This window comes from Streptomyces sp. NPDC048111, from assembly GCF_043202815.1.
Classification (GTDB): Bacteria; Actinomycetota; Actinomycetes; order Streptomycetales; family Streptomycetaceae; genus Streptomyces.
The window spans coordinates 166,722-280,757 of record NZ_JBIDBD010000007.1; the positions used below are offsets into that span (position 1 = coordinate 166,722).

The following is a 114,036-nucleotide window of genomic DNA, read 5'->3' on the forward strand; positions in this document are numbered from 1 at the left end:
CGGCGCGACGCCCTCGACCTCACTGACCGCGTCGCGGACCAGCGAAGCCACGGTGGACCGGTCGACGGTGACGCTCCGGTGTGCCGCCGGGGCGGTGACGCCGAGGCGTCCGCGACGTCCGGGAGTGAGGGCCAAGGTCAGCATCCACAGTCCGGCGGCGGCCGTGGCGATCGCGGCACCCGTGACGGCGGGGGCGCCCGGCCGGTGGCCGGCCAGCCATGCGACGGTGTTCATCCGCCAGGCACCCGCCGGCGTGCCGAGTGCGTGAACGCGGATCATGTCGGCGGTCGTTGCCGCGCACGCGGAGCCGAACAGCAGGAGCAGAACGGCCAGGGGGAAGCGACGTGGCGACCAGCAGCGGCGCGCGGTGCGCGCCGGAGGGCCGCCCGTCGGCAACCCTGCGGTGGAGGGCTCGGGTGGGACAGCGGTGCCCCGGGCCGTGAGCCGGGTGACGGTCAGGCGGGGCCGGGAAATCTCCAGCCCCGTCAACCGGCGCGTGCGCGCCGTGACGTGCTCCTGCACATGGCGTACGCCCTCCTCCAGCGGGGCGGGATAGGGCAGGGCCAGCCGCAACGAGACCTCGGCCCAACGGCCGTGCACGGTCGCCGATCCACTGGGCCGGGCCGCCCTGCCGGCTGCGAGCGCCTCCAGGGCGGCCTGCTCGGCGATCTTGCGAACGACCTTGTCCGCGACGACGGTGCAACCCCGGCCGGCCCCCTCTGTCATTGCCCGCTCCCGTGGAACAGCTCCCGCAGATCCTGTGACCGCCCTCCGCCGTCGAGCCAGGCCCCGGCGGCGTATCCGATCGCGCCGAGGGCTGCGACCAGCAGGAACGCGCCGAACCCCCCGAAGTACCCGGCGAATGCCACGGCGATCCCCGCGACCATTCCGATGACAGCCCGACTCATCTCTCCTCCTCCGTTCCACCACCGGCTGCCGCCGGCACCGGCCCACCTCGTCGACACCCCACACGACTACGCGACGCGCGACTCCGTACCGGCCGCCTGGTCGTCGTCCTCCGGGAGGTGGACATCGTTGATGGTGATGTTGACCTCCACCACCTCAAGTCCGGTGATGCGCTCGACGGCGGCGATGACGTTCTCCCGTACGTCACCCGCCACCTCGGTGATGGACACGCCGTATTCGACGACCAACTCCAGGTCGATGGCGGTCTGGCGCTCGCCCACCTCCACCTTCACGCCACGGCCGACGTTGGGCCGGCCACCGGGCACCCGGTCGCGTACGGCGCCGATGGTGCGCGAGAGGCCGCCGCCCATGTCATGGATTCCCGGGATCTCGCGCGCCGCCACACCGGCCACCTTGACGACGACCACATCCGCGATGGACGTCTTTCCGTGCGTCGTGGTGGCCTCGTCGGTGCCGGCGCCCTCCTTGCCGAGGGGCGCCTCCCTCGTGGCCCCCTTCGCGGCCGGGATGCCGGCGACACTCTGCGTGGCGTGCGTGGTCTGCGTCGTCATGACAACGTCCCTTCAGTGTGCGCCGGTTTCCCGGCGCTGCCGGTTGCTGATACCTGTTCGACACCGCCCGTCGGCGGTTGTGACGCATCGCTCCGGGAATGCTGAGCCGACCGCCCGCCGCCGTCACAAACACGTCCGTGGCGGGTCCAACGAGTAGGACCACGGAGAGGAGCGCCTTGTGGCGGGGGAGTACGCACGAGCCAGACCACCCGGGCCGCAGGCCGAGGCCGACGACGATCTGCTGACCATCCGGGCCGCCGAGGGTGACGAGGACGCCTTCGCCACCCTGGTGCGTCTGCACGCCCCCGCGCTGGTCCGGCTGGCCACGCGGCTGCTGGGCGAACAGAACGAGGCGGAGGACGCCGTCCAGGAGGCGTTCATCAACGCCTGGCGCCGGCTTCCCGAATTCCGCGGCCAGTCGACCTTCGGCACCTGGCTCTACCGCATCGTCACCAACCGCTGCCTCAACGTCCTGCGATCCCGCAGACCCCAGGCCCCCCTGGAGGCCGCGGCCGAGGTGGCCGCCCCCGAACACACGGTGGCCCCCGAACGATTCGCCATGGGGCGCGCCGCAGTCCACGACGTGCAGGAGGCGCTCGCCGACCTGTCGGCCGAACAGCGCACCTGCTGGGTGCTGAGAGAATTGGACGGCCAGTCGTACGAATTCATCGCGCACACGGTCGGCATCAGCCAGCAAGCCGTCCGCGCCCGGGTTTTTCGCGCCCGACGCCAACTGACCAACCAACTGGGGGCCTGGCGATGACCAACCGCCCGAATCCGCCCGCCGCTCCGCCGCCCGACGCCGACGACGAGCAGCTTCCCTGCGGTCGCCTGCTCTCGCAGGTATGGGGCAACTGGGAGGACGGCATCCGTGACGAACACGAGCAGTGCTGCGTCCACTGCCAGGAGGCGGTACGCGATCTGGAAGAACTGGGAAGCGCTGTCCGTGAACTGCGGGAGAACGTGGACGACAGCACGGCGGACTTCGACGCCGCCGCGCTCACCCGGCGCGTCATGGACGTGGTCCGCCTCGAACTGCGCCCCGGCCGCCCCCTTCCGCTCGGCCACCCGGACGAGGACTTGTGGATCACGGAATCGGTTGCCGCACGCACCCTGCGTGCCGCGGCGGAAAAGGTGTCCGGTGTGCGGGCGGGTTCCTGCACCATCACTCCCGAACAAGGCCCGGCTGCCGGGCAGGTGACGGTCCGCATCGCCATTCGGGCGCCCCTCACCACCCCTGACCTCACCGACCTGGCCGCGCGGGTCCGCCGTCAGGTCGAACTGGCCGCCGACGACCGGCTCGGGCTCACCATCAGGGCCATCGACGTCCTGGTCAGCGATCTCGCCGAGGCGCCGTCAACCACCGAGGAGGGCCCGGAACGATGAACCAGCACCACGCTCTCGCAGCTGCCCTGGCCAAGACCGTCCAGGACGTGCCAGGTGTCGCACTGCTGCGCCCCAGTACGGCGCAGCGACTGAAGACGGCCCTGTCGTCGCCGCTCCACGCTGCGGCCCCCGTCGCCGGCCTGAAGATCAGCGGGCGCGGCGAGGGGGAACCGCTGCGGATCGACGTGCAGATCGTCACGGATGCCCGGGCGCGCGCCCTCGACATCGCCCGGGCGGCCCGCACGGCCATCGACGCCCATCTGGCCGGCGGGGCGCCCGGCCGGGCAGCGCACGTCACGGTCACGGTGACGGGCATCGTCTGAACGCGGCACGCGACCGGGCGTCCGGCGCCCTCGCGCCGACCGGTAGGACCGCTCGGCGATCTGCCGTGGCGGTCCCCGGATCAGCGCCGGACAGGTCGCCTGTTAGGTCAGATCAGCGGAACCGTGAGCCACAGGTACAGGAAGGCCGTCCAGGCCCCGGCCGCGGTGGCGCACCACCGAAGCCGTCGGACCCGGGCAGGTGCCACCGGGGCGCGGTGGTGCGCCCCGACCGGCGCGTTCGGCTCAACAGGGACGATGGGTGACGGGCGGCACACGGACGAAGGTCCGCGGAAGTGCTGAGCGGCGGCCGTCGCGGGCTCGGTGCGGCCGCGCGGGCCGGTGGGGCGGGACGGGGAGGGGGCCTCCAGGGTCAGCCCGGCCAGGAAGCGGGCGTACTGTTCACGTCGCCGACCGCGCGGCTCGGCTCGTCCCGCCTCCCAGGACCGCACCGTCGAGGGCGTCACACCGAACGCGCTCGCCACCTGACTTGTGGTCAGGCCCCAGGTGAGCCGCAGACCTTGACGGGTTTCGGGCCCCGGCAGCGGGATGTCGGACGAGGGGTAGCGGGATCGCTTCGTGCGCGATGAAGAATGCGTCATGACCGTACGACAATCGCTCTGCTCTTCTGTTTCGCACTCCGTCGCGACGCCACTCCGATGGACGCGGCGACGCGACGGTGCCCAGAGGAAACGGCGCCATCGTCCCGCAGCTGACAGGAGTGCTGCCGGCCGCGAAGGCGACGTGTGTCACCGCGCTTCGGCGTCCGTGCAGGAGGTGATGTCCCGGCGAGGGAGGCTGCCGGTGGTCAGGAAGGTGACCGTGGCCCGGTCGGCGCAGGCGGAGCCGGCGTTGTAGACGTAGTGGCCGCCGTTGTCGACGCCGACGAAGGCGAAACCGGTGCCGAGGGCCTTGTGCATCCCGAGGCCGCCTGCCCAGGGAGTGGCATTGTCCCTGCGGTTCTGCAGGATCAGCGTGTTGCGGGGGCCGGTGGTCATGGCCACGGGCTTCTCGGCAGGCTTCTCCCAGAAGGCGCAGGCCCAGATGTTGGCGGGCATGCCCGCGGTCAGTGGCCACTTCTTGCGGTCGGCGGCAGTGCGCTCGGCGTATCCGTCGACATCCTGGGGCCACCGGGCGTCACCGCACGTGAGGGCCATGAACATGGTGGCCTGATTGTCGGCGGGGACGCCCTCGGGAGCGGGCTGCTCGGACAGCACCTGCTGGAGGACCGCCGCGTCCGCCTCCGAGGGCCTGCCGGCGGCGAGGTCGGCCGCAGCCCGCCAGAACTGGGCCGCCACCGGGAGCGTCTCGTTGTGCAGGAGGAGCGCGTAGGTGACATTGCGCAGCAGCGCCCCGTCCAGAGGCACCCCTGCGCCCGGGATCGTGGCGGGCGTGCGGTCGAGCCGGTCGGCCAGGGCGAGGTAGGTCTCGGAGACCTCTTCGGGGGTCGCTCCCAGCTTGAGGGTGCCGTGCTGCGCCGCGGCGGCGCGGGCGGCGTCGGGGAAGCGTTCGGCCATGCCCTGTCCCCAACCCTCTGCGACCTCGCGGGCCCAGACCTTCGTGGGGTCGACGTTGCCCTCCAGGATCATCCGGTCGGTGTGGTCCTGGAAGAGCGAGCGGTAGACGGCGCCGAGGTAAGTGCCGTAGGACTGACCCCAGTACGAGACCTTCTTCTCGCCGAGGGCCTCGCGGATGCGGTCCATGTCGCGGGCGGTATTGGCGGTCGTGAAGTGGCGGAGTTTCTTGCCGAGCGTGGCGGTGCACTTCTGGGCGTAGGCCTTCGCCAGGGCGATGTTCTTGCCTATGGAGCCGTCGGCGGCCGGATAGGGGAAGATCGCCGCGACCGACGAAGTGGGCAGCCCGCAGCTCTGCGGAGCACTGTGGTCGACACCGCGCGGATCGAAACCGACGAGGTCATAGCGGTCGCGCACCGATGCGGGCAGCGTCGGCGCCATCGTCTCCGGCATCGACAGTCCGCCCAGCGCCGGGCCACCGGGGTTCAGCAGCAGGACACCGTGCCGCTGCGCCCGGCCGGTGGCGGGAAGCCTGGAGACGGCCACCTTGATCTGCGCACCGTGCGGCTGCTGGTAGTCCAGCGGCACCTCCAGCGTTCCGCACCGCAGGTCCGGGTTGCGGGTCTGCCCGCTTGCCGGAGCGGGGCAGGCGCCCCAAACGATCCCTCGGTTCCCGCCCTCGTTCGGGGCGGCCGCCTCGCTCGTTCCGCCTGCCTCACGCCCCGAGGCGGGGGACGAAGATCTGGCCGGCGCCGGATCGCCACCCTCGCAGCCGGTGAGCGCATGGCCGGCCAGCACCGTGACGGCAAGCGTGGCGGCGAGCCGGCGGCCTGCCGCCCGGGCGTGGCCGCGGGGGCGGTGAGCGGTGGAACGGGGGGAGCTGTGCATGACTCTGTCCTTCGCTGCTCGTCCTGCCGACGCGGACGAGTCAACAAGAACGCCTGGTCGCGCGCGTCCCCCTGCAGGGGGCATCGCAGATAGCTCGCTCGGGGGGCAAGCTGTGCTTCTGCTGCCCCGGGCACGCTGATTTTGGCGGCCCCGGCCCGTTCCGGGTGCTCGCCTTGCAGGGCGTCGATGAGCCGGCCGTGGACGTCGGCGCCGGGAACGGCCGCGCACCTTCGACGAGTCGGGTTGTACGAGCGAGCCGTGAACAGTGCCTTCTGGAAGCGGAGTTGGCGTGTGCGGACAGGAGATGCGAGCGCCTTCGGTGCCCCGCGGGTGCCGAAGTGTCTAGAACGGTCCGTCTTGGCCCCGCCCGGACAGCTTCCTCTGGCCCCGGCGGAGGAACGGTTTGAAGTGGCCTCACCTGGCTGCCCCGGCGCCGAACGTCAACGATCCGGTTCAACGTGGGGTTGACGCGCCTCATGGAGGGTTCGCGACTGGCATGGCCTCTCGCCGGAGGTGAATGGGAAGTACAGGAGAGCCGCCCCTCAGCGTCGTCGGCATCGAGAGGCCCCACGACAATGAGCTGCGCTCGGCGCCAAGACCAGCCTTCGCTACACAACCGCCGTTGCCGCTCAGCGGCCGCACACGATTTACGCACCTGCTGAACGGGTCGCCCCTGCCGCACGACTCGACGGACCGCCACGGCATCATGGCCGCGCGGCAAATTCGAGCAAGGGGAAGCACATGACGGAATTCATCGTTCACGACGATCCTGCCGGACGTGCTCAGAGCAACTGCATTGCCCGCGTCGACCTCGCCCCTTATGGGCTGGACGGGCAGATGGAGCAGCTCTGGCTCAAGCCCTTCAACGACGGCACGTTCTCCGTCGCCTGCATCCCCTTTCGCGTCTATGGACTGGCCCTGGGCGACCGCGTGCTCCTCTCGGAGGATGATGAGGTCAGCGAGGTGGTGGGGCTGTCCTGGCACCGCGTCCTGCGCATGCTCATGCCCACCCCGGACCCGACACGACTGATAGAGGCAACCGCTCGCATCAAGCACGAAATCGACGCCGTCGGCCTGCTGAGCGAGTGGAGTGGGGACCGTCACGTCGCGATCGACGTGCCTCCTCAGGCAACCCCTTCGCAGCTGTTCGACGTCATGGAGCGCGAGGTCGACGAGGCCGGCGCGTTCTGGGAGTGGGCTGACGCCATGCCCTTCTCCGCCCCACGCTGATCAGATCACCGCATGGCAACCGACTGCAGTTCTATGAACTGGGCTCTTTTACACCACGAAACGGCCCTCGCATCCCTCAGTTCACGGCCCGGTGGCTTCGGATTTCCTGAACTCACGGAGGTCGGGCATAGACGCTTTCTGCTGCTGGCCCGGCATCAAGGCCGCCTAGTCGAGCACGAGGGCGGACGCTTCCGCCGCTCGCACCTGGAGCCGGTTCCCGAGGTCGACATCCTGGCGGACCCCCGCGGATTCAGTGGATGGGCGACACCAGTCCGGTGCGGTGGGCGAGGACGACGGCCTGGACGCGGTCACGGAGGTCGAGCTTGGTCAGGATGCGCGAGACATAGGTCTTCACCGTCTCGGGTGCGATGAACAGTGCTTCGGCGATCTCGGTGTTCGACAGGCCTTCGGCCAGTTGGCACAGGACGTCCAACTCGCGCGGTGTCAGGGCTTGGCGGACAGCTTCCCGCTCCGGTCGCTGGGTGCCGGCGGGGTGCAGGTGCTGGGCGTAGTGGCCGATGAGATGACGGGTCACCGCGGGGGCGAGCAGGGCTTCGCCACGGGCGACCGTGCGGATGCCATTGATCATTTCGACAGGGGGCGCGTCCTTGAGGAGGAAGCCGCTGGCACCCGCGCGCAGCGCGTCGTACACGTAGGAGTCGACGTTGAAGGTGGTGACGACCAGTATCTTCGGCGGGTTCGTGGTGTCGGGGCCGGCGAGTTGGCGGGTTGCCTGGATGCCGTCGAGCAGGGGCATCCTGATGTCCATCACGACCACGTCGGGGGTCAGACGACGGGCGGCCTGGACGGCCTCGTGACCGTTCTCGGCCTCGCCGACGACCTCCAGGTCGGGTTGTGCGGAGAAGATGGTGGCGTAGCCGGTGCGGACGAGTGCCTGGTCGTCGCAGACGAGGACACGGATGGGGGCAGGCGTATCGTGCACGGACTACTCCTGGGTGGGCATGGACGGGATGACGGCGCGGACTTCGAACCCGCCGTCGAGCCGCGGCCCCGCGTGTAGGTGACCATCGACCAGCTGTACGCGTGCGTGCAGTCCGGCCAGTCCGCGACCGCCCGCAAGTCCCGCTTCGGCAACCGGTGCGGGAGGAACGGCGGCGGAGGGCGGGCAGGGCTCGGTCGTGATCACCTCGACTTCGAGGTGCTTGTCGCCGAGCGTGACCGTGACGGATGTCGGTGAGCCGGGTGCGTGCTTGAGCGCGTTGGTCAGGGCTTCCTGGACGATCCGGTAGGCGGTCAGCTCCACGTCCACCGGCTGGTCGTGGTCATGGGGCGCGCCCTGCTGGAGGAACGCAACGGGCTGCCCGGATCTTCTGGCCTGTTCGACCAGGTCCTGGATGCGGCCCAGGGCCGGTGCCCGCTGGGCTTGTTCGGGGTGGCCGGTTGCGCCGTCTCCGGTGGCCTCCAGAACGCCGAGGAGGTGGCGCAGCTCTGTCAGGGCCTGGCGGCCGGTCGCGCTGACGGCGGTGAGTCCTTCCGCGGCCTTGCCGGGGGCGGAGGCGAGGACGCATTGTGCGGCGTCGGCCTGGATGACCATGGCGGTGACGTGGTGGGTGACCACGTCATGGAGTTCGCGGGCGATCCGAGCCCGTTCGGCCGCGGTGGCCAGCTCGCTCGCCAGGCGCCGGCGTCGGACTTCTTGGGTGCGTCGTGCGCGCATCATGCTCCCCACGATCCAGAAGGCGGCCAGGAACAGGTAGAAGGCGACGTAGTCCGCGACGAGCTGCGGTGAACCGAGGCCTTCGAGGCCGATGGCCAGAGCGGCGTACCCCGCAGTCAGCACCCCGGCCAGGAGCGGGCGGCGACGGGCCTGATGAGCGCCGGCCGAGAAGAGCGCCAGATACAGCCCAAGGCTCGCGAACGTCGTCGCGAATCCCAACGCCTGGTGCGCGGCGAACGCGCACGCGACGAGGATCAGACAGAGGGCGGGGTTACGGCGTCGAAGGGTCAGCGGAAGCGTCTGGGCCAGGACGAGACCGGTCCCCAGAATGCCTACGGGACGCTGCGGGAGATCCCCTATCTGCGCTCCGACGGTGGACAGGGTCGGTACGAGGAGGGTCACCAGGCTGTATGCGAGGGCCAGGACGCCGTCTTTGCGGAGGACGCCCTGCCGCTGCCAGAGGCTGCTCGATGTCTCGAAGAGGGCAGTCCCCCTCACTGTTTGACGAAACGTCACCGCCACCCCCTCCAGTCACCGGCCGCGGGCGCCGGACCTGTGGGACAGGAGTCTCCCACTGCGGTCGGCGAGAGAGAGAAGGCGGGCGGCGATCAGCACACCGACCACGACGGTCAGCAGCGCGGACTCCAGGCCGAAGTCACCGCCCGTCAGCCAGGTCCCGCCCTGCGCGGCAGTGGTGAACAGGCCGTCGGAGGGGTGTCCGGACACCGGGATGCCGAGGAGCTGCACGGTCAGGTTCCAGGCGAAGTGCAGGCCCACGACGAACCAGATGCTGCGTCGCCACAGGAACGCGGCGCCCAGCATGGCCCCCGCTTCCAGGGCGATGGCCAGAGAACTCCACGCCGTGGCGTTGGGGGCGCCGAGGTGGGCGAGGCCGAAGAACAGGCCCGTGATCACGATGGCGGCCCTGCTGCCACACAACTCCTCCAGTGCTTGCAGCGCCAGCCCGCGGAACATGAGCTCCTCGGTCATCGCGGCGGCGGCCTGCACCACGGCCGCACGGAACAGAACGCCGACGAAGCCGTGGCCGGCCCAGGAGAAGGTGTACCCCCCGAACACGGTGATCAGCAGGGTGGAGACGAGGACGAAGCCCAGGCCGAGCGCGCTGCCGAGCAGCAGGTCGCGGCCGGCCCCGCGCCGGGCGATCTCCGGTGCGGGGCGGTGTGCGAGGCGGCGCATGATCAGCCAGTACACGCCAAGAGCCGCGACCGCCCCCAGCAGCGGCAGAGGACCGGGAGCCTCGGCGGTGAGCCCCGAGACCAGCCCGACGCCGACCAGCCCGGTCAGCATCCAGCCGAGCGGCGCGCGCAGCATCCGCCGCACGCGGCCGCCGCCGTCTCGGCCGGGGCTGCCGTCCGTGCGGTGCTGAGCGGTGACCGGCTCTTCCATCGTGGGGCCCTCTCGTCATGGGCCGCATCGGAGGCGGCCCTGTCCCCACGCTAGGAGCCGGGTGCCGGCCGGGGGTCCCCCGGACCGGGACGACGCAAGTGGCTCTCGCGGGGGATGCGCCGCACCATCAACGGTGCCCGTGCCACCTCCCGCGGCTCTCGGCCCGCAGCCCGGGCCATGAGGTTGCACGCCCAAGGCGCGGCAACCACCGCCGGCCCGCCCCGCGTTCCCCATCGACCGGCCACCCTGCCGGCGCTGCCGACCGCTGGTCGCAATGGCGGTCCCGGTTGACCTCATGGCCTGTGCCGAGCGTCGGCGCGCCCAACCAGCCCGCGCCGCAGGCGAGTTCGAGCACGGCGCGTGGAATCTGGACCACGTCACCGCCTGACCAGCACGCGCCATCATCCGCAGGCCGGTCGCATGCGCCTGCCCCGTCGTCCGCCCTGGGCCGAACAGGTCAAAGAGGATCGTTTCTGTTCGGTTCGGGGGCTATCGCATGCGACCGGCCGGGAACGGGTTGCCGTGTTTCGCCCCCCCCTCTCACCTGAACGGGAACTCCACCATGCGTCTCCGCCATGCTGCCGTCGCCCTCACCGGCGCCCTGTCCCTGATCCTGAGCGTTCCCATGTCGGCCTCCGCGGCTGACGGAGAGTTCACCTACTCGTATGTCGGCAAGGACGGCAAGACGCACACCGCCGCCAAGGTCGACCCGGCCGGCCGCGAGTGCTACACGCTGGCGGAGGTCGCGGATCCGGCGGCGAGCGCCCCGGCGTTCTCACCCCGCAACCGCACGACCGCCTCGGCCACGGTGTTCGCCGAGCCGGACTGCGAGGGTGACGTCTACTTCACGCTCAAGCCGCTCACCGGCTCTGGCACCGAGAAGCTGAAGTTCCGCTCGGTCGTCTTCAGCGACTGATGAGGACGGGAGCGGCACGGGCGCGCCCTGCGCACGTGCCGCTCCTGATTCAGGCGCCGGAGACCGCTCGGGCCGCCCTCCGACTTGACATCGTTTGCATAATGCAAAATAGCGCGAGTGAGGGGAAGCTGCACATGAGTGGCATACGCAAGGGTCGTCCCGAGGCGGCGGTGGCGGGCCAGGATCCGGGCGCCAGATGGCGTCTGGGGCTGCGCGAGGCGCAATGGGGTCTTGCGGTGCTCGCACTGGTGATCGGTGCGGGCGCGGGGCTCGGGTCGATCGCCTTCCGATGGTTGATCAAGGTCTTCACGGGGCTGTTCACGGGGCATGTCGACTACGCGGGTGCCGGGCACGCGGCGAACCCGCACGTCGCCTGGCTCGGCCCGTACTTCGTGCTTCTGGCGCCGGTGCTCGGTGGCCTGTTGTACGGGCCGCTGGTGGACCGGTTCGCCAAGGAGGCGCGCGGGCACGGGGTGCCCGAGGTGATGCTGGCGGTCGCCCAGCGGGGCGGGCGCATCAACCCGAACGTATCGGTGGTCAAGGCCCTCGCCTCGGCGCTGACGATCGGCTCGGGCGGCTCGGTGGGCCGCGAGGGTCCGATCGTCCAGATCGGCTCGGCCCTCGGCTCGACGCTGGGCCGGATCGTCAAGGTCACCGAAGGCCGGATGAAGCTGCTCGTGGCGTGCGGCGCGGCGGGCGGTATCGCAGCGACCTTCAACGCGCCGCTGGCCGGTGTCTTCTTCGCGATGGAACTGATCCTGCGCGACTTCGCGATCGAAGCATTCGGCGCGGTCGTCCTGTCCAGCGTCGCGGCCAGCGTGATCGGCCGGGCCGCCTTCGGCGACGTAGCCTTTCTGAACCTGCCCGCCTTCCACGTCGAACACGTCGCGCAGTACGGCCTGTTCGCGCTGCTCGGCATCGCCGCCGGAGGCGTGGGTATCAGCTTCACTCGCATCCTGTACTGGATCGAGGACGCCTGCGACTGGGCCTGGCGCGGCCCCGAATGGCTGCGCCCCGCCGTCGGCGGCCTGCTTCTCGGCGTCCTGCTCCTGCTGCTGCCGCAGATGTACGGGGTGGGCTACCCGGTCCTGGAGAACGCGGCAGAGGGCAAGTACGCCGCGGCCTTCCTGCTCCTGCTGCTCGCGGGCAAGATCCTGGCGACCAGCCTCACCATCGGCATCGGCGGCTCGGGCGGCGTCTTCGCCCCGAGTCTGTTCATGGGCGCGATGCTCGGCGCGGCCTACGGCCTGGGCATGCAGAGCCTGTTGCCGGGGACGGCGGGCGCGGTCGGTGCCTACGCGCTGGTGGGCATGGGGGCTGTCTTCGCCGGCGCCTCGCGTGCCCCGATCACGGCGGTGGTCATCCTGTTCGAGCTGACCGGCGAGTACTCGATCATCCTGCCGCTCATGCTCGCCATCGTCACGGCGACGCTGACCAGCAGGCTGCTTTCCCGCGACACCATTTACACCCTCAAGCTGCGTCGGCGCGGCATCGATCTGGAAGGTCCGGCTGCGGGCGCCGTGCTCGGCACTCAGCAGGTCGGTGAGGTGATGGAGCAGGCACCGCCGGCGATTCCCGTCGACGCGGAACTGCTGTCCGTGGCAACGGATTTGTCCCTGTCGGCCCATGGCGTGCTGCCGGTGGCCGACAAGAACGGATCCTATGTGGGCATGATCACCGCCAGGGCGGTGGCCGAGGCCCTTGCCGACGAGCCCGGCTCCAGTGGCTCCGGCGCCCTTGCGGGCGACCTGGTGGAGCAGCCCGTCTCCCTGACCCCCGTAGAGCCGCTGGCCGTGGCTCTGCATGCCCTGATCGCCCACTCCGGCACCGGGCTGCCCGTCCTTGATCCCGAGGGGACCAGCCTGGTGGGCTGGCTCACCCACCAGAGCGCCTTGCGCGCTCTGCATTCTGTGCGGGGTACGGCGGCCCTGAAGCCCGCGACAGCCTAGAGGAGCGCCGGGCTGTGCCGGGAGGGCTCGGCGCGGTGGCGGGCGTTTCCCGCCGGGGTCGGCCGAGGCGTTGCGCAGGCCGGTCCGCCCGCTGCGCGGGACAACGCCCGTGGACGGCCGGGGTGCCTGAGGATTCAGCGGGGCCGGGACTCCTCCAGGCGCACGAACGGGATCCGCTCTCCGATCGCCCGATAGCCCGCCGCGCTGCCGTCCGCCGGGAAGCCCAGGTACGAGCAGAGGGCCTTCGCGGCGCGGGGGTGCCGGGGCGCGTACTCGGCCATGATCCGCCCTCCTTCCCCCGGTGTGGGGAAGCGGGCGGTGACGGCCCGGAAGCGGCGCCCGGTCTGGATCGTGGCCTGGGGGGTCTCGCGCAAGTTCCGGTACCACTGGGCCTGCGGGCCGAAGCCCGAGGCGATGGTCCAGGTCTGCTGTTCCGGATCGTGGGCGACCACTTCGAGCACCACCTTCCGGGCTTGGCCGGAGACGCGCCCGGTGTGGACGAGCAGCAGCATCCGCTTGCCGAACAGGGGGCCGAGCCCCATGCGGAACAGATGGATGGGCAGTCGGGCCAGTGTCCTGCGCCAGCCGGTGGGAGGCGCGGGCCGATGGGTCGCAGGTGATGCAGAGGTCATGGACTGAGCCTCTCTGTACGTTCTGGAAACCGAACGGACGGCGTCGATCGGATAACTGTGGGCGGCCGGAATGCCGCTCCGGAAGAACCTTTGCATAGTCTAAAGGTTGAGAGGGAGGGCGGCCATGGGGCGACGAGCGGTGTCTGCCGGCTACGAAAACGGGTCGGCCGAGGACCGAGAGAAGCAGCGTGCGGCCACGCGGGCGGGGCGGCGGGAGGCCGTCGCCCTGGCGGCGATGCCGTGGGCGGTGATGGCCCTGGTCGCAGTGGTGGACGCGGCGACAGGACCGGACATCGGCCTGCTGCCCCTGGTCTCGCTCGGGCCGGCCTTCGCGGGTCTGGCCGGCGGCTGGCGCAGAACGGCCCTGATCGGAACCGTTGCCCTGGTGCTGGGTTGCGCGCTCGGCATGTACGACGGCCTTTTCGCCGAACGGCGCGGCTATGCCGCCCTGGGCGCGGTGGCCGGCGTAACGGCGGCCGGCGTCGTGGCGGCAGTGACGCGCCGGCGCCGGGAGGCGGAGCTGGCCGGCGTCCGCTCGATCGCCGAGGCCGCCCAGCGGGTCCTGCTGCGTCCGGTGCCGCGCAGCGCGGGCCCGTTGCGGATCGCTGTCTCCTACACCTCGGCCGTCGCGGAGGCTCGCATCGGCGGCGACCTGTACGAAGTGGCCGCCGTCGGGGACAAGGTGCGGGTCATCGTCGGAGACGTACAGGGCAAGGGCCTCGAAGCGGTCGAGACCGCGGCCGTCGTGCTCGGCGCGTTCCGCGAGGCGGCGCACGACGAACCCGACCTCGTGGCGGTCGGCGCGCGGATCGAGCGAACCTGCGAACGGGCCCTGCAGGACGAGAAGTTCGTCACGGCCCTCCTCGCCGAGATCGACTCCACGGGCACGGTCACCTTCGTGAACTACGGGCACCCGCCCCCGCTCCTGCTGTCCGCCGACGGCACCGTCTCGTTCCCCGAGCCGAGGAGCTACGCCCTGCCCCTGGGGCTGACCGCGCACGCCGCAACCGGCCCGCAGCCGTTCCGGGTCCCGTTCGCGGCGGGGGACCAGATGCTGCTGTACACCGACGGGGTCACGGAGGCTCGCGACGAGACCGGTGCCTTCTACCCCCTCGGCGGGCGCACGCACCACCTCAAGGACCCCGATCCCGAAGCGGCGTTGGAAAAACTCCGCGAGAACCTGGTGCTGCACACTCAGGGGCCGCTCCACGACGATGCCGCCATGCTCCTGCTCCGCCACCGCGAACAGAGGGCCGGATGAGGGCGGGGCGGGCGCGGCACGGTAAAAAGAGGTATGGCCGACCGAGCGCAGCCCGCAGCGGGCACGGAGCACGTCACCGCGGGCAATGACGATGTCGACGCGGTGACCCGCGCGGTGCTGACCGCCTCCCGTGTTCTGGTGGGGGTGTCCGCCCGCTCACTGGCGGCGGTCGAGGACCGGGTGACGCTCCCTCAGTTCCGGCTCCTGGTCGTCCTTGCGACCCGGGGTACGGCCAAGCTCGTCGTGCTGGCGGACCATCTCGGAGTGAAGCCGTCCACCGCGATGCGGATGATCGACCGCATGATCGCCGCCGGTCTGGCCGACCGCCGGATCAACCCCGACAACCGTCGTGAGACCCTGCTGGGCCTGACCGACGACGGCCGCCGTCTGGTCAACGACGTCACCGCGCGCCGGCGCGAAGCCATCGCCGACATCGTCTCCCGGGTCGCCCCCGGCCAGCGCGCCGCCCTGGTCGAGGCTCTCACCGCGTTCAGTGAGGCAGGCGGCGAGCCGGCCGTCTCGGACGAGGCGGACGCCCTCTACCCGCTGGGTTGGTCCGACAACCCGCCAAGGGGCACCGCCTGAATGCCCCGTTCCACTGCGCGTCGCCATCGCTTCCCCCGTGGGGCCACCGCCGCAGCGCCTGTGCCCAGCTGAAACTCCGGGCTGCCGTGGTGAAGGCGGTGCTGTCGCCTTCCTCCGCGGGCGAAGGCGCGGGCGAGGGTGCGGACCGGCGCGGGCAGCCTCACATGACGTGGATCCAGACGGCCTCCGACGGGGTGCCGCGCCGGTCGGTGGCGAACAGCATGTGCCAGCCCGCGGGAACCAGGGACGGGTCGTTCGGGACGGTGACCGTGATGCCGCCGGGAGCCTGCTTCAGGCCCAGGGCGACGGAGCGCTGGTCGAAGTCCGTGACGTGGGTGGCGGATCCGGGATGGATCAGTCGCGCGGTCGTGATGCGGGCGGCATCCGCGGTGCGGATGGTGATGCTCTGCCCGCGTCGCACGCTCGCGGGGGCGTCCCCGAGCCGGGGCCGGTTGTCGCGGTAGAGGTAGGGCGGGGAGTAGACCTCCACGCGCTGTTCGAAGGTGCCCGGCTTGGTGTTGTCCGCGTCGCCGAAGAGGGGGTCCGAGCCGAAGACGGCGACCCGGCCGTCCGGCAGCAGCAGGGCCTCGGTGTGATAGTTGCGTCCGACGGCGGGATCGGCGGCGGCACGGAAGGCGTTGGTCTTGGGATCGTAGAACTGGGCCGCCAGGATGTCGCTCTCGCCGCGGCCCCGGTAGTCGCCGGAGCCACCGGTCGTGAAGACGGTGTCGTCCGGCATCAGCACGGTGTTGAGGTAGCGGGTCCGGTGCGGCAGGTCGGGGCCGGGACCGAACACGGGATGCGGCGCCTTGAGGTCGATGACGGCGGTGCGGGCGGTGGCCTTCTCCGATTCGCCCACGCCGCCCCCGCCGAAGACCATCACCTTCTGGTCCTGCGCGGGTGGCAGCAGCACCGACCCCGACGTCTCCAGCGTGTCGGAGTCCTTGAGCCCGGACGTGGTGCGGAAGGTGTTGGCGGCCAGGTCCCAGATGCCGGGTGCGCGCCCTTGGTCGGCCGGACCGTACCCGGAGTTCGACCCCGAGTAGAAGACCTTCCCGCCGGTGGTCAGGAACAGCGAGGGGTAGGTGGGGAAGTAGCGGGTGGGTGCCTTGCTCCAGGTGCGGGTGGCGGGATCGTAGATCTCGTTCTTCCCGGGCACGACTTGGCCGACATCGTCGAGACCCGAGGTGGCCAGGACCTTGCCGTCGGCGAGGGTGAGCAGGGTCGGGTACCAGCGGGCCTCGCTCATGGAGCCGACCTTGGTGTACTTCTCGGTCGCGGGATCGAACTCGTAGGCGTCCCTGATCCCCTGGAAGTCCTTCTTGTCGAGGCCCAGCTTGTTCGCGATGCCGTAGAAGTTGTCGTCGTCCTCGCCGCGCAGCCCCTGGATCTCGTACTGCTCGGTGGTGTTGGTGACGCCGCCCGCGCCTTCCTCGTCCGCCTCCACGTAGACCCGGGCTTCGTTGGCGGTGACCGTCGCCCTTCCGGTCACCGGGCTGATGGCCTTGTGCGCGGGCGGCACGTGGACGGGGAACTGGGAGCGGTAGGTCTTCCCCGACGCGGACAGGAAGACGGTGCCCTTGGGGAAGGTGCGGTCCTGGTCGGGGTCCTCGTTCTTGACGAGCATGGCTCCGCCGGCGCGTTTCACGTCGCCGCCGAGCGTCTCGTACCGTGCCGTGCCGCCGGCGATGAGTACCTTGCCGTCCGGAAGCTGGGTGTGTCCGGCGCAGAACATGTCCTTCGGGGTGTCGATCTTCCTGAAGGTGTTCTTCGCCGGGTCCCACAGAGTGCTCTTGAAGGTGCCGCCCTCGAACTGCTTGACGCTGTTCCCGGAGCCGGCGATCAGCAGCACCTTGCCGGTCCGCAGCAGCACGGCATGGATCGAGTTCAACTGGTACCGGGCCGGCATGGCCATCAGGTCCCAGTGTCCGCGCTCGGCCTTGTAGTCGTCCGTGTCGATCTCGTAGGCGTGGTACTTCTCCTGGGCGAAGCCGAGCACGGCCGGCGCGTTCGCGGCGGCCAGGACCAGTACCGCCCCCACACTCAGCCAGGTCTTGTGGGACGACGGACGGGATGTACGGGCGGGCATGGGGGCCTCCGGGGCGAAGGGGCTCGGCAGGTCTCGACAGCTATCGCAGGAGGGGGCGGGGCCGGGGGAGACACGCTCGTTTGCATAGTGCAAAATAACCCGTAGGGGGCACTCTCCGCCCGGGTGCCACCGTCGTACGGCAGGAACAGGGGGTTCACTCACGATGAACGACGGCCGGGGCCGACCCTGGACCTTCCTCACCCACCACGCCCGCGTACTGATGATCCTCGCTCGTGCTCCCGGCATCCGGATCCGTGACGTCGCCGCCACGTGCGGGATCACCGAACGCACGGCGCAGCGCATCCTGACCGACCTCGAAGCCGCCGGCCACGTGTGCCGGGAGCGGGTCGGCCGGACCAACCGGTACACCGTCGACCCGGACGGGTCATTGCGGCACCCGGCGGAGGCGGGCCTGTCCGTCGGGATGCTGCTGGCGCTGACCCCGCGGCGGGAGCACATCGGCGGCGAGGTTCCCCCGTCCCCCTGAAACCGCTCTCAGCGACGGTCGGCCGAGCCTTTCATCATGGCCAGCATGTCCTTGCCTCCGGTACGCAGGAACCGCAGGACCAGGACGGCGCCGAGCAGCAGGAACACGATGTTCAGCCAGGTCGTGTAGTTCCAGCTGACACCGCCCTGCGGAAGTGCCGCGGCGCCACTGTCGGGAACGAGGCCGAGACCGCTGAAGACGAACTCGACCACGTACCCGGCCAGGACCATGGCCGCGTAGAACGTGCCCAGGAGGAAGAGGGCCGTCCGGGCACCGTAGTACTTCCGGTAGATGTTCAGGATCGGCAGGATCAGCAGGTCGGCGAAGAGGAACGCCACGACCCCTCCGAAGCTGATGCCGCCCTTCCACAGCACGACGGCCAGCGGCACGTTGCCGATCGAGCACTCGAACGAGACGATCGCCACCAGCGGCCCGATCAACGGACCCCATACCTTGGCCGCGAGGGGGTGGCCGTCGAAGAAGAAGGTGCGCCAGAAGGAATCGGGAACCCAGGCGGCGACGGCGCCCGCGACGAGCAGACCTACGACGAGGTCACGCAGGATCGCCGCCCACTCCATGACGAAGATGTGGGCGACCGAAGTGAAGCCCTCGCGTGAGCACAGCCGTTGCACGAAGGAGCCCTCGCGCTGGACCGACATGTCCATCGCGGCGTGCCCTTCCATGGCTCCCGACACCCCCCGCTCGGCCTGCTCCCGCGCAGCGCGCACCAGCCCGTCGCGCAGCAGAAGCCGGAACATGACGGCCAGGGCGACGATCATCACCACGCCGCCCGCGAACTCGGCGGCCGTGAACTGCCAGCCCATCAGCAGGGCCAGGATGACGCCGAGTTCCACGACCAGATTCGTGGAAGCGATCTGGAAGGCCATCGCCGCGGTGAGGTTCGCCCCTTTGCGGAAGAGGGAGCGGGCGAGTGCCACCGCGGCGTAGGAGCAGGACGAGGAGGCGATGCCGAGACCGGTCGCGGTGGCCAGCGTACGGGGGCGGTCGTCACCCAGCAGGGAGACGACGGTGGACTTCCGGACCACCGCCTGCACCAGGGCGGACAGGGCGAAGCCCAGGATCAGAGCCCAGGCGATCTCCCAGGCCATCGAGCCGGTGATCGCCAGGGCGTGCCGAACTGCGTGCATGGACGTCCTCCTGTCCGGGGGTACCCGGTGCAGCACCCGGGACCGGGTACGGCTCATGGGTACCGCGATCCTCAGGAGGTACGCGCCCCGACCCGCTGCGCACGCGGAGAACCCCCAGAGCGGCGAACTGCGCACCCGCGCCATGGCCGCAGCCCCACTCACGACGCGGGTGCGGTCCAGGGGGAACTGTTGCGCAATGACTCGTTGACGGACGGATGCCGCTCCGGCAGAACATTGCGTCAGCGACTGACTGGCGTGATGCCGCCGCCCCCATCCAGGGGCCATGTGGGCTCCGACTACTGCACCGGACCAGGGCAGACCGCCCTGTCCGGCGCCCGTCGTCGGCCTGGTCGGCCGCGCAGCCCAGCCTTCGGCCTGTCGCCGCAGGCGCCGCCGTTCTCGCACCCGGGGTCGGCGTCGACGAGCTGCGCCGAGCGCCGGCCGGCGAAGCGGCGCTGAGCGAAGACACGATGGGACCTCCCGGCGCGCGTCTCCGGGGCCGACCGGGCCGTCACGGGTAGGGCCCACTCGGCCCTGATCCGGACCCCGTCGGCACTGGGTGCCGGATGATGCTCGGCTCGATCATGGAATCCGGACGTCCCTCGGCGAGCCGCATGCGAAGGGGCACCGGTCGCCCGCGAGCCGTTGCCCGCAGGCACGGGGACCTCGATGTGACGCATCGAAGACATGGGAAACGGAAAGAGACCATGACTTCGAAGCGGGTACTGGTCGCCTACGGCACCAGGCACGGAGCCACCGCGGGCATCGCCAAGCAGATCGGCATGACTCTGCGCGAGGACGGCCTCGACGCCGTCGTGCTGCCGGCCGACGACGTGGACGACGTTCGGGGCTATGACGCCGTCGTGTTGGGCGGGGCCCTGTACGCCGGACGCTGGAGCCGAAAGGCCAAGCGCTGCGCCGAACGCAACGTCGACTACTTGAAGCACCGTCCCGTCTGGTTGTTCAGCAGCGGGCCGCTGGACCGCTCCGCCGAGGAGCACGACATTCCGCCGGTGCGGGCGGTCGCTCATCAGATGGAGCGCCTGGGCGCACGCCAGCACGCCACGTTCGGCGGCAGCATCACGGAATACACACCAGGCCTTGTCGCCAAAGCGCTGGCCCGTCAGGGCAAGGGAGGCGACTTCCGCAATCCCGAGCGGATCCGAGCCTGGGCCCATCACATCAGCGCCGAGCTCGCGGACTCGGACTGAGGCACACCAGACCGCGAACGACTACCGCACCGCGAACGGCACCCCAGGTGAATCTTCGCGATCAGAGCACCAACAGGGGTGAGCGGGCGAGGGCTGGGCGTGGCGGGCCCCTCAGGACGGAGGCCGCCCCGGCCTGCTCGGGCGTGACGACCAGGAGGCAGACCCGTGCGGCGCGAGGACGCCACGCCCCGGCTCACGGTGTGGCGGTCGCGGCACAGCGCTCGGCCGCCGCAGCGTGACCGGCCGTGACCGCCGGAGAAGCCCACCAGACCGCCTGGGGGACCTGGCCCGGGGGGCTTTCACTTCCCACCGTGGCCAGTGGCCGGCGCGGACGTGCCGGTCGGACGGCGGCGAGCATCGCGTCGCACGGGCCGACGACGTGCTGCTCCTCAGGGGAGAGGGCTCCGGGAGCGCGCCCATGGTGGCGGAAGGAGAGTCGCCTCATCCGAGAGGACTCCTGCTCGGGGAGCGGTAGTGGCGGCGGTGTTCACGAACTGGTCGTGGGCGTTCTTCGCGGCTTCGCGGGCTGCGTTCAGGTCTTCGGCGGTGGTCGGAGGCGGCGCAGGCAAGCGCGGTGAGGGTCTCCAGACGGTCGCGGCGCATTGGTTCTCCGTGGTTGGCGCGCACTTGCCGTTCGGCGGCACGCTCCTGAAGTCGGCCGGAGACGACGCTTGCACCGAGCGGAGTGGCGACGATGGCGAGAGCCACGGTGATCAGGGGTGCGGAACACCCCGATCCTCTCGGGTTTGCTGACGGACAGTGGGAACAGGGGGCATGCCTGGCCGGCAAGGTTGGGCGCGGCGCTTCGATGCCGCGATGCCGCGACGCGTGGAGTGTTCCGTAAGAACGTCCCAGCACCGCGGATTCGGGCGTCGTGGCGGCCTGGTGCGGGGGTCAGCGGGGGGCCGGGCTGGGGCGGCCTTGTGGCTGTCGCAGTGCGCTTTCTGCGCTGGTTCCGGCAAGGACGCGCAGGCCGTGCGGCTCGCCGACCGGGGCTACCAGGCGCGATCCGGCTGTTCTGCGACCACGTGACCTCGCCGCACTGGCAGTGGCCGGCAGGACGAGGTGGCTCGCCAGAGCCACGGCATCCACCTCATGCTCCACCCTCAGTTCGCCGTCCGCCGTGACGTACTCGGCGGGATAGCTCCCACGGCGTGATCAGCGTGATTCGCGGGAGGTGGGTACCGAAGCCGCCTATTCACCGGACACACCCGCCCCGACGCTGCCGTCTACCACCCACCGCCAAGTGACCACCGTGGTAGGCCAGTGCCGAATGGGCTGCCTCCAGCGCTACTACCTGCACACCCTCAGGGCTTCATGGCGCCGTCAGTGACGCTGGGAGCGTCGTCGCATTGCCCGCTCTGCATGCGTGCTGCCTCGCTGCGTGCGCGCCCCTGCCCCTGTCAGCTTGGGGACGCTGCCACCCGTCAACTGGCACGTCAGACGCGGCTATACCGCACGGACCCGAAAGTGCCAAGAGTCCAACCCGTCAGGTCTGTGTCCAGAGCGTCAAAGTTTCCTCCCCTGTTTTGTACACAAGCGCCCCGAGCGGTCAGGAATCGAAGCGCGATAGGTTCGTACCCGAGACCACCGCGATCTGACCTGCGGGCCGGCCTCAACTCGGTTGGAGCGATGCCGAGTTGACCGATATCGACGCGGCCCGTCGCCCCGGCGGCACAGCAACGCTGTGTCCTTTCTTCCGCTGACGTCACGCAATGGCACGCGACAGGAGCCGGAGTACATGCGACCCGCACAGGGCGATGCCCCCAGGGAGGACGACAAGATGAGCCGCAGAACAGAACCCGTCACGCCGGTTCCGGCACTCGAACTCCGTTGTGGGGGACTCCACGTGACCATTCAGCGCGTACCGGCGTGGCTGATCACACTCATAACCACTGCCATCGGTACAGGGGCGGCCTGGTGGGCTCATCAGTGAAGAGCGTGCGCGCCACATCGCACCCCTTCCGCACCCGAACCGGGTCTGGCCGGGCCGATACGGTCTTGAGTTGACGGCGCGGACGGCAGAGCGGTTGAACGTTCCCGTCCGTAGCCGTCTCGCAGGACTCCCCTCGCCGTTGCTCGGGCGTATCCCGCAAGGTGGGCCGGGCGCGCGCCTACCAGCATCTCGCTGGTCTTCGGGAGTTTGGTTGAGGTGGGCGGTCGGGCAGCCGGCACGGACCCGGTGTCCGGATGGATCTCCTCATAAACGGCGGGACAGCGGCCGCCCGGGTGCGTCGGACCACAGTGCCCGTCCACTCGCAGCGGCCGCCTGCCCGCTTGAAGGGGATCCGCGCGCGGATCTTGATCCAGGGCTGTCGCGTCGTCGTCGGCCACGGTCAGCCGGCCGTCCGGACCGGCGCCTGGTGCGCGTCGTCGTACGCCGCCAGGGCCGCTTGGGCACCATGTCCGCGTCGGCGGCCTGGTCGTTATTGGCGCGCAACCACGTCCTGATGGCGGTGAGTTCCTCTCGGCCAGGCCGCGCAGGACATCGCGGCGGCGCCCGCGTCCGCGTGCCACTGGGCGTAGGACCGGCGGAGCGCGTAGGGGCAAATCGGTGGGCGGTTGAAGGAGGCAGCGGCGATTCGTCGGGTCCAGGGGCATTCGTGCTGCGACGGGGGGGGTGTCGACCCACTGCCGCAGGGTGTGGGGGAAGTTGCTGGTGCTGGCCGAGCACCTCCGCACGCGTGGGATCCGCGCTATGAGAAGACCGCGACCCTTACCTGGCCGGACTCCACATCGCGGGCGTCTTCCTCTGGTCTGCGCGGTGATCCAAACGAGAGGGCCTAGTCGTGAGCGATGACGGCCACGGGCGCGTGGGCGTGGTGGATGACGGCGTGGGCGACGGGGCCGATGTGCGCCCCGACGGGCGATCGGCGGATACGGCGGCCGACGACGAGGAGTTCCGCATCCGACGCCTCCGCCAGGAGCTGCCACGCCGCATGACCTGCGTGCACGTGCTCCGTGACGCTGACCGTGGGGTACTTCGCCCGCCAGGAACGAAGCATGTCGTCGAGCCGGGACTTCGCGCTGAGGTCGAGCTGCGCGCGCACCCGGGGGTCGTAGGCCGCCCCGTACCCCGCCACCGCCGGCGGCGTCCAGCCATGGACCGCGTGAAGGGTGCAGCTCCTGCGAGATGCTTCTTCGAACGAGAAGGCCAAGAGTGCGTCGCACGGCCGACCGGTATCCAGCCCCACCACCAACCGCCGGTCGCTGCGGTGTTGGCCTGCCGGGGTCTCGGTGGCCTCGCCGGCCCGCACCAGTACGACGGGCCGCTCGGTCGTATGGATGAGTGACATCGTCACGGACCCGAGGACGAACCCGGTGAGCCTGCCCAAGCCGCGGGACCCGAGGACAAGCATGGCTGCGCTCTGCGCGCTCGCGGCCAGGGAGGCCGCCGGCCGCCCGTCGATCGACCGGATGCTGACGGTCAGCGTGGGATCGCTCCTGTGCATCTCGTCCGCCGCGTCACGCAGCAGGGCGTCCGCCCACTTTCGGCGTATCTCGGCGGTGATGGGAATGCCGAGGGGTGTCGCCCACTCCTCGGCATGGACGAGGTGCAACGGCACGCCCCGTAGGCGTGCTTCCCTTGCCCCCCAGTGGCTCGCGGCAACGCTCTCCCGGCTTCCGTCGAGCCCCACGACGATGTGGCCGTTCACGGCGCCTCCTCTCGGTCGAACCGTGGGACCCGGTGCTCGCAGGTCCCTGTGCCCCGAACTCGCAGGGGAGCCGTCTGCCGAGCCGACTGACGCCGGCCCCCTGCCTCGCGGGTCCACCTCGTCATTCCGCCGCGGTGTCGTCGATCGCGTAGTCGAGGCGATCGACCACGTCGATCACGCCGTCGACAGTTCGGCACAGCCGCTCGATCACCGGGACAAGGCTCTTGAACCGCACTGTTCCGTGCAGTTCGACCCGGCCGTCGATGACGGTCACGGTGACCGCGTCGGGGCTCTGGTGCAGGGTGCGGTCAAGGTCGTCACCCGTGATCTCGTGGAGGATTTCGTCGTCTCCCCGCAGGAAGACACCCAGGAGATCCCTGCGGCTGACGATTCCGACGAGCACCTCCGCATCGTCGACGACCAGAAGGCGCTTCACTCCTTGGGCCTCCATGAGCCTGGCCGCCTCGGCCACGGTCCAGTCGGGCCTCGCACACACGGGCGGGGCCGACATGAGCTCGTCCGCCCGCACGGCCTGTGCCTTCTCCTGCTCCCAGGCCTCCTGCTCGGACAGGGACCTGAAGTATCCGCCCTGGTCAGCGGATTTCGGCAGAAGGTCCCTCTCCGATATGACGCCGAGGGGGCGTCCTTCGCCGTCGACGACCGGTACCGCCGACACCTGGCGTTCGGTCAGGATCCGGACGATGTCCTTGAACGTCGCTCCCGGGGGGACGGTGACGACGTCCCGGGTCATCAGCTCGCGCAGTTCACGATGTCTCATGGGCTCCTCCTTGCTCGGGGCCGCCGGCGACGGCCGTGTCGCTCACGCCGGAGCAAGTGCCGACGGCAGCCAGGGCACCCCCGCCGCTGCGGGGGCCGCGACGCCATGTCGTCGTTCATGCTCAGGGGGGGGGGACGTCACCGACAAGGCGTACGGCCCTGACCTCCCCGCCCCCGGACTCGACGTGTGCGCATCCTCGCGCCCGGTTCATCCGGACCACCGGGCCCGGCCGAGGGGCGGCCCGGGTGCGGGGCATGGGCAGGGGCCAGGTCGTCGAGGGCGTACTCGAGGGACTGGTCCACACTCACGACACCGTCCACGGCCTGGCACAGGCGCTCGACGACCGGGATGGCGGAGCGCGCCTCGACCTGGCCGGTCAAGGAGACGACGCCCTCGCGCACGGTCACCCGCACCCCTCCCGGGGTCATCCGCAGGGTACGTCCGAGGACGTCCGTGACGATTTCGTCGCGGATGGCGTCGTCGCGACGGAGCATGGGGCGCAGCAGGTCGCAGCGGCTGACGATGCCGACGAGCGTGTTGGTGTCGTCGACCACGGGGAGGCGCTTGACGCCCCGCTCGTGCAGAAAGCGGGCCGTCTCCACGATGCCCCATTGACGCCGGGCCGTGAGAATGGGGGCCGACATGAGATCGCCGGCCGTCCGGGACTCCGTCGAATGAGGGGGCGCGACCGCTCCCCCTCGCATGAGATCCCTTCCCTCGGCGTCCGGCAGAGCGGCTTCCCGGCGCAGGAGGTCGGCCTCGGAGACGATGCCGACGGGGTGATTCTGCGTGTCCACCACGGGCAGCGCCGAGACTCCGCCGCGATCGAGACTATGGGCGACCGCTTTGAGTGAGGTGTCGGGACCGACCGTGATCACATCTCGGGTCATGACGTCGGCAATGGTGCGATGCGACATGGCGTGAACTCCCTTACAGCGGCGCACTCAGGCATGAGCGATGACGGCCGCGGGCGCGGCCCCGTGATGCAGGGGGCCGGGGTGCCGTCCGGTCCTGTGCCGAAGCCCGCAAGCCTTCCCGGGCCGCGCGAGCCCGGGACGAACGGTGCAGCGTGCAGCTTCGGCGACCGAGGCGACGGCCGGCCCGGCGGACGGCGACCGGGTGAAGAGCCGGTCAACGCATGCGCCGGCCTCGACAGTGCCTGCCGCGAAGACGCCTTCCTGACACCTTGGTGCGCGGCCACTGAACTGGCGCCAGAACCGTTGATGCCGACGGCCACACGACGAGTCATGGAGAGTCCTCCTGCACCTGTGAGTCGGCCTGCTCTCAGCGTGGTGCACGGCGGCAGGAGGGGGGAGGGGCCAACGGGCCCCCGCTGGGGCCGACCAGCCCTCCCGCATGCCTGCCCGGTGCAGAGCGGACGGCCACAGGCGTGCTGAGTGAACGACTTCGAGGCTCACTGAAGGTGAGGACGTCGTCCGGACCCCCGCCGGATCATCGCCCCGCCCACCAGGAGAAATGCGCGAGCCCATCCCTGGAGAGCGGCGTGACCTCACCGCACCGGGCCGAACGCGGTCAAGCCCGACCTCGCATGGGCATGCCGCCGGCGGGGTGCCCAGGCCCCACACCGGCCCCACCGGCCGGTCGCCTGCGGTCGTAACTCCCCTCGTCACTGCTGACGTTCAACAACCGACCCGCCTCTGGTGGAAACCGCATGGACCGGTGACACGGCACGGACGACGAGCCGTCAGGCGCTGCGCATCCACGACTGCGGCCTGAGCAACAGCGAGTACGGCTAGGGCCGTTCGTCCCTGAAGCGGGCCCGGGTGGCGGCTTTCGGGGAGGCTCGCCCCAGGAGAAGCTCTACCCGTAAGTTCCGTACCTGACCGGCCCATCGCTCTCGCGCTCTCCCGCGGAGGGGCGGTGCCCGCCCTCGGGTACGGGAGGGGGGCTCAGCGGAGACGCAAGCAATCGCTGAGGGTCGCCGGCGCAGAGGGGAGACGCCGGCGGCCAGGAAGCCCTGCGGCATCCGACGACCCGCGCCCGCCGCAGGGCTTTTCCTCTGACCGGCCCACGAATGCAGCCACCCCCGGACTCCGTACGCTGCTTGGGCCCGCGGCGGGTCCGTCGGGGCGGGTCTGGCGGCGCGGCTCGGTGAGCGGAACAGCACGTGCCGTTGCGAGGCCTCGCCGGCGCCCGTCTCGGGAGTCGGAGTGGAGCCGCTCTCCAGTGGCGTGGCCGTCAGCTCCTATCGGCCCGTGAGGGCATCGAGGGCCGCGTCCAGACGCTGCGTGGCTTCGGCAGCGACGGCCTCCAGCGCGGGGAGACCGGTGAGGGTGACCATGGTGGAGGGGTCGAGGGCCTGGACGAGGGTGCTGTTGCCGTCGCGGCGCACGACGACGTTGCACGGCAGCAGGAGGCCGATGCTGCGGTCGGCTTCCAGTGCCTGGTGGGCGAGGGGCGGATTGCAGGCGCCCAGGATGAGGTAGTCCTCCATCTCGTGGCCGAGTTTGGCTTTGAGGGTGGCGGTGACGTCGATCTCGGTGAGGATGCCGAAGCCTTGGTCGGCGAGGGCCGCGCGGACGGCCGTGACGGTGTCGTCGAAGTTGCTGTCGAGGCGGACGGTGCGGTCGTAGGACATGGATGCGTCTCCGTCTGTGCGTGACCCTGCTGCGTTCCTGGATACCTCGGAGGCCCCGCATCGGGGTGGAGGCCCCGCCGTCGGCGGAGCGCCCGGGTGGCCTCCTCACCGTCCAGAATACCCCTGGGGGTATCACTGCTACAGTGGATCGCAGATACCCCCCGGGGTAATGGACGCGAGAAAGGAGGCCTCCGTGTTCTTCGTGGACATCCTGGAGACCGAGGGTCTGGGAAACCGCAGCTACCTGGCCGGTGGTCGGGAGGCGGCCGTGCTGATAGACCCGCCGCGGGACGTGGAGCGGGTGGTTGCGGCAGCGGCCGGACGGGGCGTGCGGATCGCGTACGTCGCCGAGACGCACGTGCACAACGACTACGTGAGCGGCGGCCTGGAGCTGGCCCGGCTGACCGGGGCGACGTACCTGGTGCCGGCCGCGGCCCGGGTCTCCTTCGACCATACCCCGGTCACCGACGGCGACACGCTGCCCGTCGAGGACGGTCTGACCCTGCGGGCGCTGGCCACTCCCGGCCACACCCCGCATCACACCTCCTACGTCCTGCGGGAGGACGGGCGGGAGGTGGCCGCGTTCACGGGCGGTTCCCTGCTGATCGGCAGTGTGGGACGACCCGACCTGGTCGAGCCCCGCCTCACGGAGGAGCTGGCCCGCGCGCAGTACGCCTCCGCACACCGGCTGGCCGCCGAACTCGACGATGCGGTGCAGCTCCTGCCCACGCACGGGTTCGGCAGTTTCTGCTCCTCGTCGCAGGCGGAAGGCACCTCCAGCACCATCGGCCGGGAACGCCGGACCAACCCCGCGCTGACGAAGGACGTGGACACCTTCATCGCGGACACGCTCGCCGGGCTGGAGGACGTGCCCGCCTACTACGTGCACATGGGTCCCCTCAACTCCGCGGGCCCCGCGCCGGTCGACCTGACCCCGCCGAGGACGGCGGGGGGCAGGGAGATCGCCGAGCGGCTGACCGCCGGAGAATGGGTGGTGGACCTGCGCAGCCGGACCGCGTTCTCCGCGGGACACGTGGCCGGAACGGTCAACTTCGAAGCCGACAGCAAGCTCGCCACCTACCTGGCCTGGCTGATCCCGTGGGGCAAGCCCGTCACGCTGCTCGCCGAAAGCCCGGCCCAACTCGCCCACGCACAGCGGGAGTTGGTGCGGGTCGGTATCGACCGCCCTGCGGCGGCGGCCACCGGAGACCCCGCCGACTGGCTGAGCGAGGGAGGGGCGCTGCGGCCCTTCCCCCGCGCGGACTTTGCCGCTCTGCGTACGGCCCGCGAAGCCGGAGAGGACCCGGTGGTTCTGGACGTGCGCCGCCGCTCCGAGCGCGCCGGCGGATACATACGGGATTCCCTCCACATCCCCGTCCACGAGGTCCGGGACCGGGCCGGCGAGATACCGGCCGGAACGGTGTGGGTGCACTGCGCCGGCGGGATGCGTGCCGCCATCGCCGCGTCCCTGCTGGACGCCGCCGGCCGTGACGTCGTCGCCGTCGACGACTCCTTCGACGCCGCCCTCGACGCCGCCCTCGACGCCGGACTGCCCCTGACCACGGACCTACGTCGCTGAACCACCGCCGACCATCACGTTCCCCGATCGGAGACATACCCGATGTTCCTCTTCCGCCGCGGTACCGCACGCGTCACCCCCGCCCAGGCACGGCAACGCATCACCGATGGTGATGCCGTACTCCTCGACGTGCGGGAGCAGGTCGAGTGGAGGGCCGGGCACGCCCCCGGCGCTGTGCACGTCCCGCTCTCCCGACTGGTCGCCGGTACGGCCCTGCCGGCCGCGGCCGAGGGACGGCCGCTGGTCGTGATCTGTCGTTCCGGGCACCGTTCCCAGCAGGCCGCGAAGCTGCTGACCGAACGCGGCCTCGACGCCGCCGACGTCAAGGGCGGCATGAACGCCTGGGCGTCAGCCGGACTGCCGGTGGTCGACGACCGCGGAAGCCGTGGCCGGATAGCGTGAGTGTCCTCGTTCTCGCTCTCGTCGCCGGAGCCGTCATCGGCCTGGCGCTCGGCGCTCTCGGTGGTGGCGGCAGCGTACTGGCCGTGCCCGCCCTGATCTATCTCCTCGGCTTCACCCCGGCGGCCGCCACCACCGCCTCGCTGATCATTGTCACCGCGACTTCCGCCACGGCCCTCTCCTCGCACGCGAGGTCCGGCAACGTCCGCTGGAAGACCGGGGCGCTGTTCGCGGCCGCCGGGACCTTGCCCGCCGTCGCAGCGGGCACCCTCGCGGCACACGTGCCCGAAGCGGTGCTGACGGCGGCGTTCGCCGCGATAGCGGTCCTCGCCGCGCTGGCCATGCTCAGGTCGCCCGCCACCGATGAGGAACTGCGGCCACCCAGACCCGCGCGGGCAGCCGGGGCGGGCGCCGGACTCGGCGCCGTCACGGGACTCCTCGGGGTGGGCGGCGGATTCCTCGCCGTCCCCGCCCTCGTCTCCGTACTCGGCCTGCGCATGCGGGCCGCGGTCGGCACCAGTCTGCTGGTCATCACCATCAACTCCCTGGCTGCCCTTGTCGCCCGCGCCGGCAGCAGCACGCCCCTGGACTGGGCGGTCATCGCCCCCTTCACCGGTGCCGCGATCCTCGGCGCCTGGGACGGCAAGCGCCTCGCCAGCAAAGTCTCCGGCCCCACCCTCCAGCGCGTCTTTGCGGCCGTGCTGCTGGCGGCGGCCGGTCTCATGCTCACCGACGCCCTCACCTGACCGACCCGACCTGCGAGAACTGTTGCCGCCATGTCCCACCGATGCCCCCGGGCGTCAACCGGATCCGGCCGGGCACATCCCCACCACAACCCCGGAGCACCGCATCATGTCCAGCCCCCACACCCTCGGCGCCGGCCAGGCCCGCGCCCGTCTGCACGAATTGATCGTCCTGGACGTCCGCACCCCCGGCGAATACGCCACGGGCCACCTCCCCGGCGCCCTCAACGTCCCCCTGGACCACCTGAAGCAGGCTCTCCCCAGCATCCGCCACGCGGCCGAGCGCGGCGACATCCTCGTGGTCTGCGCCTCCGGGGCCCGCTCCGAGAACGCCTGCAAGTCCCTGGCCGCGCAGGGCGTCGCGACCGCCACCCTCGCCGGCGGCACCGGAGCGTGGGCCGCCGACGGCCACCCCCTGCACCACCCCGACCACACCCGAAGCACCGCGTGGAGCATGGAACGACAGGTCCGCCTCACGGCCGGCGCCGTCGTCCTCGCCGGTCTCGTGCTCGGCCGTCTGCGGGCCGCCTTCCGTCTCGTCTCCGCGGGTGTCGCGGGCGGACTGATCTTCTCCGCCCTCACCAATACCTGCGGCATGGCCGCCGTCCTGGCCAAACTCCCGCACAACCGCCCTCACCAGGGCGACCTCGACGCCACCCTCACCGCCCTCCGCGACCGCTGACCCTCGGCGCCCGGATACCCCCTGGGGTACCATGGGGTGAGAGCACACAAAGCCGGGAGGCACCTGTGAAGGTCGACGACGACGCAGTCAACGCAGTCCTCAACCGTCTGCGCCGCGCTCAGGGGCAGCTGTCCGGCGTCATCGCCATGATCGAAGCCGGCCGCGACTGCAAGGACGTCGTCACCCAACTCGCCGCCGTCTCCAAGGCCCTCGACCGGGCAGGCTTCAAGATCGTAGCCAGCGGCATGCGCCAGTGCATGAGCCAAGCCGATGAGAACCAGGCGCCCATGACGGAAGAGGAACTCGAAAAACTCTTCCTCGCCCTCGCCTGACCGCCCCCGGTCGGCTCCATCGGGCGCCCGGCCGGGGCCAGCCGCTGCGCAAGCCGGGCCGGATCCGCCGGACAGGACCATGGTGATGTGCGTGGCGCCCACGGTCTTCGGACACAGGGGGCCCTGCATGCCGCCTCGACCGGTGAAGCCGCGCGGTCGCGGCGCTAGAGCGTCGCCGTCCACTCCGTCACCGTCACGACATCGCCCCGCTTCGCGAGGAGGTCCTTCGTCAGGACGTCGTGAAGCGCCGGGCTCGGGTCGGCACACGCGTCCGAGAGCGTCGTGATCCGGTAGTCCAGGTCGAATGCCTGGAGCGCGGTGGAGAGCACGATGCCGCCGGGCGCGATGCCCGCGAGGGCGAGGTGGCCGACGTCCTGGGCCCGCAGTATCTGGTCGAGGTTGGTGCCCGCGAAGGCGCTGACGCGGTTCTTGTACAGGACGACTTCATCGGGCGCGGGGGCCACGTCCGGGTGAATCTCGGCGTCCGGGTCGCCCGGTACGAAGCGGTCGTGCGGCAGGGCGCCGAACACCGCGTTGTTCGGGTGTGCGTCGACGTGCCCGGCGCGCAGGCGCAGCGCGACGTGGAGGACGAGTACTCCCTTCTCCCGGGCGGCCTTCAGGGCGGCGGCGGCCCGGGCGAGGGGGGCGGGGTCCACGCGGCTGGCGTGGGCGTTCTGGAAGTCCATGAGGAGCAGGGCGGTGCGGGACATGAGGGGCCTTTCACTTGCGGGAAACCGGGGTGCGAGGGGAATCAGGCCGACGTGCCGATCCGCCCGAGGGAGCGGTCGAAGAGGGTCATGACGAGGAAGAGCACGCCGGCGCCGAGCATGATCCACGACAGTTCGTGCATGCCTCCCGTGTCGGCGCGCTCCCCGAAAGAGGCGGCGCTCGCGGACGAGGCGACCATCGACCCGATGTAGGCGAAGGTGCGCAGGAGCCCGGCGGAGGACGCGGTGCGCTCCGGATCGGCCTGGAAGTAGACGGAGTTCTGGAGGGCGAGGTTGTTGAGACCCTGCGGGACACCGAACACCAGGGCCACGAGGAGCAGGCTCCACAGCGGGCTGGTGCCGGAGAGCGTGAGCAGGATCAGGCACGCGGCGATCTGCCCGAGCGCGCCGACGAGGAGTTTGCTCCGTACGCCGGTGCGGCGCCCGGACCAGATCGAGACGCCGATGGCGAGCAGGAACATGGGGATCTGCACGAGCCCGGCGTGGAACGGCGAGAGCCCGTACCCCTCCTCGGTCCACTGACTGAAGCCGTAGAGGAAGGAGTACGCGACGACGTACGCGACGAGGGCGCGTCCGTATGTCGCGAGCAGCGGCGTGTTGCCGCCGAGCACGCGGAGGTCGATGAACGGCGTGGCCGCGCGCGACTCCCGCAGCGCGAAGGCACTTCCGGCGAGGAGCGTGATGACGAGCAGGTACCAGTCCCGCGGGTGCAGGTTCATGAGGAACAGCAGCAGCGAGGTGAGGGTGACCGCGAAGAGCGCCATGCCGGGCAGATCGAGCTGGGCGGCGACCCGGCCGCGCTGCGGACTCTGGCCCGTACCGGCCGACTTGGGCAGTCGCCACCAGCCGAGCAGCACCGCCGCGACGGCGAGCGGGATGTTCAGTGCGAACGTCGCGCGCCAGCCGCCGACCGCGATGAGGAGGCCGCCGAGGAGCGGGCCGATGACGGCGATGGTCTGGTTCGCGACGGCGAGCGCGGTGAGTACGCCGCCGGGGCTGTCGCGCCCGGTCCGTTCCGCCTCGCTCCGCACGAGCGCCATCGCGGCGGGATAGCCGCCGCACGTGCCGAAACCGAGGAGGACGCGGGCCGCGACGAGGACGCCGAGGTTGGGCGCCAGGGAACCGAGCACGCCCGCGAGGCCGACGATACCCGTGCTGATGAGGAAGAGCCTGCGTGGCCCGAAGAGGTCGATGAGCCGTCCGACGACGGGCTGCCCGAGCGAGGTTGCGAGGTAGAGCGCCGAGACGAGCCACGCGGTCTTCGACGGGGGCGCGCCGAGCGCGTCACCGATGGGGATGAGCGCGACCGAGATGATCGTCGAGTTGATCGGGTTGAGGACCGAGCCGAGCATCATCGGCGGCAGCAACCGCCGGTTGAAACGGGGCTGTTGGGCCGGGGGGCCCTTGTCGCTCGTCCCGGCCCCGGTGGCCGGCTCAGTCATACGTCAATCGCTCCAGTACGGACATGGCGGCGATGACCGCCCGGAGTTCCTCCTCCGTGCACTCCTGCTGGAGCCGCGTCGCGAGCCATTCGGCACGGGCCTGGCGGCCCTCGTGGACACGGCGACGGCCCTCGGGGGTGAGGGTGATCAGCAGCCGGCGGCCGTCCTCGGGGTCCGGGGTGCGGAGGATGAGGCCGCGCGCGGCGAGCGCGGTGACGGTCGCGGTCATCGACTGGTGCCGGACGCCCTCGGCGGCGGCGAGCACGCTGGTCGTGACCCCGGCCGCCGTCGCGGGCGTCTCGGTCTCGCGGGCGAGGCGGGCGAGCGCGGTGGACTGCCCGAGGGTGAGGTCCTCGGCCTCGGAGGCACCGAGGATGCGGCGGCGCAGGCGGCTGATGACGGCCCTGACCTCGCGGGACGCCTGGACGGCGGTGGGTGAGGGGCGGGGCGGGGAGCCGGGGGTGCCGCTCGCGACGGGATCGGTGGGCATACCACCTACCGTAACTCGCACAGGGTGAGCTGTACAGTCTTGCCTGTATATAAACGGGATGCTCGTGCCGACGTGCTGTTCGCGCTGCGGGCGCGCTGCTGTGCGCCGGCGGGCAGGCGCGAGATCGTGAGGCAGTCGGCCCGGTGTCTTCGGCGAGACGATCGCGGAAGGCGGTGAAGCACGCCGGGGTGGAACCCGAAGCCGTCCGGGCTCACGCCCCTCGCAGGGGAGTCGAGCCGAGATCAGGGCGGCGGGGCAATCCCAGCGCAAGACCCAAGCTGGCCCCTTCGGACTGACGAAGGAAGCGGGTGTGGCATGCAGACGCTGGGGGAGGGGGATGTCGCCGAGGCACTGCGCGACAGCGGTAGCGAGGTGATCCGTCTGTACGACGCGGCCTGTGCCGAGCGCATGGCGCCGTTGTTGATAGGTCTGCGGGCGGGGGTGTCCGGGTGGGAGGCCGACCCGGACTTCTGCGTCCGGTCTGTACGCGGCCTCTGGCATACCGGCCGTCCGCTGGCCGTCGCGGCTGAGCGCGCTGGAGCGGTTCCCCGAACGTCAACCGCGCATACGCGCCGTCCGCCCGCTCCACTTCGTACGGCCCGGCCGGCAGCAGTGTCTGCTGGGCAGCGGCCCCCGCCTCAGGTACCGATGGTGGCCAGGCCCGCGATGCCGGCTGCGTACATGAGCAGGACGGCGAGGCTGTCGATCCCCATGCGCAGGAATTGTCGTTGGGGCCTGAAGACGAGTCCGGCCACGTAGACGCTGGTGAGGACGGCCCCGAGGGCGGTGAGGTAGATGTCGGTGTGGTGTGCGGCGGGCAGGACCGGGTGCCCGGAGATCACGGTGGCCAGCAGGAACAGCACCGGCAGGAAGGCGTTGCCGCCGAAGATGTCGCTGATGGCGAGTTGGTAGTCGCCGAGCTTGGTCGAGGTGATGCCCGTACTGACCTCGGGCAGGGAGGTGGCCGCGGCCAGCACGGTGGCTCCGAACAGGACGCCGGAAAGGCCCTGCCGTGCGAAGAACTCTTCTCCGCTGCGTTCGATCAGCACACCGGCCACCAGCGTCGCCGCTGCCGCGGCGGCGAAGACGAGGGCAGCACGGCCGGTGCTCACGCCCTTGTCGGTGGCCGACTTCTCCTTCTTCCCCTTGGAGTGCCCGCGCGGCTCCGGCTGCGCGCCCGGGGCGTCGCCGCCCGCGTGCCACGGCAGTCCCCTGCCCGCCCGGTTCGCCAGGAGCAGTCCGCCGATCCAGAGGGCCGCGATGGCCATGGACGCGGGATCCAGTCGGGCGAAGGACAGGTCACCGGGCAGCTGAGTGCCCATCACGACCACGGCCAGCACGACGATCACCAGCACGCCTTCGAGGACGAGGACCAGGCTCGCGGCCAGCCGCGTCAGCGGTGCGCGCGGCCGTACGCCGGCGGCGTCCAGGACCACGAGCACCACGGTCTGCAGGGCGATGCCGCCGAGGATGTTGCCCACGGCGACATCGAGTTGCCCGCTCATCGCCGCGCTCGCGGTGATCGCGATCTCCGGAAGGTTCGTCGCGATCGCCAGCAGGACCAATCCGCCCAGCGCGCTGCCCAGGTGCAGCCGTTCGGACAGGACGTCCGTGGTGTCCGACAGTTTGATGCCCGCGTACCAGATCACTGCCGCGCTGAGAAGGAACAGCACCAGCAACACCGGCGAACTCAGAGATCCCATACCGCGCCCCGTACCCGCCGTCGGCCGCTCCACCGCACTGTTCGTCAGTCGCAGGCGCAGCCGGTGCATTTGGCACACCCAGCCCCCGGCTCCGTCGGACCTGCCGGGGGCCGCTCAGGTGTGGTCTTGGGGCTGGGCCTGCTTGGGCGTGGTGAGTGCGCCGTGCAGGAAGAGGTCCACCAGTTCTTCGGTGGTGAGTGGGTCCGGGGCGCCGGGGCGGCCTGCGGACATGACCATGAGCTGGAAGGCGTCGGCGAGGCGTTCCGGCGCCAGCCTTAGGGCGTCCCGGTCGGGGTCGAAGAGGGCGGCCAGGGCCGCGCGCGGCGCGGCCAGGCCCGCCTCGCGGTCCGGGGAGCGGCCGTCCTTGCCGGATGGGGGCGGGGTGGTGCGTTCCGGCCGCGCGGTCGCAGCGAGGGCTCCGACGACGGTGCCCAGGCGTGTCATGTAGCCGTGCATCACCTCGGCCGCCTCGGTGAGCCGTGCCGTCAGTGGCTGGTCCAGCGAGATCGATTCCAGGTGGGCGACGGTGTCGTCGGGGCGTACCGCCTCGGCCATGCAGGCCGCGAGCAGGGCGTCCTTGTCGGCGAAGGCCCTGAAGATCGTGCCTTCTCCGATGCCGGCCGCGCGGGCGATTTTCGCGGTGGACACAGAGGAGCCGTACTCGACGACGAGGGGAAGGGCCGCAGCGACGATCATCGCGCGGCGCTGGTCGGGTTCCATCGGTGCCGCACGGCGCCGGGAGGGAGTTGCAGAGGTCTCTGTCATGCCTCCAACTGTACGGAGTGAGTACTCACTCCGTCAACGGCAATGACGCAGCGATCAGTCGTCTCCACGACCGCCGGTCCCAGGCCGCGCAGCGGGTAGTGGACGCGCGCAGGGACTCGGTGGTGCGCGCCAGTGTGGTCGGACGCCCGGCGCGCCCTACGACCGGCGCCGGACGCAACCTCGACGGCACGCTCCGCCGCGGGTACGGCGCCGCCGGCGAGATCGGAGCCCTCAAGGCAGTGCGCCGGCTCAGCGCCCCCGGGCACCTGGCCGCCCGCCCCGGCGTCCCCGCCCGAAGTCGACCGGCGCATGCTCACCGACGGCCTCGCCGCACCCGCAGCGCCGCGCCGCTGACGAACTGGTGGTGGCAGCACGGCCGTCGTCGCGGGTGGAGTGCCGTACTCCGTCGGCCTTGCCCAACGGGTCCGGACGAAAGGACATGGTGTTCTCCGAGTGACCGATGTTCATTAGGCGACGGTCACCGACGCGTAGGCAGTGGCGTTACGACAAGAGTCGGTCCATGAGCATGTTCATGGGCCGTCTGGAGATCGTGTTGTGGGTGGGGGAGGCTGACGGCGGGTGGTCGGGCAGGGCGGTGTGGGTGGTGGTGGTTGATGGGGAGGCCTATGTGCGGGCGGCGTTCGGGCAGCGCAGTGCCTGGTACCGGAGGGTGTCGGAGGGCGCGGGGACGGAGGTGGAGGTGGCGGAGGTCCGGTGGTCGGTCGCGCTCCGGCCGGTGGAGGACTCCGAGCTGGTCCAGCGTGTTTCGGGTGCCTACCGAGCCAAGTACGGGTTGAGCTGGCCGGGCCCTGTGGAGGCGATGAACGGACCCGAGGCCGCGGCCACCACGATGCGGTTAACGGATCTCGGACAGGCCGCGCAGTTGTCGGCGTGAGGTGAGTCCGAGTTTGCGGAAGATGTTGCGCAGGTGCGCGTCGACGGTTCGTGGGCTCAGGAACAGTTTCGCCGCCACCTCTTTGGAGGTGGCGCCGTCGGCGACCAGGCGTGCGATGTGCACTTCCTGCATCGTCAACTGATCCGACGCCTGTGCGGTGCGGCTGCGGGCCTGCTCGCCCGTGGCGCGCAGCTCGCCGGCGGCGCGCTCGGTGAAGGCTTCCATGCCGAGGTTCGACAGCGATGCGTGCGCCTGGCGTAGCGCGGTTCGTGCGTCGCGTCGCCGGCCCTGTCGGCGCAGCCACTCGCCGTACAGCAGGTGGGCGCGGGCTCGGTAGACGATCAGGGCGCTGTCGTCGAGCAGGGTGATCGCTTCCTGGTAGTCGGATTCGTCATCGGTCAGCAGGGCGCGGGTATATGCGGCGACGCCGAGGCCCCAGGGGTGCAGGCCGGCCTGGGCGCGTTCCTCAAGCGATGCGAGGGCTGTGGCGGCGACCTCGGTTTCGCCGCATCGCACGGCGGCTTCGACCAGTTCGGGCAGGGCCAGGCCTGCCGTGGTGATGGCGCCGTCTCCGACTGCCCGTTGTGCTGCTTCGAGTGCGGCGGGGTAGTCGGCGAGGCCGTTGTTGAGTACGGCCGTCGCCCACTGCGCACTGAGGCTCATCCGCTGGTCCACCGATGAGAACAGTTCGGCGGCTTCCTGGCGTCGCCCGCGCAGCGCGGCCAGGTGCAGGCGGGGGTAGACCAGCGGTGCCGCGCCGGTGGCGTCGGCGATGGCCTCCTCCTCGGAAATCAGCTCCATCGCGGTACCGAAGTCGCCTCTGTGCGCGGCGACTGTGGCCCGCATGGCCAGTCCGATGGGCAGCGCGTGGAAGGAGCCGAACTGGCGGCCGGCTTCGACGGCGCGGGCGGCGATGCCGTACATGGCATCGAAGTTCCACAGCTCCGCGGCCAGCATGAAGCCGAGCGACGGCCGCTTGCCCCACACGTGGTTGTCGGCGTCACCGACGACCGGTCTGAGAATCCCTCCAGCCACCTCGTGACCGTCGCTGACCAGGCTGATGAGGCCGGCGAGCACGACCGCCGCGGCGGATTCCGGTTCAGCGAGTGGCGGGGTTGTGGCGACGGCTTCCACCACCTGGTCGAGTCCGCCGAGCAGGAGGCCCATCTCGGCGGCGTCGAGGTAGCACTCCCGCGACCAGGACGGGTCGGTGTCGGCCAGCCGGGCGGCAGCGCGCAGGAGATACGCCGTTGGTCCCTCGTCTCCGCGGCGGCGGACGAAGGACAGCCTGCCGCGCAGCAGGTCCCCTCTGGCGGCCTTGTCCGGGTCGTCGGTGACGACGGTGGTGAGGAGTTCGGCCGCGGTGTCGAAGTCACCCACCGAGAGCTTGGCCTCGACTGCTGCGAACACCCGCTCGGTGCGCTGGGCCGGGCTGACCGTGAGCGCTGCCGCGCGTTCGAGGAAGGCGGCTGCCGCGGCGATACCGCCGCGTTCGCGGGCGCGGTTGGCGGATGCTTCCAGTTCAGCGGCGATCTGTTCGTCCGGGCCGACGCTGGCCTGGGCGCGGTGCCAGGCCCGCCGGTCGGGGTCGGTGACCGGGTCGGTCGCGGCGGCCAGTGCCTCGTGCGCCTTGCGCCGTTTCTCCTGCGGCGCCGCCCGGTAGGCGGCGGAACGGGCGAGGGGATGGCTGAAGCGGATCCGGGTCCCGAACTCGACCAGCGCCGCGGCCTGCGCAGCGGCGTCCTCGTCGATGCCCAGGACTTCGGCCGCCCGCCACAGCAGGGCCGGGTCGCCGATCGGGTCGGCGGCGGCGAGCGTCACCAGCAGCCGGGCCGTCGGTGACAGAAGTTCCAGCCGGGACCGGAAGCTCTGCTCGATCACGCCGGACACCGAGTCGGGCTGGGCGAAGCCACCGGCCATGCCGGCGAGTCCAGCGGTCCTGGGCAGCTCCACCAGTGCGAGCGGATTGCCGCGCGCCTCGGCCAGGATCCGGTCACGCACCCGCACGTCCAACGGGGCGCGGACCGCAGCCGTCAGCAGGGCGCGGGCCTCTGCTTCCCCCAGGCCCTCAAGCAAATGGCCGGGCAGTCGGTCCAGTTCGGGCAGGCGACTCGGCTCGCGCACCGCGAAGACGAGAGCGATCGATTCGGCCGAAACCCGTCGGGCCAGAAAGGCCAGCGCCTTCGCCGACGCCTGGTCCAGCCAGTGCGCGTCATCAACGATGCACAACAGCGGGCGCTTTCGCACGGTCTCCGCCAAGAGGCCCAGCGCGGCTACACCGACCATGAACGGATCGGGTGTGCCCGTGTCGAGGGCGAAGGCGATGTCCAGCGCCTTGCGGTGCGGCGCGGGCAGGGCGTCCAACTGCCGCATGACAGGGGAGAGTAACTGGTGCAGCGCGGCGAACGGCAGCTCCGTCTCGAACTCCGCGCCCGACGCCCGTATGACCAGAAACCCGCTGGCGGTCTCTTCCAAGTGGTGCAGCAGCGCTGTCTTGCCGATACCCGGTTCCCCCCGCAGGACCAGGGCCCCACCCCTGCCCTCCCGCGCCGACGCGAGCAGGGCGTCGAGCCGACGTACGTCGGCCTGCCGACCCACCAGTGCACCCATGTATGCCGTGACCATGCCGAGAATCTAGGTGATCGTCACCTCCGGGGGAATGGGAGGCAGATGAGCCTGCACGGGTTCCCGCAGGCAGGTGTCTAGGTGATAACTACCGACGCGATCGGTGTTCCGTCCCTGCGAGGGTCTGATCATGACTCTGGACAAGCCGTACATCAGCGATCACTACACCCCCGTGGTCGACGAGATCACCTGCCATGAACTGACGGTGCGCGGCACCCTGCCGCCCGAGCTGGACGGCCGCTACTTCCGCAACGGTCACAACCCCAAGCCGGGCATCACTCCCACTCACTGGTTCAAGGGCAGCGGAATGATCCACGGGATCCGCCTCCAGGACGGCCGGGCCGAGTGGTACCGCAACCGCTGGGTGAAGACCCCGGCCCTGGACGGCGTGCCGTTCACCGGGACCGAGCTGGACGTCAGCGTCGCCGCCACCAACATCATCTTCCACGGGGGCCGCTACCTGGCCCTGCAGGAGGCCAACCTGCCCTGGGAGGTCAGCGCCGACCTCGACACGATCGGCGCCTATGACTTCGGCGGCAGGCTCACCACCGCGATGACAGCCCACCCCAAGGAGGACCCGGCTACCAGCGAGCTCCACTTCTTCGGCTACGGCCCCTTCCCGCCGTACCTGACCTACTACGTGGCCGACGCCTCCGGGGCCATCGTCAGGTCGCAGGTCGTCGAGGGCGCCGGCCCGTCGCTGATGCACGACTTCGCCCTCACCCGCGAGCACGTCGTGTTCATCGACTCGCCGGTGGTCTTCGACCATGCCGAGCAGTCCGGGATCCCCTACCGCTGGCACGACGACATCCCGCTGCGCATGGGCGTGTTGCCGCGCGCCGGGGGTCCGGCCGTGTGGTGCGAAGTGCCCGAGCAGGCCGTGCTGCTGCACGTCGCCAACGCCTACACCGACGTACGCGGCCGGATCGTCCTCGACGCCCCACGCTTCGACCGTTCCGCCTGGGAGAGCTCCTGGAAGTGGTGGGTCGGCGCGCCGGGCTACGGCACCACGCCGAACGTCGGGTCGACGTTCCACCGGTGGGTCATCGACCCGGCCACGGGCAAGGTCACCACCGAGTCCCTCGACGACCTCGTCACGGAGTTCCCGGCGATCAACGACGCCTACACCGGTTCCGACTACCGCTACACGTATGCGATTGCCTTCCCCGGCGCGGGAGTGGAGGGGTACCACACCGCCAAGTTCGACGCCCGCACCGGCCAGCAGCGGCTGTTCTCGCACGGCGAGGGCCGGATGCCCGGCGAGGCTGTCTTCGCACCCGCCGAAGGGTCGAGGTCCGAGGACGACGGCTACCTCCTCACCATCGTCAGCGACCTCAAGAACGACGCCTCGGAACTCCTCGTCCTGGACGCCGGCGACCTGAGCACCGTCGCCGCCGTCGACCTGCCGCGCAGGGTCCCCGCCGGCATCCACGGCCACTGGATACCCGACACCGAACAGCCTGCCTGACCGTTCCGTCGGACCCTCCCCTCTGCCCCGAGCCACCTCGGGCCGCCGTTGCCCGCCCTCCGCGGCAGCCCGGGCCACACACCCCCTGGAAACCATGAACCCCCGACCCTTCCGGGGCAGTCGACCTGCCCACGGCGATGCCGTCCGTCCTGGTGCCGTGCTGGCCGCGCTGGCCGCGAGCCAGTTCGCCGTCATGCTGGCCACGTCGATCGTCAACGTGGCGCTCCCTCAGATCCGTACCGCGACGGGGCTGTCCGACACCGGGATCACGTGGGTGGTCAACGCGTACGGCCTGGCTTTCGGGGCGCTGCTGCTGGCTGGGGGCAGGGTCGCCGACCTCTTCGGCAGGCGCCGGGTATTGATCGCCGGCCTGGGGCTGTTCGCGGCGGCGTCGCTGACGGCGGGAATGGCTGCCTCCTCGGCCGTGCTGATCGGCGCCCGCGCTGCTCAGGGCGCCGGCGCGGCTGCCATCGCCCCGGCAGCGCTCGCACTTGCGATGGAGCAGTTCCCTTCCGGCGCCAGACGTGGCAAAGCGCTCGGCGTGTGGGGGGCGGTCTCCGGAGCGGGCGGAGCAGGCGGCGTCCTGCTGGGCGGAGTGCTGACCCAAGTGTGGGGCTGGCCCTGGATCTTCCACGCCGTCGCGTTCGGATCAGCACTGGTCCTTGCCGCCGTAGCGGCGCTCGTTCCGTCACAGGACGGACGCCGGGCCGGACGGTTCGACCTGCTGGGCACCGCCACCATCACCCTGGCCCTGACGAGTCTGGTCTGGGCCCTGACCACGGCGCGCAGCGCGCACTGGACCGACACATGGGTGCTCACCGCCCTCGGTGCCGCCGGGATCCTTCTGGCAGCTTTCGTCGCGATCGAGTTGCGCCGCACCGAGGCCCTGATACCGGCAAGGCTGTTCACCACCGGCCGGGTTGCCGTAGGCAATCTGCTGATGGCGCTGCTGGGGTCGGTGTGGATTGCCCTGTTCTTCTTCCTGCCGCTCTACCAGCAGCAAGTGCTCGGATCGAGTCCCCTGGCAACCGGTGCGGGGCAACTTCCCCTCGCTGCCGCGAACATGCTCGGCTCCACTCTCGCCCCGCGCCTGTCCCGGCGTGTGGGCGCCACCGCGAGCCTGACCGCGGCCCTGCTCACCGAGGCCGCCGGACTGCTGTGGCTGTCCCGGATCGACGCCGACGGCAGCTACCTCGTGGACATCCTCGGCCCGAGCATCCTGGTGGGCCTCGGCCTGGGCGTCGCCTTCGTCCAGCTCACCGCATTGGCCGTCGAAGGCGTTGCGCCCCAGGACGCGGGCCTGGCCGGGGGGTTGGTGAACACCACCCGCCAGGTCGGCGGCGCCATCGGACTTGCCGCCCTCGCGACCCTGGCCGGCTCCGTCACCGCACACGCCACAGCCCATGAACCGCACGTCGAGGCGCTCACCGCCGGTTACCGAGCCGCGTTCACCGTCTCCGCCGGAGTACTGGCCACAACCGCCCTTCTCGCTCTTCTCCTCGCGCGCCGCACGCTCTCACGCACCACCATCGACACGCCCCGGCCCCCTGCTGCCCGCACGGCCCTCAGCGATGCCCAGACGCAGGGCTGAACAGCCGTCGGATCCGCCAACCCCCGTAGCACCACCGAACCACCAGCAAAGGAAAGCGACATGAGGAAGACTCTGAAGTACACCGCCTGGACTTCGGCCGTAACGGCCCTGCTGGCGACCACCGCCAGCACGGCACTCGCCCAGTCGGAACAGGGCACTTCCCGGACCTCCGCGCGCGGCATGGCCTGGCATGCCTGCGCGGACGCCGACTTCATGAACATGCAGTGCGGGACGATGAAGGTGCCGGTCGACTGGTCCCGCCCCGACGCCGACAGCCCCGCTCTCGCGATGGCCCGCAGACCCGCCGACGATGAAGCCCACCGCCACCAGCTGCCTGGGCTGGCCCGTCCCGGCACAGCCCGTCAAGGCCGGCGCCCCCGTCCAAGGCGCGCCGCCCGCGCTGATCACCCAGTCCACCCACCAGGCCCTCGCCCCGCACTCCGCCGCTTCGGCGATGGCCTCCCAGCTCCCCGGCAGCGTCGTCCTCAGCCGGGAAGGCGACGACTACAGCATGTTCCTGATCTCCCCGTGCGTCCGGGACGCGACCAACCGCTACCTGACCACCCGCACGCTGCCCGCACCCGGCACCACCTGCACTGACTGAATCCCGTACTCCGCCACTGCCCGGCAGGGCGAGGAGGGGGTCCTGCGGCCTTGAAAGCCCCGACCCTTTCGGGACCTTCGGGGAACCGCTGGGGCCAACTGGCCCTGATGGAGCGGAGGTTCGGGCATGGGAAGCTCGGCCGGAGCTCAACCGGCATTGCTGTGCACCGTCAGTCCATTGACGTGGTCAAGCGGTGGCGTCGACTCCGTGGGTCGGTGCCGGCTCTGCGGTGGAGGGGATCGGTGCGGGTATGCCCGAGCCGACACATCGTCGTTGACAGGGTTTTTTGAACGAGGGGGTAGATGCGGTGCATGTTTCGAGCCTGAATGGCGCGCCAAGTCGAACGATTTCGCGGTTAGTTGTGCTGGCCCTGGCGATGGTCGTGGTGATGGCAGTGAGCCTGCTGCACGCCACCGGGGCGAAAGCGGCCCTGCGCACGTTCAACAGCATCGGTGTCACTGCGAACGGCCAGGGCTATGCGCCGATCGGTACCGACGGCGCCGTGTACGCCTACGGATCGACCGCGTACCACGGCAATCCGACAGGCTTCACCGGCGGAATCGTGGGCATCGCGGTCACTGCCGACGGCCAGGGGTACGTCGCGATCTCGTCGGCCGGCCAGGTGTACGCATACGGCACCGTCACCTATCGGGGAAATCCCACCGGATTCAGCGGCTCCATCGTGGGCATCGCGGTGACGGGCGACGGCCAGGGCTACATGGCCATGTCGTCCTACGGCCAGACCTACGCGTACGGAACCGTGGTCTCCCGCGGGAACCCCAGCGGATTCGACTACCCCATGACCGGTATCTCGGTGACCGCCGACGGTCAGGGCTACGCAGCGGTGTCCCACACCGGCCAGGTCTACGCGTACGGCACCGTGGCCTACCGCGGAAACCCGAGCGGCTTCACCGGCGGCATCGCGTCGATCTCCACCACCGCGAACGGTCAGGGTTACATCGCGGTCTCCACCGTCGGACAGACCTACTCCTACGGCACCGTGGTCTCCCGGGGAAATCCGACCGGGTTCGCCGGCAGCATCGTGGCGGTGTCCACCACCGCCGACGGTCAGGGGTACGCCGTACTGTCCTCGACCGGGCAGGTCTACGCCTACGGGACGGTCGCCTACTGGGGTAACGGGGACCCGGGCAGCAACGACGGCAACGCCCTCCGGAACGCAGTCACCACCTTGGCCACCAACGAGAAGAACAACCCCGGCCACAACGTCGAGCAGGGCAACATGTCCAGCTCGGACGACTGCAACTTCTATTCGACGTCCCTCCGGGCAGGCATCGCGGGCAGGTGCTCCAACGGATGGCTCTCCGAGGACTGGTGCGCCGATTTCGCGCGATGGGTGTGGCAACAGTCCGGCGCCAACGTCTCGGGCCTGGGGGGCGGGGCGATCACGTTCAAGAACCGTACGGGCAGCAACTGGCACAACGACCTCAACAACGTCCAGGTCGGCGACGTGATCGGGTGGCGCTTCGGCACGGCGGCAACGAACGACGACCACGTCAGCATCGTCGTCGCTGTCACCAGCACTGCCTTGACCATGATCGAGGGCAACGTTGGCGGCTACCCCTCGCACGTTCAGCAGAACACCTATGCCAGGACTGTCAACAACAGCAGCGGCATCAGCGGGTACGCCACCCTTTCGCTGTAGACGCCGCGGTCTGCAACGGCCGGCACGTGCCGTGATGCGAGGCAGCGTGCGACCCGGGCCCCTGCCCATTCCTTGACGGGGCATGGGCCCGGCGCCGGGGCGGCAGGCCACGTTGGGCGACGTGCAGGCGGCGGTCCCCAAGCCAGAGGCGACTGCACGGGTTGCGAGCGCGGTACGTAGGACGGCCGAGGCCCTTCGAACCAGGAGGGCCAGGCCTCTTCTTTCAGATGATCCTGTCGTTTGCTGATGTGCGCCGGCTGCTGACGTGCAGTGGACGTGGACTGGCCTGGCAAGCGGACCGGACGCCGAGGCAAGGTAGGTGATGGCGGGACTACAGGCGGCCGCGCTGCACCCAAGTCCGTCGCGGGGGACCCGGTCCGGTGAAGTCGTGATAATCGCTGGATGCGACCTCGGTCCGACCTCTACCTTCGCACGATGAGCCACTATGCGATGTCAGCCGAGGATGCACTCGCGCTTCTGGAACGGCTCCACGCCCATGGCGTAGATGCGTGTGTGGGTGGTGGATGGAGCGTGGATGCACTGCTCGGGAAGCAGACAAGACCGCATTCCGACCTCGATCTATGGGTGCCCGCCGCACATCTTGACCCCCTGTTCGTTGCGTTCGGGGAGGCCGGCGTCGACCGAATCTTCCCGTGGCCTGGTGACAGGCCGTGGAACTTCGTCCTGCACGACGGCGTACAGCTGCGGGTCGACCTGCACCTCTACGAGTCGCTTGCGGATGGATCGCTGCACTACGGATCTGTGGTGGACGGCGATGCCTTTCCGGCCGCAGCACTCGCCGGACACGGTTTCATCGCCGGGACCGCGGTGCGTTGCGAGTCGGCCGAGTGGGCGGTGCGCTGCCACACCGGCTACCCGGCTCGTGATGTCGATCGCCACGATGTCCCCTTGCTGTGCCGGAAGTTCGGGATCCCGGTGCCTGAGGGTTTCGAGCCCTGCGTCCCCTACTGATCTTTTCGTAAGTTCGGTGGGTGTGGTGGATGGATGGTGAGTCCTGTGTGGGTGAGGAATGACCAGGGGAGTTGTGGGTTGGTGTTGATGCGGTGGATGCCTTGTTCGGTGGCGTCGGCGACATCGGCGAGGTGGTCGCCGGCGAGGTTGGCGAGTTCACGCTTCTTGAGCGAGGACCACAGCAGTTCCACTGGGTTCAGCTCGGGTGCGTAGGCGGGTAATCGCTCGAGTGTGAGCCATTCCTGCTCGGCCACCCATGCCCGCATCGCCCGGCTCCAGTGGGCCGACAGGCCGTCCCAGAAGCCCAGGGCCCCGGCCATCGACGCCCGCTTCCAGTTCAGGCGGTGCCGAAGGAGCGGGGTCCGTCCGCGGGGCGCGCAGGTGCGGCGGACCTGAGGCAGGAGGGAGACGCCTGGTTCGGATGGAGAGGCTGCGTCCCGGTCACCGTGGTGGGCGGCGCGGCCGGCGGGGGAGAGGTCGCTGCCGGCACGGGGTCCAACCCGCGTGGCCCCGTCGGCGACCTCGGCCGCGCCGGTCCGGATGGTGCAGCGACTCACGCCGCACGCGGCGTGCACCAGCCGCCATCCGCAGCGGAAAGGGCAAGGGCAAGGGCAAGGAGCTTACCTACTCCTTGCCACTCTCAACCTATAGCGCACAGGGGGCCTTGCGGCAAGACCCGGGTTGTGGCACAGAATCGTCGGCCGGGGCCAGAACGCGGGGGTACCCGGGATTCGCGAAGTACGCGTGCGCCTTTCCGGTTGCGGCTTCTGCGGAACGTGAAATCGACGTTCCGACTCGCCATGTGGTCGCGAGCACGCGGCGCGGGCGTCGGGGCGTGCGCGCCGCCGAACTGCGCAGAGCAGCTGGCCGAAAGACAGTCTTGTCGAATGGGGGTTCATGATTGATGTGATCGTTGCCGGCGCCGGACCGACCGGTTTGATGCTGGCCGGCGAGTTGCGGCTGCACGGCGTGCACGTGCTTGTGCTGGAGAGGGACGCGGAGCCGACCAGGGTCGTCCGCTCGCTCGGCCTGCACGCGCGCAGTGTCGAGGTGATGGACCAGCGCGGTCTGCTGGAGCGGTTCCTCGCGCTCGGCAAGCAACGCCCGGCCGGTGGTTTCTTCGCCGGCATGAACAAGCCGGCGCCGAAGCGGCTGGACACCGCGCATCCGTACACCCTCGGCATTCCGCAGACCACCACCGATCGCCTGCTTGCCGAGCACGCCATCGAACTCGGCGCCGAGATCCGGCGCGGCTGCGAACTGGTGGGGCTGAGCCAGGACGAACACGGGGTCACCGCCGAACTCGCCGACGGCACGCGGCTGCGCTCGCGCTACCTCGTCGGCTGTGACGGAGGCCGCAGCACCGTGCGCAAACTGCTCGGTGTCGGCTTCCCCGGCGAGCCCTCCAGGGTCGAGACGCTGCTGGGCGAGGTGGAGGTGACCGCGTCGCCGGACACGCTGAACGCCGTGATGGCCGAAGTGCGCAAGACCCACAAGCGGTTCGGTGCCATGCCCCTCGGGGACGGGGTGTACCGCGTGATCGCGCCGGCTGAAGGAGTGGCCGAGAACAGCACGGTCCCGCCGACCCTGGACGAGCTGAGGCGGCAGGTACGGAAGCTCGCCGGCACCGACTTCGGTGTGCACTCACCGCGCTGGCTCTCCCGCTTCGGCGACGCGACCCGGCTGGCCGAGCACTACCGGACCGGGCGGGTGCTGCTGGCCGGCGACGCGGCTCACATTCACCCGCCGACCGGCGGGCAGGGGCTCAACCTGGGTATCCAGGACGCGTTCAACCTCGGCTGGAAGGTGGCCGCCGAAGTCAACGGCTGGGCACCTGAGGGGCTGCTGGACACCTACCACACCGAACGGCACCCGGTGGCTGCCGATGTGCTGGACAACACCCGCGCGCAGATGGAGTTGATGTCCATCGACCCGGGCCCCCAGGCAGTGCGCCGACTGCTGTCGAAACTGATGGACTTCGAGGAGGTGAACCGGTACCTGATGGAGACGATCGCTGCGATCGGAGTCCGCTACGACTTCGGCGAGGGGCATGAACTGCTCGGCCGACGGCTACGGGACGTGCGGTTGAGGCGGGGTCGCCTCTACGAGCTGATGCACGCCGGCCGGGGGCTGTTGCTCGACCAGACCGGGCACCTCTCGGTGGCAGGCTGGGCAGATCGGGTCGACCACGTCGCCGACATCAGCGAGGAACTCGACGCGCCGGCGGTGCTGCTGCGGCCGGACGGCCACGTGGCGTGGGTCGGTGACGATCAGCAGGATCTGCTCCACCGGCTCCACCAGTGGTTCGGTGCTGCGGTCAGGTGAGCGCGCAACTCGGGGTACGAAAGCCCGCCGGGCCCGCCAGATCGGAGCTGCGCTGCGGTCAGCGGAGCGCAGCAACTTGGCGCACGGAAGCCCACCGGGCTGCCCGGGCGGAGCGGGTACGCAAAGCTGTCACGCGATGCCTGGATCTATCGGCGCGGGCCCTGGACATAGCACGGGAGGACGACGCCCAGGGCACCCTGCACGTGACCAGCCACGCCAGCTGCGCACCGCTGGCCGTCCCTTTCGTCAGCTGCATGCTGCAGCCGCTCAGATACGCCGTCGTGGTCGATGACCAGCACAGTCAGGACGCGCTCCAGCGGGTGGCCTCCGGTGCCGCCAGGCCGACGAGCTGTTCCACGTCCTCCGGCTCGGAGCCGTAATGACCCCGGCTCGGGCTGTGTGCACAGGACGACCTCGGTGTGGCCCCAGTACCCAGCGCGTGCCAGGCCCGGCGTGCCACGTTCGCTCGTGTCTCACACGCCGTGGTCTCACACGCAGCGCAGTGACACCACGTCGTACCCGACGGCCGAGGCGGCGGCCCGCCCCCGGCAGGTCAGTTGGCGGGGTGGTGACCGGTGGGCGCGGACCTCCACCACGAAGGCCGACAGGCCGGGGAGGCGGGCGGTGACGTGCACCCGCCAGCGGTCGTCCTCGCGGACCGTTTCCGCGATCGCGTAGGCGTACCGGCCCGCCGGACCGGCGTGGCGGAGCACTGCCGACAGGGCGGCCTGCTGCGCCGGCACCAGGTCGGTGAAGCCGCGCAGGTGGTCCGCCCGGATGCGGTCGGCGAGGTGGTCCTCGATCGCCGCCACCGCCGAGTGGGCGTCGAGGTTGCCGTAGTAGACGCCGTCCGGTGCGACGACCACGTTGGCGGCGAACCGGTCACCCCCCACGTGCGTGCACTCCCACACCAGAGCCGGCCACCGCTCGCTCAACGCCTGACCGACCGGACGGCCGCGTACCGCGCAACAGGTGTCGTGCACACCGTGGGCGCACACCAACAGGACCGGCGGACAGTCGTGTTCGCCGGGTTCCTCCAGGGCTGCCACGATCTCCGCCAAGTCCCGTTCGCTCCGCCAGACGCCCCAGGTCTGTCGGTGGGCACCGTCCCGCTCCTGATGGAGCACCGCCCAGCGGGGCGGGGTGTCGGGCCGGTCGCGGCCGTGGCGCCGGATCAGCAGAATGCGGGCGCGCCGTGCCCGGGCGGCTTCGTACACCTGCGTCTTGACCTCGGGGACGAGGGCAAGCCCGTCGAAACCGTTGGTCGGCCAGCCGGAGCGGTACTCGATGAGGATCCAGGTCGAACCGTACGGTGCGGTGCCGGCGAGTGGGTCACCCCGCAACCTGGCGGCCTCGGCGCAGAAGAAGCGGGTCGGCTCGGTCATCCGGCCCGCCCGCTCATCCGGCCCCCTCCGGCGCGCGATCGCTCGCGACCGGCCGATTCACCGCGCGCGGGCCCATGACGCCGCCGGGCACGACGGGGTGCCTCACGATGCGGCGGGCAGCAGTACCCCCGCGCGCAACAGTCGGTCCACGAGGGTGAGGCCGAGTTCCCCGGCCCGGTGGACCCGTCCGTCGAGCAGCGTCTGCGCCGCCCGCCGATCCGATTCCGACAGGTCGAGCCAACCGACCCGGGTGTACAGCCGACCCCCCTCCCATCGCGGATCCAGTGCCTCGCGCAGTCGTACGGGCGTCTCGTCGGCGAGGCCCTCCACGGCCGCGAGCTGCGCCAGCGGTCCCAGCGGTGCGGGGCGCGCCTGCGAGCGGCGGGCGCGGTGGAACCGGGGCGTGGGATCGGCCTCGGCGAGGGCGTCGAGGAGCCGTCGCCGTACGAGGTCGAGCTCGTCGCCCTGACCGTCCGTGCCGAGCGGAAGCGAGCCGCGCATGTCGGGGTCGTCGCGCAGCAGGGCGAGGGCGGAGTGGACGAGGTGTTCGGCCAGCGCGTGCCGGGTCCAGGTGTGCACGCCGAGCGTCAGGTGGATCGACACCGCGCCCCGCGCCCGTGCGGCGTGCAGCCAGCCGCGCGGCAGGTAGAGCACGTCGCCCGGCTCGAGCACGGTGTCCAGGTACGCGTCCTTCCGGGCCGCTTCGGCGACGGCGGCCCTGTGGTCGGTCCAGGGCTGGTCGCGCAGCGGGTCAGGGTGCACCGGTTCGTGAATGATCCAGCGTTTGGTGCCTGCCACCTGAAGGACGAAGACGTCGTGCACGTCGTAGTGGTCGTCGAAGCCCCGGCTCTGCGGCGGAGTCACGTAAGCGTTGGCCTGTACCGGGTGCCCCAATTCCGTGCCGAGGCGCGACACCAGCTCCGCGACCGGCTCCCAGGTGCGCTGCAACGCTTGCAGCACAAGGGAGTTGCCGTCGGCGAAGCTCCGCCACAGCGCGGTGTCGTCGACCTGGTCCGCGATGGACGCGCCGACGCCGGCGGGCGCGGTGAAGGCCGAGTCGGGGAGAGTCGCGCCCTCCTTGGCGACCCGCAGGAACGGAGTGCGCAGACCACGCCGGGAGACGAGTTCGTCCACGGCGGAGGCGGAGAAGAGATCGTCGAAGTCGTCGACCGCTCGGCTGAGCAGGGGTACCCGTCCCCACACGTCGCGGGCGAACTCCTCGCGGCCGATCCCGATGAGACGGGACGCAAGGACACCGCCGGCCGAGTCGGCGGCGGCGTCCTCGCAGGTCGTGGAGAGGGTGCTCAATCGCGACCGTCGCTCTCGTCTGCGCCGCCGTCCGCGCCGCCGTCGTGGACGCCGGGTGTGCCGGCTGCGCCGCCGTCGGCCGGGCCTTCAGCGCCGCCGTCCGCACCGCCGTCGTGGACGCCCGGTGTGCCAGCTGCGCCGCCGTCGGCCGGACCTTCTGCGCCGCCGTCCGCACCGCCGTCGTGGACGCCGGGTGTGCCGGCCGCGCCGCCGTCGGCCGGACCTTCTGCGCCGCCGTCCGCACCGCCGTCGTGGACGCCGGGCGTGCCGGCCGCGCCGCCGTCCGCCGGGCCCTCTGCGCCGCCGTCCGCACCGCCGTCGTGGACGCCCGGTGTGCCGGCCGCGCCGCCGTCCGCCGGACCTTCCTGCTGGTTCGGGTCCTGCTCGGGATGCGTCATGGTGCGTTCCTCCTGGCGATCGAACGACTCGGGGGCTCGGAAACTCCCCAGTACCCCCTTCAACCTCACCCAACCAGTCGCGCCCGGCAACTGGAGGGCGACGGCGTGGCGACCCCCACGCTCCGTGCCGGCCCGGGCCCTGCCGCAGTCTGGTATCAGCCTGTCGAAAGGTCTGTGCGACGTGAGGGAACGGGTCAGATCAACACTCGCTGCCGAGGGCTGCCGAGCCCGGCCGTCGTCTCCCCAGCGTTCTCGCGTCGTACGGACGCAATCCGCGTCGGCTGGGGTGAGGGTGGGGGCAGGACGTTGCGCCAGAGGCGGTCGACCTGGATGGCGGCAGGCTTGAGCCGACTGGTGCGCAGGTCGACCCCACGCCCCCGGACACCGTCGCGGGCGGCACGCCAGTACGCGGCGCGCAGCAACTCCTGCGCGGGGCGAGCAGTGGGCCGACCCTCCTGCACAGCGCTCAGGGCGGCGATGGCCAGGCCTTTGACGGAGGCAGCGAGGACCAGGGTGTCGGTGGAGGTGGGAGCAGCGTCGGCGACGCGGATCGCCAGGGTGGGGACGTGGTAGGAGGGGCGGATGTCCAATAGAGGCCCCCGCGGTCCAGCAGCGTCTCGCTCGTGACGAGGTCGTCGACCAGGCTCTCGAAGTAGGCCGCGGACTCGAATTGGGGCAGGGGCCCGGCTGCTGGCCAGCGGCCCCAGGTGAGGGCGCGCCAGTTGTCGTAGCCGGTGTCGTGGGCGTTCCAGTAGGGGGAGTTCCCACTCATGGCGATGAGGGGCGGCAGCCAGCGTCGCAGGTGGTTGCCGACCCGGAGGGCGGTGGTCAGATCGGACATGCCTACGTGGACGTGGCAGGCGCAGACGGTTTGTTCGTGGTCCAGGGCGCCTACGGCGGCCAGGCTTTCGGCGTAGCGGACGCCGGCGGTCAGCGGCGGGGGAGTGTGCTGGCCCAGGACGGGTGTGCCGCTGGAGATGATGCGCTTCGTGGCGACCAGACTGTCATTTATCGTGACCAGGTGTGCTGGGTGCGGGGATGTGGTCGGGCAGCGCGGGCTCGTCCGCAAGGCCGGCGGCCGCCTAGGGCTGGTGCGGTCAGGAATGGTCCCTGGGCTTCGACGAGCCCGGCACCGGCCGCCTACCGCTTCCAGGCCCCGCGCAGCGAGTTCGACGAGTCACCCCTGCCGCAAATTGAGCGGCAGGGTGCCGACGTCGACGTACGGGACGATGTCCGCGAGGCGTCCGGCCGCGTTCGGGGCGCCGCGACATGAGCGCGAGCGCGGGTCTATGCGATGTCCGCCACGACAATCATGGGTGTCTCGGTGTCGGCCTCAGCCAACAGGGTGCCGCCCGATGCCCAGATGGAGGACCGCCCGCACCCGGTCCAAGGGCCCGCCGGCCCTACGTGGTTGGCCAGGACGACGTGCATGTTCGTGTTCTTGGCGATGCCCGGATACACCGTCGCGAGTTCCTCGGCTCCGCCTGCCGTGCCATACAGCGAACTGGCCAGGTGCACCTGGCACCCGTCAGCGGCACCGCGGGACGTCAGGTCGTCGAAGTGGTTGTCGTAACACGTGGCCAGCGCGAAGCGCACCCCCGCGAACTCGAATCGCCCGTCGCATTGCCCTGGGGTGAAGACCTCCTGCTCGTGCTCGAACATGTGCTGTTTCCGGTAGGTGGTGAGCAGTTCGCCGTCCGGCCCGAAGACCATCGTCTCGATGGCAGGCAGATGTCCTGCGGTGGCTGCCGCACAGTTGATGACGGTGGCGATCCCGCTCTGCCGGATCGCGTCCAGGCGCGGGTCGTCCGTCTTCATCCACAGACCGGGGTCGGCACGTACCGTCTCCAGCTCGTAGCCGGTCAAGGACAGCTCGGGGAAGACCACCAGCTCGGCACCTCCTGATCGAGCGTGCCTGGCCAGGACGGCCATCTCGTGGACGTTGGCGGACACATCAGCCGGAACACAGGTGAACTGACCTGCTGCGATCTTCATGAAGAGTCATCCTGCCACCCAGGCCCTCCCGGCTCGTGGCGGGTGTTCCGTGACGATCGACGCCATACACGTACTCTCACCTCGCTGACGCAGACTTGAAGACGCCCGGTCACCGCACCGGACGGTCCGATCGGGCTGGACGGTGTCGTACGGGCGCCGGAACGGGAGGTTCCGAACGGCGTCCAGAGAGACATCCGCAGGCTGACGAGCGGCCACGAGCCCCTTCTCGTCTTGCTTCTGGTCGCCCTCGGCGCCGTCCTGTTCGGCTTCCACAGCTGGCACGGTCGCCGTACCACCGCACCGTGATGTACCGCTGATGTGCGGGTGCGGGCAGCGCTGCGCATCACGCCACCCGCCGACCCCGCCCGTTCCACTCGCACCCCATCCGGACACCGAGACGGCCTGTAGATGGCGCGGCCGGCAGGTGGGGTCCATCAGAGTGCAGGGGAGTGCCAAAGCCCTCCCACCGACGGGAGTTGAACGACGAATTCAGTCGTCGGCGTGGTGAGTGACGCCCATGAGGGCTTCGATGGCGTCGACGGCGCTGCCGTCGTTGTCGCTTCCGGCGGTGCCGCGGCCGGTCTGCACGTTGCCGGTGCGGTCGATCTCCAGAATGGAGTCGGCATGGGAGTTGTCGAGGACGGTGACCAGGCTGCTGTTCCCCCCACCAGTGCCGGGGTCGCTGCCGGCTGCCGCCGTGGCTGTCGTCACACCCAGCAGCGCCGTTGCGAAGGCAGCTGTCGCACTCAGCCTCACTGCCTTGTTCACGCGCTCACCCCGGCCTGTTCGGGCCGCCGGTGTGCCATGTTGCGCTCCAGCAGGCTGGTCGAGGCCTGCACCCCGATGCCGCGTGACGCGTCCACCAGGGGCAGTCGGCCGTTGGCCCGCCGGAGTTCGGCGAGCGTGTTGTCCATCGCTTCGTGCGCGGCGAACAGGCAGGGGGTGCTGTAGATGGCGACGTCCACGCCCAGTTCGGACAGCTCGTCCAGGGACAGCCGCGGGGACTTGCCGCCCGCGATCTGGTTGAACAGCAGGGGCTTGTCGCCCACCACCTCGCGCACTCGGCGGATCCAGTCCACGCTGCGGATTCCGTCGACCAGGATCACGTCCGCGTCGGTGGCGGCCAGGGCCTCGGCCCGGTGCAGGATGTCGACCTCGTCGGTCGCGTCGGTCCGGGCCACCACGACCAAGTCCCGCCGGGTGGCGAGTACTTGCTCCAGTTTGGCCAGGTACTCGTCCAGCGGGAGCACCTGCTTGCCGTCGGCGTGCCCGCACCGGCGGGGCCGCTTCTGATCCTCCAGGATCACCCCGGAGGCGCCGATCCGCTCCAACTGTTCCACCACGTGGCAGGCGACCTCCGCATCGACGTAGCCGTCGTCGATGTCCACCAGCAGGTGCTGGGCGGGGAAGGCGCCCCGCAGCCGCTGGACGAATGCCACCATGTCCGGCCACGCGATGAAGCCGATGTCCGGCAGCCCGTAGTAGGACGCGGCGAACCCGAATCCGGAGACGAACATCCCGTCGTAGTGGTCGGCCGCGATCGAGGCGGAGTACATGTCGTAGACACCGATGAGCGGGGTGGTCCCGGGCCCGGCGATCTGCTCGCGCAGCTTCTTTCCGTGGGTCAAGGCGTGACTCCTCGCATGTGAAGGGGGGTGAGGCGCGCCGCCGACAGGCGCCGCGCCGGTCGGGTTCGGCAGGCGCGGCACATCGAGCAGTCGGTTTGCAGGAACCGCGACACGCCCTCTTTGCCAAGACAAGAGAATCTACGAGATCAACGAAAACCTCATCATCACGAACTCTTTACTCACTCGGATGGCGTAACGTCTTCACCGCTGAAACGTTACTGAGCCGCTCCCGCCAACCTTCCCCCCCACGGGCGGGCATTGGGCGCCATCCATCGCGTCCATCTCGCGGGCACGGTCGACAGCCCCGGCCGCGCCAACCAGATACCCGAGGCCTCTGGGGAAGCCGGGACACCCGGCGCTGGTCCACCAGCTGTTTCCCCGTGATGGCCAGTGGGCTCGTCAGCGTCTGTACGCGGCACCAACGGTCGTCGCCGTGTACAGAACCGCCCCCGGACCCGGACGCGCGACCGGAGGTTGGACGCTGGGATGTAGTGGGGCGACCATGTGTCCCACGCGGTCGACGGCCGTCTGACGCGCGCTCATTTCCGGATCGGTCGCCAAGTCGCCGGCTAGCTGTGCCCGTTGGGGAACAACAATATGGAGTCAACGTGGTGCAGCGCGTCGCAGAACCCCTGGATCAGCTCGGCACCATCGGTCAAACGACATGCCCAGCGCGGAAGTTGCTGCCACTGAGCTACGTGGGGAAGGTCCGAGCGCATCCGGGAGCGGGAGGTCGCCCGTACTCCACGCGCCGGTCTGTGTCGCGCCGCTGTCGGGCGCCCCGAAGGAAGCCGGATCGGGGGTTCGGTGTATCGCCGGCGCTGCGAGGAACCGTCGCCGTGGGCCGGTGGATCGTTGCCATACGGTTGGCATGGGAAGGGGGCGGGGTGCCCCGCGGTCGAGGAGCGGCGCCATGCCGGACTCCGTGAGGACCTCCTCAACAAATCTGGTGCCCAAGGAATCTGGTCTGGGCACGGAGTGCTGGTCCGATCGCGCGACGCGATCAACTCGGTCGGCGTCCGCCCGACCAAGGCCGGCAAGAACCTGCACAACGGCGCGCGGGCCGACGGCGCAATCGCTCGCGACGCCGGCGCTTTTGGAGGTAGCGCCGCAGGAATTCCTGTTGGCAACGCGGTGAATCCCTACGGGGGTGCCGACATCGAGCCGCTGGTGGGGGTCATTCAGCCATGTGGGGCTCCGTCGCGCGGGGGAGGGGGTTGGCCCGCAGGGATGATCCCGGGTTGTGGCTGCCTCGCAAGGATGAAGCCATGAAACTGAGGATCCTTCACATGCCCCCGCCCGCCGGGGACACTGAACGGCCTGTCCCGCGGTGGGCCATGCGGCTGGCCTACACGCTGCCGCTGCTCCTGCTGCCGTCGTGCCTGTGGCGGTTGCCCTTCGCCCTGCACTTTGCGATGGGGCAGGTTCACGACGGCGGCATGCCGTCGTATGGGGTGAGTATCCCGTACGTCCTCGCGCTCAGCGTGTTGTCCGAGACGATCGCCGTCTTGACCATCGGGCTGGTACGGGGTTGGGGAGAGGTGGCACCCGCGTGGATCCCGATCATCGGCGGCAGATGTATCCGGCCGTTGGCGGCTGTGATCCCCGCCCTCCTGGGAGGCCTGGTTCTCGCCTTCCTGTTCACCGGCGTCCCGATCGGCGATGGTCGCGAGCTCACCCTGTACGGCATTGTCGACACCGTCGGATACACCAGCGAAGCCTGGCACGCGCTGGCGACGGTGTGCCTGACTCCCGTCGGAGCGTGGGGACCCATCACGATCGCCCTCGCGGTCGCCTACTACCGCCGCCGAACCGCGCCATCGACGGAAGGGAGACCCTGACACCGGCGCTGGGTCTGGAAGTGAGAAACCTGACCCGGTCTCCGTGCAATGGCGGACCATGCCGCGCGAGGGCGAGACGGCGCTCACGGCGCAGTCGCTCCGGGGTGCATCCTCTTCGTCATCACCCAGTCGCGCGACTGATGCGTGAAAGCGTTCCACTTCGAACAGGTCTGGCCCCCGGCGGCGTTGGGGTCCGTGCTTGTGCCATGTTGCCCAGTACCACCTGGTCCAGTACCACCTGGTGACGACCGTGATGCCGGCGTCGGCCCGGGGCGTGCTGCCGCTGCCGAAGTCCTGGGCCGGGTCCTGCGGCCCGCCCCGGCCGTGTCGGCAGGTCGCGTTGCCCGGGGGACCGCAGGGTGCCTTCCACGGCACGTGCTCCTTACGGATCGCCGCGCGGTCCGCCGAGATACGGCGACGGAACGACCTGCGCCGAGGCACTGGCAACCGACGAGGTCCATAGACGCGGCCTGAACTCTGATGTGACCGGCCCCGGTTGAGTCTCCCGCAGGGGGAGACACCAGGCTGGGGGCATGGACAGCGATACGCAATATTCCATCGGGGAGTTGTCCCGCCATACCGGAGTGCCGGTCAAGACGATTCGGTTCTACTCCGACCGGGGCATCGTCCCGCCGACCGACCGGAGTCCGGCGGGCTACCGTCTCTACGATTCCGACGCCCTTGCCCGCCTTGAGCTGGTCCGCACTCTGCGCGAACTGGGACTCGACCTGGCGACGGTGCGCAGGGTTCTGGATCGGGAAGCCTCCCTTCCGGAGGTCATGCAGGCGCACGCCGACGCTTTGGACGTGCAGATCAACACCTTGCGCCTGCGCAGCGCACTTCTTCGAGTGGTTGCCGGACGCAGCCGCCCTACATCTCGGGAGATGGACCTCGTGCACCGACTTGCCACGCTTTCCCACGCCGAACGCCACCGGCTCGTGGCCGACTTCATCAAGGAAGCCTTCACGGGCTCTCGCACCAACGCCGAGTTCGTAGGCCTGTTGCAGTCCGTTCTGCCCGAACTGCCCGACAACCCCACGTCCGAGCAGGTGGATGCGTGGGTGGAACTCGTCGGACTCTGCCAGCGTGCGGACTTCCGTGGTGCGCTCCGGCGGACGGCTCAGAACCAGGCGGAAGAGCTCTCCCGGAGGGACGGTCTCGCGCTGCAAGAGTCCCTCCACCTGACTATGCGGGAACGGATCGACGAGGCCGTTTCGAACGAACTGCTAGAGGCCGCGGACGCGTCGTCGGCCGACCTGCCGGCCGCTCTCTACGCCCGGGCGTTCGAGGACGCCGCCGAGGGAGACGTACGCCGTTGGCTCCTCGCCCGCCTGCGGGCGAGCGGCGATCCGCTCGTGGAGCGCTATTGGCAGCTTCTGGCGACGGTCAACGGATGGCCGCCGTCATCCGCGCTCGCACCGGTCCACTCCTGGTTCACGGGGGCGGCGGCGTGAGGAAGCGTGACCTCGCCTTCGGGCTGTACGCCGATGCCCCGGCCGGCCGGAAGGTCTGAAAGGCTGACAGAGCGCTGCCACGCGCGTGAATCGAGCACGTCCTCGGGCACGTCACGCGCGTGAACACCCCCGTGCCCCCTACTCCTTCACCTCATGAACTCTCCCCGCCGCCCTCGGCACGCCCGCCTGCTGGCCGGCTGCGTCGCGGCTCTCGCCATGCTGCCGCTGTCCTCGCCCTCCAGCGTTTCCGCCGCACCCTCCACGCCTGCCAACGCCTCCCTGGCCAGGGAGGGCAAGGAGGTGCTGCGTGAGGACACCTTCCCGCTGCGGGCCGCGGCGTTCGCCGACCTGTGTGACCGCGCACCGTTCGGGGCACCGAGCGAGCACACCTTCGTCTTCTTCGACGACACCCGGATCACCGCGGTCGAGGACGGCGCGGAGGAGAAGGAAGGCACCCTCACCTGGAGCGGCCACGTCAAGGGCCGTCCCGACACCAGCGTCATCGCGTCCGTACGTGGAGTGTGTGGCACCGACCGGCAGGACGACGAGTCCGACACCGCCGTCGAAGTGGTGGCCGACCTCGGCACCCGCGTGTACCGCCTGGAGACGCTTGCCGGGCACGGCTCCCTCCTGCAAGCGACCGAGGAGGACCCGAGCCGTCGCCCGCAGCCGAGCCCCGACGACGACTTGGGCGCGGCCGACCGATCCGCGTCCGTGTCCGCCCCGCACGCGAGGCTGCGCGACCGGTCCCGCGCCAGGACGGGCGACCCGGTGGTCATCGACGTCATCGCGGGCTACACGCGCAGGGCCGTGGCCCAGGCGGGCGGCGAACAGCAGGTCATCAACACGATCGACTGGGCCGAGCGGAAGATGAACGAGGCCTTCGCCGACAGCGGCATCCCCGCCAGTATCGACGTCATCGGCACGTACGACACCGGCTACCAGGGGGACAACACCTCCGCCGCACTCCTCGGCAAGCTGAACAACCCCGACGACCCTCAACTCGGAGCAACCGCGGCCGCGTTGCGCCAACGGTACGGCGCGGACCTGGTCACGGTCGTCAACAGCATCGACCCCGGCCAGTCCTCGGGCCAGGGGGACCTCCCCACGCAGGGCGACTTCAACGCCCGGCACGCCTTCTCCGTCGTCGACTTCAGGTCACTCACCGGCTGGTACAACCTCGGTCACGAGATCGGCCACAACCTCGGCATGTTCCACGACCGGGACACCCTGGACTCCCAGGTTCCCGGCGACGTCTGGCGGAACCTCCTGAACACGCGCTCAGGGACCGGATGGATCAGCCCGCGCGGCACCCTCCACACCTTGATGGCCTACGCGACCTCGTGCCCCACCCGCTGCGTCACGGTCAACCAGTACTCCAACACCGAGAACAGCGTCGACGGCCAGCCCCTCGGCGACCGGAACAACGACAACGCCGCCCTCGCCCGCCTCTCGACCCCCGTCGTGGCCGGCTACCGCACGCTGACCTTCGCACGGACCCGCTACGCCCTCGCCCTGTCCGCCACCGACGGCGGCACCGTGCGGCCCGGCGTCTACGGCCCCTACAAGCCCGGCACCGTGGTCGGCGTCACCGCCCGTCCGCAGCCCGGACACCGCCTCGCCGGCTGGATCTACGACGGGGTCCAGTACGCCCCCCAGGCCCAGGTCAACTTCACCATGGACCGCGCCCACACCCTGCGCGCCGTCTTCGCGCCCGCCTGACCGGCGCGCCGGGCGGCCCGCGGGTGACCTCGACTCAATCGCCCTGCTGAACCCGTCGTTCGGCAACCCCTGCGTCAACCAGTAGCCGCGCGACGCTCTCCCGCCGTGACCGGCCGTCCGTCCCGTCGGCCCCCTCCCGCCGGGCCGGAACGGTCACGGATTCACAGCATGCGCCAAGACCCCGCGTGGACCGCCCCCTCACCCCTTCCGCTAGTGTTTCCCCCTCATGACCTGGGGGTTTCCTGTGCGTACGGCGACGATCGCCATCAAAGTGGTGTTGGTGTGTGCGGCGGTGGGGGCCGCCTTGACCGGGTGTGGGGACAGCCCCACCGCCCCTGCGGACCGACCCGCCAAGCAGCTGCTCGACGACGCCAACGAGGCGATGGGGGCGCTCGGTTCGGTGACCATCGACAGCACCGAGGTCTCCGCCTCCGGGTCGAACTCGTCCCACAGCACGACCGACCGCAAGAGCAGGTGTGCCAACAAGACCACCCACGCGCACGGCGGCGGCACCCTGGAGCAGATCCGCATCGACGAGACGGACTACGTCCGTCCGGACGCCGCCTACCTCAGGAAGGCCGGCTTCGACGCAAGGGAGGCCCAGAACCGTTGGATCAAGACTCCGGCGAGCAAGGCCCAGCCGGGTGACAGACTCGCCTCGTGCCCCTACGAGTTCCGGTCGTTCGGCGTGGCCACCAAGGGAAACCGGGTCACCGTCGGCGGCCGCGAGGCGATCGAGGTGGTCGTGCACGACGAGTCGGACCGCAACGGCAGATTCACCTTCTCCATCGCCGTCGAGGGCAAGCCCTACATCCTCAAGGTCTTCTACGAAGGCACCGACCGCGAGACCACCACGTCTTTCGGCGCCTTCGACGAGCCCCTGGCCATCCGGCCGCCCGCGCCGGCCGACGTCGTGGACGGGGCAACCCTCCTGCACTGAGCGGGTGTCCCGCAGAGCTGGGTGACAACGAAGACTCAAGGACCGGCCGCTCGACGTGGGCGTCACTGGCGACGGCATCCAGCAGGGGGTGCGAGCGCCCGGGCCGGGCGTCGCGAAGGAACCGGAAACCGGCCGGACGCGTTCGTCCCGAAGACCGTCCGTGCATCGCGAAGCGCCCCGCGCGGCAAGTGCCGCCGGGGCGCCCCAGGGCTCAACGAGCCGTCCAGCCAGGCCCGTTGACGCACTGGCGAAGTGCCGAACGTCGCGCGTCCCGAGTCAGGTGTGGGCGTGCCCCGCCGTGGCGGTCCTGCGAGAGGCTGCGTGATGGGCGACCTGCATACCGTCGCGGGCCTGGAGGCGTTGCAGCCACAGGGACGCCACGCCGAGCAGGCCGGTGAAGATGACCATGAGCAGTACGCAAGCCCACATCTGCCGACTGCCTGGGGACTGCCAGGCCGTCCAGGCGGTCGACACGCCCCACAGGGTGAAACCCGAGGCGTAGAAGGCTCGGACCCGGCGCAGTTGCCGTACGGCCCGAAGGGACATGACGCGTTCGGACTTGGTTGCCATGCCGGCCCGTGTACCCCGGCGGCCCCCGTTCAACATGCGCGAGCACGCCTGATATGCGCGGCTACGCAGGTGACTCCTGCGACCCGTGCCGCTCCCCGCTCCCGTCCACGACGCGCCGTGCCACCGCGCCTTGGTCCTCGGTCAGCCCGTCGTCGTCGGCGGGCACACCCAGCGCGGCGCCGCAGTGCTTGCACAGCCGGCCGTCCTCGGCGGGAGTGCCGCACGCCTTGCAGAAGCGGTTGCCGGTGTCGTTCGTCGTCTCCTGCGCCATGGGGCCGCACCTTCCGTTCGGTGGAGTGAAACTGCCTTCAGGCGCCGAGTACCCCGGGGCGGCGATGATGATCGCAGGGATGCCTACGGGCGAGGCTCGCGGCGAGCAGCAGGGTCCAGGCGGCGAGGAGGAGTTCCTGGAGGCGCTCGGCGAGGCCCACCCAGGGATTGATGTGCCACCCCATGAAGCTGAACGTGGCGATCATTAGCCATACGTTGACGGCCCACTGAGCGAGCAGAATGCGATGTCCGTGACGGGCGAGGGCGGGCCACAGACCGTAGCGGCGGGCGGCGACGGTCAGGGCGGTCATGGCGGCCAGGGCGGCCGCGGTGGCCACCGCGCTGGTGGTGGCATGCACGCTGTGGGCCACGGGGGCGAGGCCGGCCGCGTCACGGTCGTAACAGGCACGGTCGGCCACCAGACGACAGCTCAACGGGAAACGCGAGTCCATCACCGTCGCCGCCCCGAAGACACCGAAGGCCCACCATCCGGCGCTCACCCACGGACGCCGGGCCGGGGAACCGGGCAGTGGGAGCGCCGTGGCTGCGATCGCGCAGATGCCGGCAAGCAGGTCGGTCGTGCGATAGAGGGCACCGTGCGGCATGTCGAGGGCGGCGAGTCCGCTGACGTACGTGTGCAGCGGGTCGGGCCCGGCCATCAGCAGGAATTCGGTGAGCCACGCCGAGTACAGCAACACACTGGCTGCGAGCAGGACACTGACCGCGTCCGAGCCGCGGAAGAAGCGGAGCATACGCCTCACTCTGGTACGGGACCCGGCCCCACGGGGCGGGGCTCGCCGAAACAGGCCGCGGCAAGCGCCCGGAGCAGTGTCGCCGTGCGCAGGGCCGGGCGCCGCTGCCGGCGGCCGTAGGCAGTCTCTGGTGACCCGGTGCCTCTGGTGACCCGATGCCTCGGGAGGAACGGTGCCTTCGGAGGTCCGGATGGCGGATACGGGCTCCGATCGGCCCAGACCCTGGCACAGTGGTGCCGTCACAGGAGCAGGAGTGCTGCTCGGGCCAGGGGGAGTGGACGTCCATGAGTGTCGAGTTCTTCATCACCGCCTTCATCATCGTGGTCTCGCCCGGAACCGGCGCGGTGTACACCGTCGGTACCGGACTGACCCGCGGGTTCCGCATGTCGGTGGTGGCGGCCTTCGGCTGCACCCTCGGCATCGTCCCGCACCTCGCCGCGGCGATCGCTGGACTGGCGGCGATCCTGCACACCAGCGCGCTGGCCTTCGAGAGCTTCAAGTGGGCGGGCGTGGGCTACCTGCTCTTCCTCGCCTGGCAGACCCTGCGCGAGAAGGGGGCCATGAAGATCGAGACCGAGGGGACGAGCCAGGCGCGCGACAGGTCGGCCGCGGAGGTCACGTGGACCGCCGTCCTCATCAACTTCCTCAACCCGAAGCTGTCCATGTTCTTCCTGGCGTTCCTGCCCCAGTTCGTCCCGGCGGGCACTCCCCACACGCTGCCGCGGATGCTTGAGCTGTCGGCCATCTTCATGATCATGACCTTTGTCGTCTTCGTGATCTACGGCGCCTTCGCCGCCGCCGTCCGCGACCACATCATTTCCCGTCCGAAGGTTCTGGCCTGGATGCGTCGGACCTTCGCCGCGGCCTTCGTCGGCCTCGGCTGCCAGTTGGCGGTCGCCAGCCGCTGACGGCCGGTCGCCGCTGCCCGCGGTGCCTTGGGCGGGGCGTGGATCCGGGCCCGCGAGGGCGCGGACGTGGCCATCGTCCACCTCCCCGAGGAGCAGCCCGACACGCGCTGGAGACGAAGGCGGCGGTAAAGAAGGAAGACCCGCGCCTGCCGGCCGGCGGTCGAGACGGGCGGCGGCTCGTCCAGAACCGCCACCCCCCTGGAACTTCAGCACGCCGAACAGGTTGGATGGCCCGTGGTGAGACGCAAGCGGGAGAAGGAAAAGCGCCCTGCCCTGGGTGTGCCGAACAGCATCGCCCTCTTCGCCACACCGATGGGCTGGCGCCACAGTGTCGCCACCGTGGACGGCGGGATGCACTGCGGGCACCTCGCCGACGTCCCGGCCACGGCGGACCCGGTCGAGGCATGCGCCGCCGCAGAGGCGATGGTGAAGGGACTTGCGTACCACTTCCACGGAATACGCGCGGACGTGATCTGGGAGTCACCCCTGGAACCCGGATCCTGGACCGCCGAGGTCATCGCGGAGGTCGACGGAGCGACCACAACCCCTCACGACTCCTGCCACCCATGCGCTGCCTGCGCTTCGAACGCGTCCGCTGGTTGAACTCCCGGCCCCGGCAGGCCAATTGGTTGACGTGCGTTGCGCCGCAGCCCCGCGCCAACACGCCGTGCCGAACGGGTGCGACAACCACCGGTCCGCAGGCGGCGCGGCGCTGGTGCCACCGGGGGCGGTGACGAGCACGCCGACCGGCCCGGCTGGGCTCACGGACGGCCCGGTGCGGTGATCTGCGAGTCCACGCGAGACGGGGTAGCCAACGTGTCCCCAAGCGCGACGGGGCGTGCCCACATGCCGCTCCAGCGATCGCCGGGATTCGCTGCCCTCCATGGGGCCGTTCGGCGGGCGTGCGCGTTCGGTCGGTGGCGCCGACGTGCCCCGCGTGCTCCTGCCACGGTGAGCGTGGCGTGTTTGCCGTGACGCTGCGTGATCACGAAGCTCGTCGTGTCGGTGAGCCGGTCCCGGTTCGCCGTGTCACCGTGTGAAGGAGCGTCATGTTCGGACCCGCATCAGCGACAAGGGCACGCCCCGGCCCGGGGAAGAGGAGGCGGCGTCGAGTGCCGGCTCTCGCACTGGGACTGGCCGTACTTCTGCCGATGCTCACCGCCGAGCGGGCTCCCGCCGACGAGGCGCGCAGCACGGACAAGGCTTTCGCCAACCCGTACAGCATCCCCTGCAACGGGGTGCAGTACGCGGTCCGCAATGGGTACTCCGCCGTCTACACCGAGCCTCTGGACACCCAGACCATCGACGAGGGGGACACGCTGCCACGCACGCTGCAGCTGTCGGAGTCGAAGTCGACGAAGAACACCGTGTCCGACACGCACGGATTCAGCGCCAAGCTGGGCGGCAAACTCATCTCGCCGGGCAAGCTCTTCGAGGCAGGCCTGGAAGTCACGTACTCCTACCAGCACCAGGTGTCCGAGGAGAAGTCCTCTACCTTCGGCACGTCCCACACACTGACGATCAAGCCCACCGGCAGATCGCGGATCGACGCGACGGCCCGCTTCATCAAGGTGCAGGCGCGGGGCGACTACTGGGTGCGCGAGGGCGCGGGCTGCATTCCGAAGCGGACCAGGGACCGCATCAGCATGGACACCGTGGTCTCCAAGGGCTGGTACCTCAAGTGCGGTAACGGCCCGTGCGTTTCGGGCCGGGACTACGAGGGGCCGAAGGTCGAGCCCCGGCCGAAGCCGCAACCCGGAGACGTGTCGGCGTTCTTGGACCGGGAGGAGAACGAGCTGCGGGGCAAGGACGTCGTGGGCTGTCACAGCGAGGGCGACCTGTGCGACTTCTGGATTCCCGAGCAGTGCCGTGTCGACCTGCGCGACGCGGACAAGGGCACCTGGCACCTCTGGGACTACCGCGCGACCCTCTGGTGCCCCCCGACCGCACCGTTCCGCGCCTACCGCGTCGTGACCGTCAACGGGCAGCCCGGAGCCGGCGCGAACAACAGCCGGCCCACCCAGGAACCGGGATTCCGTGCCGACCGGGAAACCCCCTGCTGGACCGGAACCTCCTGCGATCTGGGACGGGTGGCCTACCACGACCTCCGATGGCTTCCGCTGCGCCCGGAGACCAGCGTCAGCGCCCTCATTCCCCTGTACTGAACGGAAGCCGCGAACCAGCCATGAAGCCACGCCTCATCCTCTCCGTCATCGCCCTGGTCGGCGCGCTCGGCGCCGGTGCCGTGTCCATCCCCAGCAGCACGTGGGCCGTCGGCCAGACAGCCGCCTCCCGCCCGCAGGACTGCTACCAACTGCGCCTGCAGACCCTCCACCCGCCCGCCCAGAACGATTCCTCCGTCCTCCGCTACGCCTTCCAGATCGAAGGCGAACAGGGGCGCCCGGATTGCTCGATCCGCGTCTCGTGGACACAACTGCCCGCAGAGCCAGGGGCGCCGGCCAGCTACCGGTCCAGGGAGTACAACTCCTGGATCGCCGCCGCGAACTCCCAAGTGCCGGGAGAAGTCGCGAACTTGGAGGCGGTAGTCCAGCCGCGCACGCGCAAGAGCGACCTGCCCTTCGACCGCAGCAGCCGCGCCAAGGCCGAGAACTGCTATTTCAGGGGCGAGGACTGCACGGCGCACGACGGAGACGAGCAGATGTACGCCGACTGACGGTAGGCCCGCGCCCTGGCGCCGAGGCATGCGGCGTGTGTGCAGGGGCGAAGGGCGCCAGGGGGCCGGCCGGCCATGGCGTACGTGCTCATCCTCGGACCGATGCGCGTGCGCCGGCCGTCAGGCTGTACGGGGGGTCTCACACTTCCGGTCCGCGGCGTCGCGGCCGGAACCAGAGCCGGCGCCCGGGGCGGGTCCAAGGGACGACGCTGGGCCGGTGGCCTTCGGCATCGTGACCGATCGCGCTGCGTTCGCTCTGAGGTCAGGTTCGAAGGAACCCGGCCGGGTCGGCCAGGTACCTGTCGAGGTCGGGGTCTTCATGCAGGGGCGTGAACTCGTCGAGGATCTGCCACGTCGGGCCGAGTTCGGTGCGAAGGCGCCCGAGCGCTTCGCGTACGGCTTCGTTGAAGTCGTGGCACTCCGCTTCACGCCACGGTCCCGGGTCCGGGGGGTAGTCCCAGTTCAACGAGGTGTCGAAGCGCTCGATCAGCCCCTCCAGGATGTCGCGGAGGTCTTGGGTGACCGGTAGCTGGTCCAGTTCGATTGCGTATCCCCATACCTGTTTGTCCTCGGGCGTGGCCGCCCACAGGACTATGCCGCCGTCGAAGAAGAATCGCGCGGCAGGCATGGCATCGACCTTTCGGTATGTGTCGGTTCAAGAAGCCACCACGGTAGCGGACGAGGCGTGCGCAGCCGACCCGCGTATTCCGGATGCGGGCTGTGCTGCGAAGTCTGCACCGAGCCCGTTCCGAGCCCACGGACCAGCCTGCTGAACCGAGACTGCGGTTTAGCCTCGCCGCCGAGCTATCGAGGTAGTGCCGTAGTGCCCTATGTCGGCGACGATCGTGGCGCACGGCACAGTGCTGGTGAACGGGACGTTGGTCGGACCGTCCTCGGGCCGTACGGGCAGTCGGCGGCCTGCAGGATCGGTGCTGGCGCGCCACCATCAGGAGGCCTCAAGCAGCAAGGTCCGGTCGGTGAAGTGCCCCGGAGGTCCCGGCGTCGACTGCGGCCGCGTAGACGGACCGCAGCTCGACGGCCAGGCCCCTCCAACTTCCTGGAAGGCTTTCAGTCATCGACTGGATCGGGATCCGGCTCCGGCACGGGGTTCCCCGGGTCGCCCGGGCTCGAATAGTCCCCACCGACTTGCCCGTTCTGGTCGCCGCGGGTGCCACACATGATGCCTCCAGAGTTCGTCGGACGGCGCACCATCGGTGCGTCGGCTCCACTGCACTGCCAGAGGACCAGCAACTGCGCGGTCACGCACGCAACTTGCAGGATATGCCCGCATCATATGTATCTGCCGCTCGCATGTGATCATGACCGGGGCGATCCGCTGCTGTAGTTCGACAACAATGGCGCAAGTGAGCAATGTCGATCAGGCACGAAATCCGCTCAGGCGGGCGCCCTCCCGGTCGCGGATCGGCAGCCGTTGCGGCTCGATTGGGCGCGCGCACGCATCCGCGAACCTGGAGCGCCCCGCAGCTCCCCGCAGGCCGGCAATCGGCGCCGATATCCGGACAAGCACCGGCTGGCTTTGTGCCATTCACCCCGAAACGCCCCTCGCATACCGTCACCACGGCGCTACACACAGAAGCGCGGGGTGGCGCCTGGCCCCTCGGCGGAGCGGCAGTGCTCCGGGTGGGACGAGGGGGGCGTGGGGGCTTGCTGACCATCAACGTGGCGTTGCTTCTCGTGGTGATCGTGGTGTGGCGGCTGCGTCGGCGTACGGAGGCCCGTAGCCGTACCGACGAGAAGCTGACCGTCGTCATCGTGCTGGCCCTGGGTGTTCTGATCGCGCCAACGCCGGTCGGCGAGAGCATCCTCAACGTCCTGGGGCAGCTCGCGAACGGCATCACCCACGCCGCGCGGTGATCCCACGCACCAGCAAGGTGCGAGGTGGCACCGGCATGGCTCGCCTCAACGGCTGAGAGCGTGCGGAGCGGGGGAGACAACGGTGGGGAGGGAGCGGGGGAGTGATCGCAGCGCAGCGACGGCGGCGCCGTATGAAGAAGCGGACCCGTAGGCAACTCCAGCGGTGGGGGGTGGCCGTGGGGGCGGGGCTGGCCGTGTGGCTGGCCGCACACTGGGCCGCAGTGTGGCCCGTGCTCCTGGCGGTGCTGTTCGCGGTGGTGGCGGGCGGGGGCGGCTGGACGCTGTGGCGGGCCCACCGGACGGCGGTCGGCAAGGACCGGCAGTGGCGTGCTCAGGAGGAGGCGAGGGCGCGTGAGCTCTCCATGACGCAGGTCGACGCGCTGTCGTGGCAGGAGTTCGAGACGTACGTCGCCGCCCTGTGCCGCCGGGACGGCTGCACCAAGGTCGTCGTCAGCGGTCGCAGCGGCGATCTCGGCGCGGATGTCATCGGATACCTTGCCGACGGTCGCAAAGTCGTCGTGCAGTGCAAGAAGTACGCCCCGCACCGCAGCGTCTCTTCGCACGACATGCAGAAATTCGTCGGCACCGCACGCCCCGAACACGGCGCGGACGTAGCCCTGTTCGTCACCACCGGCCAGAGCTTCACACGGGATGCGCTCGGCTTGGCAGTGCGCCAGAACATCGTGGCCCTTCACCGCGACCTTCTGGGCGCCTGGGTCAAGGGCGCCCACCTGGAATCCCTGATCCCCCTCAACGGCAGCGGCAATGGCGGCGGCAGCGGGGGATCGAAGCGAGGAGTATTCCATGCGATGCGACGAGTGCGATGACCATCACGTGTTGCTCGTGCGACAACGTTATCGGCCGCCGGCAAATAGCGGAGCGCGACAGAGCCCTACAACTCCCCTGACTACCCGGGTACTTGGCGGCCACGCACGGAATGACGTCGAACTCGCGATTGGCAATGCGCGGATCATGAGTCACTGCGTGCCGACAGGCGGGCCGCGAGCGACCGTGCCCGGCCTCGCGGGACGGTATGCGCAGCCCAGCGCGGCAAACGTATCGTCCCGCCTGCGGGCGTCGGGCGCTCAGCCGGAGGCGGTGGCCAGGAGGGGCAACCCCGGCCCGCTCTGTGACAGAGCTGTCACAGAACTCCCTTTCCCGGCCCAACGCCCCTCCATAGGGTTCATTTACCTACCGGGCGTACGGAATTCCGCGCCCGGGCACATTCTGCGTACGTCATTCGCGTACGTCCTTGTCCCTGGGGGGATCATGCGCAGCACCCACATGTCCAAGCGTGCCCGTCGCACGGCGGCCTGTACGGCGATTGCCCTGGCGGCGGTCGGCTCCTTGCTGAGCACGCCGGCGCTGGCCGACACCAAGGGGTCGGCGACGCCCAAGGCCGCGGCTGCCGACAAGGCCGCGCCGCGGTACGACTGGGACAAGGACGGCCTCGGGGACATCGTCCGCAACGGTTCTATCGGCTATCCGAGCAGCTTTCTGCTTCAGGGACTGGCCCAGCAGGACGACAAGACGTATCCGTTGCTGGTCGATGCTGACCTCGTCGGTGCCCACCAATTGGTCACCCCCGGCGATCTGAACGGCAATGGAAAGCCGGAAATCATCACCGTCACCTCCGACGGCACGCTCAAACTGTTCGCCGACGTCAACGACGGCCCCTACCGGGCGATATGGGCCAGCAGCGGTTGGAACGCCTACGACAGAATCGTGGCTGCGGGCGACCTGAGCGGGGACGGCAAGAACGACCTGCTGGCCCGCGGTCATCGCGGAGAGCTGTACCTGTTTCCCGGCACCGGTGATGTGACGGCTCCGTTCGGCGCGCGGATCGACCTGCCCGGGCTCGACTGGAGCGACTTCGACCAGATCGTCGGTGTGAGCGACGCCGACGGCGACGGCGTCGGCGACGTCTTCGCCCGCAACAGGACCGACGACCTCATCTTCTTCGCGGGCACCGGCAACCCCGAGAAGCCGTTCAAGCCGGGCGTCGAGCTGGGCGCCGGATGGCACGCGTACAACCAGCTCCTGAGCGCCGACGACCGCACCGGCGACGGCCTCTCCGACCTCCTCGCCCGCGACCTGGCCGGCAACCTGTACCTCTACCGTTCCATCGGCGGGGGCCACTTCGCGGACCCGGTCCCGTACCGCTCGGGCTGGAACCGGGCGGACATGATCGCGGGGGTGGGCGGAGTCGCCGCGATCGATCAGCGGTTCCTTGTCGGCCGCGACGCCGAGGGGCGCACCTCGTCCCGCTACGTCACGAACAACGGCCAGTTCTCGGCACCCACCAGCTCCGACACCCCGCAGAAGGACAGGATCGGAAACGCCAACTCACTGGACGGCACCGGCGTCGCCGCCACGCTGACCCTGACAGCAGGCCATCTCGTCGTCGACAGCTTCTCTGCGCACGCCGACCTCGGTGCCGGCTGGGACGGCTACACCTCCATCACCGGGCCAGGCGACCTGACCGGCGACGGCCACGGCGACCTGCTCGCCCGCGACAAGGCCGGCACGATGTGGATCTACCCGGGCGACGGTGGGGGCAAGGAGTTCGGCAGTCGCATCAAGGCGGCCGAAGGCTGGAACACGTACAACCGCGTTCTCGGTTCCGGCGACGTCAACGGCGACGGCCGCGCCGACGTACTGGCCCGCGGCACCGACGGCCACCTCTCGCTCTTCCCCGGCACCGGCGACGCCAACGCCCCCTTCGCAGCGCGCCAGGACCTCGGCGGTGGCTGGAACGGCTACACCATGCTGACCACCGTCTCCGACGCGTCCGGCAACGGGACGACCGACCTCATCGCCGTCGACCCGTCAGGACAGGGCTACCGCTACGACGGACAGGGCGCCTACGGCGGCAAGTTCCAGCCCCGCGCCTCACTCGGCGGCGGCTGGAACATGTACAAGGAACTGCTCTGACCCCCACCGCGCCCGGCCCACGCCCCACTCGGGGGAGGCCGGATCCGAGGCGGGCCGCATCCGCAGCGGCGGCGTCACCGGGCGCGGCAGAGGCGGCCCGCCTCCGTCCGGGCGGGCCGCCCTCCCCGCCAGAACTCGGCGGCCGGCCCCCCTGCCGATCCTCGGCACCCTCGCCGACCTCGGCAGCAACCCTTCGGACGGACGGGAACCTGTTCTGCGACACCTGGGTGTGCGCAGCGGCCCGGTCGTGCAACTGGTCACGGCCTCAGCAGTCCGCCCACCCACCAGTCGTGCGGTGTGCCGTCGTTGGCGATGCTGCGTTTGCGCAGTGTCCCCTCGACGGTGAAGCCGAGCTTCTCGGCCACGGCACGCGAGGCGGTGTTCCCGACCATGGCCCACCACTCGATGCGATGGGCGTCGAGGGTGGCCCAGCCCCAGTCGCACAGGGCCCGAGCGGCCTCCACCGAGTACCCGCGGCCGCGCTGTTCCCTGACCGCCCAGTACCCGAGTTCCCAGACGCCGCGGCTGACGAGGGTCAGGCAGTACGAACCGACCAGGGCGCCGGTGTCCTTGCGGAACGCGCCGAGGGTGTAGTCCCGGTCCTCGGCCCATTGGGCGGGCAGCTTCTCACCGATGAGCTGCTCCGCGTCCGTGCGCCGGTACGGCACCGGCACGGGGGTGTAGTGCTGGATGGCCTGGTCCTGGCAAGCTTCGTATACGGCATCCACGTCGGCCAGGGTGAACGTCCGCAGCATCAGTCGGGTGGTCTCAAGGGTCACTGGATCCACCGCGGCAGTATGACTCGCGTCCGTGGTCGGCCACCAGTGAATATCCCGACCCGACCGGGTGGCACCCGCCCCATCTGTCGTCGTCCTGAACTGCCGTGCCAGCAGGGGTAGTTGGGCGTGCAGGTGGGTGGAGGCTGTGCCGCGGGCCCGCCGTCGCCGTAGCGCACGCCCCGAACGGGCCCGACGCCGCGCGGGCGTCGGCCATCAGCCACCTTGCCCGGGCCGTGACGCCAGTCATGCGTGCGGCCCCGCGCCTTCAGAGCGGCGACCCGCGGAGTGTGTGAGGTCCGGTCGGCGAAATGGCTCACGTCCCGGATGCTTCCGATGCGCGCCGGGCCGACTTGTCGATCCGGCGCGAGCTTGCGCGCGTTGGTCGGACCTGAACTGACTTCAGAGCGTCTTGACGGTGCCTCCGTCGATGACGTGGTCGGCGCCGGTGATGTTGCCCGCAACGTCGGAGAGGAGGAACGTGATCAGGGCCGCGACTTCTGCAGGCTCGGTGATGCGGCCGGTGGTGATGCCGAAGGCTTCCGGGATGTGCTGGAGGAACGTGGCGTGCTCGGTCCCGGCTCCCGCCGCGACCTTGCCGCCGAATCCATCGGGGTCCTCCCAGATGGCGGTGCGGACCACTCCGGGCGAGACGGTGTTCACCCGGACACCGCGGGGTCCGAACTCCTCGGCCAAGGACTTGCCGAGCGCGGCGAGGGCCGCCTTGGCCGCGCTGTAGGCGACCGGACCGGCGGCGGGCAGACGGGAGTTGATGGATGCGACGTTGACGATCGACCCGCGGCGCTCGATCAGGCTCGGCAGTGCTGCCCGGGTGGCGCGGACGGCACTGAGCAGGTTGAGATCGATGACCCGGCTCCACTGGGAGTCGTCGGTCTCGAGGAAGCCGACGGGTTCCACGTGATCCCCGCCTCCGACGTTGTTGACCAGCAGGTCGATGCCGCCCAGTTCGGTGAGGGCGCTGTCCATGAGCGTGGCGACGCCCTCGGCGGTGCCCAGGTCGGCCGACACCGTGTGTGCGCCAGTCTCCTTCAGCTCGGGCGTGATGGTGCGGGCGGCGCCCACGACGCGGACGCCTTCGGCCGTGAGAGCCCGGACGGTGGCGAGTCCGATGCCGCGGCTGGCACCGGTGACGACGGCGGTCTTGGCGGTGAGGCGGAGATGCATGACGCTCCAATTCTTGAACCGTGGGTACAAAATGCTGGCAGCGGGCGGTCCCGAGGGGACAGTCGGTCCGGAGGGGAGGGGTGGTCCGGAGGGGAGGGGCGTGGCTGCCGGTGCGGCGTTAGAGGGAGTCGACCGTCGCGTCGATCACCCGGACGAGCCGATCGGGAGTCTCGGCAACACGCGCCATGAGCCGCAGGCCCACGACTGTGTTCAGCAGCAGGCTTCCCCACGCCGCGGGATCACGGTCCGGTGCGATCTCTCCTGAACGTTGCCCCTCCTCGATCAGTGCGCGGAAGGCGTCTTCGGTGCGGCTGAACATGCGCTTCACGAGTTCGGTCGCCACCTGGTCCGTGCCGGCGAGTTCGGCCGCCGTGTTCACTGCCATGCAGCCCCGACGGTCCGGGTCGGCGAGGTCCATCTCGGCGAGCAGCCGCAGAGTCCTGTGCAGGCGAACCTTGACGGGGCCGGGCTCCTCGACCATCTCGATGAGCGCGACGGCCTGGCTGTCGCGGTAGCGGCGGAGTGCCCGCTCGAACAAGGCGTGTTTGCTGCCGAAGGTGTTGTACAGGCTGCCCTTGCCGATGCCGATCGCGTCAACGAGGTCCTGTGGAGTGGTCGCCGCATACCCCTTCCGCCAGAACACCTGCATGGCGTGCTCGACGGCGGCATCCGGATCGAACTGCTTGGGCCTTCCCATGGTCAGCACGCTAACATGATTCTTGACCTACAAGTCAAGAACGGGGTCTGTAACTGCCGCGCTGCGAAGGTGACTTGCTGGCTGGATCGCGTACGTGTCGAGGTCGGACCCGATCACGCTGCTGCTCGGTCAGTGGTCCCACGCCTACCGACGACGGAGGACCATGCCGGGCGGTCCGTGGCGTCGAACGAGCCGGTGCGTGACCGTCATTCAGCGCAGGGCGGCGGCGATCAGGCCCTCAAGCGCCTCGCGCGGCACTTCGCCGCCGCGCACGAGCCGGTCGAAGACCAGCCCGTCGAGGCAGGTCAGCATCGTATGCGTGCGGTTTTCGAGGTCGCTCACGCCGTGCTCGGCGAGGAACCGGCGTACGGCTTCCCGGCCGGCGTTCTCGCGGGAGACGAGGATTTCGCGCAGCTCCGGGTCGCGCGCGCTTTCCACTGTGCAGGCGTAGCGGGCGAGCGAGCGGCGGCGGCCCTCGCCGGTGAGACGTTGCCGGGTGAGCAGGGCCATGCCGTCCACGAGTTCCTCGGCGGTGCGAAAAGGTGGGAGCTGCTCGGCCGTCAACTGCAGTTCGGCTTGGTCGAGTTGAACGAGGCGCATGACGAGGGCGGTGAGCAGCGCGGCGCGGGTGCGGAAGTACGCCGAGGTGGTGCCGGACGGCAGGGCCGCCTTGCGGTCGACCGCGCGGTGGGTCAGACCGCGTATGCCCGTGTCGGCAAGTACGTCGAGGGCCGCGTCCGCGAGCAGGGTGCGCCGATCCGTAGCCATGGTTCCTTTTCTACACCTGTAGCGGCTCAGGTAGGGTCGCACGGAGTCGGCGTTCTACAGGTGTAGAAGGTGAGGGGGCTGCCATGGGCAACACAGCTGTGGTCGTCGGAGGGGGTATCGGCGGGCTGGCCGCTGCGATCGGGCTCCGCCGCATCGGCTGGCAGGTGACGCTGGTCGAGCGCGCGCCGGCCCGGGAAGACGCCGGGGCGGGCATCTCGCTGGCCGCCAACGGCCTTCGCGCCCTGGACGGACTGGGCGTGGGCGAGGCGGTGCGGAAGGCGTCGCGGGGCCAGTACAGCGGCGGGACCCGTACGCCGAGGGGCAGTTGGCTGGCCCGGATGGACGGCGCGGAGCTCGAGCAGGCGGTGGGCACGCCGATCACGGGCATCCCCCGCTCGACCCTGCACCGTCTTCTGCGCGAGGCGTTGCCCGCCGAGTCGCTACTGATGGGCTCCGAGGCGGGCTCGGTCGAGCAGATCAACCCTGGCAGGGTTCGCGTCGGCTGCGGCGACACGGTACTGGAAGCCGATCTGGTGGTGGCGGCCGACGGCGTCGCCAGCAAGGTCCGCGGGCTGCTCTTTCCGGCCCACCCCGGCCCGGTCTACAGCGGCTCGACCGTTCTGCGCGCCATCACCGGCCAGGCCGTGGACCCGACCACCGACTTCGAGCTGACCTGGGGGCGTGGCGCCGAGTTCGGGCACATCGCATTCCCTGACGGGCGCGCCGAGTGGCATGCGGTCCTCAACCTCCCCGCCGGAACGCGCTTCGCCGATCCGTTGGCCGAACTGCGCCGGCGGTTCCGCGGTTGGCACGACCCGATCCCCGCCCTCCTCGACGCCACCCCGGACCACGCCGTACTGCACCACGACGTCAACGAGCTCCGTACGCCGCTCGCCTCGTACGTCGTCGGCCGGACGGCGCTGCTCGGCGACGCGGCGCACGCGATGACGCCGAACCTCGGACAGGGAGCGTGCCAGGCACTGGAGGACGCGGTCACCCTTGCCGCCGCACTCGCCACCGCGCCCACCGTCGAAGCCGCACTCGCCCGGTATGACGCCCAGCGTCGCCCACGCAGTCAGGCAGTCGCGCGGGCTGCCCGGCAGGCCGGGCGGATGGGCCAGCAACTCTCGCACCCGCTGGCGGTGGCCTTGCGGAACACGGCGATGCGCATGACGCCCTCGCGGATCGCCACACGCATGATCCTGCGTCATCACGCTTGGCTTCCGCCGCAGTTGCCCTAGGTTCTGTCGTCAAATGCTGATCTTGAGTGGTGGATCATGGTCGGGTGATACGTCGCCATGAACTGTCCGATGCCAAGTGGGCGCTTGTCCGTCCGCTGCTGCCGGTCTCGTTGCGGGGCCGAAAGCGGTTGGACGACCGCAGGATCCTCAACGGGATCGTGTGGAAGTTCCGGACCGGGGTGGCCTGGCGGGATGTGCCCGAGCGGGACGGGTCGTGGGCCACGCTCCACACGCGGTTCCGGCGGTGGGCCAGGGACGGGACCTTCGAGCGGATGCTCCGGTCGGCGCAGGCAAGGGCGGACGCGGCCGACGACATCGACTGGCTGGTGTCGGTCGACTCGACCGTCGTGCGCGCCCACCAGCATGCCGCCGGGGCCCGACAAAGGGGGCTCCGCAGCTCCGTGCTCGGACGCTCGCGTGGCGGCCTGACCAGCAAGATCCACCTGGCCTGAGATGGGTCCGGCAGATCGCTCGCCTTCACTCTCACGGGCGGGAATACCAGCGACTGTACCCAGTTCACCGCTGTCATGGAGGCGATACGGGTGCCCCGGATCGGTCCGGGACGCCCCCGGGTGCGGCCCGCCCATCTGCTGGGCGACAAGGGCTACAGCTCGAAGGTGATCCGGACCTGGCTGCGTCGGCGCGGCATCAGTCACACCATCGCCGAGCGTGCCGACCAGGTCCGCAACCGGGCCCGGCACGGTAGTCGGGGCGGACGCCCGCCCCGCTTCGGCAAGCAGCTCTACAGACAACGCAACGTCGCGGAACGGTGCTTCAGCCGTCTCAAGCAGTGGCGTGCCATCGCGACCCGCTGGGACAAGACCGCCGAGTCTTACCAGGCCGCCGTCACCCTCGCCTCGCTCCTGATGTGGGCGTGACCGTTGACGCCCCTGAGCGCAACTCGCCAGCGCGACGGTCGGTCCGGGAAAGGACTCCGGTGACGGACGACGAGTACGGCTCTCGTTCGGTACGCGGCAGTGACACCTCGACCAGTTTGCCGTCATAGAGCATCCAGAGACCGAAGCAGTCGTCCTCCTCGTCGCGAACGAGGACTTGAACGGAATACGGATCCGGCCACGCCAGACACTCCAGATGACTCAGCAATCCCCGCCAGTTGTGGCGGATGAACTGGATAACCCACGCGTAACACTCCATGGACGGCACACGCGACCCGTCGAACATGCCGTCATCCACACGTGTGAAGCACTGGTGCCAGTCTCGGCCCTCGTCGGGGCGAGTGAGCGGTTCCATGACCTCTTCAGCCCCTCGCGCCAGGACGATGACCTCAGCATATCTACTCATCAGCCCATGATGGCCGTAACCCGTCAAAGAGGAACCGAGGGCAGATCACATTTTGACGACAGGGTCTAGCACTTCAGCAGCGTTTCGCCATCTGGCCAGGACAGTGGATCAAGAGCATGTTCCTCACCCCGCGCAGGCCTGACCCAGAAGACCAGGCACCAGCCCGAGCCTCTACCGGGCCCCCGACGTATTCCAAGACCTGCTGAGGTGCTGGAACGGCACCCGCACCACCTGCGGGCGCCCCCTCAAAACCACCAGACCCAGACCAAGAACCCAACGAAGCACTACCAGCTAGCTGGCTCGCGTCCCGCGGATCACGTCGTACGAGACCGCGCGTCCCCGCTTGTGGCGCCGGACGTGCCCCTTGGCGACGAGTGACTCCAGGGTGTTGCGGACCACCTGGGGCGTCGGGGTGCGGGCCGGATGCTTCGCCACGAGTTCGTCCCGCAGCTCCTTCGCCGTAGTCGGCTCCTCGTGGGGGGTGAGCAGGTCCAGCAGAACGTCCTGGAGCAGGGGTTGTCGCGCCGCGCTGCGCCGGGCCGACGACGTCGAGGGCCCGACGGACGATGCAGCCGGGGCGCGGCGCCCCGGCGCCGGGGAAGCGGGCTCGTCCTGGGTCTGTACCGGCAGTCGTGAGGCGTCCGCGAAACCCTCGTACCGCTCGGCCAGGCGGAGGATGTCCGACAGCAGTTCCTCCTCCTGCTTCAGCTGCTCGGCTTCCTTGGCCAGCTCTCCCTGGCGCCTGCGATTCTCTTCGAGCTCCGACGCGACCTGCTCCACATATCGCGATCGGAGTTTGGCGGCTGATTGGCTGCTCACAACCGGTCACTCCCTCGATCTGGGTGTTGCTGCGCATGGTATCCAGACCACACGCTCCACAGCGGCGTCTACCCGAGGTCTCCTTCCGATTTACCCACACGTATGACTCTACACAGGACGCGTACTGCGTGTGTCTCGCTGGGCATGGTCCCGGCGTCACGCGCGAAAAGCTGTGCCGCGGGTTCGGGAGCCCGCGGGTGGGCGCTGGTCGCCGCCGTCCACGGGCGGGATCGCGCGCACGACGTGTCCAGAGGCTGCCTCGTCGTGCGGAACCAGAGTTCACACGTGTGCCCTCTGGAGGTGCCTCGTATGAGGTTGGTTGACATGTCGATTGAATACGTGTCAGCATCGCGCTCCCTGGAAGGGTAGGTGCCTGCGCGTCGGCGTCCGTGGTGTCGGTTCTCCAACTGTGAGGCCGACAAGGGAAGTTCACGGTTGTCATATCGGGTGGCACGGTCCTGTGCCGCGCCGGCCCGCCTGTCCAGATCCCTCATCTCACGACCATCCCCACGACGTCGACCGCCACCGATCCGCCCCGTCCCGCCCCGTCCCGTGAACCGTCGAACCGCCCGTGGCGGTCGGTCCTCACATGTGAAACGTGTGCAGCGCGTGAAGGGTGTGAAGGGTGTGACGGCGGCGGCGTGCCGGCGCGGGGGAGGAAGGCAGTCGGACACGTGTCCATACGAACGCCCAGATCCAACTCGCGCTTCAGACGCGGGCGTTGGCAGCAACCGGTGGTCGCCCAGAGCCTGTGCGTGGCACTGCTCGCCTCGGTCCTCGCGCTCCTCGCGCCCATGGCTGCGCAAGCGGTCGCCCCGGCCGGTGCATCGGCCATCACGTTCAACATGCAGGGAGGCACGTCGTGGTACGACGTGCGTACGAAACTGCTGCCCAACGCGGACGTGGTGGCCCTTCAAGAGGCCACTACCGCCCCCGACAAGGACTTCATCAGCAAGGCGGTGCTGCTCACCGACAACAGCGCCGACACCACGAAGACCCCGGCCGGCTTCCCCAGCCTGAAGTACAGCCTCTACGCCAAGAAGTACGGCGGCCAGGGTCTGCGGTATCCCGACGGCGTGCTGCTCTATCTGAAGATCCAGGACAAGGCCGCCTGGGGCCCGGAGCTCGGCACGACCTCCGACGACGACGAGGAGCAGGACGAGGACGGCAGCGGCACACCGGCCAAGGACCGCAACACCGGCAAGTCCATGGCGATCTGGCTGCGCGACGTGCCGCAGGACCTCGGCGACCTGCGCTCACGAGTGAAGATCTTCCCGGCCGAGGATCCGAAGAACAAGTGGATCAGGTCCCGCCCGGCCTTCGGCGTGAAGGTGGGGACCACCTGGTACTTCGACATCCACGCCGCGTCGATCCGGTCCGGCGACAAGCCCAATCCGCACGCCGTCGCCCTGATCGACACGATCGGCGCCAAGATGGCCGGCGAGCAGTGGCGGGCCCTGGGCGACTTCAACAGTCTTGCCGACGTCACACGTAACCGGTTCCCCAACACGTTCTACGCGGCCGAGAACCACAGCCCCGGCGGCAAACCCGTCTACACCCAGAAGTCCGAGTACGCGCTCGACTACATGATCGCCAGCGACCGGCTCACGAACTTCGCGGTCACCCGGAGCCAACAGCGCGGCGAGTCCGACCACTGGCCCGTGAGGTTCGCGCCGGTCGGCAGCGCCAATTGCAGGACGGCGTGGAAGTTCGACTACGAGACCGCCTACGACCCGGCCACCGGCACACGGGTGGCACGCGCCGCGGAGGACGCCTGCGGGCCCCCGAGCGCCATCGTCTCCATGGGTGACAGCTACATCTCCGGTGAGGGTGGCCGGTGGGCCGGCAATGCCGCGGCCTCCGCCAACGGCTCGGCCTGGGGCACGGACCGCGCCGCGGTGAACTGCAACGGCGATGAAAGCGTCTGCGACCACGACGCGACCCGGGTCTACGGCGACACCTCGTACGACCAGGGCGGGAGCGCGTGCGACCGTTCGGACTCGGCGGAGATCCGCGGTGCGTCCTTCGAGGACGTGCCCGTGGAGCGGCGGTTCAACATCGCCTGTTCCGGCGCGACGACCGACAACGTCACGACGACGGGGTTCAAGGGCCAGCGGCCGCAGGTCGAGGATCTGCGCGACATCGCCCGGAACAACGACGTGCGCATGGTCGTCCTGTCGATCGGCGGCAACGACCTGAAGTTCTCCGACATCCTCCAGGACTGCGTCAAGGCGTACTTCTACCCCTCGCTGTTCAACAAGGGCTGCCGGGGCGCCAAGGAGAAGGAGTTCGCCGACGCCCTCGGTCCGGTGCGGGACAAGGTCGTGCGGTCGGTGGCAGCGATCCGCACGGCCCTGCGCGACGCGGGCCAGCCGGACGACACGTACCAGATCGTCCTGCAGTCCTACGCCAACCCGCTGCCGCTCGGCCGTGACTACCGCGATCCCGAGAACGCGCCGGTGCCGCCGGCCAACTACAGCCGCTACCTCAGCGGGGGCTGTCCCTTCCTGGACGCGGACAGCGACTGGGCGCACTCCTCTGTGGTGCCCCGGGTCAGCGAGATGCTGCGCGGCGCCGCGAACGAGGCCGGGGTCTCCTTCCTCGACCTCCAGGACGCGTTCGCCGGACACGAGCTGTGCAGCAGAACGACGCAGCAGGCCGGCTCCGGGCAGAAGCTGTCGGCCCCCCTCCCGGCCGAGCGCGCCGAATGGGTGCGCTGGGTGCCGTATCTGGTGGACGGCCTGAAGAACCTGCCCTGGCAGGCGCAGGGCAACCAGCAGGAGGCGATCCACCCCAACCACTACGGTCAACTCGCCCTGTCCGCCTGCCTGTCGAAGATCGCGGCCCGGCTCACCGACGCCCCGGTGTTCGCGTCCTGCGCGGGCAGACCGTCCGTGCAGCCGGGGGACGTGGACGGCGCGGTCGACAACAGTACGGTCCTCAGCAGCGGCAACCGTCGCGGTCCCGTCGCCGGTCTGCCCGACTGGAGTCACGCCGGGTACCGGGGCGGCGAAGTACTGCCCGGCGCGGCCGCGCGCAATCCCGACGCCACCTGCCACCTGACGCCGGCGACGCTGGCGGCCCAGTTCAAGGTGCGGGCGGACGACGGACAGGACGACACGGCGGGCCTCCAGGCCGCCATCGACCAGATCCGCACCTCCTGTACCCCATCGGCCCGTGCGGGCCGCCTGTCGGTGATCGAACTGCCCAAGGGCGTGCTCGACGTCCGCAAGCAGCTGTCCGTGGACGCCTCCTACCTCGTGATCCGGGGGCAGGGTTCGGACCCCGCGAACGGCACGCGCATCGTCTTCCGCCCGGACGAGAACACCCGCTACGACGTCCTGACCGAGAAGGGCGAGCGCTGGGACCAGGGCGGCATGACCCACAAGTGCGCTTTCACGACGGGCAACAACGTCGGCACCGGTGGCTGGATCTGGCCGGGGCGCGGACTGTTCCGCGTCCAGACCCGGGAGGTCGCCGAGAAGTACCTGAAGATCTGCGGCTACCCCGACAAGATCCCGGAGAACCGGCGCGACCTCTTCGAGGGCTCGGTCAACCAGCACTGGGAGTCGGGCGTGGCCGTGGCCGGCACGCTGGCCGACCCCAAGTACGCCGGTCGCCAGGGTGACCGGACCGTCCAGCTCAACGCCAAGGCGAAGATGGACGTGTTCAAGCCGGGCAGTGACCTGTGGGTGGGCGCCGCGAACAGCCTGAAGTTCTACCAGACGCAGGAGGTCGCGGGAGCCGCGGCGGACGACGGCCGCCTGGAGAACCTCCACATGCGCCAGCAGGTGTTCACCATCACCTCGGTGGACGCGGCCAAGCACACCGTCACGCTCGACAAACCCCTGGAGTTCGACGTCCCGGTGGACTCCACCTCCGACGGCTCACCGGCTCTGGGTGTGGGCAGCAGGCCCTACGCCAGCAAGGTCACCCCGCTCAAAATGATCACGGACGTCGGGTTCGAGGACTTCTCCTTCACCGAGGACGTCAACGGCCTGCCCAAGCTCGGGGGCGGCACCTATCAGCTCGACCCGGCCAAGGCCGTCCACAACTACGGCAACATGGCGCCCGAGTACGCCATGCACGGCATCGTCTTCAAATGGGCATCCGACTCCTGGGTGCGCGGTGTCCGCGCCGACATGACCGGCTCGCATCCGGTGGTCACCGAGGTGGCCAGGAACATCCAGGTCGAGCACAACGTCTTCGACGGCTCCTGGAACAAGGGCAAGGGCGGCAACGGATACCTGCGCGGATCGCGCGTCTGGGATTCCCTGTACGCCTTCAACACCAGCCGCAACCTGCGGCACTTCACCTTCCAGTGGTCGGCGTCCGGCAACGTCGCGCTCGGCAACGACTTCGACTCCGACCTCAACCTCCACGGAGGATGGGAGCACCGCAACCTTTTCGAGAACAACACGGTGCACGTGCCGTACAACCACTCCTCCGGCGAGTGCGACACGAACTGCGGCGGTGAGGGCGGAGCCGGCGACAAGGGCACCTGGTGGCCCATCTACTGGGCGGCGGGCAGCAAGGGAGTCGGCTGGTCCGGATCGACCGGACCGCAGAACGTCTTCTTCCACAACACCCTGACCAAGCAGCTGACACCGGGAGGCCCCTACGAGCCGTACCGTGCCTACGCGGACACCTCCAAGGTGTACCAGTTCGGCTCGGGGGCGGCCGACCCGGGCACGTTCCAGCACCTCAGGACGGCCGCCGGCGCCCTTCAGGATTGGGCCGACAACGAGAACAACGACTACACGCGGGGCAACGGCGTCAACGCCGACCGCACCGATCTGAGCGGCTCGCTGTTCCTGCGCGACTACCGTTCCTGACCCACTGGGTCTCTGCACGCGGACGCCCGCTCCCGATGACGCAACTCGTCCGTCGGGAGCGGGCGTTCCTCATCCGGGCCCGGGCTTTTCGCCGGGTCTCACACAGGTGTGTGCCCCGGGGCGCCGAGGAGACCGGCGGCCGTGGCGGCCCAGTCGACTCCCGACAACTCGCGGCCGGCGGGAACCTGCTCATACGTGTGCCGGAGCCAGCCGGCCAGCGGCTGCGCCGGCAGCTCGAACAGGGCCGCCATGTCACGGGAGGCGAGCTGGAGCCGGACGGTCCGCTGCCCTCGTCCCGGCAAAGGGGGCGAGGGCCAGGCCTGGACGTCGCCCGTTCCGCTGCGCCTGCGCAGCCCGTCCCGCAGCAGGTCACGGCCGATGTGCCACAGCGCGCGCGGGCCGTCCACGACGCGGAGGTCCGCGCATACGACCAGCGGAGAGCGCGGCGAGAAACGGAACACGGCCCGCACCGGCTGCCGCACCGCGATGCCCAGCACGCGTTCGATGTCCAGACTCAGCTGGAGGCACTCCTCGCCCGCCGCCGGGCAGTGGTCCTGAACACCTGATGGGTAGCCCCTCATGTCGTATGGTTCCTTCCTTGGTCCCCGTTGCGGAAGCCGGCCCGGCCACTCTCGTCCGAAGCCGGCCGCGCCGTGTACGTCAGGTGACCGACGTGTTCCGAGCGCCCGACTGAACATGTGACGGGCATTTCGTCCGGTGTGCGGCGTTCTGCGGGTCCCGTCTCGCCGAGGGCCGGTCCGTGACCTGCCCGACCGGCCGGGCACATTAAGTCATTCGACGGTCGCGCCGGACGGGGAAGCGGACCATTCTGGAGTACTCGCCGCCGTGCCCGTGCCGGACGGCCGTCATGCTCGGAGGAGCAAGCCGTGAAACCTACCCCCGTCGTGTTCATCCACGGTCTGTGGCTGAACACGTCGTCCTGGACGGCGTGGATGGACCACTTCGACACCCTCGGGTTCCGCGTCCGCGCACCGGCCTGGCCCGGTGAGGTGGCCGCCGGCCGTGAACCGGACCTCGTATCAAGGGAGTTCGACGCGGTCGGCATGGACGTGCTCACCGCGCACTACGCCGCCATTGTGCGGTCTCTGGAGCCCGCACCGGTGATCATCGGGCACTCGGTGGGCGGACTCGTCGCCCAGCAGCTCATCACCACCGGTCTCGGCCGCGCCGCGGTGGCCATCGCTCCCGCCCCGGCGAACGGGGTGGCGCTGCCTGCCCTCTCGGCGCCGCCCGCCGATCGCCCGGCCGGATTCCCGGCGCGTCTGTCGTCAGCGCGGTTCCACGCAGTCGTCGCGAACACCGCGCAGCAGCGGGAGTCCGACCTCTTGTACGAGCGCTGCGCGATGGCGGCTCCGGCTCACCTGCTCAGGGACCTCGGACACCACGGCGCGCACACCACGGTGGACGTCGCCGCCGCGCGCCGCGGCCCGCTCCTGCTGGTGTCGGGGCAGGAGGACCGCTTGGTGCCGGACGCGGTCACCCGCGCGGTGTACAAGCAGTACGGCGACACCACGGCCGTGACCGACCTGAAGCAGTTCGCCGACCGGGCCCACTCACTCGTCTTCGACAGCGGTTGGCGCCTCGTCGCCGACCACGTTCTCGGCTGGTTGGCCGCACAAGGTGTGCGCGCCCGCACCCCGCGCGTGCCGTGACCGACTCACCCGTCGGCGTCGTCGGACAGCCTTCCCAGTGCGTCCCGCAGCGCGGCGCGGGAGGTGATGCCGAGCTTGGGAAACACCCGGTACAGGTGCGAGCCGACCGTACGGGGTGACAGGTTCATCCGCGCTCCGATGGCCTTGTTCGTCAGGCCCGCGGCGGCGAGCTCCGCGATGCGGCGCTCCTGCCACGTGAGGGTCGACGCCGGCGCGGCGACGGCCCGCACGGACGAACCGGTGCCCCCGAACTCGCCGCGGGCCCGCTGCGCCCACGTGGCTGCCCCGAGGTGGGCGAACGTCTCGGCGGCCCGGGCGAGAACCGGCCGTGCGGCCGCCCGTCCCTGCGTGTGGTGCAGCCGGATGCCGTGGGCGAGACGGATCCGCGCGACTTCGAAGGGGAACAGCGGCGCTGCCGGGTGCGCCTCGACCTGCTGGTACAGGGCCTGTGCCTCGGCGGTGTCGGGGGCCGTCATGGCCAGGGCGCCGCAGGTGAGGAGGGCGAGCCGGGGAGAGAGCGCCGTGAGCCCGGCTCGCTGCGCGGCCAGGGCGTGGCGGCGCGCCTGCTCGGTACGGCCGGTGCGCAGCGCCGCCTCGACCAGGTCGAGCAGGGTCCGCGGGGCCTGGTGGGCGTACGGGGTGAATGCGCCGGGTGCGGTGATGCCGATGGCGTGGAAGTAGGCGGCTTCGTGATCTCCCTCGGTGAGCGCGGCGGCGGTGCCTATGGCGTCGGCGAGCTGCGTGAGGAAACCGACACCCCGGGGACGGGCCCAGGTCTCGACGGCGGCCTGGTACTCCCGTGCATCGGCGATGCGCCCTCGGACGGCGGCGAGCAGACCCAGATACGCCCGCGTCTGCTGGGCGAACAGCGCGTAGCGGTGCGACGTGGTCAGCTCCAGGCTGCGCAGCCCCGTCGCCTCGGCCTGCGCCCACTCACCGGCCGCCGTCTGGTCGAGCATGATCAGATGCAGCATGGTCATGCCCGACGCCACGGCCCCGGTGGCCACTTCGCGGTCGACGATGCGCAGGAGGTGCGGCCGGTACCGGCCGAGGGTGTCCACGTGATAGGCGGCGACACCGAGGCGGGTGATCTCCCACGGTTCGAGTGCGCCGGGGTCGGCGAGCGCGTGGTCCACCCGCTCCCGCACATCGGCCCCCCGGAGCACCACGTCCCCCCAAGCATCCTGATAGACACGGGAGTTGGGTGCCACCAGAGCGCCCAGCGAGTCCAGCAGGGCGTGAGTGTGCTCCCAGGCCGTCGCGTCGCTCGCGTACTGGCTGATGGCGAGCAGCAGGTTGACCAGACGGGTGAGCACCTCGTGCTGCTGGGCCGCCGCGCCGCTGTCCCGCACGAGTTCGATCGCCGCCATCACGCGCCGGTGCGTGGAACGGACGTCGCCGTCCTCGTACAGGTCGACGTAGGCCGAGGCGACGACCGCCGCCGGCGACCGGCTCGTTCCCGACTCGCCCTCGTGGCGCGCCAGTTGCTGCGCACGGTCCAGTAGCCCCGCGTGGCCTGCGGTGAACGCCGCGCTGCCCAGCCGCCGGGAGCGCTCGGCGTGATGCTCGCTGAGCTCGGCGGCCCGGGTCAGCCAGGACACTGCGGCCAGCGAGCCTCCCCGCAGGATGGCCGACTCCGCGGCCGCCTCCAGCGCCGCCGCGACCTGTTCGTCGGGGTCGACGGTCGAGGCCGCCAGGTGCACTGCCCGCCGCTCCACGTCCTCGCGGTGCACCCGAGCGAGGACGGCGTGAGCCGCACGCCGCTGGTTGGCGGTGGCCATCTGGACCACGGTAGAGCGCACCAGGGGATGCCGGAAGACGAAGTCACCACTGGCCGGGTCCAGGTCCAACAGCCCGCGCGCCGCGGCCTCTTCGACGTCTGTCATGCGGTAGCGCGGGTCGTGTACGTGTCCGGTGGCCGTGCCCGCCCCGACCCCGTCCAGAGCTCCGCGCAGCAGCTCCGTACGTACGGACGCTCCGAGTGTCTCGATGCGGGCGCCGTACACGTGCTGGAGGCGCACCGGCAGCGGAATGCCGCTGTAACCGGGTGACGTCGGCGCATCGGCGGGGGCTCTGCCGCGGTCCAACACGTGCGGCGGGAGCTCCAGGAGCGCCAGTGGATTGCCCCCTGCCTCGTCCAGGACCAGGCGCCGGGTCCGGTGGTCGAGCCCCGGGCTGCGCAGATCGAGGAGCTGCTCGGAGGCCTCCTTCGACAGGGCGGGCACCGGGAGTTGGGGCAGCGCCGCCGTGTCGAACCCGGACGGCACGTCGGAGCGCAGGGCCACGACGAGCTTGACCGCGCTGCCGGTGAGCCGGCGCCCGACGAAGCCGCACACCTGGGCGCTTGAGGTGTCGAACCAGTGTCCGTCGTCGAGCGCCACCAGGAGCGGCTTGCGCCGCGCCGCGAACGACAGCATGTCCAGGACGGCGATGCCGAGCGTCATCGTCGAGGGTGCGGGGCCCTCGCTCCTGCCGAAGACGACGTCGAAGACCCGGCGCCGGCTGTGGGCCAGGTCGTCGATGTGGGGGAGCAGGGGCCGCAGGAACTGGTGCAGGCCCGCGAACGGCAGCTCCGACTCGGCCTCGACGCCCGTCGCCCTGAGCACTGTGTGGTGCTGGACGGCGGCGAGGGCGGCGGTGTGGCCGAGAAGCGCGCTCTTGCCCACACCTGTGTCGCCGCGCAGGACGAGAGCCTGACCCCCGGACGCCGTCACAAGGCCTTCCAGTACCGCGTGCTCGTGCTCCCGGCCGACCATGGTGCCGTCGGTCGACGTCATCGCCCCCACTTCTTCCCCTCCGCCGCGCGCCCCGGCCGGCCCACCCCTGTGTCGCACCCCTGGAGCGAGCCGCACAGGGCGCGGGCGGGAGGTCGCGTCGCTGTCCGCCGGCTGATGTGTGCTTGCTGTGCCCCCGCTGTGCCTATTTTGACGCAACAAAGGGGATGCTCAGGGCCATTGCGCCGGCCGGGTCGGACCAGGACAGGTGCGCCGGGCGTGCCCCTAGGCCGGGACGATCCGGTAGCTGCGCATCGTCCACGGGGTGTCGGACTGAGCGAGCGAACCGGTGGCCCAGGGGTAGGCACCGGTGCAGTCGGTGGCTGCGTACAGGACCACGGACGCGGAGCCGGAGACGACCTGCACGGAGCCGGCCGGGACCGCGAGGGTGTGACAGGTGCCGAATTCGGAGAGGTCGAGGGACGTCGCAGTCCCGGTGCCATGGGTGCCCGTGTAGAGGCGGGCACCATCCTGAAGCGGCGGCCACCCGTCGGCGTGTGCCCCCGCTGTTCCCAGAACGGTGAGGGCCGCGGCCACGGTGGCGGCGGCTGCGGCACGGCGGGCTATCGGCTTGGTGAACATCATGAGCACCTTCTCAAGTGGGTTGCGGGACAAGGGGGTTGCGAGGTCACGGGCACGATCGGCTGCTGCTCGGGCGCGCCCCGGGGGGCGCACTCTTGCACGTTCAACCATGTTGTGGTGAGGGGTAATTCGGTCACACGTACCCGTCGTCTGACGCGGAGAGTCATCGCATGACATCGGCCCCTCTGACGTGGAGACGTGTGAGCAGATGGCATATATGTCACCATGCTTGCTCACACGTATGAACTGCTAACGTGTGTTCATATTCCCTGTGCGGCATGTCCGACCCGACGGGTCACCGTGCCGCCGCACCAGCGTCCGTACCCGCAACGCCGGGCGGGGCGCTGCTCCTTCACGCTCCCGGAAAGGGACCCCCATGATGCCGAAGTTCTCCAGGGCGACGGTCGCGGCCGTCACGAGCACGGTCGCGGCGGCGGCACTGCTCCTCTCCGCCGCACCGGCCTCCGCGGACAACGCCCCCTACAGCGGCTGCCCGGACTGGGCCCTGTGCCTCTACCAGAATGGCGGCGGAACGGGCTCAAAGGTGATCGTCACGCCGCCGCCGGCGGGCAAGAACTCGAAGATCGTCAGGCTCATCAACACCCACTTCCTGAACGGTGACCTCGCGGACAACCAGGTGTCGTCCTGGCTGAACAACTCGCAGTGCCAGATCGAGTTCTGGGACGACTCCAGCGGCGAACTGCACCCCTCGGACCTGGACTTCGCGCAGTCCTGGCATTGGGGCGAGAAGGGCGACTACGCCGCCGGCACGTCCAAGTACTACAACAACGACAGGCTCTCCTCGCTCCGGTTCTACTGCCCGTGACCGGCCGGGGGGCGGTCTCGCGCGACGGTCTCGCGCGGGACGGGCGCAGGCCGTCGCGCAGGCCGCCTCCCACGGTGACTCCTGCCGCATGCAGCTTGCGGCGAGCCCCTTGCCCTGCGTACGTGGGCGGGGCGCGGGGCGGCCGCCGGCCCAGCCGTCATGGCCCCGCGCGCTGCCTTCCCCATAGCCGCATCCGTATGTGTCGCCGAAGGGAATACGGTGGAGCCACGATTGCCCGCGGAAGGCAGGAACCGACCCTGCTCCTCCTCACCGCCCTCGCGGACGAGCCGCGCCACGGCTAAGCGATCGCCCGTAAGGTCGAGGCGATCTCGGGCGGGCGGGTGAAACTGCGTTCCCTGGCGCCTGGGTGTCCCCGCGCTCGCGCTCCTGGCGCCGGCGGAGCGCAAGGCGGTTGCCGGAATCCGAACCCCGGGTCAACTCGCCTTCGGATTCGCCCCGTTCATCGGCGACATGTATGTCTCCTGATGAGTGAGCACCGCCGAGATTCTCACAATCGTCGGCGCCCTGACCGCCACCGCCGTGGCCCTGCGGCTGCGCAAACGTGGCGACTCCGGCGGGGCAATCCCGCTTGACCGTGCGCAGGGGCCGGCGCCCATGGGTGAGCGTGCGCCGCCCCCTGGTCAAGCCTGCTGGGGACGGCTTCGAGGACCCGCGAGCCGCCCCTTGCCCGTGTGAGCGCAACGTCACTCAGGAATGCTGGACGTACCACAGGGCGGCCCCGCACAGAATGAGCATCGTGAACACCATCTGCAGGACCCAGGGTGGCGTCGCCGCATCCTCCTGAGATCTGCCCGGGTGGGCCAAGCGGTCCGCCATGTAGGCGCGCAGTGTCTTCTGGTGGCCCAGCATGCCGGCCGCTATGCCGAGGATGGCCGCGCAGTAGAGCGGAAGGCCCTCGGTGACAGGCCACTTGTAGACCCAGCAGTACCCCAAAAGCCCCAAGAATCCCGCCACGGGGGCGCCGAAGGAATAGGTGACCTTCTGCCCCAGCGTGATCATTCCGGGCCACATGGTGGCGACGTAAACAGCTATTGAGACCCCCGCCGCGAGCCACCACAGGGGAGACGCCTTGTCAGGCATCCGTGCTCCTCCATTGTCCGATTTTCCGAAAGTGCTGCCGCCCGAACGCCGGCGGCCGCAAGCGATGTGGCCGCCGACACGCGCTATTCGGCACACCACCGGCAAGCTGCTTGCGACGGACGGGACCGCCCACGCCGTACATGGTCGATCGACGGCTTTCCCCCGGCCGTACCCACGGCTGCCTTCCCAGCTGAGTGCCGTGACGTCGCGTCGAGCACGCCGGCGCCGGAGGCGAGCCGACGCGAGGGCTACCTTACGCGGCGGTTCGGACGGACAGGGCGCGCGTACGGGACGGCCAAGAGGGAAAGTGGCCGAATTCTCGGGAGTGTTGGCGAGGCGCGCCCCGAGGGAGCCTGCCCTTCGGGGCGCCCGGTGGGGGACCAGGTTCAGGCGCTGTCACCGCCGTGAGCGTCCAGCACCCCACCCGTGACGTACGACGCGGCGGAACTTGCCAGGAAGGCGATCGCTGCGGGGGTTTGGGCGCGGTGTTCCAAGGGCCCAGGAAGAGCGAACTGAGCAGAGGGTTGAGGGTTTTGGCGTCCGGCGACTGCATGCATGCCGCCCTCCTTCGGCCCGGCCTCCACCACGCCGGCCGTGATGTTCTCGGGCGAGCTCCGCGCTTCGGGTCCGCTGGGAAAACCTCGATTCCGCCAGGTAGAAACGGGGTGGGTGTCCGCCATGGTTCCAGTGCTGCGCCATCCAAAGGCCTTGCCAGTCGCGGGTGACATGCCGGCGGCGCACGGGGCAGTGCCGCGCTGGGAGGGGCCGCCGTGGCCAACTGCTGTGCGCGGTCGACCACCTTGCGCTTCACGGTCGGCCGCCGAAAGGTCGACATCTACCGATCGTCGAGCGGAAGACCAGGCCAGCGCCGCCCCGCGTGCCCCGATCGCGTTCATCGTCGCGCTCGGAGTGCTCTTGGACACGCTGGTCGTACGTTCCCTGCTCGTTCCGGCACTGGTCCACGACATCGGCCCGAAGGCCTGGTCACCGGGAAGCCTAAGCCGCCGGCGCTGACCCCCGGGAGCCCGGGGGTGCGGCCGAATTCCACGGCGAAGACATCGAGTGCGGCGTCGGCGATGCGCTTTTCCCTCAGCGCGGTGTCCAGGGCGGCCCCGTCGAGATGCCGATGAGTGAGGTGTTCACCAGACGCCGCGTGGGCCGAGCCAGGCACGGGTGACCGCGTCCACGAGCCCCGCCGTCTCGGGTGTCAGCGGCAGGTGGATCGTGCGGATGCCGGAGCGGGGTATGAGGCCGTCATGGTGAGGGCGGGGGCCCGGCCCCCGCCCTCCATGCGCTACTTGAGGCCCGTGTCGAGGGCGTTCATGAGGGTGCCCGAGGGGGTGTCACCGGACATTTCCCAGATGAAGGCGCCGAGGAGGTTCTGCTTCTTGATGTACGGAGTCTTGTGGCTGATGGACCAGGCATCGTCGAAGGACCACCACTGGCCGCCGTCACCGGTGTAGCCGTAGGTGGCCACCGTCTGGTCGTCGTGGTAGACCGTCAGGCCGGGCACCGAGGCGATCAGGTTGGAGTAGCCGCGTACACCGGCCTCGTCGGGGAACTGGCCCGGTGCCGCGCCGCCGGCGCTCTGCCACGCCCCGTGCGCACCGCCGTCCGCGACCGTCTGCCAGCCGCGGCCGTAGAACGGGAAACCGACGGTGAGTTTGCGCGGGTTGGTGCCTGCCGAGAGATACGTGCCGATGGCGGCGTCGACGCTGAAGTGGAACGGATAGGGGTCCTTCGGGTCGGTGTAGAGGTTGGCGGACTGGCCGGTGCGGTTCGGCTCCCAGGAGTTGTCGCTGCCCGACCCGTGGAAGTCGTAGCCCTGCACCTGGGCGTAGTCGAGCGAGGAGAAGACGCCGGTCCCGCCCGGGGTCAGGTCCCAGCCAGCGGCGATCTTCACCGGGTCGGCGGGCGTGAACGCGGTGAGCAGCCGGTGTGGACCGCCGAGCGCGTCGAGCTGCTTCCGGAACTCGGCGAGCAGCAGGGCGAGATGGGCTTTGTCGGCGGTGGAGTAGTGGTTGCCGGGGTGGCCGTCGGTGCCGGGCCACTCCCAGTCGATGTCGATGCCGTCGAAGACCCCGGCGCCGGTGCCGGGGCCGCCCGCGCCGTTGTAGAGCGGCAGGTTGCCCTTGATCCAGACGTCGATGCAGGAGCTGACGAACTTCTTGCGGGAAGCGTCGGTGGCGGCGGCGTCCGAGAAGAACTTGGAGTACGTCCAGCCGCCGATCGAGACGACGGTCTTGAGGTTCGGGTATTTTGCCTTGAGCTTCTTCAACTGGTTGAAGTTGCCCCGCAGTTGTCCCCATCCGTCGTCGGCGGTCCCGTCGACGGACTGGGCGGCGGTCATGGCCCGTCCGTAGTCGGCGTCGGCGTCGCCCGCGCCGGTGCCCTGGTCGGGATCCTCGGGGTCGGCGGTGACGCCCTTGGTGACGCCGGCCTGGCAGGTGAGGTTGGTGGGGTCGATGTTCTCGAAGGCGTAGTTCAGGACATCGAGCTTGGCCGCCGCGCCCGAGGTGTCGAGGTTCTTCACGAAGTACTGGCGGCCGTAGATGCCCCACTGCGCGAAATAGCCGGTCTTCAGATACTTGCCCTGGCCGACGAGGTCGTCGGTGGTGACGGACAGTGCCGCCGAGGGCGGCGAGGCGTTGTCGGCGGCGTCGCGCGCCCTGACGGTGAAGGTGTACTTGGTCGAAGGGGTCAGGCCGGTCACCGTGGCGGTGGTGGCGGGTGCGCCCACCGTGGTGGCGAGGATGCCGTCGCGGTAGACGCCGTAGGCGACCACGCCGACGTTGTCGGTGGCCGCGCCCCAGGCGAGGCTGACGCTGGTCGAAGTCTTCGCGGTGGCGTGCGGGTCGTTCGGAGCGCCAGGCGGCACCGGGTCGGATGCGGGGTCCACGGTGCTCACCGCGAGCGGCTCGCTGCGCGGACCGGAATTGCCGCGGGTGTCCTTGGCCCGGACGGTGAAGGAGTAGCCGGTGGCCGGGGTCAGGCCCATGAGGGTTGCCGACGTGGTGGCCGTGGTGGCGAGCACGGTGTCGCCGCCGAGCACCTCGTAGGACGCGACGGGGTGGTCCCCCGCGGAGGCCGCGGTCCAGGCGAGCGAGACGCTGTGCGCGGTCACGGTGGTGGCCTGTGGCTTGCCCGGAGCCGTGGGCGGAACGTCGGGGGCGCCGTCGCACTTGTCGCCGTTGACGGTGCAGCCGGTGGGGGCAGAGATCGGGCCGTTCGCCACGAACCAGTAGCTGTAGGGCTCGGTGGTGCCGCCCGGCGGGACGGTCGCGTTGTAGTAGGCGTTCTTGACGCTGACGTGCCGGCCGGTGACGGTCGCGTCGCCGTTGTAGTGGCCCGTGATGCTCACGCCGGCAGGCAGGTCGAATTCCAGGGACCAGCCCGTGACGGGTGCCGAGCCGGCGTTGTGCACGACGAACGTGCCCTTCCACCAGGACCCGTTGTCCTGCGGGGCGAAGGTGGCGGTCAGGCCGGAGGCGGCCGCGGCGGGAGCGGCGCCGAGTCCGGTGAGGGCGGCGAGCGGCAGCAGGAGCGCGGCCAGCAGCACGGCGAGTCTTCGTCGGCGGCGCGTGGGGGCGGAACGCGGTGCGGACATGGTTCTCCCTGCGGTGAGGTGGGGGTGCCAGGGCTGTGCGGAACCGTGTGCCTTGCAGGTGAAGTGCGGTGCGGGTGACGTCTGTTGGCGGGCTGAGCAGGGTGCGAGGGACGCCGGCCGGGGACGGTGGGCGCTGCGGATCGCGTCCGGCTGCGACGACGTCCGAGGCGCCGGCGCGTGTTGCCGGTCGATGCGCACCGTAGAAGGTCTGGACCAATCGGTCAACGGGGCGTGCAGCCCGAGGGGCGGGTTCGGCCGACCGGGCGGCATGACACCGCCACCTCCGGCAGGAGGGAGTCAAGCGGGGGGCGGCTTTGGGCTCAACTGCGTTTAGGCGAAGGGGAGTCGGGCCGGGCGATGCGTCGAGTGGTGATCTTGCTGTGTAGGGAAGGGGCGTTGTGCTCGTTCCGAATTCCGGGTTCCGGGTCCGGGCAACCATGCGAATCGCGAGGAGAGCAGGGCTGGCTCAAGGGGGCGGACGGCCCACGGGGCTCGTGAGCCGGTGCACTGGACGGAAGGCGCCAGCCTTCCAATCGCCGGATTCCGCAAAGGTCCGTCGTAGAGAGGGGGCGAGGCACGGAGCAGAGCAGAGGGCAGCTCCTTGCATCCGCGAGGAGTCCGGGCCGCGCGATGAGCGGTCGGCGCCCGTCATGGCGTCTACGCAGGTCGCCGCCACTGCCCGCCTTCATTCTCGTCCCTGGCCCTTGGATCGGCTGTCGGCGCCGCGGCTAGGGTGTTCCCATGATGATGCACCGGGGGAGGGCGCGCCTCACGGCGCACGCAGCGGTCGCCGTACTGCTGGTTTCGATATCCGCCTGTGGCACGCGCACTGCTGGCTCACCGCCCGGGGTGGGGGGTAAGGGGGCCGAAGCGCTGGGTTTCGAGCGCCATGCCGACAGCGTGCAGTGGCCGGGATCCAAGGACGAGGACTACGTCGCCCCGGGTCAGGGACTGCAGCTCCTCGCCCGGGAAGGGAACTGCGTCCTGGGCATCGGCACGTACGCCAATGGCTATGGATACGTGCCGGTCAACTGGTCCGGCAATGCGGACTGCACCAGGCTCACCCTGCACCCGGACCCCGCCGGTTTGACGGACGACGAATCCGATGTGCCGAATTCGATGCGGCACGGAGTTCCCGGCGGTGGAGTGCCGGCCCAGGCCGTGGTCGACTGGAGTGATGGGTCACAGGTCTTCGTGTCCAGCGTGATCCGTATCCGCGAACCCGGCGGCCAGGTAAGGAAGTTGGCCGATCTCAAATTGCCCTGGGCTCTCAAGGAATCGGACACCTCGGATCGCGGGACGGTGAACTCGGCCGTTCGCAGCGGGAACCGGCTGCTGATCGGAGGTAGCGAGACCGTCTCGGGCGCGACGGGGCCCTTCCTGTACGCCTCCGACGACCGCGGGGCGACCGTGCACCGGGTGACACTCCCGGCGGAGAGGAGTGGCGGGAGCCGCACTCCGGTCGGCCCGATGGCTGCCGACGGCCGTGAGGTCATCGCGGTCGGCAGCTACTCCTCGAACGCCTTCACCACGGAGGCAACCGGCACTCTGGTGGTGTGGCACTCCGCCGACAGCGGAGCGCATTGGACGAAAGCGATCGTCGACGGACTGCCGACCGGGACGAGAATGCGCGGCGCGTTCCGGGCGGCCGGACACTGGTTCGCGGCAGGAGACATCTCGGGAGCCCCCACGCAACCCGATGTGCCCGTGCTCCTCACCAGCACGGACGGCACCACCTGGACGAAGACCGACACCACGGCCCTGGGCGCCGGTGGCGTCGTCGCGACGACCGTCGACGCCCAGGGATACCCGATCATGGTGGGCAGCTTGCGGGTGCCGGGGAAGTCTCCGGAGGTTCGGCCGACGTACTGCGGCGCGGTCTGGATCGGCGACGGAACGCCGGCGGGATGGCAGCGCGGCGAACTCGGCTGTCACGCCCAGCCTCCAGCCGCAGTGACGACCTTGGTGAACGGAACGGTGGTCGTCGCCGGCAACAGCGACGTGTGGCTGCGGCGCTGACAGGGCGGATGGCCCGGGTGATGGGCGGAAAGGCGCCGACGCGCTGTGGTGTCAGTGATGATCGCGTGGGAGTCGGCCACCTAGGACTTGTCCGGCCGATCACGTTGCTGGCTAGGGTGCGAGCGTGTCGAAGACGAGCGTGAGCAACGAGACCAGCAGCATGCTCTGCCTGTGGGTCGAGCCATGGGGAACCGATCACTGGATGCGTCCGGGCGAGGAGTTCACGGTGGTGACGAAGACGGAGGCGGAGGAGTCGCCGTTCAATGTGGTCGTGCATGGTCAGGGCATCACGGTCTGGGTGAACTCTGGCGACGATGCCGAGGTCTTCGACAAGAACGGAGGCCAGGTGCCGTGTGGGCACCAGAGGCCAGCCGAGGGCGTTCTTTGAGCTGCGTCCCGGATCTTCAGGTCCGGAGCCAGATCGCCACGGCTGCCGCTGTCGCGGTGCCAAGGTAGACGTAACCGCGCTTGTCGTAACGGGTGGCGACAGCTCGGGACTGCTTCAAACGGTTGATAGCCCGTTCGACGGTGTTTCGCTTTTTGTACCGCTCCTCGTCGAAGCCCGGTGGCCGCCCACCGCGTGAACCCTTGCGCAGACGGGCCGCCTGGCTGTCGGTCTTCTCCGGGATCGTGTGCCGGATGCCCAGCCGCCGCAGGTACTCGCGACACGGCCCGTTGCTGTATGCCTTGTCCGCGGCAAGGCTGTCCGGCTTCTTGCGTGGCCTGCCCGGGCCGAGTTTGGGGACGCGGATCTTCTCCAAGACCGGCTTGAAGTGGGTGCAGTCGGCCCTTTGACCTGGAGTGATGACCGAGAGAGCGGACGGCAGCGGCCGTCCGCGCTCAGATGGACCTTGCTGGTGAACCCGCCCCGCGAACGACCCAGGCCCTCACTTCCAGCACCACCTCCGCCAGGCGGCCGACGAGGCTCTGCCACGGCGTCTCGTCCTGGTGTTCCACCTCGTCGTCCCCCTTTGAGGCGGACGCAGGGGGCGGATCGGTGCGGGCGCCGGCCGCGTGCTGATGGGCGCGGACGATGGTGGAGTCCACCGAGATGTCCCAGTCGATTTCACCCGCCGCGTCTGCTGCAGCCTGGACCTGCTGCAGCAGACGTTCCCAGGTGCCGTCGGCCGACCACAGCCGGTGGCGTTCGTAGACGGTTTTCCACGGGCCGAACCGCTCGGGTAGGTCGCGCCACTGAACGCCGGTCCGCACCCGGTGCAGAATCCCGTCGATCACCTGACGGTGATCCCGCCACCGACCGCAACGACCGTTACTCACGGGCAGGAAGGGCAGCAGCCGTTCCCACTCGGCATCCGTCAGATCTCCCCGCCCCATGTCCACATCAACGACCTGTGGACGAAGTAGTCACATGATCGGCCGGACAGGTCCTAGTGGAGCTGAGGCGAGCCCGATGCCGGCGCCGACCAGGAGGAGCGACGGCATGAGGGCCCCGAGAGTGATGCCGGGGTGCAGCAGCCAGTCGAGTGTGGCGGTTCCTGCGATCAGCAGGGCGAAGCCCGAGGCCGCGACCGTCCGGGGGCTGCGGGTGTCGGACCAGCGGCCGGCCCGCCGGGCGCACAGCGAGGACAGGACGAACATGGGGACGGTGGCGGCGCCGGCCTCCAGTGGGCTGTGGCCGAGGTCGGACTGGAGGTAGAGCATCAGCGGGAGGAAGAAACCGCCCATGGCTGCGCCCACGGCCCCGCCGGCGATGGAGACGGCGGAGAAATCCCGATGGCGGAAGAGCTGGAGCGGCAGGAGCGGCTCGCGGCTGTTGCGGTACTGCCACCAGATGAACGCGGCGAGGGACAGGAATCCGAAGGCGAGCAGGGAGGGGATCGTGACGATTCCGGCAACGGTGCCCCAGTTGTAGGCTTCGCCGCTTACCAGACCGAAGATGAGTGCCGTCAGTCCCAGGCTGCTGAGCGCGATGCCCCACAGGTCGAGTCGGTGCGGCCGGGCGGGACGCCACCGAGGAAGCAGCTGCACCGCGGCGGCCCAGCCGAGGATCCCGACGGGGATGTTGACCAGGAAGATGCCCCGCCACCCGGACCAGGTGATGAGCAGTCCTCCGATGACGGGACCGGCTGCCATCGCCGCGCCGCCGACCGCTGCCCATACGCCGAGTGCAGTGCTGCGGTGTTGCACGGGGAACAGGTGGACGATCATCGACATGGTCTGGGGTGCGATCAGCGCGGCTGCCAGGCCCTGGAGCGCTCTCGCAATGATCAGCTCCGGCGGGCCGGGGGCCAAAGCGCAGGCGGCCGAGGCAGCGGTGAAACCGGCCAGGCCGGTCAGGAAGATCCGCCGCGGGCCGTACAGGTCGCCGAGCCGGCCCGAGAGGATGAGCGGTACGGCATAGCAGAGGGCGTAGGAGCTGTTGACCCAGACGGCTTCGTTCAAGGACGCGCCGAGACGGGCGCGGATGTCGGGGGCGGCCACGTTCACGACCGTCGCGTCCAGACAGATCATGAAGAAGCCGGCGCACAGGGCATACAGCGCCGCCCGGGGGTTCGCGGGCCGGCCGGTCGTGAGGGGAGTTGCCATGGGCTGCCTCGGGGCCGGTGCCGTCGGCCCGGGGGAGAAGACGTACGCGGGACGGGAGGCCGCGACCCCCGGGAGGAGGTCGCGGCCACTGGTGGTGTGCCTCAAACGGTGAAACCGCCGTCGGCGTTCCAGTTGGCTCCGGTCACGAACGCGGCGTCGGCTGTGGCGAGGTAGCTGACGACGCCGGCGATCTCGTGCGGACGGCCGTAGCGGCCGAGAGCCATGAGTTCGCGCAGTGCGTCGGCCACTTCGCTGTCCTCGGGGTTCATGCCGGTGGCGGTGGGCCCTACCTGCACGTTGTTCACGGTTATACCGCGCGGCCCGAGTTCGCGGGCCAGAGCCCGGGTCAGGCCGGCGACCGCGGCCTTCGACATCGCGTACAGAGACAGCCCTGCCATGGGCACCCGGTCGGCGTTGATGCTGCCGATGTTGATGATGCGGCCGGTTTCGTCGAGGTGCGGCACGGCCGCCTGGATCGCCGCGAAGACACCTCGGACGTTGACCGCGACCATGCGGTCGAACTGGTCCATGGTCAGCGATTCGACCGGCCCGCCGTGAAGGATGCCGGCGTTGTTGACCACGATGTCGAGCCCGCCCAGGAGAGTCGCGGCCTGCTCGACCGCACTGGCCACCTGTTCGGGATCGCCGCTGTCGGCCGGGATCGCCACGGCGATGCCCCGGCCTTGGGGGAGTTCGGCACACAACTCGTCGGCCTCGGTGGCCGATGCGACGTAGGTGAACGCGACCGCAGCGCCGTCTTCAACGAGACGCCGCACGATGGCGGCTCCGATTCCGCGCGAGCCCCCGGTGACCAGCGCCCGTCGGCCTGCGAGTGGTGTCGTCATGTCATCGTCCTTCCAGGATGCACAAATGGGTGATGTCGTCAGGCCACCGGCGTTCGGCCGGGACCTGACCGCGTTGGTTCGCTAGAGGGTCCTTGAGGTGCGTTCGGACAGAGCGCGAGCGTCACGCGGGCGGGCGGGTTGCGGCCCCCCGCGGTCGCCGCCGGCCGCGGGGACCCCCTCCCGGGCCTGGGCCCGGGGGAGGCGAACGCGCCGGTCCGCGTTGCTCAGCGCTTCTGCTGGGACAGAGCCAGCCCGACGACGAGTTGCGCCGACGCTGTCACCAGGAGTGCCAGCAGCGGCAGCGTCCATCCGCCGGAGGCACTGTGCAGCAGTCCCACGGCGAAGGGGCCGAGGGTGGCCACGAGGTAGCCGAGGGACTGGGACAGGCTGGACAGCGCGGTGGTCTCCGCGGGACTGCTGCCGCTGTTGCCGATCACGGCGAGCACCAGCGGGAAGGAACACAGTCCCAGCCCGACCAGGACCGCCCAGATCAGGGGCATGGCCAGCGGGGCGAGCAGGAATCCCAGGAACCCGGCGAGCATCGCCGCGGAGATCGCCAGGAAGGCGGGCTGCAGCCGCTGCGGCGCCCGTGCGAAGGCGAGGACCATGAACGTGCCCGGGATCCCCACGGCCTGCGACACCGCGAGGATGGTGCCTGCGCCGCCGCTCGACATGCCCTGGTCGGACAGCAGCGTGGGCAGCCACCCGATGATCGCGTAGCAGTTCAGCGCCTGCAGGGCGAAGTAGCCGGTCACCAGCAATCCGAGCGGAGTGCGTGCCATCGTCCACGGCGACACGTACTCCCCGTCGGCGCGGGAGCCGGCGCCGGCGCCGGACGCCGACACGGCCGACGGCGTCCGCACGAACGACCAGACCAGGGTGGCGAGCAGAGCCGGAGCCGCCCAGACGGCGAGCCCAAGCGACGACGACCCCATCGCTGTGGCCAGCGGTACGGCGACCGCCGCGCCCAGCGTCGAGCCGAGAGCCATGGTGGTCGTGTACACGCCGGTGAACAGGGCGACCTTGGCCGGGAAGTGGGTTCGCAGCAGGGTCGGCAGCAGGACGTTGCACAGGGCCAGCCCCGACATGCCGAGGACAGTGCCGGCGAGCAGGGCCCAGGTCGCGGCCACACCGCGCACGGCGAGGCCCGCGGTCAGGGCCGCGAGAGCGATCAGCACGGTCCGCTCGGTCCCCAGACGGCCGGCGATGCGGCCGGTGCAGAAGCCGGCGAAGGCGAAGCTCAGCGTCGGCAGCGCGGGCAGCGCCGCGGCGGCCGTCGCCCCGAAGCCGAGGTCGTTGCGCAGGGCGTCGAGCAGCGCAGAGGCACTGCTGATCCCGCTCCGCAGATTGAGCGCGATGAGCACTACGCCGGCACCCGCGAGCCAGGCGGCGCGGGTGCGGCCGAGCGGCCTGGCTCGCGGGTGCCGGTAGCTGTGTTCATACATCAAACGTAAGACGTCTAACGTTTGCGGTCAAATCATCGGTTGTACGATGGCTGCATGACCCTGGACCCCCTGCGCCGCCCCACACTCGCCGCCGAGGTACTCGAAACACTCCGCCGGCAGATCACGAGCGGCACATGGCCGGTGAGCAGCCGGATCCCACCCGAGCCCGAGCTCATGCGCCAGCTCGGTGTCGCCCGCGGCACCGTCCGCGAGGCCGTCCGCGCCCTCGCCCACGCAGGACTGCTCGAAGTCCGCCAGGGCGACGGCACCTACGTGAAGGCGGCCAGCGAACTGTCCGGCGCCGTCCAACGCCTCTACGCCGACCAGGCGTCCACTGAACTCCTCGATGTCCGCGCCGCCCTCGAAGGCAAAGCAGCCGCCCTCGCCGCAGCCCGCGCCACCGACGAGGACCTCGCCGCCCTGACCGCGGCGCTGCAACGCCGCGCCGACACATGGGCGGCCCGCGACCTCGAAGGCTGGATCGACGCCGACTGGGAATTCCACACCTGCGTCGCCGCCGCCTCCGGCAACGCCCTGCTGGCCGAGCTCTACCGCAGCCTCACCGAACCGCTCCGTGCATCGATGACCGAATTCTGGGACCGGCCCGGCTTCGACGGCGCCGACCCGGCCGGCCACGAAGACCTCCTGGCAGCGCTGCGCAACCGCAACCCCGCCGAAGCGGCCCGCCAGGCCGACTCCAACATCAGCTCCACCGCCGACTGGCACCGCGACACGGTCTGACCCGGCTGCGCACCACGTCGAACCAGCTGCCACCCGGCTTCGGCCCTTCCAGAGTGACGGCGTTCCGGCGGTTCACCGAGTGGTCGCAGGCCCGGGTGTGGGCCAAGTTGCACCGCCTGGTCCCGGGTGAACCCGGTGCCAGCGGCGGGTTGGACTGGTCGAGGTGCGCGATCGACTCCGTGAGCGTCCGGGCCCTCAAAGGGGGCCGCCGACGGGACCGAATCCGACCGACCGTGGCAGAGCCGGATCGTAAATCCACCTCATCGTCGACCGTAACGGTCTGCCCATCTCCATCGGCATCTGGGCCGCCAACGACCACGACAGCCTGACCCGCATTCCGCTGCTGCGCGGGATACCTCCGATCCGCTCCCGCTTCGGCCCGCGACGCCGCCGCCCCGCCACCTGCAGGGCGACAAGGGCTACGACTACGTCCACCTGAGGAACTGGCTGCGACGACGACAGATCGTGCCCCGCATCGCACGACGCGGGAGCGAAGCCTCCGTCCGCCCACGAAGCACCACCACAGTCGTCAGGCACGGAGGCCCTGCGTGGGGCATGGACCGAGGGGAGGGGCCGGGAAGGCGTCACCGTGTAACCGGGGCCCCTGCGCACCACCGTCCAAGCGGCCGCAGGAGGTGGCCGGGCTCCACGCCCTCTGCCAGGCGGCACGTCCCGGGTCCGGCTCTGCTGCGGAGAACCTCGGCGATGCAACCACGCGGCCCACTCGATGGCCTACGACATCCGTTACGAGTTCCTCGACGCGCGGGGCACCACCATCGGCAGCGCGTACGGCGTCTTCTCCGTGAGCGCGCATCAGGTACTCGGCGAGCAGGCCCTCTTCGGCTCCACCGGCAGCTGTGGAGCGAGGTTCCGGCTCGCCTACGTCAACGCCTACGACTCCTCAGGCGACGGCGTCAGCCAGCCCCACTTCTGACGGATGCGCGGCGACCCAGGCCGCCCACGGGCCTACGGTCTGCGGTGCGTGACCGGGCTGGACGACCGCGGCCGCGCGTCCCTCGGAGTGGTGGTCGTAGCCACTCTGCGGGAGATGGTGTCCGAGCACCTGCGGGGCCGAGTGCTCAGTCTGGTCGTGCTGGCCACGGTGGCGCTCGACCCGTTCTCCTACGTAATGGCCGGCGTCCTCGTCCCGTACGGGACGACGACACTGTTCCTGGTGTGCGGCGGCGCCGTGCTGGCGTGTGCCGGCCTGGTCGCCACGAGCCCGGCGATCCGTTCCCTGCGCTGAGGTAACGTAGGGATCTTCGGTCGGTGGAGGCCCTCCGGAGTCCCTTGAGGCCGTGTTGACAATGATGATCCGTAACACAACTCCCGCACGACTCCGACTCGATCGAGCACTGGACTGTTTGTCCGTCACCTTCCGAGGCGTGAAGGCGTACAGCGGCGAGGTCCAGTGCGCGTGCCACTGGGGCAGCGATGAAGAGCTTGAGCAGCTGAAGGTCCCGGACGTGGAGCTCGACGCGGACCTCCTGCTCCGTACCTGGAACGCCCCGGACTGGAGCGACCATGGGGCGGTACTCCGCCGTGTCCTTCCTCAATTCGCCAGAACGCTCGTCAACGGCGGAGTGGAGCCCTCGTTCGGCGAGTGGGTCGGGCATTCATTCGCGCGTGGCACGTGGTGGCGCTGGCCCGCGGATGAGCGCGCGGCGGTGGGGGAGTTCCTGAACGCCTGGTGGGCCCACAGCCTCACTGACCCCGAACCGGCCTTCCCGGCACACGAGTTGCTCATGCTGTGCGCCGGGGCGTCGGCGACGCTCAGCCCGTGGCTCGAAACCTGGGAGGCCCTCGACGACCCCGTCGCCCACCGGCACTTGGCCCGCGCCGCCGCTCTCTGGGAGTACGACCTGCTGCTGGACCGCATGCCGTGGGAGCCGTGGCACTCGGAGGGCATCGACGCACGTGCCTGGTGCACCGAGCTCGCAGCCTGGCTCCTCCGTGTCGCCCCCGACCGACTGCGCGCCCAGGGAGAATCAGAGGAACTGATCGGTTGGATAGAGCTGTTGGAACTCACCGGCCCGGCACGCTGGGACGATCCGCGTTGGCCCCGGCACCGCCACTGAGGCCCTCGGATCCGGCTCCGACCGTAATCGACGGGCGGGCCGGCCGGCGGCGACGGCGCGGCGGCCCCGCTGGTAGCAGGATTCGGCGGAGACCTGATGGAGCTGGAGGAGTGGCTGGAGGAGGCCGTCGCTGACAGTGCCTCATGTTGCCGAGTGGGCAACGAAGTCCACACGGAGGGCCTTGGGGACGCGGAGATTCGGCTGATGCCGCGCTCGGACGTCCCGACTTGGCATCGTGACTACTTCCAGGCTGGGTGGGGGGCCGGACAGGGGGCGGACGTTCCGCACGAGTTCCGACCCGAGTACGTCCGGTACGTGGACCGCCGGGACGAGGCCCGCGAGGGGTGCCTCACCGGCGGTGATCTACAGGCCTCAGCAGCCTGCCCAGGAGCAGCCGGTGTCGACGAGCTGGTACGGCATCATCTCGCAGCTCGCCGAGTGGTACACCGCTCTTGACCACTTCCTGTGTTCGGTACAGACCGGACCGAGCCTCGGCTGGGCGGAGGCGCCCATGGCCGGCCCTTGCGGACCGAATCCGCACCCTCGCGCCGCAGTACGGTCACCAGCTTGCTGAACAGGCGAGGGCTCAGCCCGGTGAACGGGGCTATCCAGGACGGCTCCGAAGCCGTAATCACACCAGACACCGCGAGATCATTTCACTCGTCACCGGGCGTCCTCGTTCACGGCAGATCTGGACGGTCTCACCGAACCTTGAGCGGCGCTCCTCACAGACCCCGGTGACCTGAGTCAGTCGAAGAGGGCAACGAGTCCGTTCACCCGGATCGCGAGGAACGCAAGGACCGTCGTCAGGCAGCCGACGCCCGCCGGCACACCGCCGACCGTCCACAGCTCGAAGGGCGCCTTGAACTCCCCTTCCAAGTCGTCCCGGTAGGAGGCGGGGTCGTCCCAGTCCACGGGGTGCCCCAGCTCCTCGGCGCAGGCGGTCCGCACCGCGACCAGCTGCCCCTTCGCGAAGGCAGTGGCCCCCTTCGTCTCGGGGCCGTGCCAGGCGAGGGCCTTCATCCGCCGCCCGGGAGACCCGTACCGTGCCTCGAAGGCAGCGGTCTCGTCGGCATTTCGATCCTCTTCAAGGTACATCCAGCGTCCAGCCTCGGCGGCGTCGCCGCAGAGCCGGTATACCTCGGCCAGACGACAGCGGAGCGTCAACACCAGTGGCCCATTCGATTCCGCGGTAGCCCGGGCGCTGGCAGCTGTACGTCTCTGGGGCACCGGCCAGGCCCCGGTCTTCCGCCGCCCCTACATGGAGCCAGACTGACGGGAGGCGCACGACGCCCCGGCGATCCGTAAGTTGATCACGTACACGGGGACTGAGCGGATCAGGGTGCGTAGTTCGCCACCCGAACCGGGCCTTGCTGCCAGCGGTGTGGTCTGCGGCGCGATGGGTGTGGTGGAGTCGATGGAAGGCGCCGGAGATACGGCTGTCGCGCTGGGCAGGAGCTGCTCCGTCGACACGGTATGGCCGTCGATGACGCTGCGGGATATGGCGGGGATCTGGCGTCATGCCGGGAAGCTGACGCTGCAATTCCTCGAGGACGCCCGGGCATATGCGAAGACGGCGCTTGATTCCCATTCCGGGCAGGCTTCCCGGCTTTCCACTCTTACTGTGCGACTTGCGTGGGCTTCGGGGTGCCTCCCGAGCGTGCCCAGGAGCACGAGCCGCTCATGTCGAACCTGGTCGCCGCCTATCCGCAACTGGCGTCTACGGCCATGCTCACGCCTACGGGACAAGCCGGCTTCCGGGCGTACATGCTGTCGTTGAACTCTGGTGGTTGACGCGGGAGTAGCCTGCGCTATCAGGTCGAAGGGATCAGCACGTCGGCATCAGTAGCGGCCATCGGCAGCGGAATCGGATTCAGCGGAACGGGCACAAGGATGATCGCCGCCTGCACGTCATGACTGACAGGAAAAAGAGATGATCGCACGACTGGCGTGGATCGGGATTGCTGTGGGCTGTCTCGGAATCCTCCTCTTCCTCCTCGACGTACTGATGTCACGCTGACCGATATCGGCTGAGGGCCTCGACGTACTGATGTCACGCTGACCGATATCGGCTGAGGGAGTTCCGGATGCGCACCTCGGCGGACATGCAGGTATGGACGACAGCACTTCGGAGAGCCCGCCCTGAGGTGCGAGGGCGAGTTCGTCGGTGGCGCAAAACAGGGTCGGCGAACGAGGTGGTCAGGGCGACGCGGACCTGCGTCATGACCCGTTCGGCCGCCGCGGCGTGCTGCTCCTGCTCGACCGGCTCCGGAAGGCCAAGGGGCAGAGATACCTCGGCGACTCGGCGCGAGCGAGGCCAGCCTCTCCGCCGCCGATCAGAAGCTCGCGACCATGCACGACATCGCGATCCGGCACAACACCGCTTACCTCGGTATGCCCGTCTTCCCGCACCCGCGCCGGCCGATTCGCCGCAAGCTGCGCCACCGGATGACAGGCATTGGCTTCGAGCCGCCTCGAACCTGGCTGCCCACGAGAAGGGCTCAGCCGCGCGGGGCCCGGCATCCCCGGGGGCGGCCTCGACGACGGTGGTGTGTGCCGGAGCTGTTGAGGCGGATCGAGTGGTGAGAGCGCCGAACGAGCCGCGAGGCCGCCGCCCACCGAAGGCGGGAGCTCTGCACAGGTGAGGGCCGAGAGGGGCCGTCATGGGGCTGTCCCCGGCTTCGCGGAGAGGGGCCGCCGACGGCCGGGCCTTGCTGCTCATGGTTCTCATCACGGCATCTGGTTCGGATCCGGCCGGCCAGTCGGCTGGCCCTCCACCCCGTCCCGGTCTCGCGGTGCTGGACGCTCCGGTCACGCGAGTTCGGCGCGGTACCTCCTGGGCGGTGCTGACTCGGTGCGCTGTCGGCGGGTGATGGTGCCGATGTCGGGCGGCGAGGCGGGGTGATTGATCGCAACGTCGCCTCCGGCCCTACGCCCGCAGACCTGGCCGTCACACTTGAACGTGTTCAAAAAATCTGGGAGGCTGGCTGCACGCCGACGGGAGGGGCGGGTCATGGTGAGTACGCTGTTGATGCCGTACGGGAGAACTCGAGTGGCCATGGCCGGCGGCCGTGGCGCATGCGGAGGAACGACGCCGACGCAGGTTCTCGATTGGGAACATCCGCGGGTCCGGTCCGTCGCGCGGAGCATCGGCGTGGCGGCCCCGGTTGGGGAGGGGCCCGCAGCGAGGGTGGCGGCCCTCCGCCGCGCCCATTGGTGGATTTCCGCAGAGGTCCGCCCGGTGTACTCGGTGCAGGAGACGCGACCCACGTCCCGGATCCTGCGACTCGGCCGCGGTTCCTGCAGCCAGCGGATGGCTGTACTGGAAGCCGTTGCGCGGGCGTGGGGCGTTTCGACCCGGGTGCGTGGCCTCATTGTGGACGGCCGATTCTGGTACCCGCGTTTCCCCCGGCTACGGTGGCTTGTTCCCGAACAAGTAGTGCTGGCCTGGCCGGAGTTCCGTATCGAAGGGCTGTCGAAAGCCGATCACGCGACCGCACCCTGGCTGTCGGTGTCCGAGCTCTTCGGCGACGCCGCCGAGCCGCGCGGACGGATCGGCGGCGGCTTCACGAACGCCGGTCCGGAGACGCTCTTCGAGGCGCTGTCAAGGACGAGCGTCAACTGGGACGGGGCCACAGCCTGCCCCGCGTCGGACGCTCCGTGTGATCTCTCGGCGTACCTGCTCACCGATCTCGGGCACTTCGATTCCCGGGACGAACTCTTTGCCCAGCACGGCCAGACCCTGTGCGGCCCAGCGAGACTCCTGGCCGAGCCCGTACTGGGCCGACGAGCCGCCGGACTCCAGCGCTCCGACCGGGATGTCGCTGGGTTGCGCTCCGCCGTCAGGGGAGGGGGCTGGCCGGCGTTCAGCGACAGTAACCGCGGGCGTAAGCATGGCTGATCGCGGAATCGCGTGCCCGCCGACAGTACGCCGCGGCGAATGCGGTGGTGGGTGCCGGTCAGCGCCTGCGCCTTCGCGCGAACGCCATCGTCTAGTCTGCACCACCCGTGTGCTTGCCCGGCTCGACGAGTTCGTCGAGTACCTCGCGCACAACGCGCAATATCCGTGCTGTCTCGGTGTTCCGGGATTCCTTACCAGGTTCTGAACGCGTGTCATCGTCGAGGGTCAGGCTCTCCTCCCGTTGTTTCGCCCAGTCGCGGGCTCGCCGGATACGCCTCAGAAGTTCGTCTGCATCCACGACGTCGACCATAGGAGGATGCTTACCCATGGGTGCGCCGCTGTAGCCATCGAGCCAGCCGGGCGCCGGCCCCGTGAGCGGGCGGGGGGAGTGCAGGGCGTATGGCGACGCCCGCCGCTGTAACGGGCCATGAGCCGGTTGGTGAAGGGGCTGTCGTTGCGGCCCTGCTCCTGGCCGCCGCGGTGCTGGGGCGGGTGATCACATTTTTCTGATGTTCCCCCCGAGCCTCCTGAGGCGGCACGTGGCTGAGGCGGCATCAGGGAACTTCGCAGGCCAGATCTTCGACCATGGGCCGACCGTTTCGAATGACTCCATGCCCGCGACGCTGCAGAGCGGCGGCCAAGAGAATGTGTAAAGGGGGCCGAAGCAGCTGGTTCAGATGGATCGGTAGATGCGGTCGGGACCGTCGGAGGCCGCGTCTGCGAACTCCGCGTAGTCCATGTTGCCGATCGACAGATTTGCGTGCACGTCGTGGACGCCTGCTGGGGCGGTGCGGAACTCCCGTCGCGGCGGCGGGGAATCGAGAGCTCCTGGTAGTACATCGGGTCGAGGTCTTCCTCTTCGTCCTCGGTGATATCGAGGACGAGCAGAGCGCGGTGAGCGGACTGCACAATTGCCGTACTTCTCCGGCAGGTGGACGCACCGCGTTCCGGTCTGGAACTTGCAGGCGATCGCGTCGATCACTTCACAGTGGTGACGCCGGCCGCCACCCTGCTTCGGGCTCCGGTCCGGAAGCAACGGTTCGATCCGCGCCCACTGCGCGTCAGTCAACGGCACACCCGGGCCGACGACCGACTGATCCAGACGAAAGGGCCTGGGTCGGCGATCAGGTACCGCTCGCCGGGCCCGTAGAGGTCCGGTCCTCCCGGCCCATGCGCGCCATGTCGCGCCAGGCCCGGCCGATCCGGAGGTCCCGGGCCGCTCGCCCGGGCGAGGCTTGGCGTCGTGTCCAGCGACGGAGGTGCCCGGATCGCCAAGCGCTGGACGGTGTGCCGAAGGGGTGGCACCAGGACCGCGATCCTGGTGCCACCCCTTATCGGTGCGCGAGCGCGTCGGCTCAGTGCACGTCGACCCCGGTCCAGGCGGCCTCGACCGCCTTGGTCTCGGCGCTGTCGGCGCCATAGAGGTCCGTCGCCGCCGACACGGTGCCCTTGCGGGCGTCGGCGTAGTTGGTGGTGGAGGTGAAGTAGCTGGTCAGTGCCTTGTACCAGATCTGGAGGGCCTTGTCCCTGCCGATGCCGGTCACCTTGGAGCCGTCCTTGGTCGGCGAGTCGTAGTCGACGCCGCCAATGGTCTTCGCGCCACTGCCCTCCGAGAGGAGGTAGAAGAAGTGGTTGGCGACACCGGACGAGTAGTGGACGTCCTCACCGCCGACGGACGAGCTCCAGTAGTCGGCGGAACCGCCGTCCTTGCTGGGCTTGTCCATGTAGCGCAGCGGCTTGCCGTCGCCGTTGATGTTGATCTTCTCGCCGATGAGGTAGTCGCCGGGGTCCGCGCTGTTGTTCGCGGCGAACTCGACGCCGGTACCCATGATGTCGCTGGTGGCTTCGTTGAGGCCGCCCGACTCACCGGAGTACTCCAACCCTGCGGTGTTGGAGGTGACGCCGTGGCTCATCTCGTGACCGGCGACGTCGAGCGAGGTCAGCGGGTCGCTGTCGTTGGTGCCGTCGCCGTAGGTCATGCAGAAGCAGGAGTCGTCCCAGAACGCGTTCACGTAGGCGTTGCCGTAGTGCACGCGCGAGTAGGCGCCCTTGCCGTCGTTCTTGATGCCGCTGCGGCCGAAGGCGTTCTTGTAGAAGTCCCACGTCGCCTGGGCGCCGTAGGCGGCGTCCGCGCCCGCGGTCGCGGCGTTCGTGGTCTTCCCGTCGCCCCAGGTGTCGTTGTCCTGGGAGAACAGGGTGCCGGTGCCGTCCTGTTGGTGGTCGAGGTTGTACGTCTTGTGACCGCCGCGGGAGTCGTCGGTGAGGGTGTACGACGAGCCCGACTGCGTGGTGGTCAGGTCGACCTTGCCGCTGTACTGGGTGTTCCCGACGCCGGTCTCGATGCCCTGGTACTGGAAGAGCGTCTTTCCAGTGGCCGCGTCGGTGACGACGTGCAGCTGGTTGGGGGTGCCGTCGTCCTGGAAGCCGCCGATCACCGTCTCGTAGGCGAGGACCGGCTTGCCGGCCGCGGCCCAGACGACCTTGCGCGGGGCGCGGTCGCTGGTGGCTTTGGCCGAGCCCTTGTCCTTCGCGAGGCCCAGCGCCTGCTTCTGTGCGGTGGCCGCCGCGATCCGCGGTGTGGTGGTCGCGAGCTGCAGAGTGGCCTTCGACGCTCTGCTCACACCTTGGGTGCTGCCGAACTTGGAGGTGTGCACGATCAGGTCGCCGCCGAGCACCGGCAGGCCTTCGTAGGTGCGCTCATAGCGAGTGTGGACGGTGCCGTCGGCATCCTTGACGACGTCCTTGACGACCAGCTTCTCCTTCGCCCCGAGGCCTATGTTCTCGGCGGTTCGGGCGAGTCCGGCCTGCGCGGTCCGGAGAAGGCCGGTGCGGGCGGCGGGCGACAGTGCGACGGGCGCGCCGGCCGATCGTTCGGCGCCGGATGCCTGGGGGGCGGCCGAGGCAGTGAGCGCGGTGCCCATCAGGGCAGCCACAGTGGAGGTGGCGATGGCCGCCGCGAGGACGGTGTGGTGACGTGTGTTCCGAGAAGTCACGCGAGCTCCGCTTCCGTGGGGGGATTTGACCGGCCGTGCAGAGACGGTCCGGGGCGAGCTACATGGACGTCACACCCCTAAGTCCGGGACATGACAACCTGCGATCGGGGGTCCACGACACATCAATTCTCCGGATGGGGAGTCCAGTTGGTGGGACTGCCCCGAGACAACCCCAGGTGACCGGGCTGGCGCTATACGCCCAGGTAACTAGTGACAAGAACCCCACGTTGCCTCCATGCGGGTCTCACTGCCCTTTACGGTTGTGGACACCGTGCGAAGTGGTTGAAACGAGATCGATTACGGCGAGCCGGGAGTGGATGCCCGGAGCCCACCGCCGCCCCGGCCGCGGCAGCGGGTGCGGGTGCGGGTGCGCGCTGAAGCAACGCTGAGTCATGTTGTGCGCAGACTGCCGCCGTTGTGCTTCCGGACGGCCATGACCGCAGCTCAGGGCCCCGGGCGGCGGTTCCCTCTCGTCGGCGGGCAGGGCGATCGGCCCGCGTGCCGGGAGCCACCTCGGTCCGCGGAATTCCGGCTGTACGCCGTTCGCCCCTTTCCGCTGCGTGATTCGCCCTCCGTGTCCGGTGCGTGCGGGACAACACCACGAGGCAGGACCAAGACCAGCGCGCCCCCGGGCAGCAGGACGATAAGTCCACGACGACTGCCCTGGGCAGCGGGCCTCACTGCTGCCGAGTCCGTGCCATCAACTCGCTTGTCACCCGATTCACTTGACAGCATGTGAGCGCGCCGGAGCGGTTGCCAGGGTGTACGGACCGGGCAGCTGGAGCGACCCGGCCAAGACCCCGCGCGCGGCCTCACACTCCCGTCCCGTCGCATGCGCCGCCGGCGCCAAGACCGTGTGCGACAGCGGGGAGATCCGTACCGCGCCGGCACGGGGATGCTCCACTCCGTCATTTCACCTCGCGCCGCTCTCAGGGCGGTTCACCTTCCAAGCCTCCTGGCTCACTTGGGTGCTCGGCCGCTCTCCGCATCCGCCGCCAGTGCCGCGCACCGCAAGTCGACGAGCAGAAACCCGCCGTCGTCTTCACCAACGGCATCGCTGAGCCACCGCATCAGGGCAGTACCTCGGCCCAGGAACGTCGCCCGTGACCACGGCCGGCTCAGCCGGGACGCTCCATCGCTGTACGCGGGCTCACCGTGCAGGAGGGACGCGGACGAGGTGCTGGATGATGTGTGCGAGTACGTCGTCCAACCCCTCGGAGACCCAGGTGTGGTGCTGATCGCGGACGACACCGGCTTGCTGAAGAAAGGAGTCCGGTCGGCCGGGGTTCAGCAGCAGTACTCCGGCACGGCCGGCCGGACGGAGAACTGCCGACCTCGTTCCCCTCAGCCTTCCCGGCTTCCCGAACTCAGACGCCTCATCCACCGCCTCGCCCACCGCCAGCCGGTCAAGAAGCAGATCGGCAGGCGTGCGTAGCGCCCAACTAGGCATCCGAACAGCCGGGTTGACGGACCCGATCGAGGCGGAACGCCCGCTGGATTGCGAACCGTACGAGTGCCAGGCAGCGCACGCCGTCCTCGCTCGCCGTGGCCTCAAAGAGTCCTGAGGCGTCGGTGCGTGGTGTGGCCAGGTCCGGATATCAGCGGGGTGCCAGGCGATGCAGGATGTCGGTGACCACGGCGGAGTCGATGTAGGCGTCGACCGTGACGATGGTGTCGCCCCGCGGGTCGAAGTGGCAGACCCAGACGTAGAAGGGGTCGTACGGAACGCCGTCGAGAGCGACGCCCACACCTTGCATCTCCACCACGGACACCAGCCCGTCACTGTGCAGGGCTTTGATGTGGAACCGCAGTCCTCCGGAGAGCAGGGGCAGGACCTGGCCGGTGGTGGCCGGGATCAACTCCGTCCTGCTGCGGTACGTCCCGGCGAGCGGAATTCAGGCCGTGCATGGTCCAGTGCACGTCTTCCGCGACGTGCGCGAAGAACTCCTTGACGGTGTCGACGTTCTCCAGAAGGGCGAACAGTTCCCGTCGGGATGCGCTGACTTCTTGTGAAGCCGTCATGGCTCTCTCTCCGGTTGCGTCAAAGGATGGGCTGTCTCACCGGCTGCCGGGGGTGGGCGGTCAGCGGCCAGACAGTCGGTGATCACCCGCCCGGTGCGACGATACGCCGCGAAGGAATCAGGCCGGTGCTCCTGCCGGGAACCAGCCGTGATGGAGAGTTACTTCCTGATTTGTGGCAGACGCTCTCCCCTCCCGCTGACCGGTCCGGTCGATGCTACGACCTCGAACTCGCCGACCGCGATCACATGCCCTGGGGTCTGTTGTGAAAGTGCTGGTCAAAGCGAGTCGTTGATGGACGTGGCCAGCACGGTCGCTTCGTAGCGGACGGCGAGTCTGTCGTACCGGGTGGCGGCGGCCCGGTGGTGCTTGAGCCGATTGGACCCGCACTCGACCGCGCGGCGCTACTTGCAGTCGTCCTTGTCGCGCTTTGGCGGCCGCCCGCCGCGCGAGCCGCGCTCCAGGCGGTTGCGGACCCGGTCCGCCGGAACCGGGACGGTGGCTTTGATCCTGCGGTCAAGCACGCCTATGCCGGCCTGGGGCCCGATACCGTCCGCACCCTCCAGGACGACTCCCAGTCGGTGCTCATGTACACCCCGGGCGGCAACTTCGATCACGGTACGGTCATCAGTCGGCCGTAATCAGCACTAGGGCGCTGAGGATCGGTCATACCAGCTCTTCGGCCTGCGACTTCAAGGTGGCGGAGGCTCAGTGTCGTGCACCTCGCGGGCGATCCTGGTGCGCACCGGTGTTGCCTGTGGTGTAGGCAGCGAGTCCATCCGGTGCGCACCACCGTCCACTTGGTGCGCTCCACCAGGTGGGCGTGGTGCGCAGGGCATGACGGTTGAGGACAGGTGGCCGAGTAGCCGGCTCAGGTGGTGAGCAGTTCCGTGATCTCACGGGCGAGCTCCGGTCCGAGCGAGCCCCAGCCGTCCTTGTAGCCGTACACACTCCCCAGGGTGCGGGCGTCGTAGTCGCCGTTCAGGATGTCGATGTCGGTGGGGGTGATGAGCGACGGGTGGGGGACACCGACAGCGCCCGAGACCTTCAGCAGCTCCTTGCGCAGGGTGCGCAGGTACATCGCGGCCCGGATGCCCTTCGAGGGCGCGTCGATGCCGCGCGCCAGCCACGGGTTCTGGGTGGCGATGCCGGTGGGGCACTTGTCGGTGTGGCACTTCTGGGCCTGGATGCAGCCGATGGACAGCATCGCCTCACGGCCCACGTTGATCATGTCGACGCCGAGGGCGAACGCGACGACGGCGTTCTCGGGCACGCCGAGTTTGCCGGAGCCGATGAAGGTGATGTCGTCGGTCAGGCCCCGCTCGGCGAACACGCCGTAGACGCGGGAGAAGCCCACGCGGAACGGCAGGGACACCGAGTCGGCGAAGATCAGGGGAGCCGCCCCAGTGCCGCCCTCGCCACCGTCGACGGTCACGAAGTCGACCCCTCGCTCACCCGGCTCCATCAGCGTGGCGAGTTCCTCCCAGAAGTCCGTCTCCCCGACAGCGCTCTTGATCCCGACCGGCAATCCGGTTTCCGCGGCCAACAGTTCCACGAAGTCGAGCATCGAGTCCACGTCGTGGAACGCGGTGTGCCGCGACGGGGAAGCGCAGTCCTCGCCCGCGGGAATGTCGCGGATCCCGGCAATCTCGTCGGACACCTTCGCGCCCGGCAGCATGCCGCCGAGTCCCGGCTTCGCGCCCTGCGAGAGCTTGATCTCGATGGCCTTGACGGGCGCGCCCGCGACCGTGGACTTGAGCTTGTCGAGGTTGAACGTCCCGTCCTCGTTGCGGCAGCCGAAGTACGACGTACCGATCTGGAGGACAAGGTCCCCGCCGTTGCGGTGATACGGCGCCAGGCCGCCCTCGCCGGTGTTCTGCATCGTCCCGGCCAGCGCCGCGCCCTTGTTGAGCGCCGTGACGGCCGCGCCGGACAGCGATCCGAAGCTCATCGCCGAGATGTTGACGACGCTCGCCGGGCGGAACGCTTTCGCGCGGCCGCGCGGTCCGCCGAGCACCTTGGCCGAGGGCAACGCTGCTTGTGGGTCGCTCAGATCGGGCAGGGCACCGGCGAACGTACGCTGCTTCACGTATGCATGACCCTGCACGTGCTCGACGTCGTTGTCGGTGCCGAAACCGAAGTAGTTGTTCTCCCCCTTCGCCGACGCGTAGATCCAGCTGCGCTGGTCACGGCTGAAGGGACGCTCCTCGTCGTTGGAGGTCACGATGTACTGCCGTAGCTCGGGGCCGATCGTCTCCAGCACATACCTGGCGTGTCCCACCAGGGGGAAGTTCCTCAGCAGCGCGTGCTTCTTCTGCACGAGGTCGCGGGCGGCCATCAGCGCCAACCCCGTGGCGGCTGCCGCGCCTATGCTCCGTGCACGCATCACG

Annotated in this window: 99 protein-coding genes and 6 pseudogenes (1 of these 105 cut by a window edge); 49 read left to right on the plus strand and 56 right to left on the minus strand. The window is 69.9% G+C overall.

Annotated elements, in window-relative coordinates:
* The 3 genes from ACGF3I_RS15450 to ACGF3I_RS15460 all read right to left on the minus strand — a co-directional run.
* Positions 1–726: the 5' portion of a DUF6286 domain-containing protein gene (locus ACGF3I_RS15450; RefSeq protein ID WP_393132080.1), read on the minus strand. Its footprint begins 228 nt before the window's first position; 726 of the gene's 954 nt are visible here — the first part of the coding sequence; it begins with the start codon at positions 724–726; the stop codon falls past the left edge of the window.
* Positions 723–908, minus strand: coding sequence for a hypothetical protein (locus ACGF3I_RS15455; RefSeq protein ID WP_393132082.1), 186 nt, complete (start codon positions 906–908; stop codon positions 723–725). The genes ACGF3I_RS15450 and ACGF3I_RS15455 overlap by 4 nt, the downstream gene beginning before the upstream one ends.
* 66 nt (positions 909–974) lie before the next feature.
* Positions 975–1,478, minus strand: coding sequence for an Asp23/Gls24 family envelope stress response protein (locus tag ACGF3I_RS15460; RefSeq protein ID WP_393132084.1), 504 nt, complete (start codon positions 1,476–1,478; stop codon positions 975–977).
* Between the two features lie 178 nt (positions 1,479–1,656).
* Between ACGF3I_RS15460 and ACGF3I_RS15465 the strand changes: the two genes are divergently transcribed.
* The 3 genes from ACGF3I_RS15465 to ACGF3I_RS15475 are packed head-to-tail and all read left to right on the plus strand — an operon-like array spanning position 1,657 to position 3,187.
* On the plus strand, positions 1,657–2,241 hold the full coding sequence (locus ACGF3I_RS15465; RefSeq protein ID WP_393132086.1) for an RNA polymerase sigma factor: 585 nt from the start codon (positions 1,657–1,659) through the stop codon (positions 2,239–2,241).
* Positions 2,238–2,864, plus strand: coding sequence for an Asp23/Gls24 family envelope stress response protein (locus ACGF3I_RS15470; RefSeq protein WP_393132088.1), 627 nt, complete (start codon positions 2,238–2,240; stop codon positions 2,862–2,864). The genes ACGF3I_RS15465 and ACGF3I_RS15470 overlap by 4 nt, the downstream gene beginning before the upstream one ends.
* The gene (locus tag ACGF3I_RS15475) at positions 2,861–3,187 is read left to right on the plus strand and encodes a hypothetical protein (protein ID WP_393132090.1); all 327 of its coding nucleotides are present in this window, start codon (positions 2,861–2,863) and stop codon (positions 3,185–3,187) included. The genes ACGF3I_RS15470 and ACGF3I_RS15475 overlap by 4 nt, the downstream gene beginning before the upstream one ends.
* Before the next feature lie 107 nt (positions 3,188–3,294).
* On the opposite strand, the gene ACGF3I_RS15480 is transcribed toward ACGF3I_RS15475, so the two are convergent.
* Both ACGF3I_RS15480 and ACGF3I_RS15485 read right to left on the minus strand, forming a co-directional pair.
* Positions 3,295–3,786, minus strand: coding sequence for a helix-turn-helix domain-containing protein (locus ACGF3I_RS15480; protein WP_393132092.1), 492 nt, complete (start codon positions 3,784–3,786; stop codon positions 3,295–3,297).
* Between the two features lie 147 nt (positions 3,787–3,933).
* On the minus strand, positions 3,934–5,586 hold the full coding sequence (locus ACGF3I_RS15485) for an alpha/beta hydrolase (RefSeq protein WP_393132094.1): 1,653 nt from the start codon (positions 5,584–5,586) through the stop codon (positions 3,934–3,936).
* A gap of 741 nt (positions 5,587–6,327) precedes the next feature.
* Between ACGF3I_RS15485 and ACGF3I_RS15490 the strand changes: the two genes are divergently transcribed.
* Positions 6,328–6,816 carry a DUF4265 domain-containing protein gene (locus ACGF3I_RS15490; protein ID WP_393132096.1) on the plus strand — a complete coding sequence of 163 codons (489 nt, stop codon included), beginning with the start codon at positions 6,328–6,330 and terminating at the stop codon, positions 6,814–6,816.
* A 250-nt stretch (positions 6,817–7,066) separates the two neighbouring features.
* Here ACGF3I_RS15490 and ACGF3I_RS15495 read toward each other — a convergent pair whose 3' ends face one another.
* From ACGF3I_RS15495 to ACGF3I_RS15505, 3 genes are read right to left on the minus strand one after another with little or no spacing between them, the layout of a single operon-like run.
* Positions 7,067–7,759, minus strand: a complete 693-nt coding sequence (locus tag ACGF3I_RS15495) for a response regulator (RefSeq protein WP_393132098.1) — start codon at positions 7,757–7,759, stop codon at positions 7,067–7,069.
* 3 nt (positions 7,760–7,762) lie between these two features.
* The gene (locus ACGF3I_RS15500) at positions 7,763–8,992 is read right to left on the minus strand and encodes a histidine kinase (RefSeq protein ID WP_393132100.1); all 1,230 of its coding nucleotides are present in this window, start codon (positions 8,990–8,992) and stop codon (positions 7,763–7,765) included.
* 33 nt (positions 8,993–9,025) lie between these two features.
* Positions 9,026–9,901 carry a CPBP family intramembrane glutamic endopeptidase gene (locus ACGF3I_RS15505; RefSeq protein WP_393132102.1) on the minus strand — a complete coding sequence of 292 codons (876 nt, stop codon included), beginning with the start codon at positions 9,899–9,901 and terminating at the stop codon, positions 9,026–9,028.
* Positions 9,902–10,463: 562 nt separating this feature from the next.
* On the opposite strand from ACGF3I_RS15505, the gene ACGF3I_RS15510 reads away from it, so the two are divergent.
* Both ACGF3I_RS15510 and ACGF3I_RS15515 read left to right on the plus strand, forming a co-directional pair.
* Positions 10,464–10,817: a hypothetical protein gene (locus ACGF3I_RS15510; protein WP_393132104.1), complete on the plus strand. Its 354-nt coding sequence runs from the start codon at positions 10,464–10,466 to the stop codon at positions 10,815–10,817.
* 134 nt (positions 10,818–10,951) lie between these two features.
* On the plus strand, positions 10,952–12,766 hold the full coding sequence (locus ACGF3I_RS15515; protein WP_393132106.1) for a chloride channel protein: 1,815 nt from the start codon (positions 10,952–10,954) through the stop codon (positions 12,764–12,766).
* Between the two features lie 134 nt (positions 12,767–12,900).
* Here the strand turns inward: ACGF3I_RS15515 and ACGF3I_RS15520 are convergent, their stop codons facing one another.
* Positions 12,901–13,398: a nitroreductase family deazaflavin-dependent oxidoreductase gene (locus tag ACGF3I_RS15520; protein WP_393132108.1), complete on the minus strand. Its 498-nt coding sequence runs from the start codon at positions 13,396–13,398 to the stop codon at positions 12,901–12,903.
* 235 nt (positions 13,399–13,633) lie between these two features.
* On the opposite strand from ACGF3I_RS15520, the gene ACGF3I_RS15525 reads away from it, so the two are divergent.
* Together ACGF3I_RS15525 and ACGF3I_RS15530 are read left to right on the plus strand one after the other, a co-directional pair.
* Positions 13,634–14,659, plus strand: a complete 1,026-nt coding sequence (locus ACGF3I_RS15525; protein ID WP_393132293.1) for a PP2C family protein-serine/threonine phosphatase — start codon at positions 13,634–13,636, stop codon at positions 14,657–14,659.
* Between the two features lie 33 nt (positions 14,660–14,692).
* The gene (locus ACGF3I_RS15530; protein WP_393132110.1) at positions 14,693–15,244 is read left to right on the plus strand and encodes a MarR family winged helix-turn-helix transcriptional regulator; all 552 of its coding nucleotides are present in this window, start codon (positions 14,693–14,695) and stop codon (positions 15,242–15,244) included.
* Between the two features lie 160 nt (positions 15,245–15,404).
* Here the strand turns inward: ACGF3I_RS15530 and ACGF3I_RS15535 are convergent, their stop codons facing one another.
* A complete protein-coding gene (locus ACGF3I_RS15535) occupies positions 15,405–17,333 on the minus strand; it encodes a galactose oxidase-like domain-containing protein (protein ID WP_393132112.1) in 1,929 nt (642 codons plus the stop codon).
* Positions 17,334–17,496: 163 nt separating this feature from the next.
* Between ACGF3I_RS15535 and ACGF3I_RS15540 the strand changes: the two genes are divergently transcribed.
* The gene (locus tag ACGF3I_RS15540) at positions 17,497–17,820 is read left to right on the plus strand and encodes a helix-turn-helix transcriptional regulator (RefSeq protein WP_393132114.1); all 324 of its coding nucleotides are present in this window, start codon (positions 17,497–17,499) and stop codon (positions 17,818–17,820) included.
* Positions 17,821–17,828: 8 nt separating this feature from the next.
* On the opposite strand, the gene ACGF3I_RS15545 is transcribed toward ACGF3I_RS15540, so the two are convergent.
* Positions 17,829–18,968 carry a permease gene (locus ACGF3I_RS15545; protein ID WP_393132116.1) on the minus strand — a complete coding sequence of 380 codons (1,140 nt, stop codon included), beginning with the start codon at positions 18,966–18,968 and terminating at the stop codon, positions 17,829–17,831.
* A 707-nt stretch (positions 18,969–19,675) separates the two neighbouring features.
* On the opposite strand from ACGF3I_RS15545, the gene ACGF3I_RS15550 reads away from it, so the two are divergent.
* Entirely contained in the window at positions 19,676–20,179 is a 504-nt protein-coding gene (locus ACGF3I_RS15550) for a flavodoxin domain-containing protein (RefSeq protein WP_393132118.1), read from the plus strand.
* Between the two features lie 2,783 nt (positions 20,180–22,962).
* Here the strand turns inward: ACGF3I_RS15550 and ACGF3I_RS15555 are convergent.
* From ACGF3I_RS15555 to ACGF3I_RS15570, 4 genes are all read right to left on the minus strand, one after another.
* Positions 22,963–23,835 carry a universal stress protein gene (locus ACGF3I_RS15555; protein ID WP_393132120.1) on the minus strand — a complete coding sequence of 291 codons (873 nt, stop codon included), beginning with the start codon at positions 23,833–23,835 and terminating at the stop codon, positions 22,963–22,965.
* Positions 23,836–23,956: 121 nt separating this feature from the next.
* Positions 23,957–24,613: a CBS domain-containing protein gene (locus ACGF3I_RS15560; protein WP_393132122.1), complete on the minus strand. Its 657-nt coding sequence runs from the start codon at positions 24,611–24,613 to the stop codon at positions 23,957–23,959.
* Between the two features lie 137 nt (positions 24,614–24,750).
* Complete coding sequence (locus ACGF3I_RS15565; RefSeq protein WP_393132124.1) at positions 24,751–25,530, minus strand: CBS domain-containing protein; 780 nt, start codon at positions 25,528–25,530, stop codon at positions 24,751–24,753.
* Between the two features lie 1,289 nt (positions 25,531–26,819).
* Positions 26,820–27,212 carry a DUF302 domain-containing protein gene (locus ACGF3I_RS15570; RefSeq protein WP_393132126.1) on the minus strand — a complete coding sequence of 131 codons (393 nt, stop codon included), beginning with the start codon at positions 27,210–27,212 and terminating at the stop codon, positions 26,820–26,822.
* A 193-nt stretch (positions 27,213–27,405) separates the two neighbouring features.
* On the opposite strand from ACGF3I_RS15570, the gene ACGF3I_RS15575 reads away from it, so the two are divergent.
* From ACGF3I_RS15575 to ACGF3I_RS15595, 5 genes are all read left to right on the plus strand, one after another.
* A complete protein-coding gene (locus ACGF3I_RS15575; RefSeq protein WP_393132295.1) occupies positions 27,406–28,791 on the plus strand; it encodes a rhodanese-like domain-containing protein in 1,386 nt (461 codons plus the stop codon).
* A gap of 42 nt (positions 28,792–28,833) precedes the next feature.
* Positions 28,834–29,193 (plus strand): rhodanese-like domain-containing protein, encoded by a 360-nt coding sequence (locus ACGF3I_RS15580; protein WP_393132128.1) that lies wholly within the window; start codon positions 28,834–28,836, stop codon positions 29,191–29,193.
* Positions 29,190–29,936 carry a sulfite exporter TauE/SafE family protein gene (locus tag ACGF3I_RS15585; RefSeq protein WP_393132130.1) on the plus strand — a complete coding sequence of 249 codons (747 nt, stop codon included), beginning with the start codon at positions 29,190–29,192 and terminating at the stop codon, positions 29,934–29,936. The genes ACGF3I_RS15580 and ACGF3I_RS15585 overlap by 4 nt, the downstream gene beginning before the upstream one ends.
* Positions 29,937–30,042: 106 nt before the next feature.
* The gene (locus ACGF3I_RS15590) at positions 30,043–30,615 is read left to right on the plus strand and encodes a rhodanese-like domain-containing protein (protein ID WP_393132132.1); all 573 of its coding nucleotides are present in this window, start codon (positions 30,043–30,045) and stop codon (positions 30,613–30,615) included.
* A gap of 65 nt (positions 30,616–30,680) precedes the next feature.
* Entirely contained in the window at positions 30,681–30,947 is a 267-nt protein-coding gene (locus ACGF3I_RS15595) for a metal-sensitive transcriptional regulator (RefSeq protein ID WP_393132134.1), read from the plus strand.
* A gap of 164 nt (positions 30,948–31,111) precedes the next feature.
* Here ACGF3I_RS15595 and ACGF3I_RS15600 read toward each other — a convergent pair whose 3' ends face one another.
* The 5 genes from ACGF3I_RS15600 to ACGF3I_RS15620 form a co-directional block, all read right to left on the minus strand.
* Positions 31,112–31,657: a cysteine hydrolase family protein gene (locus tag ACGF3I_RS15600; RefSeq protein WP_393132136.1), complete on the minus strand. Its 546-nt coding sequence runs from the start codon at positions 31,655–31,657 to the stop codon at positions 31,112–31,114.
* A gap of 41 nt (positions 31,658–31,698) precedes the next feature.
* Positions 31,699–33,117 (minus strand): MFS transporter, encoded by a 1,419-nt coding sequence (locus ACGF3I_RS15605; protein WP_393132137.1) that lies wholly within the window; start codon positions 33,115–33,117, stop codon positions 31,699–31,701.
* On the minus strand, positions 33,110–33,607 hold the full coding sequence (locus ACGF3I_RS15610; protein WP_393132139.1) for a MarR family winged helix-turn-helix transcriptional regulator: 498 nt from the start codon (positions 33,605–33,607) through the stop codon (positions 33,110–33,112). Before ACGF3I_RS15610 ends, ACGF3I_RS15605 begins: the two co-directional genes overlap by 8 nt.
* A gap of 638 nt (positions 33,608–34,245) precedes the next feature.
* Positions 34,246–35,310 carry a sodium:calcium antiporter gene (locus ACGF3I_RS15615; RefSeq protein ID WP_393132141.1) on the minus strand — a complete coding sequence of 355 codons (1,065 nt, stop codon included), beginning with the start codon at positions 35,308–35,310 and terminating at the stop codon, positions 34,246–34,248.
* Between the two features lie 114 nt (positions 35,311–35,424).
* Positions 35,425–36,075: a TetR/AcrR family transcriptional regulator gene (locus ACGF3I_RS15620; RefSeq protein WP_393132143.1), complete on the minus strand. Its 651-nt coding sequence runs from the start codon at positions 36,073–36,075 to the stop codon at positions 35,425–35,427.
* 520 nt (positions 36,076–36,595) lie between these two features.
* Between ACGF3I_RS15620 and ACGF3I_RS15625 the strand changes: the two genes are divergently transcribed.
* Positions 36,596–36,970 (plus strand): DUF2255 family protein, encoded by a 375-nt coding sequence (locus ACGF3I_RS15625; protein ID WP_393132145.1) that lies wholly within the window; start codon positions 36,596–36,598, stop codon positions 36,968–36,970.
* Here the strand turns inward: ACGF3I_RS15625 and ACGF3I_RS15630 are convergent.
* A complete protein-coding gene (locus ACGF3I_RS15630) occupies positions 36,932–39,595 on the minus strand; it encodes an ATP-binding protein (protein WP_393132147.1) in 2,664 nt (887 codons plus the stop codon). The two genes, ACGF3I_RS15625 and ACGF3I_RS15630, sit on opposite strands and share 39 nt — an antisense overlap.
* Before the next feature lie 130 nt (positions 39,596–39,725).
* Here ACGF3I_RS15630 and ACGF3I_RS15635 point away from each other — a divergent pair, with 130 nt between their 5' ends.
* The 5 genes from ACGF3I_RS15635 (at position 39,726) to ACGF3I_RS15655 (ending at position 45,893) form a co-directional block, all read left to right on the plus strand.
* Positions 39,726–41,063 (plus strand): carotenoid oxygenase family protein, encoded by a 1,338-nt coding sequence (locus ACGF3I_RS15635; protein WP_393132149.1) that lies wholly within the window; start codon positions 39,726–39,728, stop codon positions 41,061–41,063.
* A 157-nt stretch (positions 41,064–41,220) separates the two neighbouring features.
* Complete coding sequence (locus ACGF3I_RS15640; protein WP_393132151.1) at positions 41,221–42,654, plus strand: MFS transporter; 1,434 nt, start codon at positions 41,221–41,223, stop codon at positions 42,652–42,654.
* A gap of 310 nt (positions 42,655–42,964) precedes the next feature.
* On the plus strand, positions 42,965–43,258 hold the full coding sequence (locus ACGF3I_RS15645; protein WP_393132153.1) for an alpha/beta hydrolase: 294 nt from the start codon (positions 42,965–42,967) through the stop codon (positions 43,256–43,258).
* A 388-nt stretch (positions 43,259–43,646) separates the two neighbouring features.
* A complete protein-coding gene (locus ACGF3I_RS15650; protein WP_393132155.1) occupies positions 43,647–44,921 on the plus strand; it encodes a CHAP domain-containing protein in 1,275 nt (424 codons plus the stop codon).
* 435 nt (positions 44,922–45,356) lie between these two features.
* Entirely contained in the window at positions 45,357–45,893 is a 537-nt protein-coding gene (locus ACGF3I_RS15655) for a nucleotidyltransferase domain-containing protein (protein WP_393132157.1), read from the plus strand.
* On the opposite strand, the gene ACGF3I_RS15660 is transcribed toward ACGF3I_RS15655, so the two are convergent.
* Entirely contained in the window at positions 45,887–46,213 is a 327-nt protein-coding gene (locus ACGF3I_RS15660) for a transposase (protein WP_393132159.1), read from the minus strand. The genes ACGF3I_RS15655 and ACGF3I_RS15660 overlap by 7 nt on opposite strands.
* A 577-nt stretch (positions 46,214–46,790) precedes the next feature.
* On the opposite strand from ACGF3I_RS15660, the gene rox reads away from it, so the two are divergent.
* Positions 46,791–48,218, plus strand: a complete 1,428-nt coding sequence (rox, locus tag ACGF3I_RS15665) for a rifampin monooxygenase (protein WP_393132161.1) — start codon at positions 46,791–46,793, stop codon at positions 48,216–48,218.
* 254 nt (positions 48,219–48,472) lie between these two features.
* Positions 48,473–48,598: a hypothetical protein gene (locus ACGF3I_RS15670; protein WP_393132163.1), complete on the plus strand. Its 126-nt coding sequence runs from the start codon at positions 48,473–48,475 to the stop codon at positions 48,596–48,598.
* Between the two features lie 108 nt (positions 48,599–48,706).
* Here the strand turns inward: ACGF3I_RS15670 and ACGF3I_RS15675 are convergent, their stop codons facing one another.
* From ACGF3I_RS15675 to ACGF3I_RS15705, 7 genes are all read right to left on the minus strand, one after another.
* The gene (locus tag ACGF3I_RS15675) at positions 48,707–49,603 is read right to left on the minus strand and encodes a sucrase ferredoxin (protein WP_393132165.1); all 897 of its coding nucleotides are present in this window, start codon (positions 49,601–49,603) and stop codon (positions 48,707–48,709) included.
* A 102-nt stretch (positions 49,604–49,705) separates the two neighbouring features.
* Positions 49,706–50,911 carry a cupin domain-containing protein gene (locus tag ACGF3I_RS15680; RefSeq protein WP_393132167.1) on the minus strand — a complete coding sequence of 402 codons (1,206 nt, stop codon included), beginning with the start codon at positions 50,909–50,911 and terminating at the stop codon, positions 49,706–49,708.
* A complete protein-coding gene (locus ACGF3I_RS15685; protein ID WP_393132169.1) occupies positions 50,908–51,309 on the minus strand; it encodes a BatC protein in 402 nt (133 codons plus the stop codon). Before ACGF3I_RS15685 ends, ACGF3I_RS15680 begins: the two co-directional genes overlap by 4 nt.
* Positions 51,310–51,775: 466 nt before the next feature.
* Positions 51,776–52,378, minus strand: a complete 603-nt coding sequence (locus ACGF3I_RS15690) for a glutamate-cysteine ligase family protein (protein WP_393132171.1) — start codon at positions 52,376–52,378, stop codon at positions 51,776–51,778.
* A gap of 218 nt (positions 52,379–52,596) precedes the next feature.
* Positions 52,597–53,304 carry a carbon-nitrogen hydrolase family protein gene (locus ACGF3I_RS15695; protein WP_393132173.1) on the minus strand — a complete coding sequence of 236 codons (708 nt, stop codon included), beginning with the start codon at positions 53,302–53,304 and terminating at the stop codon, positions 52,597–52,599.
* Between the two features lie 489 nt (positions 53,305–53,793).
* Positions 53,794–54,072 carry a hypothetical protein gene (locus tag ACGF3I_RS15700; RefSeq protein WP_393132175.1) on the minus strand — a complete coding sequence of 93 codons (279 nt, stop codon included), beginning with the start codon at positions 54,070–54,072 and terminating at the stop codon, positions 53,794–53,796.
* Positions 54,069–54,932, minus strand: a complete 864-nt coding sequence (locus tag ACGF3I_RS15705; RefSeq protein ID WP_393132177.1) for an oxaloacetate decarboxylase — start codon at positions 54,930–54,932, stop codon at positions 54,069–54,071. Before ACGF3I_RS15705 ends, ACGF3I_RS15700 begins: the two co-directional genes overlap by 4 nt.
* Before the next feature lie 1,268 nt (positions 54,933–56,200).
* Between ACGF3I_RS15705 and ACGF3I_RS15710 the strand changes: the two genes are divergently transcribed.
* The 4 genes from ACGF3I_RS15710 (at position 56,201) to ACGF3I_RS15725 (ending at position 60,889) form a co-directional block, all read left to right on the plus strand.
* A complete protein-coding gene (locus ACGF3I_RS15710; protein ID WP_393132179.1) occupies positions 56,201–56,773 on the plus strand; it encodes a hypothetical protein in 573 nt (190 codons plus the stop codon).
* A gap of 533 nt (positions 56,774–57,306) precedes the next feature.
* Positions 57,307–58,227: a MerR family transcriptional regulator gene (locus ACGF3I_RS15715; RefSeq protein WP_393132181.1), complete on the plus strand. Its 921-nt coding sequence runs from the start codon at positions 57,307–57,309 to the stop codon at positions 58,225–58,227.
* Positions 58,228–58,380: 153 nt separating this feature from the next.
* The gene (locus ACGF3I_RS15720; RefSeq protein ID WP_393132183.1) at positions 58,381–59,949 is read left to right on the plus strand and encodes a M12 family metallo-peptidase; all 1,569 of its coding nucleotides are present in this window, start codon (positions 58,381–58,383) and stop codon (positions 59,947–59,949) included.
* A 304-nt stretch (positions 59,950–60,253) separates the two neighbouring features.
* Positions 60,254–60,889, plus strand: coding sequence for a hypothetical protein (locus ACGF3I_RS15725; protein WP_393132185.1), 636 nt, complete (start codon positions 60,254–60,256; stop codon positions 60,887–60,889).
* Between the two features lie 276 nt (positions 60,890–61,165).
* Here ACGF3I_RS15725 and ACGF3I_RS15730 read toward each other — a convergent pair whose 3' ends face one another.
* The 3 genes from ACGF3I_RS15730 to ACGF3I_RS15740 form a co-directional block, all read right to left on the minus strand.
* Complete coding sequence (locus tag ACGF3I_RS15730) at positions 61,166–61,459, minus strand: hypothetical protein (protein ID WP_393132186.1); 294 nt, start codon at positions 61,457–61,459, stop codon at positions 61,166–61,168.
* Between the two features lie 61 nt (positions 61,460–61,520).
* Entirely contained in the window at positions 61,521–61,730 is a 210-nt protein-coding gene (locus ACGF3I_RS15735) for a hypothetical protein (RefSeq protein ID WP_393132188.1), read from the minus strand.
* A gap of 37 nt (positions 61,731–61,767) precedes the next feature.
* Complete coding sequence (locus ACGF3I_RS15740; RefSeq protein WP_393132190.1) at positions 61,768–62,481, minus strand: DUF998 domain-containing protein; 714 nt, start codon at positions 62,479–62,481, stop codon at positions 61,768–61,770.
* A gap of 284 nt (positions 62,482–62,765) precedes the next feature.
* On the opposite strand from ACGF3I_RS15740, the gene ACGF3I_RS15745 reads away from it, so the two are divergent.
* The 4 genes from ACGF3I_RS15745 (at position 62,766) to ACGF3I_RS15760 (ending at position 66,063) form a co-directional block, all read left to right on the plus strand.
* Entirely contained in the window at positions 62,766–63,389 is a 624-nt protein-coding gene (locus ACGF3I_RS15745; protein ID WP_393132191.1) for a LysE family translocator, read from the plus strand.
* 234 nt (positions 63,390–63,623) lie between these two features.
* Positions 63,624–63,992, plus strand: a complete 369-nt coding sequence (locus ACGF3I_RS15750) for a hypothetical protein (protein ID WP_393132193.1) — start codon at positions 63,624–63,626, stop codon at positions 63,990–63,992.
* Between the two features lie 509 nt (positions 63,993–64,501).
* Positions 64,502–65,554, plus strand: coding sequence for a hypothetical protein (locus tag ACGF3I_RS15755; protein WP_393132195.1), 1,053 nt, complete (start codon positions 64,502–64,504; stop codon positions 65,552–65,554).
* Between the two features lie 20 nt (positions 65,555–65,574).
* On the plus strand, positions 65,575–66,063 hold the full coding sequence (locus ACGF3I_RS15760) for a hypothetical protein (protein WP_393132197.1): 489 nt from the start codon (positions 65,575–65,577) through the stop codon (positions 66,061–66,063).
* Positions 66,064–66,325: 262 nt separating this feature from the next.
* On the opposite strand, the gene ACGF3I_RS15765 is transcribed toward ACGF3I_RS15760, so the two are convergent.
* Positions 66,326–66,691, minus strand: a complete 366-nt coding sequence (locus ACGF3I_RS15765; RefSeq protein WP_393132199.1) for a hypothetical protein — start codon at positions 66,689–66,691, stop codon at positions 66,326–66,328.
* A 1,037-nt stretch (positions 66,692–67,728) separates the two neighbouring features.
* Here ACGF3I_RS15765 and ACGF3I_RS15770 point away from each other — a divergent pair.
* The 3 genes from ACGF3I_RS15770 (at position 67,729) to ACGF3I_RS15780 (ending at position 70,872) form a co-directional block, all read left to right on the plus strand.
* On the plus strand, positions 67,729–67,938 hold the full coding sequence (locus ACGF3I_RS15770; protein ID WP_393132201.1) for a hypothetical protein: 210 nt from the start codon (positions 67,729–67,731) through the stop codon (positions 67,936–67,938).
* Positions 67,939–68,069: 131 nt separating this feature from the next.
* Positions 68,070–68,765 carry a restriction endonuclease gene (locus ACGF3I_RS15775; RefSeq protein ID WP_393132297.1) on the plus strand — a complete coding sequence of 232 codons (696 nt, stop codon included), beginning with the start codon at positions 68,070–68,072 and terminating at the stop codon, positions 68,763–68,765.
* Between the two features lie 442 nt (positions 68,766–69,207).
* Complete coding sequence (locus tag ACGF3I_RS15780; protein WP_393132203.1) at positions 69,208–70,872, plus strand: FG-GAP repeat domain-containing protein; 1,665 nt, start codon at positions 69,208–69,210, stop codon at positions 70,870–70,872.
* A 257-nt stretch (positions 70,873–71,129) separates the two neighbouring features.
* Here the strand turns inward: ACGF3I_RS15780 and ACGF3I_RS15785 are convergent, their stop codons facing one another.
* The 4 genes from ACGF3I_RS15785 to ACGF3I_RS15800 form a co-directional block, all read right to left on the minus strand.
* Positions 71,130–71,660 carry a GNAT family N-acetyltransferase gene (locus ACGF3I_RS15785; protein ID WP_393132205.1) on the minus strand — a complete coding sequence of 177 codons (531 nt, stop codon included), beginning with the start codon at positions 71,658–71,660 and terminating at the stop codon, positions 71,130–71,132.
* Between the two features lie 390 nt (positions 71,661–72,050).
* Complete coding sequence (locus ACGF3I_RS15790; RefSeq protein ID WP_393132207.1) at positions 72,051–72,833, minus strand: oxidoreductase; 783 nt, start codon at positions 72,831–72,833, stop codon at positions 72,051–72,053.
* Positions 72,834–72,951: 118 nt separating this feature from the next.
* On the minus strand, positions 72,952–73,530 hold the full coding sequence (locus ACGF3I_RS15795) for a TetR/AcrR family transcriptional regulator (protein WP_393132299.1): 579 nt from the start codon (positions 73,528–73,530) through the stop codon (positions 72,952–72,954).
* A 210-nt stretch (positions 73,531–73,740) separates the two neighbouring features.
* Positions 73,741–74,298, minus strand: a complete 558-nt coding sequence (locus ACGF3I_RS15800) for a TetR/AcrR family transcriptional regulator (RefSeq protein WP_393132209.1) — start codon at positions 74,296–74,298, stop codon at positions 73,741–73,743.
* An 83-nt stretch (positions 74,299–74,381) separates the two neighbouring features.
* Between ACGF3I_RS15800 and ACGF3I_RS15805 the strand changes: the two genes are divergently transcribed.
* Positions 74,382–75,539 carry an FAD-dependent monooxygenase gene (locus ACGF3I_RS15805; RefSeq protein WP_393132211.1) on the plus strand — a complete coding sequence of 386 codons (1,158 nt, stop codon included), beginning with the start codon at positions 74,382–74,384 and terminating at the stop codon, positions 75,537–75,539.
* A 47-nt stretch (positions 75,540–75,586) separates the two neighbouring features.
* Positions 75,587–76,417 (plus strand): annotated as a pseudogene (locus tag ACGF3I_RS15810) (IS5 family transposase).
* Between the two features lie 715 nt (positions 76,418–77,132).
* Here the strand turns inward: ACGF3I_RS15810 and ACGF3I_RS15815 are convergent.
* Positions 77,133–77,660 (minus strand): BlaI/MecI/CopY family transcriptional regulator, encoded by a 528-nt coding sequence (locus tag ACGF3I_RS15815; protein WP_393132213.1) that lies wholly within the window; start codon positions 77,658–77,660, stop codon positions 77,133–77,135.
* Positions 77,661–78,394: 734 nt separating this feature from the next.
* Between ACGF3I_RS15815 and ACGF3I_RS15820 the strand changes: the two genes are divergently transcribed.
* A complete protein-coding gene (locus ACGF3I_RS15820) occupies positions 78,395–82,495 on the plus strand; it encodes a GDSL-type esterase/lipase family protein (RefSeq protein WP_393132215.1) in 4,101 nt (1,366 codons plus the stop codon).
* A 98-nt stretch (positions 82,496–82,593) separates the two neighbouring features.
* Here the strand turns inward: ACGF3I_RS15820 and ACGF3I_RS15825 are convergent, their stop codons facing one another.
* Positions 82,594–83,076 (minus strand): SsgA family sporulation/cell division regulator, encoded by a 483-nt coding sequence (locus ACGF3I_RS15825; RefSeq protein WP_393132217.1) that lies wholly within the window; start codon positions 83,074–83,076, stop codon positions 82,594–82,596.
* A gap of 306 nt (positions 83,077–83,382) precedes the next feature.
* On the opposite strand from ACGF3I_RS15825, the gene ACGF3I_RS15830 reads away from it, so the two are divergent.
* Positions 83,383–84,168 (plus strand): alpha/beta hydrolase, encoded by a 786-nt coding sequence (locus ACGF3I_RS15830; RefSeq protein ID WP_393132219.1) that lies wholly within the window; start codon positions 83,383–83,385, stop codon positions 84,166–84,168.
* A 5-nt stretch (positions 84,169–84,173) separates the two neighbouring features.
* Here ACGF3I_RS15830 and ACGF3I_RS15835 read toward each other — a convergent pair whose 3' ends face one another.
* Together ACGF3I_RS15835 and ACGF3I_RS15840 are read right to left on the minus strand one after the other, a co-directional pair.
* Positions 84,174–86,945: an ATP-binding protein gene (locus ACGF3I_RS15835; protein ID WP_393132221.1), complete on the minus strand. Its 2,772-nt coding sequence runs from the start codon at positions 86,943–86,945 to the stop codon at positions 84,174–84,176.
* A 222-nt stretch (positions 86,946–87,167) separates the two neighbouring features.
* On the minus strand, positions 87,168–87,527 hold the full coding sequence (locus tag ACGF3I_RS15840) for a hypothetical protein (RefSeq protein WP_393132223.1): 360 nt from the start codon (positions 87,525–87,527) through the stop codon (positions 87,168–87,170).
* Positions 87,528–87,900: 373 nt separating this feature from the next.
* Here ACGF3I_RS15840 and ACGF3I_RS15845 point away from each other — a divergent pair, with 373 nt between their 5' ends.
* On the plus strand, positions 87,901–88,350 hold the full coding sequence (locus tag ACGF3I_RS15845; RefSeq protein ID WP_393132225.1) for a peptidase inhibitor family I36 protein: 450 nt from the start codon (positions 87,901–87,903) through the stop codon (positions 88,348–88,350).
* A gap of 708 nt (positions 88,351–89,058) precedes the next feature.
* Here the strand turns inward: ACGF3I_RS15845 and ACGF3I_RS15850 are convergent.
* Positions 89,059–89,451, minus strand: coding sequence for a hypothetical protein (locus ACGF3I_RS15850; RefSeq protein ID WP_393132227.1), 393 nt, complete (start codon positions 89,449–89,451; stop codon positions 89,059–89,061).
* Between the two features lie 885 nt (positions 89,452–90,336).
* Here ACGF3I_RS15850 and ACGF3I_RS15855 point away from each other — a divergent pair.
* Positions 90,337–90,465, plus strand: a pseudogene (locus tag ACGF3I_RS15855) (MMPL family transporter); the annotation flags it as partial.
* A 280-nt stretch (positions 90,466–90,745) separates the two neighbouring features.
* Here ACGF3I_RS15855 and ACGF3I_RS15860 read toward each other — a convergent pair.
* Positions 90,746–93,058: a glycosyl hydrolase family 18 protein gene (locus ACGF3I_RS15860; protein WP_393132229.1), complete on the minus strand. Its 2,313-nt coding sequence runs from the start codon at positions 93,056–93,058 to the stop codon at positions 90,746–90,748.
* A gap of 900 nt (positions 93,059–93,958) precedes the next feature.
* On the opposite strand from ACGF3I_RS15860, the gene ACGF3I_RS15865 reads away from it, so the two are divergent.
* On the plus strand, positions 93,959–95,077 hold the full coding sequence (locus ACGF3I_RS15865) for a hypothetical protein (RefSeq protein ID WP_393132231.1): 1,119 nt from the start codon (positions 93,959–93,961) through the stop codon (positions 95,075–95,077).
* A gap of 124 nt (positions 95,078–95,201) precedes the next feature.
* The gene (locus ACGF3I_RS15870) at positions 95,202–95,465 is read left to right on the plus strand and encodes a hypothetical protein (RefSeq protein ID WP_393132233.1); all 264 of its coding nucleotides are present in this window, start codon (positions 95,202–95,204) and stop codon (positions 95,463–95,465) included.
* Positions 95,466–95,481: 16 nt separating this feature from the next.
* On the opposite strand, the pseudogene ACGF3I_RS15875 reads toward ACGF3I_RS15870, so the two are convergent.
* From ACGF3I_RS15875 to ACGF3I_RS15890, 4 genes and pseudogenes are all read right to left on the minus strand, one after another.
* Positions 95,482–96,412 (minus strand): annotated as a pseudogene (locus ACGF3I_RS15875) (IS5 family transposase).
* 30 nt (positions 96,413–96,442) lie between these two features.
* A complete protein-coding gene (locus ACGF3I_RS15880; protein ID WP_393132235.1) occupies positions 96,443–97,624 on the minus strand; it encodes an MFS transporter in 1,182 nt (393 codons plus the stop codon).
* Positions 97,625–97,725: 101 nt separating this feature from the next.
* A complete protein-coding gene (locus ACGF3I_RS15885) occupies positions 97,726–98,469 on the minus strand; it encodes an SDR family NAD(P)-dependent oxidoreductase (RefSeq protein ID WP_393132237.1) in 744 nt (247 codons plus the stop codon).
* A gap of 224 nt (positions 98,470–98,693) precedes the next feature.
* Positions 98,694–99,914 carry an MFS transporter gene (locus tag ACGF3I_RS15890; RefSeq protein ID WP_393132239.1) on the minus strand — a complete coding sequence of 407 codons (1,221 nt, stop codon included), beginning with the start codon at positions 99,912–99,914 and terminating at the stop codon, positions 98,694–98,696.
* A gap of 54 nt (positions 99,915–99,968) precedes the next feature.
* On the opposite strand from ACGF3I_RS15890, the gene ACGF3I_RS15895 reads away from it, so the two are divergent.
* The 5 genes and pseudogenes from ACGF3I_RS15895 to ACGF3I_RS15915 all read left to right on the plus strand — a co-directional run bounded on the left by ACGF3I_RS15895 (position 99,969) and on the right by ACGF3I_RS15915 (position 102,733).
* Positions 99,969–100,655 carry a FadR/GntR family transcriptional regulator gene (locus ACGF3I_RS15895; RefSeq protein WP_393132241.1) on the plus strand — a complete coding sequence of 229 codons (687 nt, stop codon included), beginning with the start codon at positions 99,969–99,971 and terminating at the stop codon, positions 100,653–100,655.
* Positions 100,601–101,156 (plus strand): annotated as a pseudogene (locus ACGF3I_RS15900) (transposase); the annotation flags it as partial. The gene ACGF3I_RS15895 and the pseudogene ACGF3I_RS15900, both read left to right, overlap by 55 nt.
* Positions 101,157–101,382: 226 nt before the next feature.
* Complete coding sequence (locus ACGF3I_RS15905) at positions 101,383–101,589, plus strand: hypothetical protein (RefSeq protein ID WP_393132243.1); 207 nt, start codon at positions 101,383–101,385, stop codon at positions 101,587–101,589.
* Positions 101,590–101,637: 48 nt separating this feature from the next.
* Positions 101,638–101,901, plus strand: coding sequence for a hypothetical protein (locus tag ACGF3I_RS15910; RefSeq protein ID WP_393132245.1), 264 nt, complete (start codon positions 101,638–101,640; stop codon positions 101,899–101,901).
* A gap of 139 nt (positions 101,902–102,040) precedes the next feature.
* Positions 102,041–102,733 carry a hypothetical protein gene (locus ACGF3I_RS15915; protein ID WP_393132247.1) on the plus strand — a complete coding sequence of 231 codons (693 nt, stop codon included), beginning with the start codon at positions 102,041–102,043 and terminating at the stop codon, positions 102,731–102,733.
* Positions 102,734–103,233: 500 nt separating this feature from the next.
* Here ACGF3I_RS15915 and ACGF3I_RS15920 read toward each other — a convergent pair.
* From ACGF3I_RS15920 to ACGF3I_RS15930, 3 genes and pseudogenes are all read right to left on the minus strand, one after another.
* Positions 103,234–103,377: pseudogene (locus ACGF3I_RS15920) on the minus strand (IS5/IS1182 family transposase); the annotation flags it as partial.
* Between the two features lie 103 nt (positions 103,378–103,480).
* Positions 103,481–103,963 (minus strand): DUF6584 family protein, encoded by a 483-nt coding sequence (locus ACGF3I_RS15925; protein WP_393132249.1) that lies wholly within the window; start codon positions 103,961–103,963, stop codon positions 103,481–103,483.
* Positions 103,964–104,547: 584 nt separating this feature from the next.
* Positions 104,548–104,676: a hypothetical protein gene (locus ACGF3I_RS15930; RefSeq protein WP_393132251.1), complete on the minus strand. Its 129-nt coding sequence runs from the start codon at positions 104,674–104,676 to the stop codon at positions 104,548–104,550.
* A 1,115-nt stretch (positions 104,677–105,791) separates the two neighbouring features.
* Here ACGF3I_RS15930 and ACGF3I_RS15935 point away from each other — a divergent pair.
* A complete protein-coding gene (locus ACGF3I_RS15935; protein WP_393132301.1) occupies positions 105,792–106,634 on the plus strand; it encodes a transglutaminase domain-containing protein in 843 nt (280 codons plus the stop codon).
* Between the two features lie 91 nt (positions 106,635–106,725).
* On the opposite strand, the gene ACGF3I_RS15940 is transcribed toward ACGF3I_RS15935, so the two are convergent.
* From ACGF3I_RS15940 to ACGF3I_RS15950, 3 genes are all read right to left on the minus strand, one after another.
* Positions 106,726–106,944, minus strand: a complete 219-nt coding sequence (locus tag ACGF3I_RS15940; RefSeq protein ID WP_393132253.1) for a hypothetical protein — start codon at positions 106,942–106,944, stop codon at positions 106,726–106,728.
* 363 nt (positions 106,945–107,307) lie between these two features.
* On the minus strand, positions 107,308–108,054 hold the full coding sequence (locus ACGF3I_RS15945; protein WP_393132255.1) for a transposase: 747 nt from the start codon (positions 108,052–108,054) through the stop codon (positions 107,308–107,310).
* Positions 107,990–109,627: a M4 family metallopeptidase gene (locus ACGF3I_RS15950; RefSeq protein ID WP_393132257.1), complete on the minus strand. Its 1,638-nt coding sequence runs from the start codon at positions 109,625–109,627 to the stop codon at positions 107,990–107,992. Before ACGF3I_RS15950 ends, ACGF3I_RS15945 begins: the two co-directional genes overlap by 65 nt.
* Before the next feature lie 1,165 nt (positions 109,628–110,792).
* Here ACGF3I_RS15950 and ACGF3I_RS15955 point away from each other — a divergent pair.
* Positions 110,793–110,960 (plus strand): annotated as a pseudogene (locus ACGF3I_RS15955) (transposase); the annotation flags it as partial.
* Between the two features lie 265 nt (positions 110,961–111,225).
* Here ACGF3I_RS15955 and ACGF3I_RS15960 read toward each other — a convergent pair.
* From ACGF3I_RS15960 to ACGF3I_RS15970, 3 genes are all read right to left on the minus strand, one after another.
* Positions 111,226–111,486 (minus strand): hypothetical protein, encoded by a 261-nt coding sequence (locus tag ACGF3I_RS15960; RefSeq protein WP_393132259.1) that lies wholly within the window; start codon positions 111,484–111,486, stop codon positions 111,226–111,228.
* Positions 111,487–112,050: 564 nt separating this feature from the next.
* A complete protein-coding gene (locus ACGF3I_RS15965; RefSeq protein ID WP_393132261.1) occupies positions 112,051–112,263 on the minus strand; it encodes a hypothetical protein in 213 nt (70 codons plus the stop codon).
* A gap of 254 nt (positions 112,264–112,517) precedes the next feature.
* Complete coding sequence (locus ACGF3I_RS15970) at positions 112,518–114,032, minus strand: glutamate synthase-related protein (RefSeq protein WP_393132263.1); 1,515 nt, start codon at positions 114,030–114,032, stop codon at positions 112,518–112,520.
* Positions 114,033–114,036 lie beyond the last annotated feature (4 nt).

Bases quoted from the DNA above. Each gene is read 5' to 3' on its own strand.
- ACGF3I_RS15455 (WP_393132082.1), bottom strand. From the start codon at position 908: ATGAGTCGGGCTGTCATCGGAATGGTCGCGGGGATCGCCGTGGCATTC.
- ACGF3I_RS15460 (WP_393132084.1), bottom strand. From the start codon at position 1,478: ATGACGACGCAGACCACGCACGCCACGCAGAGTGTCGCCGGCATCCCG.
- ACGF3I_RS15470 (WP_393132088.1), top strand. From the start codon at position 2,238: ATGACCAACCGCCCGAATCCGCCCGCCGCTCCGCCGCCCGACGCCGAC.
- ACGF3I_RS15475 (WP_393132090.1), top strand. From the start codon at position 2,861: ATGAACCAGCACCACGCTCTCGCAGCTGCCCTGGCCAAGACCGTCCAG.
- ACGF3I_RS15480 (WP_393132092.1), bottom strand. From the start codon at position 3,786: ATGACGCATTCTTCATCGCGCACGAAGCGATCCCGCTACCCCTCGTCC.
- ACGF3I_RS15485 (WP_393132094.1), bottom strand. From the start codon at position 5,586: ATGCACAGCTCCCCCCGTTCCACCGCTCACCGCCCCCGCGGCCACGCC.
- ACGF3I_RS15490 (WP_393132096.1), top strand. From the start codon at position 6,328: ATGACGGAATTCATCGTTCACGACGATCCTGCCGGACGTGCTCAGAGC.
- ACGF3I_RS15505 (WP_393132102.1), bottom strand. From the start codon at position 9,901: ATGGAAGAGCCGGTCACCGCTCAGCACCGCACGGACGGCAGCCCCGGC.
- ACGF3I_RS15510 (WP_393132104.1), top strand. From the start codon at position 10,464: ATGCGTCTCCGCCATGCTGCCGTCGCCCTCACCGGCGCCCTGTCCCTG.
- ACGF3I_RS15515 (WP_393132106.1), top strand. From the start codon at position 10,952: ATGAGTGGCATACGCAAGGGTCGTCCCGAGGCGGCGGTGGCGGGCCAG.
- ACGF3I_RS15520 (WP_393132108.1), bottom strand. From the start codon at position 13,398: ATGACCTCTGCATCACCTGCGACCCATCGGCCCGCGCCTCCCACCGGC.
- ACGF3I_RS15525 (WP_393132293.1), top strand. From the start codon at position 13,634: ATGCCGTGGGCGGTGATGGCCCTGGTCGCAGTGGTGGACGCGGCGACA.
- ACGF3I_RS15530 (WP_393132110.1), top strand. From the start codon at position 14,693: ATGGCCGACCGAGCGCAGCCCGCAGCGGGCACGGAGCACGTCACCGCG.
- ACGF3I_RS15535 (WP_393132112.1), bottom strand. From the start codon at position 17,333: ATGCCCGCCCGTACATCCCGTCCGTCGTCCCACAAGACCTGGCTGAGT.
- ACGF3I_RS15540 (WP_393132114.1), top strand. From the start codon at position 17,497: ATGAACGACGGCCGGGGCCGACCCTGGACCTTCCTCACCCACCACGCC.
- ACGF3I_RS15545 (WP_393132116.1), bottom strand. From the start codon at position 18,968: ATGCACGCAGTTCGGCACGCCCTGGCGATCACCGGCTCGATGGCCTGG.
- ACGF3I_RS15550 (WP_393132118.1), top strand. From the start codon at position 19,676: ATGACTTCGAAGCGGGTACTGGTCGCCTACGGCACCAGGCACGGAGCC.
- ACGF3I_RS15560 (WP_393132122.1), bottom strand. From the start codon at position 24,613: ATGAGACATCGTGAACTGCGCGAGCTGATGACCCGGGACGTCGTCACC.
- ACGF3I_RS15565 (WP_393132124.1), bottom strand. From the start codon at position 25,530: ATGTCGCATCGCACCATTGCCGACGTCATGACCCGAGATGTGATCACG.
- ACGF3I_RS15570 (WP_393132126.1), bottom strand. From the start codon at position 27,212: ATGTCCTACGACCGCACCGTCCGCCTCGACAGCAACTTCGACGACACC.
- ACGF3I_RS15580 (WP_393132128.1), top strand. From the start codon at position 28,834: ATGTTCCTCTTCCGCCGCGGTACCGCACGCGTCACCCCCGCCCAGGCA.
- ACGF3I_RS15590 (WP_393132132.1), top strand. From the start codon at position 30,043: ATGTCCAGCCCCCACACCCTCGGCGCCGGCCAGGCCCGCGCCCGTCTG.
- ACGF3I_RS15600 (WP_393132136.1), bottom strand. From the start codon at position 31,657: ATGTCCCGCACCGCCCTGCTCCTCATGGACTTCCAGAACGCCCACGCC.
- ACGF3I_RS15605 (WP_393132137.1), bottom strand. From the start codon at position 33,117: ATGACTGAGCCGGCCACCGGGGCCGGGACGAGCGACAAGGGCCCCCCG.
- ACGF3I_RS15610 (WP_393132139.1), bottom strand. From the start codon at position 33,607: ATGCCCACCGATCCCGTCGCGAGCGGCACCCCCGGCTCCCCGCCCCGC.
- ACGF3I_RS15615 (WP_393132141.1), bottom strand. From the start codon at position 35,310: ATGGGATCTCTGAGTTCGCCGGTGTTGCTGGTGCTGTTCCTTCTCAGC.
- ACGF3I_RS15620 (WP_393132143.1), bottom strand. From the start codon at position 36,075: ATGACAGAGACCTCTGCAACTCCCTCCCGGCGCCGTGCGGCACCGATG.
- ACGF3I_RS15625 (WP_393132145.1), top strand. From the start codon at position 36,596: ATGAGCATGTTCATGGGCCGTCTGGAGATCGTGTTGTGGGTGGGGGAG.
- ACGF3I_RS15630 (WP_393132147.1), bottom strand. From the start codon at position 39,595: ATGGTCACGGCATACATGGGTGCACTGGTGGGTCGGCAGGCCGACGTA.
- ACGF3I_RS15635 (WP_393132149.1), top strand. From the start codon at position 39,726: ATGACTCTGGACAAGCCGTACATCAGCGATCACTACACCCCCGTGGTC.
- ACGF3I_RS15645 (WP_393132153.1), top strand. From the start codon at position 42,965: ATGAAGCCCACCGCCACCAGCTGCCTGGGCTGGCCCGTCCCGGCACAG.
- ACGF3I_RS15650 (WP_393132155.1), top strand. From the start codon at position 43,647: ATGGCAGTGAGCCTGCTGCACGCCACCGGGGCGAAAGCGGCCCTGCGC.
- ACGF3I_RS15655 (WP_393132157.1), top strand. From the start codon at position 45,357: ATGAGCCACTATGCGATGTCAGCCGAGGATGCACTCGCGCTTCTGGAA.
- ACGF3I_RS15660 (WP_393132159.1), bottom strand. From the start codon at position 46,213: ATGGCCGGGGCCCTGGGCTTCTGGGACGGCCTGTCGGCCCACTGGAGC.
- rox (WP_393132161.1), top strand. From the start codon at position 46,791: ATGATTGATGTGATCGTTGCCGGCGCCGGACCGACCGGTTTGATGCTG.
- ACGF3I_RS15670 (WP_393132163.1), top strand. From the start codon at position 48,473: ATGCTGCAGCCGCTCAGATACGCCGTCGTGGTCGATGACCAGCACAGT.
- ACGF3I_RS15675 (WP_393132165.1), bottom strand. From the start codon at position 49,603: ATGACCGAGCCGACCCGCTTCTTCTGCGCCGAGGCCGCCAGGTTGCGG.
- ACGF3I_RS15685 (WP_393132169.1), bottom strand. From the start codon at position 51,309: ATGACGCATCCCGAGCAGGACCCGAACCAGCAGGAAGGTCCGGCGGAC.
- ACGF3I_RS15695 (WP_393132173.1), bottom strand. From the start codon at position 53,304: ATGAAGATCGCAGCAGGTCAGTTCACCTGTGTTCCGGCTGATGTGTCC.
- ACGF3I_RS15710 (WP_393132179.1), top strand. From the start codon at position 56,201: ATGAAACTGAGGATCCTTCACATGCCCCCGCCCGCCGGGGACACTGAA.
- ACGF3I_RS15715 (WP_393132181.1), top strand. From the start codon at position 57,307: ATGGACAGCGATACGCAATATTCCATCGGGGAGTTGTCCCGCCATACC.
- ACGF3I_RS15720 (WP_393132183.1), top strand. From the start codon at position 58,381: ATGAACTCTCCCCGCCGCCCTCGGCACGCCCGCCTGCTGGCCGGCTGC.
- ACGF3I_RS15730 (WP_393132186.1), bottom strand. From the start codon at position 61,459: ATGGCAACCAAGTCCGAACGCGTCATGTCCCTTCGGGCCGTACGGCAA.
- ACGF3I_RS15735 (WP_393132188.1), bottom strand. From the start codon at position 61,730: ATGGCGCAGGAGACGACGAACGACACCGGCAACCGCTTCTGCAAGGCG.
- ACGF3I_RS15740 (WP_393132190.1), bottom strand. From the start codon at position 62,481: ATGCTCCGCTTCTTCCGCGGCTCGGACGCGGTCAGTGTCCTGCTCGCA.
- ACGF3I_RS15745 (WP_393132191.1), top strand. From the start codon at position 62,766: ATGAGTGTCGAGTTCTTCATCACCGCCTTCATCATCGTGGTCTCGCCC.
- ACGF3I_RS15760 (WP_393132197.1), top strand. From the start codon at position 65,575: ATGAAGCCACGCCTCATCCTCTCCGTCATCGCCCTGGTCGGCGCGCTC.
- ACGF3I_RS15765 (WP_393132199.1), bottom strand. From the start codon at position 66,691: ATGCCTGCCGCGCGATTCTTCTTCGACGGCGGCATAGTCCTGTGGGCG.
- ACGF3I_RS15775 (WP_393132297.1), top strand. From the start codon at position 68,070: ATGAAGAAGCGGACCCGTAGGCAACTCCAGCGGTGGGGGGTGGCCGTG.
- ACGF3I_RS15780 (WP_393132203.1), top strand. From the start codon at position 69,208: ATGCGCAGCACCCACATGTCCAAGCGTGCCCGTCGCACGGCGGCCTGT.
- ACGF3I_RS15790 (WP_393132207.1), bottom strand. From the start codon at position 72,833: ATGCATCTCCGCCTCACCGCCAAGACCGCCGTCGTCACCGGTGCCAGC.
- ACGF3I_RS15795 (WP_393132299.1), bottom strand. From the start codon at position 73,530: ATGGGAAGGCCCAAGCAGTTCGATCCGGATGCCGCCGTCGAGCACGCC.
- ACGF3I_RS15800 (WP_393132209.1), bottom strand. From the start codon at position 74,298: ATGGCTACGGATCGGCGCACCCTGCTCGCGGACGCGGCCCTCGACGTA.
- ACGF3I_RS15805 (WP_393132211.1), top strand. From the start codon at position 74,382: ATGGGCAACACAGCTGTGGTCGTCGGAGGGGGTATCGGCGGGCTGGCC.
- ACGF3I_RS15825 (WP_393132217.1), bottom strand. From the start codon at position 83,076: ATGAGGGGCTACCCATCAGGTGTTCAGGACCACTGCCCGGCGGCGGGC.
- ACGF3I_RS15835 (WP_393132221.1), bottom strand. From the start codon at position 86,945: ATGACGTCGACCGACGGCACCATGGTCGGCCGGGAGCACGAGCACGCG.
- ACGF3I_RS15840 (WP_393132223.1), bottom strand. From the start codon at position 87,527: ATGATGTTCACCAAGCCGATAGCCCGCCGTGCCGCAGCCGCCGCCACC.
- ACGF3I_RS15845 (WP_393132225.1), top strand. From the start codon at position 87,901: ATGATGCCGAAGTTCTCCAGGGCGACGGTCGCGGCCGTCACGAGCACG.
- ACGF3I_RS15850 (WP_393132227.1), bottom strand. From the start codon at position 89,451: ATGCCTGACAAGGCGTCTCCCCTGTGGTGGCTCGCGGCGGGGGTCTCA.
- ACGF3I_RS15860 (WP_393132229.1), bottom strand. From the start codon at position 93,058: ATGTCCGCACCGCGTTCCGCCCCCACGCGCCGCCGACGAAGACTCGCC.
- ACGF3I_RS15880 (WP_393132235.1), bottom strand. From the start codon at position 97,624: ATGGCAACTCCCCTCACGACCGGCCGGCCCGCGAACCCCCGGGCGGCG.
- ACGF3I_RS15885 (WP_393132237.1), bottom strand. From the start codon at position 98,469: ATGACGACACCACTCGCAGGCCGACGGGCGCTGGTCACCGGGGGCTCG.
- ACGF3I_RS15890 (WP_393132239.1), bottom strand. From the start codon at position 99,914: ATGTATGAACACAGCTACCGGCACCCGCGAGCCAGGCCGCTCGGCCGC.
- ACGF3I_RS15895 (WP_393132241.1), top strand. From the start codon at position 99,969: ATGACCCTGGACCCCCTGCGCCGCCCCACACTCGCCGCCGAGGTACTC.
- ACGF3I_RS15905 (WP_393132243.1), top strand. From the start codon at position 101,383: ATGGCCTACGACATCCGTTACGAGTTCCTCGACGCGCGGGGCACCACC.
- ACGF3I_RS15935 (WP_393132301.1), top strand. From the start codon at position 105,792: ATGGCCGGCGGCCGTGGCGCATGCGGAGGAACGACGCCGACGCAGGTT.
- ACGF3I_RS15940 (WP_393132253.1), bottom strand. From the start codon at position 106,944: ATGGTCGACGTCGTGGATGCAGACGAACTTCTGAGGCGTATCCGGCGA.
- ACGF3I_RS15945 (WP_393132255.1), bottom strand. From the start codon at position 108,054: ATGGCGCCGACAGCGCCGAGACCAAGGCGGTCGAGGCCGCCTGGACCG.
- ACGF3I_RS15970 (WP_393132263.1), bottom strand. From the start codon at position 114,032: ATGCGTGCACGGAGCATAGGCGCGGCAGCCGCCACGGGGTTGGCGCTG.